General features: G+C 73.0%; 100 protein-coding genes, 1 other RNA gene and 3 pseudogenes (1 of these 104 cut by a window edge). 50 read left to right on the top strand and 54 right to left on the bottom strand.

Features of this window, described 5'->3' with window-relative positions; translation table 11 throughout:
- Positions 1-233: the final stretch of a UDP-N-acetylglucosamine 1-carboxyvinyltransferase gene (murA, locus tag ACGGAQ_RS11495; RefSeq protein WP_308195384.1), read on the top strand. Its footprint begins 1,123 nt before the window's first position; the window shows 233 of its 1,356 coding nt (coding positions 1,124-1,356); the start codon falls outside the window, past its left edge; it ends in the stop codon at positions 231-233.
- Between the two features lie 71 nt (positions 234-304).
- The gene (locus ACGGAQ_RS11490) at positions 305-898 is read left to right on the top strand and encodes a DUF3043 domain-containing protein (RefSeq protein ID WP_393047340.1); all 594 of its coding nucleotides are present in this window, start codon (positions 305-307) and stop codon (positions 896-898) included.
- A gap of 7 nt (positions 899-905) precedes the next feature.
- On the opposite strand, the gene ACGGAQ_RS11485 is transcribed toward ACGGAQ_RS11490, so the two are convergent.
- Entirely contained in the window at positions 906-1,214 is a 309-nt protein-coding gene (locus ACGGAQ_RS11485; protein ID WP_393047337.1) for an AzlD domain-containing protein, read from the bottom strand.
- Positions 1,208-1,951 carry an AzlC family ABC transporter permease gene (locus tag ACGGAQ_RS11480; protein ID WP_393047334.1) on the bottom strand — a complete coding sequence of 248 codons (744 nt, stop codon included), beginning with the start codon at positions 1,949-1,951 and terminating at the stop codon, positions 1,208-1,210. Before ACGGAQ_RS11480 ends, ACGGAQ_RS11485 begins: the two co-directional genes overlap by 7 nt.
- Before the next feature lie 66 nt (positions 1,952-2,017).
- Between ACGGAQ_RS11480 and ACGGAQ_RS11475 the strand changes: the two genes are divergently transcribed.
- The 3 genes from ACGGAQ_RS11475 to ACGGAQ_RS11465 all read left to right on the top strand — a co-directional run bounded on the left by ACGGAQ_RS11475 (position 2,018) and on the right by ACGGAQ_RS11465 (position 8,886).
- The gene (locus ACGGAQ_RS11475; protein WP_393047332.1) at positions 2,018-2,578 is read left to right on the top strand and encodes a helix-turn-helix domain-containing protein; all 561 of its coding nucleotides are present in this window, start codon (positions 2,018-2,020) and stop codon (positions 2,576-2,578) included.
- Positions 2,579-2,952: 374 nt separating this feature from the next.
- Positions 2,953-7,833, top strand: coding sequence for a WG repeat-containing protein (locus ACGGAQ_RS11470; protein WP_393047329.1), 4,881 nt, complete (start codon positions 2,953-2,955; stop codon positions 7,831-7,833).
- Between the two features lie 54 nt (positions 7,834-7,887).
- Positions 7,888-8,886, top strand: a complete 999-nt coding sequence (locus ACGGAQ_RS11465; protein WP_393047327.1) for an aldo/keto reductase family protein — start codon at positions 7,888-7,890, stop codon at positions 8,884-8,886.
- Between the two features lie 53 nt (positions 8,887-8,939).
- On the opposite strand, the gene ACGGAQ_RS11460 is transcribed toward ACGGAQ_RS11465, so the two are convergent.
- Both ACGGAQ_RS11460 and ACGGAQ_RS11455 read right to left on the bottom strand, forming a co-directional pair.
- Positions 8,940-9,737, bottom strand: coding sequence for a site-2 protease family protein (locus ACGGAQ_RS11460; RefSeq protein WP_393047324.1), 798 nt, complete (start codon positions 9,735-9,737; stop codon positions 8,940-8,942).
- Positions 9,737-9,937 carry a hypothetical protein gene (locus ACGGAQ_RS11455; protein ID WP_030337978.1) on the bottom strand — a complete coding sequence of 67 codons (201 nt, stop codon included), beginning with the start codon at positions 9,935-9,937 and terminating at the stop codon, positions 9,737-9,739. Before ACGGAQ_RS11455 ends, ACGGAQ_RS11460 begins: the two co-directional genes overlap by 1 nt.
- A gap of 145 nt (positions 9,938-10,082) precedes the next feature.
- Between ACGGAQ_RS11455 and ACGGAQ_RS11450 the strand changes: the two genes are divergently transcribed.
- The 4 genes from ACGGAQ_RS11450 (at position 10,083) to ACGGAQ_RS11435 (ending at position 16,210) form a co-directional block, all read left to right on the top strand.
- On the top strand, positions 10,083-11,924 hold the full coding sequence (locus tag ACGGAQ_RS11450) for a protein kinase (protein ID WP_393047320.1): 1,842 nt from the start codon (positions 10,083-10,085) through the stop codon (positions 11,922-11,924).
- Between the two features lie 194 nt (positions 11,925-12,118).
- The gene (locus tag ACGGAQ_RS11445) at positions 12,119-14,083 is read left to right on the top strand and encodes a bifunctional adenosylcobinamide kinase/adenosylcobinamide-phosphate guanylyltransferase (protein ID WP_393047317.1); all 1,965 of its coding nucleotides are present in this window, start codon (positions 12,119-12,121) and stop codon (positions 14,081-14,083) included.
- Positions 14,073-14,846 carry an adenosylcobinamide-GDP ribazoletransferase gene (locus ACGGAQ_RS11440; RefSeq protein ID WP_393047314.1) on the top strand — a complete coding sequence of 258 codons (774 nt, stop codon included), beginning with the start codon at positions 14,073-14,075 and terminating at the stop codon, positions 14,844-14,846. The genes ACGGAQ_RS11445 and ACGGAQ_RS11440 overlap by 11 nt, the downstream gene beginning before the upstream one ends.
- Positions 14,847-14,911: 65 nt before the next feature.
- Positions 14,912-16,210: a DUF2314 domain-containing protein gene (locus tag ACGGAQ_RS11435; protein WP_393047311.1), complete on the top strand. Its 1,299-nt coding sequence runs from the start codon at positions 14,912-14,914 to the stop codon at positions 16,208-16,210.
- Between the two features lie 122 nt (positions 16,211-16,332).
- Here ACGGAQ_RS11435 and gcvT read toward each other — a convergent pair whose 3' ends face one another.
- On the bottom strand, positions 16,333-17,475 hold the full coding sequence (gcvT, locus tag ACGGAQ_RS11430; RefSeq protein WP_393047308.1) for a glycine cleavage system aminomethyltransferase GcvT: 1,143 nt from the start codon (positions 17,473-17,475) through the stop codon (positions 16,333-16,335).
- A gap of 161 nt (positions 17,476-17,636) precedes the next feature.
- Here gcvT and ACGGAQ_RS11425 point away from each other — a divergent pair, with 161 nt between their 5' ends.
- Positions 17,637-19,211: a leucyl aminopeptidase gene (locus ACGGAQ_RS11425; protein ID WP_393047305.1), complete on the top strand. Its 1,575-nt coding sequence runs from the start codon at positions 17,637-17,639 to the stop codon at positions 19,209-19,211.
- A 44-nt stretch (positions 19,212-19,255) separates the two neighbouring features.
- Here ACGGAQ_RS11425 and ACGGAQ_RS11420 read toward each other — a convergent pair whose 3' ends face one another.
- Positions 19,256-19,585: a hypothetical protein gene (locus tag ACGGAQ_RS11420; RefSeq protein ID WP_354859740.1), complete on the bottom strand. Its 330-nt coding sequence runs from the start codon at positions 19,583-19,585 to the stop codon at positions 19,256-19,258.
- Between the two features lie 178 nt (positions 19,586-19,763).
- Between ACGGAQ_RS11420 and lpdA the strand changes: the two genes are divergently transcribed.
- Entirely contained in the window at positions 19,764-21,155 is a 1,392-nt protein-coding gene (lpdA, locus tag ACGGAQ_RS11415) for a dihydrolipoyl dehydrogenase (protein ID WP_393047303.1), read from the top strand.
- Positions 21,156-21,221: 66 nt separating this feature from the next.
- Entirely contained in the window at positions 21,222-23,063 is a 1,842-nt protein-coding gene (gene sucB, locus ACGGAQ_RS11410) for a 2-oxoglutarate dehydrogenase, E2 component, dihydrolipoamide succinyltransferase (protein ID WP_393047300.1), read from the top strand.
- 63 nt (positions 23,064-23,126) lie between these two features.
- Here sucB and ACGGAQ_RS11405 read toward each other — a convergent pair whose 3' ends face one another.
- Complete coding sequence (locus tag ACGGAQ_RS11405) at positions 23,127-24,062, bottom strand: SDR family NAD(P)-dependent oxidoreductase (RefSeq protein ID WP_393047297.1); 936 nt, start codon at positions 24,060-24,062, stop codon at positions 23,127-23,129.
- A gap of 288 nt (positions 24,063-24,350) precedes the next feature.
- Between ACGGAQ_RS11405 and ACGGAQ_RS11400 the strand changes: the two genes are divergently transcribed.
- Positions 24,351-25,694, top strand: a complete 1,344-nt coding sequence (locus ACGGAQ_RS11400) for a low temperature requirement protein A (RefSeq protein ID WP_393047294.1) — start codon at positions 24,351-24,353, stop codon at positions 25,692-25,694.
- A gap of 47 nt (positions 25,695-25,741) precedes the next feature.
- Positions 25,742-26,143: pseudogene (locus ACGGAQ_RS11395) on the top strand (hemerythrin domain-containing protein); the annotation flags it as partial.
- A 70-nt stretch (positions 26,144-26,213) separates the two neighbouring features.
- Here the strand turns inward: ACGGAQ_RS11395 and ACGGAQ_RS11390 are convergent.
- Positions 26,214-26,660 carry a MerR family transcriptional regulator gene (locus ACGGAQ_RS11390; RefSeq protein ID WP_393047291.1) on the bottom strand — a complete coding sequence of 149 codons (447 nt, stop codon included), beginning with the start codon at positions 26,658-26,660 and terminating at the stop codon, positions 26,214-26,216.
- Between the two features lie 60 nt (positions 26,661-26,720).
- Here ACGGAQ_RS11390 and ACGGAQ_RS11385 point away from each other — a divergent pair, with 60 nt between their 5' ends.
- Together ACGGAQ_RS11385 and ACGGAQ_RS11380 are read left to right on the top strand one after the other, a co-directional pair.
- Positions 26,721-27,719: an aldo/keto reductase gene (locus tag ACGGAQ_RS11385; RefSeq protein WP_393047288.1), complete on the top strand. Its 999-nt coding sequence runs from the start codon at positions 26,721-26,723 to the stop codon at positions 27,717-27,719.
- Between the two features lie 145 nt (positions 27,720-27,864).
- Positions 27,865-28,764: a TIGR01777 family oxidoreductase gene (locus ACGGAQ_RS11380; protein ID WP_393047285.1), complete on the top strand. Its 900-nt coding sequence runs from the start codon at positions 27,865-27,867 to the stop codon at positions 28,762-28,764.
- Positions 28,765-28,851: 87 nt separating this feature from the next.
- Here the strand turns inward: ACGGAQ_RS11380 and ACGGAQ_RS11375 are convergent, their stop codons facing one another.
- Positions 28,852-30,087: a PHB depolymerase family esterase gene (locus ACGGAQ_RS11375; RefSeq protein ID WP_393047282.1), complete on the bottom strand. Its 1,236-nt coding sequence runs from the start codon at positions 30,085-30,087 to the stop codon at positions 28,852-28,854.
- Between the two features lie 201 nt (positions 30,088-30,288).
- On the opposite strand from ACGGAQ_RS11375, the gene ACGGAQ_RS11370 reads away from it, so the two are divergent.
- From ACGGAQ_RS11370 to ACGGAQ_RS11345, 6 genes are all read left to right on the top strand, one after another.
- On the top strand, positions 30,289-32,115 hold the full coding sequence (locus ACGGAQ_RS11370; RefSeq protein ID WP_393047280.1) for a DUF2079 domain-containing protein: 1,827 nt from the start codon (positions 30,289-30,291) through the stop codon (positions 32,113-32,115).
- A 62-nt stretch (positions 32,116-32,177) separates the two neighbouring features.
- The gene (gene lipB / locus ACGGAQ_RS11365; RefSeq protein ID WP_393047278.1) at positions 32,178-32,819 is read left to right on the top strand and encodes a lipoyl(octanoyl) transferase LipB; all 642 of its coding nucleotides are present in this window, start codon (positions 32,178-32,180) and stop codon (positions 32,817-32,819) included.
- Positions 32,820-32,974: 155 nt separating this feature from the next.
- Entirely contained in the window at positions 32,975-33,319 is a 345-nt protein-coding gene (locus ACGGAQ_RS11360) for a YciI family protein (protein ID WP_393047275.1), read from the top strand.
- Positions 33,320-33,321: 2 nt separating this feature from the next.
- Positions 33,322-34,575 carry an RNA polymerase sigma factor gene (locus tag ACGGAQ_RS11355; protein ID WP_393047868.1) on the top strand — a complete coding sequence of 418 codons (1,254 nt, stop codon included), beginning with the start codon at positions 33,322-33,324 and terminating at the stop codon, positions 34,573-34,575.
- A gap of 125 nt (positions 34,576-34,700) precedes the next feature.
- Positions 34,701-35,696 (top strand): lipoyl synthase, encoded by a 996-nt coding sequence (lipA, locus tag ACGGAQ_RS11350; RefSeq protein ID WP_354861387.1) that lies wholly within the window; start codon positions 34,701-34,703, stop codon positions 35,694-35,696.
- Between the two features lie 53 nt (positions 35,697-35,749).
- Positions 35,750-37,378 (top strand): hypothetical protein, encoded by a 1,629-nt coding sequence (locus ACGGAQ_RS11345; RefSeq protein WP_393047271.1) that lies wholly within the window; start codon positions 35,750-35,752, stop codon positions 37,376-37,378.
- Positions 37,379-37,394: 16 nt separating this feature from the next.
- Here ACGGAQ_RS11345 and ACGGAQ_RS11340 read toward each other — a convergent pair whose 3' ends face one another.
- Positions 37,395-40,286 (bottom strand): ATP-binding protein, encoded by a 2,892-nt coding sequence (locus ACGGAQ_RS11340; protein ID WP_393047268.1) that lies wholly within the window; start codon positions 40,284-40,286, stop codon positions 37,395-37,397.
- Between the two features lie 242 nt (positions 40,287-40,528).
- On the bottom strand, positions 40,529-40,699 hold the full coding sequence (locus ACGGAQ_RS11335; RefSeq protein ID WP_387259524.1) for a hypothetical protein: 171 nt from the start codon (positions 40,697-40,699) through the stop codon (positions 40,529-40,531).
- Positions 40,700-40,905: 206 nt separating this feature from the next.
- On the opposite strand from ACGGAQ_RS11335, the gene ACGGAQ_RS11330 reads away from it, so the two are divergent.
- Positions 40,906-41,589: a DUF4191 domain-containing protein gene (locus tag ACGGAQ_RS11330; protein WP_393047265.1), complete on the top strand. Its 684-nt coding sequence runs from the start codon at positions 40,906-40,908 to the stop codon at positions 41,587-41,589.
- A gap of 357 nt (positions 41,590-41,946) precedes the next feature.
- Here ACGGAQ_RS11330 and ACGGAQ_RS11325 read toward each other — a convergent pair whose 3' ends face one another.
- Positions 41,947-42,345 (bottom strand): RDD family protein, encoded by a 399-nt coding sequence (locus ACGGAQ_RS11325; RefSeq protein WP_393047263.1) that lies wholly within the window; start codon positions 42,343-42,345, stop codon positions 41,947-41,949.
- 261 nt (positions 42,346-42,606) lie between these two features.
- On the opposite strand from ACGGAQ_RS11325, the gene glnA (ACGGAQ_RS11320) reads away from it, so the two are divergent.
- From glnA (ACGGAQ_RS11320) to ACGGAQ_RS11310, 3 genes are all read left to right on the top strand, one after another.
- Positions 42,607-44,031, top strand: coding sequence for a type I glutamate--ammonia ligase (glnA, locus tag ACGGAQ_RS11320; RefSeq protein WP_393047260.1), 1,425 nt, complete (start codon positions 42,607-42,609; stop codon positions 44,029-44,031).
- A gap of 320 nt (positions 44,032-44,351) precedes the next feature.
- Positions 44,352-44,717, top strand: a complete 366-nt coding sequence (locus tag ACGGAQ_RS11315) for a PadR family transcriptional regulator (RefSeq protein ID WP_393047258.1) — start codon at positions 44,352-44,354, stop codon at positions 44,715-44,717.
- The gene (locus ACGGAQ_RS11310) at positions 44,714-45,691 is read left to right on the top strand and encodes a hypothetical protein (protein ID WP_393047256.1); all 978 of its coding nucleotides are present in this window, start codon (positions 44,714-44,716) and stop codon (positions 45,689-45,691) included. Before ACGGAQ_RS11315 ends, ACGGAQ_RS11310 begins: the two co-directional genes overlap by 4 nt.
- A gap of 126 nt (positions 45,692-45,817) precedes the next feature.
- Here ACGGAQ_RS11310 and mptB (ACGGAQ_RS11305) read toward each other — a convergent pair whose 3' ends face one another.
- Both mptB (ACGGAQ_RS11305) and mptB (ACGGAQ_RS11300) read right to left on the bottom strand, forming a co-directional pair.
- The gene (gene mptB, locus ACGGAQ_RS11305; protein ID WP_393047253.1) at positions 45,818-47,323 is read right to left on the bottom strand and encodes a polyprenol phosphomannose-dependent alpha 1,6 mannosyltransferase MptB; all 1,506 of its coding nucleotides are present in this window, start codon (positions 47,321-47,323) and stop codon (positions 45,818-45,820) included.
- A 14-nt stretch (positions 47,324-47,337) separates the two neighbouring features.
- On the bottom strand, positions 47,338-48,738 hold the full coding sequence (gene mptB / locus ACGGAQ_RS11300) for a polyprenol phosphomannose-dependent alpha 1,6 mannosyltransferase MptB (RefSeq protein WP_393047250.1): 1,401 nt from the start codon (positions 48,736-48,738) through the stop codon (positions 47,338-47,340).
- Positions 48,739-48,782: 44 nt separating this feature from the next.
- Between mptB (ACGGAQ_RS11300) and ACGGAQ_RS11295 the strand changes: the two genes are divergently transcribed.
- Complete coding sequence (locus ACGGAQ_RS11295; RefSeq protein ID WP_393047247.1) at positions 48,783-50,417, top strand: hypothetical protein; 1,635 nt, start codon at positions 48,783-48,785, stop codon at positions 50,415-50,417.
- Positions 50,418-50,423: 6 nt separating this feature from the next.
- On the opposite strand, the gene ACGGAQ_RS11290 is transcribed toward ACGGAQ_RS11295, so the two are convergent.
- On the bottom strand, positions 50,424-53,462 hold the full coding sequence (locus ACGGAQ_RS11290; RefSeq protein ID WP_393047245.1) for a bifunctional [glutamine synthetase] adenylyltransferase/[glutamine synthetase]-adenylyl-L-tyrosine phosphorylase: 3,039 nt from the start codon (positions 53,460-53,462) through the stop codon (positions 50,424-50,426).
- Positions 53,462-54,229 (bottom strand): type 1 glutamine amidotransferase, encoded by a 768-nt coding sequence (locus tag ACGGAQ_RS11285; RefSeq protein WP_354862345.1) that lies wholly within the window; start codon positions 54,227-54,229, stop codon positions 53,462-53,464. Before ACGGAQ_RS11285 ends, ACGGAQ_RS11290 begins: the two co-directional genes overlap by 1 nt.
- A 152-nt stretch (positions 54,230-54,381) precedes the next feature.
- Here ACGGAQ_RS11285 and ACGGAQ_RS11280 point away from each other — a divergent pair, with 152 nt between their 5' ends.
- The gene (locus ACGGAQ_RS11280) at positions 54,382-55,317 is read left to right on the top strand and encodes an LD-carboxypeptidase (protein WP_393047242.1); all 936 of its coding nucleotides are present in this window, start codon (positions 54,382-54,384) and stop codon (positions 55,315-55,317) included.
- Positions 55,318-55,411: 94 nt separating this feature from the next.
- Here the strand turns inward: ACGGAQ_RS11280 and ACGGAQ_RS11275 are convergent, their stop codons facing one another.
- Entirely contained in the window at positions 55,412-56,308 is an 897-nt protein-coding gene (locus ACGGAQ_RS11275) for a virginiamycin B lyase (RefSeq protein ID WP_393047239.1), read from the bottom strand.
- A gap of 203 nt (positions 56,309-56,511) precedes the next feature.
- Between ACGGAQ_RS11275 and ACGGAQ_RS11270 the strand changes: the two genes are divergently transcribed.
- Positions 56,512-56,994: a hypothetical protein gene (locus tag ACGGAQ_RS11270; RefSeq protein WP_393047236.1), complete on the top strand. Its 483-nt coding sequence runs from the start codon at positions 56,512-56,514 to the stop codon at positions 56,992-56,994.
- Between the two features lie 148 nt (positions 56,995-57,142).
- On the opposite strand, the gene ACGGAQ_RS11265 is transcribed toward ACGGAQ_RS11270, so the two are convergent.
- The 4 genes from ACGGAQ_RS11265 to glnA (ACGGAQ_RS11250) all read right to left on the bottom strand — a co-directional run bounded on the left by ACGGAQ_RS11265 (position 57,143) and on the right by glnA (ACGGAQ_RS11250) (position 60,314).
- Positions 57,143-57,520, bottom strand: a complete 378-nt coding sequence (locus ACGGAQ_RS11265) for a VOC family protein (protein WP_393047233.1) — start codon at positions 57,518-57,520, stop codon at positions 57,143-57,145.
- Between the two features lie 127 nt (positions 57,521-57,647).
- Positions 57,648-58,340: a helix-turn-helix transcriptional regulator gene (locus tag ACGGAQ_RS11260; RefSeq protein ID WP_393047230.1), complete on the bottom strand. Its 693-nt coding sequence runs from the start codon at positions 58,338-58,340 to the stop codon at positions 57,648-57,650.
- Between the two features lie 111 nt (positions 58,341-58,451).
- Entirely contained in the window at positions 58,452-58,877 is a 426-nt protein-coding gene (locus tag ACGGAQ_RS11255; RefSeq protein WP_393047227.1) for a DUF350 domain-containing protein, read from the bottom strand.
- 87 nt (positions 58,878-58,964) lie between these two features.
- Entirely contained in the window at positions 58,965-60,314 is a 1,350-nt protein-coding gene (gene glnA / locus ACGGAQ_RS11250; protein WP_393047224.1) for a type I glutamate--ammonia ligase, read from the bottom strand.
- A gap of 228 nt (positions 60,315-60,542) precedes the next feature.
- Between glnA (ACGGAQ_RS11250) and ACGGAQ_RS11245 the strand changes: the two genes are divergently transcribed.
- The 3 genes from ACGGAQ_RS11245 to ACGGAQ_RS11235 all read left to right on the top strand — a co-directional run bounded on the left by ACGGAQ_RS11245 (position 60,543) and on the right by ACGGAQ_RS11235 (position 64,887).
- Positions 60,543-62,300 carry an NAD+ synthase gene (locus ACGGAQ_RS11245; protein ID WP_393047222.1) on the top strand — a complete coding sequence of 586 codons (1,758 nt, stop codon included), beginning with the start codon at positions 60,543-60,545 and terminating at the stop codon, positions 62,298-62,300.
- Positions 62,301-62,452: 152 nt separating this feature from the next.
- Positions 62,453-63,298: a 3-methyl-2-oxobutanoate hydroxymethyltransferase gene (gene panB / locus ACGGAQ_RS11240; RefSeq protein ID WP_354856665.1), complete on the top strand. Its 846-nt coding sequence runs from the start codon at positions 62,453-62,455 to the stop codon at positions 63,296-63,298.
- 338 nt (positions 63,299-63,636) lie between these two features.
- Positions 63,637-64,887, top strand: a complete 1,251-nt coding sequence (locus tag ACGGAQ_RS11235) for a DUF222 domain-containing protein (RefSeq protein WP_393047219.1) — start codon at positions 63,637-63,639, stop codon at positions 64,885-64,887.
- Between the two features lie 180 nt (positions 64,888-65,067).
- On the opposite strand, the gene ACGGAQ_RS11230 is transcribed toward ACGGAQ_RS11235, so the two are convergent.
- The 5 genes from ACGGAQ_RS11230 to ACGGAQ_RS11210 all read right to left on the bottom strand — a co-directional run bounded on the left by ACGGAQ_RS11230 (position 65,068) and on the right by ACGGAQ_RS11210 (position 69,066).
- Positions 65,068-65,418 carry a hypothetical protein gene (locus ACGGAQ_RS11230; protein WP_393047217.1) on the bottom strand — a complete coding sequence of 117 codons (351 nt, stop codon included), beginning with the start codon at positions 65,416-65,418 and terminating at the stop codon, positions 65,068-65,070.
- 121 nt (positions 65,419-65,539) lie between these two features.
- Complete coding sequence (gene npdG / locus ACGGAQ_RS11225; RefSeq protein WP_393047214.1) at positions 65,540-66,238, bottom strand: NADPH-dependent F420 reductase; 699 nt, start codon at positions 66,236-66,238, stop codon at positions 65,540-65,542.
- Positions 66,239-66,363: 125 nt separating this feature from the next.
- A complete protein-coding gene (locus tag ACGGAQ_RS11220) occupies positions 66,364-67,794 on the bottom strand; it encodes an RNB domain-containing ribonuclease (protein WP_355064318.1) in 1,431 nt (476 codons plus the stop codon).
- A gap of 86 nt (positions 67,795-67,880) precedes the next feature.
- Complete coding sequence (locus tag ACGGAQ_RS11215; protein ID WP_393047212.1) at positions 67,881-68,780, bottom strand: histone; 900 nt, start codon at positions 68,778-68,780, stop codon at positions 67,881-67,883.
- Positions 68,781-68,862: 82 nt separating this feature from the next.
- A complete protein-coding gene (locus tag ACGGAQ_RS11210) occupies positions 68,863-69,066 on the bottom strand; it encodes a hypothetical protein (RefSeq protein ID WP_393047209.1) in 204 nt (67 codons plus the stop codon).
- A 208-nt stretch (positions 69,067-69,274) separates the two neighbouring features.
- On the opposite strand from ACGGAQ_RS11210, the gene ACGGAQ_RS11205 reads away from it, so the two are divergent.
- Entirely contained in the window at positions 69,275-70,540 is a 1,266-nt protein-coding gene (locus ACGGAQ_RS11205) for a M48 family metallopeptidase (RefSeq protein ID WP_393047865.1), read from the top strand.
- A 59-nt stretch (positions 70,541-70,599) separates the two neighbouring features.
- Positions 70,600-71,097 (top strand): NUDIX domain-containing protein, encoded by a 498-nt coding sequence (locus ACGGAQ_RS11200; RefSeq protein ID WP_393047207.1) that lies wholly within the window; start codon positions 70,600-70,602, stop codon positions 71,095-71,097.
- Between the two features lie 10 nt (positions 71,098-71,107).
- Here the strand turns inward: ACGGAQ_RS11200 and ACGGAQ_RS11195 are convergent, their stop codons facing one another.
- On the bottom strand, positions 71,108-71,974 hold the full coding sequence (locus tag ACGGAQ_RS11195) for a helix-turn-helix domain-containing protein (protein WP_393047203.1): 867 nt from the start codon (positions 71,972-71,974) through the stop codon (positions 71,108-71,110).
- 144 nt (positions 71,975-72,118) lie between these two features.
- Here ACGGAQ_RS11195 and ACGGAQ_RS11190 point away from each other — a divergent pair, with 144 nt between their 5' ends.
- Positions 72,119-72,709: a GrpB family protein gene (locus ACGGAQ_RS11190; protein WP_393047200.1), complete on the top strand. Its 591-nt coding sequence runs from the start codon at positions 72,119-72,121 to the stop codon at positions 72,707-72,709.
- 146 nt (positions 72,710-72,855) lie between these two features.
- Here ACGGAQ_RS11190 and ACGGAQ_RS11185 read toward each other — a convergent pair whose 3' ends face one another.
- On the bottom strand, positions 72,856-73,443 hold the full coding sequence (locus ACGGAQ_RS11185; protein WP_393047197.1) for a GNAT family N-acetyltransferase: 588 nt from the start codon (positions 73,441-73,443) through the stop codon (positions 72,856-72,858).
- Between the two features lie 54 nt (positions 73,444-73,497).
- Here ACGGAQ_RS11185 and ACGGAQ_RS11180 point away from each other — a divergent pair, with 54 nt between their 5' ends.
- A complete protein-coding gene (locus ACGGAQ_RS11180; protein ID WP_393047194.1) occupies positions 73,498-74,382 on the top strand; it encodes a transglutaminase domain-containing protein in 885 nt (294 codons plus the stop codon).
- Here ACGGAQ_RS11180 and ACGGAQ_RS11175 read toward each other — a convergent pair.
- Together ACGGAQ_RS11175 and ACGGAQ_RS11170 are read right to left on the bottom strand one after the other, a co-directional pair.
- Positions 74,369-75,322 (bottom strand): redoxin family protein, encoded by a 954-nt coding sequence (locus tag ACGGAQ_RS11175; protein WP_393047191.1) that lies wholly within the window; start codon positions 75,320-75,322, stop codon positions 74,369-74,371. The genes ACGGAQ_RS11180 and ACGGAQ_RS11175 overlap by 14 nt on opposite strands.
- Positions 75,323-76,549 carry an epoxide hydrolase family protein gene (locus ACGGAQ_RS11170; protein ID WP_393047188.1) on the bottom strand — a complete coding sequence of 409 codons (1,227 nt, stop codon included), beginning with the start codon at positions 76,547-76,549 and terminating at the stop codon, positions 75,323-75,325.
- Between the two features lie 255 nt (positions 76,550-76,804).
- On the opposite strand from ACGGAQ_RS11170, the gene ACGGAQ_RS11165 reads away from it, so the two are divergent.
- The 3 genes from ACGGAQ_RS11165 (at position 76,805) to ACGGAQ_RS11155 (ending at position 81,600) form a co-directional block, all read left to right on the top strand.
- Complete coding sequence (locus tag ACGGAQ_RS11165) at positions 76,805-77,725, top strand: expansin EXLX1 family cellulose-binding protein (RefSeq protein WP_393047185.1); 921 nt, start codon at positions 76,805-76,807, stop codon at positions 77,723-77,725.
- A 440-nt stretch (positions 77,726-78,165) separates the two neighbouring features.
- Positions 78,166-78,636, top strand: coding sequence for a hypothetical protein (locus ACGGAQ_RS11160; protein WP_393047182.1), 471 nt, complete (start codon positions 78,166-78,168; stop codon positions 78,634-78,636).
- 222 nt (positions 78,637-78,858) lie between these two features.
- A complete protein-coding gene (locus tag ACGGAQ_RS11155) occupies positions 78,859-81,600 on the top strand; it encodes a TIM-barrel domain-containing protein (protein ID WP_393047179.1) in 2,742 nt (913 codons plus the stop codon).
- Between the two features lie 122 nt (positions 81,601-81,722).
- Here the strand turns inward: ACGGAQ_RS11155 and ACGGAQ_RS11150 are convergent, their stop codons facing one another.
- Both ACGGAQ_RS11150 and ACGGAQ_RS11145 read right to left on the bottom strand, forming a co-directional pair.
- The gene (locus ACGGAQ_RS11150) at positions 81,723-81,899 is read right to left on the bottom strand and encodes a hypothetical protein (RefSeq protein WP_393047176.1); all 177 of its coding nucleotides are present in this window, start codon (positions 81,897-81,899) and stop codon (positions 81,723-81,725) included.
- Positions 81,900-81,994: 95 nt separating this feature from the next.
- Positions 81,995-82,258 carry a hypothetical protein gene (locus ACGGAQ_RS11145; protein ID WP_393047174.1) on the bottom strand — a complete coding sequence of 88 codons (264 nt, stop codon included), beginning with the start codon at positions 82,256-82,258 and terminating at the stop codon, positions 81,995-81,997.
- Between ACGGAQ_RS11145 and ACGGAQ_RS11140 the strand changes: the two are divergent.
- The 3 genes and pseudogenes from ACGGAQ_RS11140 to ACGGAQ_RS11130 form a co-directional block, all read left to right on the top strand.
- Positions 82,246-82,822 (top strand): annotated as a pseudogene (locus ACGGAQ_RS11140) (DUF5753 domain-containing protein); the annotation flags it as partial. The gene ACGGAQ_RS11145 and the pseudogene ACGGAQ_RS11140 overlap by 13 nt on opposite strands.
- Positions 82,809-83,000: a DUF397 domain-containing protein gene (locus ACGGAQ_RS11135; protein ID WP_393047172.1), complete on the top strand. Its 192-nt coding sequence runs from the start codon at positions 82,809-82,811 to the stop codon at positions 82,998-83,000. The pseudogene ACGGAQ_RS11140 and the gene ACGGAQ_RS11135, both read left to right, overlap by 14 nt.
- Before the next feature lie 121 nt (positions 83,001-83,121).
- Positions 83,122-83,307 (top strand): annotated as a pseudogene (locus ACGGAQ_RS11130) (DUF397 domain-containing protein); the annotation flags it as partial.
- Between the two features lie 57 nt (positions 83,308-83,364).
- Here ACGGAQ_RS11130 and ACGGAQ_RS11125 read toward each other — a convergent pair.
- Together ACGGAQ_RS11125 and rnpB are read right to left on the bottom strand one after the other, a co-directional pair.
- A complete protein-coding gene (locus tag ACGGAQ_RS11125; RefSeq protein WP_393047909.1) occupies positions 83,365-83,979 on the bottom strand; it encodes a hypothetical protein in 615 nt (204 codons plus the stop codon).
- Between the two features lie 101 nt (positions 83,980-84,080).
- Positions 84,081-84,496, bottom strand: an RNA gene (gene rnpB, locus ACGGAQ_RS11120) — RNase P RNA component class A.
- 130 nt (positions 84,497-84,626) lie between these two features.
- Here rnpB and ACGGAQ_RS11115 point away from each other — a divergent pair.
- Positions 84,627-85,388: a sulfite exporter TauE/SafE family protein gene (locus ACGGAQ_RS11115; RefSeq protein ID WP_393047169.1), complete on the top strand. Its 762-nt coding sequence runs from the start codon at positions 84,627-84,629 to the stop codon at positions 85,386-85,388.
- Between the two features lie 107 nt (positions 85,389-85,495).
- Here ACGGAQ_RS11115 and ACGGAQ_RS11110 read toward each other — a convergent pair whose 3' ends face one another.
- Complete coding sequence (locus tag ACGGAQ_RS11110) at positions 85,496-86,728, bottom strand: MFS transporter (RefSeq protein ID WP_393047166.1); 1,233 nt, start codon at positions 86,726-86,728, stop codon at positions 85,496-85,498.
- Between the two features lie 54 nt (positions 86,729-86,782).
- Here ACGGAQ_RS11110 and ACGGAQ_RS11105 point away from each other — a divergent pair, with 54 nt between their 5' ends.
- Positions 86,783-87,247, top strand: coding sequence for a MarR family winged helix-turn-helix transcriptional regulator (locus tag ACGGAQ_RS11105; RefSeq protein WP_393047163.1), 465 nt, complete (start codon positions 86,783-86,785; stop codon positions 87,245-87,247).
- Between the two features lie 65 nt (positions 87,248-87,312).
- Here ACGGAQ_RS11105 and ACGGAQ_RS11100 read toward each other — a convergent pair whose 3' ends face one another.
- Complete coding sequence (locus ACGGAQ_RS11100) at positions 87,313-88,203, bottom strand: NmrA/HSCARG family protein (protein ID WP_393047161.1); 891 nt, start codon at positions 88,201-88,203, stop codon at positions 87,313-87,315.
- Between the two features lie 86 nt (positions 88,204-88,289).
- Between ACGGAQ_RS11100 and ACGGAQ_RS11095 the strand changes: the two genes are divergently transcribed.
- Positions 88,290-88,865 (top strand): TetR/AcrR family transcriptional regulator, encoded by a 576-nt coding sequence (locus tag ACGGAQ_RS11095; RefSeq protein ID WP_393047158.1) that lies wholly within the window; start codon positions 88,290-88,292, stop codon positions 88,863-88,865.
- Between the two features lie 68 nt (positions 88,866-88,933).
- Here ACGGAQ_RS11095 and mctP read toward each other — a convergent pair whose 3' ends face one another.
- The 7 genes from mctP to ACGGAQ_RS11060 form a co-directional block, all read right to left on the bottom strand.
- Entirely contained in the window at positions 88,934-90,583 is a 1,650-nt protein-coding gene (gene mctP, locus ACGGAQ_RS11090) for a monocarboxylate uptake permease MctP (RefSeq protein WP_393047154.1), read from the bottom strand.
- Positions 90,583-90,825 carry a DUF3311 domain-containing protein gene (locus ACGGAQ_RS11085; RefSeq protein WP_393047151.1) on the bottom strand — a complete coding sequence of 81 codons (243 nt, stop codon included), beginning with the start codon at positions 90,823-90,825 and terminating at the stop codon, positions 90,583-90,585. Before ACGGAQ_RS11085 ends, mctP begins: the two co-directional genes overlap by 1 nt.
- 176 nt (positions 90,826-91,001) lie before the next feature.
- A complete protein-coding gene (locus ACGGAQ_RS11080; RefSeq protein ID WP_393047148.1) occupies positions 91,002-92,162 on the bottom strand; it encodes a bifunctional RNase H/acid phosphatase in 1,161 nt (386 codons plus the stop codon).
- 3 nt (positions 92,163-92,165) lie between these two features.
- Positions 92,166-92,903, bottom strand: a complete 738-nt coding sequence (locus tag ACGGAQ_RS11075; protein WP_393047146.1) for a zinc ribbon domain-containing protein — start codon at positions 92,901-92,903, stop codon at positions 92,166-92,168.
- Positions 92,893-93,765, bottom strand: a complete 873-nt coding sequence (locus ACGGAQ_RS11070; RefSeq protein WP_393047143.1) for a Nif3-like dinuclear metal center hexameric protein — start codon at positions 93,763-93,765, stop codon at positions 92,893-92,895. Before ACGGAQ_RS11070 ends, ACGGAQ_RS11075 begins: the two co-directional genes overlap by 11 nt.
- Before the next feature lie 94 nt (positions 93,766-93,859).
- Positions 93,860-94,432, bottom strand: coding sequence for a flavoprotein (locus tag ACGGAQ_RS11065; protein WP_393047141.1), 573 nt, complete (start codon positions 94,430-94,432; stop codon positions 93,860-93,862).
- A gap of 16 nt (positions 94,433-94,448) precedes the next feature.
- A complete protein-coding gene (locus ACGGAQ_RS11060) occupies positions 94,449-95,678 on the bottom strand; it encodes a helix-turn-helix domain-containing protein (RefSeq protein WP_355064271.1) in 1,230 nt (409 codons plus the stop codon).
- 249 nt (positions 95,679-95,927) lie between these two features.
- Between ACGGAQ_RS11060 and ACGGAQ_RS11055 the strand changes: the two genes are divergently transcribed.
- Positions 95,928-96,599, top strand: coding sequence for a bifunctional DNA primase/polymerase (locus tag ACGGAQ_RS11055; protein WP_393047862.1), 672 nt, complete (start codon positions 95,928-95,930; stop codon positions 96,597-96,599).
- A gap of 319 nt (positions 96,600-96,918) precedes the next feature.
- On the opposite strand, the gene ACGGAQ_RS11050 is transcribed toward ACGGAQ_RS11055, so the two are convergent.
- Genes ACGGAQ_RS11050 through ACGGAQ_RS11030 form a run of 5 tightly spaced genes read right to left on the bottom strand, consistent with a single transcriptional unit; the run spans position 96,919 to position 103,246 of the window.
- Entirely contained in the window at positions 96,919-97,641 is a 723-nt protein-coding gene (locus ACGGAQ_RS11050; RefSeq protein WP_393047859.1) for an FAD:protein FMN transferase, read from the bottom strand.
- Positions 97,642-97,690: 49 nt separating this feature from the next.
- Positions 97,691-98,287 carry an FMN-binding protein gene (locus ACGGAQ_RS11045; protein WP_393047138.1) on the bottom strand — a complete coding sequence of 199 codons (597 nt, stop codon included), beginning with the start codon at positions 98,285-98,287 and terminating at the stop codon, positions 97,691-97,693.
- A gap of 11 nt (positions 98,288-98,298) precedes the next feature.
- Positions 98,299-99,720, bottom strand: a complete 1,422-nt coding sequence (locus ACGGAQ_RS11040; protein WP_393047135.1) for a ferric reductase-like transmembrane domain-containing protein — start codon at positions 99,718-99,720, stop codon at positions 98,299-98,301.
- Complete coding sequence (locus ACGGAQ_RS11035) at positions 99,717-101,108, bottom strand: DUF1501 domain-containing protein (RefSeq protein WP_393047132.1); 1,392 nt, start codon at positions 101,106-101,108, stop codon at positions 99,717-99,719. The genes ACGGAQ_RS11040 and ACGGAQ_RS11035 overlap by 4 nt, the downstream gene beginning before the upstream one ends.
- Positions 101,109-101,116: 8 nt before the next feature.
- Positions 101,117-103,246 (bottom strand): DUF1800 family protein, encoded by a 2,130-nt coding sequence (locus tag ACGGAQ_RS11030; protein ID WP_393047129.1) that lies wholly within the window; start codon positions 103,244-103,246, stop codon positions 101,117-101,119.
- 427 nt (positions 103,247-103,673) lie between these two features.
- On the opposite strand from ACGGAQ_RS11030, the gene ACGGAQ_RS11025 reads away from it, so the two are divergent.
- Positions 103,674-103,931 carry a DUF3040 domain-containing protein gene (locus ACGGAQ_RS11025; protein WP_234586377.1) on the top strand — a complete coding sequence of 86 codons (258 nt, stop codon included), beginning with the start codon at positions 103,674-103,676 and terminating at the stop codon, positions 103,929-103,931.
- 4 nt (positions 103,932-103,935) lie between these two features.
- On the opposite strand, the gene ACGGAQ_RS11020 is transcribed toward ACGGAQ_RS11025, so the two are convergent.
- Together ACGGAQ_RS11020 and ACGGAQ_RS11015 are read right to left on the bottom strand one after the other, a co-directional pair.
- Positions 103,936-104,844, bottom strand: coding sequence for an SWIM zinc finger family protein (locus ACGGAQ_RS11020; RefSeq protein WP_393047125.1), 909 nt, complete (start codon positions 104,842-104,844; stop codon positions 103,936-103,938).
- 76 nt (positions 104,845-104,920) lie between these two features.
- On the bottom strand, positions 104,921-108,094 hold the full coding sequence (locus ACGGAQ_RS11015; protein ID WP_393047123.1) for an SNF2-related protein: 3,174 nt from the start codon (positions 108,092-108,094) through the stop codon (positions 104,921-104,923).
- A 149-nt stretch (positions 108,095-108,243) separates the two neighbouring features.
- Here ACGGAQ_RS11015 and ACGGAQ_RS11010 point away from each other — a divergent pair, with 149 nt between their 5' ends.
- Positions 108,244-109,116 carry a carbohydrate kinase family protein gene (locus ACGGAQ_RS11010; RefSeq protein WP_393047120.1) on the top strand — a complete coding sequence of 291 codons (873 nt, stop codon included), beginning with the start codon at positions 108,244-108,246 and terminating at the stop codon, positions 109,114-109,116.
- 16 nt (positions 109,117-109,132) lie between these two features.
- Here the strand turns inward: ACGGAQ_RS11010 and ACGGAQ_RS11005 are convergent, their stop codons facing one another.
- On the bottom strand, positions 109,133-109,654 hold the full coding sequence (locus tag ACGGAQ_RS11005) for a DinB family protein (RefSeq protein WP_393047117.1): 522 nt from the start codon (positions 109,652-109,654) through the stop codon (positions 109,133-109,135).
- An 82-nt stretch (positions 109,655-109,736) separates the two neighbouring features.
- Here ACGGAQ_RS11005 and ACGGAQ_RS11000 point away from each other — a divergent pair, with 82 nt between their 5' ends.
- Entirely contained in the window at positions 109,737-109,943 is a 207-nt protein-coding gene (locus tag ACGGAQ_RS11000) for a hypothetical protein (RefSeq protein WP_393047115.1), read from the top strand.
- A gap of 6 nt (positions 109,944-109,949) precedes the next feature.
- Here the strand turns inward: ACGGAQ_RS11000 and ACGGAQ_RS10995 are convergent, their stop codons facing one another.
- Positions 109,950-111,092: a polysaccharide pyruvyl transferase family protein gene (locus tag ACGGAQ_RS10995; RefSeq protein ID WP_393047112.1), complete on the bottom strand. Its 1,143-nt coding sequence runs from the start codon at positions 111,090-111,092 to the stop codon at positions 109,950-109,952.
- A 79-nt stretch (positions 111,093-111,171) separates the two neighbouring features.
- Positions 111,172-111,660 carry a GNAT family N-acetyltransferase gene (locus tag ACGGAQ_RS10990; protein ID WP_393047109.1) on the bottom strand — a complete coding sequence of 163 codons (489 nt, stop codon included), beginning with the start codon at positions 111,658-111,660 and terminating at the stop codon, positions 111,172-111,174.
- A gap of 156 nt (positions 111,661-111,816) precedes the next feature.
- Here ACGGAQ_RS10990 and ACGGAQ_RS10985 point away from each other — a divergent pair, with 156 nt between their 5' ends.
- A complete protein-coding gene (locus ACGGAQ_RS10985; protein WP_393047106.1) occupies positions 111,817-112,749 on the top strand; it encodes a phosphotransferase in 933 nt (310 codons plus the stop codon).
- A 53-nt stretch (positions 112,750-112,802) separates the two neighbouring features.
- Here ACGGAQ_RS10985 and ACGGAQ_RS10980 read toward each other — a convergent pair whose 3' ends face one another.
- A complete protein-coding gene (locus tag ACGGAQ_RS10980; RefSeq protein ID WP_393047103.1) occupies positions 112,803-113,432 on the bottom strand; it encodes an HAD-IA family hydrolase in 630 nt (209 codons plus the stop codon).
- Between the last annotated feature and the right edge of the window lie 53 nt (positions 113,433-113,485).

The raw sequence follows: 113,485 nt of genomic DNA, 5'->3' as shown, positions 1-113,485 counted from the left end.
CGTGCCGCTTCGGCCGGCGCAACTTCAAGCACTCGGCGGTGATCGCCGGGCCGAGCAAGCTGCACGCCGCCGACCTGGTCATCCCCGACCTGCGGGCCGGTTTCAGCCACCTGATCGCGGCGCTCGCGGCCGAGGGCACCTCCCGGGTGTACGGCGTCGACCTGATCAACCGGGGCTACGAGGACTTCGAGGCGAAGCTCGCCGACCTCGGCGCGCACGCCGAGCGCCCGTAACCTCGTCACACCTTCCGCGCCCGGTGCACCGCGATGTGCACCGGGCGCGAACCGTTGGCTACCCTTGCCGCGTGCCGTCGCTCTTTCGCCGCAAGTCCACCGACCTCGTCGACGAGGCCGTCTCCTCGGTGACCCCCGAGGAGACCGCCGACCGTCCCCGGGGTTACACCCCGGCCAAGGGTCGCCAGACGCCGAAGCGGCCGACCGTCGGCCGTCGCCCGGCCGGCCCCACGCGCCCCCTCACCAAGGAGGAGGAGCGGGAGCGGCGCCGCCAGCTGCGTACCGAGGCCGCGGCCGAGTTCCGCCGCGAGGGTGGCCCCCGCGACCGGGGCCCGGAGCGGCTGCTGGCCCGCAACGTGGTCGACTCCCGGCGCACCGTCGGCACCTGGTTCTTCGGCGGCGCGTTGATCGTGCTGATCGGCTCGAACGCGGCGATGCCGGCGCCGGTGCGGCTGATCTCCAACGTGCTCTGGGGCGCACTGGCCCTGGGTGTGGTCGTCGACTCGCTGCTGATCTGCCGCAAGATCGGCAAGCTGGTCCGGGAGCGCTTCCCGAAGACCGACCAGCGGATGGGCTCGCTCTACCTCTACGCCGTGATGCGGTCGATCACCTTCCGGCGGATGCGCGCTCCGGCCCCCCAGGTCAAGCTCGGCGACAAGGTCTGATCCCCCCTCACGGCAGGCCGAGCAGGCGCAGCGCCGCCGTGGTGCCGGCCGCACCGACCACCACCAGCACGAACGGCACCCGCCGCCAGGCGAGCAGCACGCCGACCAGCACCCCGGCCGGACGGGCCCAGCCGGCGAACCGGCCCGCCTCGGTCAGCGCCGCGGTGGCGGCGAGGGCGGCGAGCAGCGCGGCGGCGCACACCGGCAACAGCCGCTGGGACCACTCGGGCAGGTCCAGCCGGTCCCGCAGCAGCACACCGGCCAGCCGGAAGCCGTAGGTTCCAGCGGCCAGCGCCAGGATCACCGCGATCAGCACGTCCGCTCCCCCGCGCGCTCGGCGCCGACCGGGGTGGGCGGGGCGGGGCGGGCGCCGTCTCCCGGATTCGACCGGCGGTGCAGGGCGATGACGACCGGGCCGGCGAGTGCGAGCAGCACCGGCAGCCCGGCCGGCAGCACCGGGGTGGCGACGACCGCCAGCGCGGCCCCGGACAGCGCCGCGTGGCGGGTGTCCCGGTCCCGCAGGGACGGCAGCAGCAACGCGATCAACCCGGCCGGGAAGGCGGCGTCCAGGCCCAGCGCGGCCGGGTCGCCGACCGTGCCACCGGCGAGTACGCCGAGCAGGGTGCCCGCGTTCCAGGCCAGAAAGAGCAGCGTGCCGGCCAGCCAGAACGCCCGGCGTCGAGCGTCGCCGGCCGGTCGGGACAGGGTGAACGCGGTCGTCTCGTCGGTCATGAGGTGACTGCCGAGCAGGCGGTGCCGCAGTCGGGGTCCGAGGCTGTCGCCGAGGGCTAGGCCGAACGGCAGGTGCCGGGCGTTGAGCAGCAGCCCGGCCAGCACGGCGGCCAGCGGGCTGCCGGCGGCCACCAGGCCGACCGCCATGAACTGCGCGCCGCCGGCGTAGAGGACCGCGGACATCGTCAGGGTGGCCCAGACCGGCAGCCCCGCGGCGATCGCCACCGCTCCGAACGACGCACCCACCGCGATCATCGCCGCACCGAGGGCGAGCACGTCGCGAAACATCCGCGTGTCCGATGTTCGTTGTACCGTACGCATGGTTCACCATGGTGAACACGTCTGTGGTGTTCGTCAAACCGAACGTTGATCCAATGGAGCGAACGCATGCCTCCCGAACCGGCCGCCCCGCTCGCCACCATCGCCGCCGCCCTGCGCCGGGAACGGGAACGGGTGGGCATCTCGCTGACCGAACTCGCCCGCCGGGCCGGCATCGCCAAGTCCACCCTCTCCCAGCTGGAATCGGGGACCGGCAACCCGAGCGTGGAGACGCTGTGGGCCCTCGGCGTGGCGCTCGGCGTGCCGTTCAGCCGCCTGGTCGAGCCCGCCGACGACGGCGTACGGGTGATCCGCGCCGGGGAGGGGCCCCGGGTCCGTTCCGAACAGGCCGACTTCGCCGGGACGCTGCTCAGCGCCGGCACGGCGCACCTGCGCCGGGACGTCTACCTGATCGAGTTGGAGCCGGGCGCGGTCCGGGAGGCGGACGGGCACACGCCCCGCAGCATCGAGCACGTGGTGGTGGCCGCCGGACGGCTGCGCGTCGGCCCCGAGGCGGGCACCGTGGACCTCGGTCCGGGTGACTACGCGACGTTCCCCGGCGACACACCGCACCGGTACGAGGCGCTGGTCCCCGGCACCTTCGCCGTCCTCGTCATGGAGCATCCCTGACCCGATGCTCCGGTCCACCCAGCCGGCGGGTGGGGTATCGTCAAAGGTCAGATTGGGTTATTGACCTAAATGTCCGGAACCATCGGATAACGTTTGCGCTCGTGGGCGGTGCCACAGTGGCGGTGAGCGAGCCCACGCCGTTACCCTCCATCCGCAGCCACGCCCTGCCGAAATGGGCGACCCAACCGGCACGCGAGGCCCCAGCGCGACAATGTGCAACGAGGTGACAACGCCGTGAGCGAGCGGACGCGAGCCGGCCACCGGGGCGTGGCAGGCGGCGACCGGACGCCCATGGGCCAGCGGGGCACTACCGCGGCCACCGCACCGTCGACGGGGAGCGGCCACGCGGCCGGGTGTGGCGACGGGCTCGACGGATGAACGGCCGCTACACCGACCGGTGGCGGGACCCGAACGAACCGTCCTGGGTGGTCGAGCCGACCACCGAGTGGCACCCCCAGTTCCCCGGCCAGCGCTACCCCGGCGACATCGGCGCCACCCACCAGCCGGCCCCGCCGCGCGGACGGGCGACAGTGGTCGGTCGTACCGAGGTGCCGCCGCTCGCGCCCACCCGACCGGACGGCACCTACCTCGGCCGCTCCTGGGCCGACGAGCCTCCGGGCGAGCCGGCCCCCAACGGCCGGTGGGGGGCGGACGACGAGCCGGGCGAGACACCCTCCTACGGCTGGTCACGCAGCGACGAGCGCCCCGCCGACACGACGCACCACCCACGGCCCGAGACCCCGCAGTACGACCATGAGCCGTACCGCCGGCCGCTGCCCGAGCCGCCCCGACGGGAGGAGCGCCGCTCCCCCGAGTCGGACCGGCGGACCGCCTGGTCCGACCGGCGTCCCGGCGACGACCGGGGACCGGCTCGGGAGGCCGCCTGGCACCGCGAGCAGCCCACTTCCGAGCGGTACGACGGCCGCCCGCCCCGACACGAGCCGGCCGACCGGGACCGGGCATACCCGACCGCGCCACCCGTCTCCCCCGGGCCCTACTCCCCCGCACCGCGCAGTGACTCCGGCTGGGTGCCCGAGCCGGACGAGGCGCCGCGCCGGCGCGGCACGTCGGAGCGGCCGGCCGCGAGTCACGACCGGCACCCCGGCGACGGGTACGGCACTCGACCGGCCAGGGGCCACGACGGCCGCCCGACCGACGGCTGGGCCGCCGAGGGGGCCGGCCAGTGGGCACCCGTCGACAGCCGCTCCCGCTACCGCGCCGACGGCCACCCCGACCGCCTGCCCGACGACGCCCGCCGCCCGGAACGCCTGCCCGACGACGCCCGCCGCCCAGAACGCCTGCCCGACGACGCCCGCCGCTCGGAGCGGGGCGTTGCCGACGGCCGGTCCCGCGTGGACGCCGGCCCCGGTGCGCCCACCGATCGGCAGCGCCGGCCGGACGAGGCATTCGGCCCGCCACAGACGTCCGAGGGCGGACGGCGGCGCCGCCCCGAACCGGAGGCACCGGAACAGCCCCGCCGCGACGACGAGCGCCGCCGTCCCGATGTCGAGCCGCAGCGGCAGCAACCCCGCGAGGCGGCAGCCCGCACCGAGGCGTACCCGGACCGTCGCGCGCGCGAGAACGCCCGGCCGGAGCGGTACGGCGAGGAGCCGTACCGCGAGGAGATTTACCGCGAGGAGGCGTACCGCGAGCCCCGGTCGCAGCCCGGCCCCCGGTCGGGTAGCGGCCTGCCCTGGCCGCCGCCCGGTCCGGTGCACCCGGACCGCACACGGGAGCCGGGCTACCGGCCCGAGCCGCACCGCGGCGCTGAGCCGGAGGTTCCGCCGCGGCCGGCGACGCGACCCGCACGGCCACCGGTGGAGCCGCCCCGGTACGACGAACGGCCCGCGCGTCCCGCCGCGACGGTGCCGCCCACCTCCGGCCGGGCCACGCCGTTCCCGCCCACACCCGTCTCCCCCGCCGCGCCAGGCACCGGCCGGGCGACTCCGGTTCGTCCGGTGTCGCCGGAACGACCGGTGTCGCCGGCACCCGTGTCGCCCGCCGCGCCCGGCCCGGACCGGCCGGTGTCCGCGGCACCCGTCTCCCCCGCCGCGGCGGATTACGGGCGGCAACCGTCCACGTCGTCCGGTCGTCCGGAGCGCGACCGGCCGGTGTCGGCCGCACCGGTCTCCCCGGCGGACGTCCCCGTCTCCGGTCCACCGGCCGCCCGGCTGCGGCTGGAGTTCCTGCCCGCCCCGGTGGATCCTCCGTCCCCGGACGAGCGGCCGGAGTCGCCGCAGCGGCCCGAGCACCGCACACCCGCCGAACCGGCTCCGACTGCCGACTCTCGCGCCACCGCGCCACCGCGCTATCCCGGCCCGGACAACAGCTCGCACCCGACACCACCGGTCCGTCCTGCCCCGCAGGACCAGCCCTCGCACGCGACACCCGGGCAGCGGCCATCGCCGCCTGCCGATGACCGCCCGCCGGTCACGCCCCCACCGGCCTGGCAGCGGCCGGAGCAGCCCGTCACCCCCGTGACGCCGACGTCCTCGGCGCCCGCGCCGGACGCCGAGCCGGCGCTTCCGATCGCCCCGGGCGTACCGCGTCGCTACGTGCCCCCGGTGCCCTCGGAAGTGCCCGCGCCGACCGCTGCGGAGCCAGCGGAGGCGTCGGTCCGGGGGCCGGAAGCCTGGTTCAGCCCCGGCGCCCAGCCGGTCCTGTCCGACGAGGACGAGAACCCGGCGGACCAGCGGCCGACCGAGGAAACCGAGACCACCACCGTCGCCGAGACGACCGAGGACTGGAGGCCCGGCGGCGGGTCGGCCGGCTCGCCACACGCCGAGGACGCGCACGCCCGGTCGGCGGCGTCCGCCCAACCGCTAGTCGGTGACCCCGCAGCCGACCGGCGGCCGGACCCGGCCGTCGAGACCGCTGCGACACCGATCTCCGGACCGCTCGCCGACCCGGTGTCCGCACCATCAGCCGATCCGACCGCCGCCCGCCCGGCCCCACCCGACTCGGCCGAGCCCGTCTCGGCCCCGTCTGTCTCCACGCCGCCGGACTCGGCCTGGCCCATCTCGGCACCGCCGGCCCCCGCGCCGCCGGACACGACACGGCCCGTCTCGGCACCGCCGGCCTCCACACCACCCGACTCGGCCTGGCCCATTTCGGCACCGCCGGCCTCGGCCACCCCGATGGAGGTGGCCGACGGTGAGCGTCGCCCCCGGGTCGACGACCTCGCCACCCACGTGGAGCCTTCCACCGAGCCGACCTCGAACGACGCACGGGAGCCGGTCTCCGGACCGCCGGCACACCCGGTCTCCGGTGCTCCACGCGCCTGGTCGGACGACCTGGTCGACGATGCGGACAACGCAGCAGCGACCGTCGAGCCGGAATCGGGCGAAATCCACCGTCCGCACAGCGGCGAGCCGTACGACGAGGCGCCGGAGCACCACAGCGAACTCGCCCCCGACGACATCCACCAGGTCACTGGTCCGACGAGCGCGCCGACCGCCGACGCATCCACCGACGCGTCGCGGGACCGCCTCGCCGACGCCGAACCGTGGGACCGGCCGGCATCGGCGCCGCCCGCGTCGAGCAACGCGTACACATCGACCGCCAGCCCGGACCCGAATGCCGACCCGGCCGGGCCCGGTCCGGCGACCGAGGCGACGCGCACCCCGCCGCCCGAGCCGTCGGCGGAACGGCCCACCGCGGCAGCGCCCGTGTCCGCACCGCCCGCACCGGAGCCCGTACCCCCGGCGGCACTCGCACCGCCCGTCTCCGCACCGCCGGTCTCCGCACCGCCGGCCGCGCAAGCACCCGTCTCCGCACCGCCCGTCTCCGCGCCACCCGCCGGGCAAGCGCCCGTCTCCGCGCCACCCGCCGCGCCCGTGTCTCCCGTCTCCGCCGTACCGCTCGCTGGCATTCCCGGGCCGCGCAGCGGGTCGTCCGACCAGGACGCGCCGGTGTCGGCGCCGCCCGCCACGGCACCGGAGCCGCCCCGTCGTTCGCTGGCCGATCAGGGCGACCCGGAGCAGGTCCTGGCCGCGTACCGCTGGCGGCTGGACCCGGTGACCCTGCGCGAGGAGCTGACGGAGCCGGACGCCATGCGGGCCATCCGGCGGCGGTTGACCGAGAAGCTGGGCTCGGCTGTCGACAACAAGGCGCGGGCGCGGCTGCTCAGCCTGCGCGCGGTCGCCTCGCGGATCCTCGGCGACCTCGACGACGCGTTGGCCGACGGCCGGCTCGCCCTCACCTACGCCGAAGCCACCGGCGAGCTGCGCCGGACCGCGCTGGCCCAGGCCCGGCTGGCCCACGTCCTGCGCTGGCGGGGCGACTACGCCGAGGCCGACCAGCTCTTCGCCGAGGCCAACTCGATCGAACTGCCCGACCGGCTGCGCGCCGCCCTGCACGAGCACGCCGGGCGGTGCTGCTATGACCAGGGCCGGCTGATGGAGGCCTGCCACCACTTCGAGCGGGCGCTCGACCTGCGCGGGGCCGGCGACGCCGAGCTGCTGGACCGGATCCGGGTGGCCCTCGACGCGGTCACCGCGCGCGCTTCGGCCGACGGCTTCGGGCCGTACCCCCGGAGTCGGGAAGAGGTGCTCGACCGTGACCGGCCCCCGCAGCCGGACCGGGACGGACCGCTGTGGGGTTACACCGACCACGCTGGCGACGTTGTCATTCCCGCCCGGTACGCCGAGGCGCAGCCCTTCCACGACGGGCTGGCCTGGGTCCGGCGGCCGGACACCGACCGGTGGTCCCTGATCAACCTGCTGGGTACGACGGTGATCCCGCCCTCGTTCCGGGCGGTGCGCCCGTTCAGCGACGGCCTGGCCTGGGTGGTCACCGACGGCGGGTGGACGGCGATCGACCCGACCGGCGCGGTGCAGGTTCCGCCCAACTTCGCCGACGTACGGCCCTTCCGTCGAGGGCTGGCCGCGGTGAAGCGCGAGGGGTGGGGTGCGGTCGACCGGACCGGACGGATCGTGGTGCCGACCCGATACCACGGCTTCGTCACCGAGCTGACCGACGCGGGTCCGGTGGACGGCTTCACCGACGAGGGTCTCGTGGTCGTCGACGTGGCCGGCCGGCGCGGTGTGGTGGACCGGACCGGCGCGGTGCTGGTCCAGCCGTCGTACCCGATGGTGGTCATCCACCCGGTGGCGTTCCTGGTGGTCAGCGGTAACGGTCGGTGGGGCGCGCTGGACCGGCGCGGTGGGCCGCTGATCGACCTGGTGCACCCCGATCGCGCGGCGGTGCTGGAGGAGATCGACCGGCTGTTGACCGACGCCAACCCGGTGCTCTGAGTCGTCGCGAGTCGTCGCTCGGCGATCGTGATCCGCCGGAGTTAGGGTCGGGGCATGGAATTCCGACACCTGGGCCGTTCCGGCCTGATGGTCAGCGAGATCTCGTACGGCAACTGGATCACCCACGGTTCACAGGTCGAGGAGGACGCGGCGAACGCCTGCGTCCGGGCCGCCCTCGACGCGGGGATCACCACCTTCGACACCGCCGACGTGTACGCCGGCACCCGGGCCGAGGACGTGCTCGGCCGGGCGCTGCAGAACGAGCGTCGCGAGGGCTTGGAGATCTTCACCAAGGTCTACTGGCCCACCGGGCCGGGTCGCAACGACCGCGGCCTGTCCCGCAAGCACATCATGGAGTCGATCAACGGCTCCCTGCGCCGGCTGCGCACCGACTACGTGGACCTCTACCAGGCCCACCGGTACGACTACAGCACGCCGCTGGAGGAGACGATGGAGGCGTTCGCCGACGTCGTGCACTCCGGCAAGGCGCACTACATCGGCGTCTCCGAGTGGACCGCCGAGCAGCTGCGGGCCGCCCACCCGCTCGCCCGGGAGCTGCACGTCCCGCTGGTCTCCAACCAACCCCAGTACTCGATGCTGTGGCGGGTCATCGAGACCGAGGTCGTGCCGGCCAGCGAGGAGCTGGGCATCGGCCAGATCGTCTGGTCGCCGATGGCCCAGGGCGTGCTCTCCGGCAAGTACCTGCCGGGGCAGCCGCCGCCGGCCGGCTCCCGTGCCACCGACGAGAAGTCGGGCGCGAACTTCATCTCCCGGTTCATGAACGACGACGTCCTGACCCGGGTGCAGCAGCTCAAGCCGCTCGCCGAGCAGGCCGGGCTGAGCATGGCCCAGCTGGCCGTGGCGTGGGTCCTGCAGAACCCGAACGTCTCGTCGGCGATCATCGGCGCGTCCCGCCCCGAGCAGGTGCATGACAACGTCAAGGCGGCCGGGGTGAAGCTCGACGCCGAGCTGCTCAAGGCCATCGACGAGATCGTCGAGCCGGTCACCGAGCGGGACCCGTCCAAGACCGAGTCTCCCGCCGAGCGGCCCTGACGCGGTTCCGGTCCGGTCGGCGCACCCGCGCCGGCCGGACCGGACAGCTCAACTCAGCTCTGCCAGAACCGGATCAGGTCCAGGCCGGCGGCGTACAGCCACGACGGCAGGCCGAGCAGGTCACCCACGGCGAAGACCGCGTCGAAGAACCAGCCGCCGATGCGCGGGTTCCACAGCAGCGCGAAGAGCAGAAGGAAGCCGTACGGGGCAAACAGGTCGTACATCCGGCGCCACTGCGGATTGAGCCACGGCTGGATCATGTTGCCGCCGTCCAGGCCGGGCACCGGCAGCAGGTTGAGCACGCTCGCGGTGAGCTGAAGGAACGCCAGCAGCGCCACCCCGGCCCAGAACTCCACCGGGCCACCCGAGGACGTGCCGAGTCGCACCGCCAGCACGAGCAGCAACGTGAACAGCACGTTGGTCGCCGGGCCGGCGAGGCTGACCAGGGTGTGGCGCAGCCGACCCGGGATGGCGTGCCGGTCGACCCACACCGCGCCGCCGGGCAGACCGATGCCGCCGAGCAGCACCACCACCACTGGCAGCACGATCGACAACAGGGGGTGGGTGTACTTGAACGGGTTGAGCGTCAGGTAACCGCGGTGGGCGATGTCCCGGTCGCCGGCGCGGTAGGCCACCACGGCGTGGGCATACTCGTGCAGGCAGAGCGACACCAGCCAGCCGGACACCACGAACAGGAACACGTCGAAGCGGACGCTGCCGTAGCTGTTCCAGGCCAGCACCCCGCTGACCGCGAAGAGCGCGACCAGGCCGAGGAAGACCGGGCTGGGCCGGAACGCCGCCTTGGGCACGCCGAGCACCAGCCCGTCGGCGCCCGGCCGGTCGTAGGCCATCACTCGGCCGTGGGCAGCAGGCTCATCCGGTACTCCACCCGGTCGTCCTCGACGAGCGCGACCGAGGTGACGCCGGACGCCGCGAGCTCACGCCAGGTCTGACCGATCCAGGATTCGGCGTCGGCCTGGCTGCCGAACGACTCCGCCGGGCCCTCCACCGTCTGACCGTCAGTGCCCTCGTACCGCCAGCTCCACGCCATGCCGCGTCTCCCCTCGCCGCTGAAGTCCCCGTGGGACGAACCCCCGCCAGCGTAGTCGGCCCGGCGCGCAACGGCCGCTCGCTCGCCCCCGCAGCAACCCACGGGTTGATCAACCCACGTCGGTGCGGGCCGGTACGGTGGCTCGGTGCTGACACGGGGAGTGCTGCTCGGCGACCGGTACCGGCTGGGCGAGCGGGTGGCGACGGGCGGGATGGGCGCGGTCTGGCGCGGCACCGACGTGCTGTTGGAGCGCGAGGTGGCGGTCAAGGTGCTGCTGCCGTCGCTGGTCGCCGATCCCGAGTTCACCGCCCGCTTCCGCGCCGAGGCGCGGATGCTCGCGGCGTTGCGGCACCCCGGCGTGGTCGCGGTGCACGACGTCGGGCAGGCGGCGCTCGCCGACGGCGGCCGGGTCGACTACCTGGTGATGGAGTACGTCGAGGGCGAGCCGTTGTCGGCCCGGGTACGCGCGGCGGGTCGACTGGACGCGGCCACCACCATGTCGGTGCTGGCGCAGGCCGCCGACGCCCTGCACACCGCCCACCTCGCCGGCATCGTGCACCGGGACGTGAAGCCCGGCAACCTGCTGGTCAAGGCGGACGGTCGGGTGGTGCTCGTCGACTTCGGCATCGCCCGGTCCCGCAGCATGGCCGGGCTGACCGCCGCGAACATGGTGCTCGGCACCGCCGCGTACATGTCTCCCGAGCAGGCCACCGGTCAGCCGGTCGCCGCCGCCACGGACCTCTACGCCCTCGGGGCGGTGGCGTACTTCTGCCTGGCCGGGCAGCCACCGTTCGACGGCGACAACCCGCTCGCGGTGGCGTTGCGGCACGCCCAGGACGAGCCAGCCCCGCTGCCGCCGAACACGCCGCCCGCGGTGGTGGCGGTGGTCGCGCGGGCGATGGCCAAGCGGCCCGCGGACCGGTACGCCAGCGCCGCTGAGCTGGCCGCTGCCGCCGCCGATGCCCGCGACGCGACCCTGGCCAGCATCCCGCCCTCCGCCCGCCCTCCGTGGGCGGTGGCCGCACCCGCCCCGCCCGTGGTGGGCGCCACCACCCCGCCGGCCGTCGCGCCGCCGGTTCCGGGCGCCATCCCGGCCGTCACGCCGCCGGCCCCGCCCGTTTCGAGTCCCACGCCGCCGCCCGTGCCGACCCGCGCGCCGACGCCGCCGCCGGTCCCGCCCACGGACCCGGGCCTGCCACCGGCCTTCCGGGCCGGGATGGTCCAGATCCGGCCAACCGAGACCGGGCCGACCCGCGAGGATCCGCTGCCGACGTCATCAAGCCGGCGACGTGGGCCGCTGCTGGTCGGGGTGGGCGCGATCGTTCTGATCGCGCTCGTCGGCGGGGCGGTGGCGGCGCTGCGACCGGACGCCGGGCCGGACCGGACGACCGGTCCGGCGGCGCTGACCGGTGAGTCGACGTCGGGCACCGGCGTCGACCTGCCGACCGCGGACACCACCACCCCGGCACCGCGGGCCAGTGGCACGCCGAGCGCCGACCGGACCGCGACCGCCACACCGACCGGCGGCGACCGATCGGGTACGCCCGCCAGCGGCAGCCCGGTCACCCGCAGCGCGGCGCCGGGGACCACGCCGACCGGGGCGGCCAGCGGCAGACCGACGTCCAGTGGCAGCCCGGCGGGCCGGCCCAACCCGTACACGGCGGCGCAGACGTGCGGCAGCGGCTATCAGGTGATCGACTCGGCGACGCTGACCGACGGTGGCGGCCGCCGTCAGGGTCGCGTCTACCTGCTCTACCACTCGGGCAACGGCAACAACTGCGTGGTCACCCTCAAGGACACCGCGGTCGGGGCCAGGACGGCGGCCTCGGCGTACCTGGAGGTGCAGGGACGGGCCCGCAGCACCGACAGCGGCTCGTTCGACTACTACGCGGGCCCGGTGCGGGCCTCCGCCGCCGGCGCGTGCGTGAAGTGGGGCGGCGCCACCGGCGGGGTCAGCTACGGCAGCGGGTTCGAACACTGCGGCTGACCACCCACGACCCTGGCAGCACCTCCCTCTCGCGCCCAGGACGGCCGGGCGCGAGAGGGAGCCGGCAGGCAAGATCGCCGGCTCTCACGGGGGAAGCGGACGCTTGCCTGCAATGGACGCGGAACGGACTTTCGATCGTCGGCAGGGCTGGGGCGACGTGCCCAGACCCGGGGCATGAGAACTAAGGTACGGACATGTCCGTTGACGGGTGGAACACGGTCCTGGTGCTCGGCGGTATCCGGTCCGGCAAGTCCGAGTTCGCCGAGTCCCTGGTCGCCGACGCGCCGGTGGTTCGCTACATCGCCACCGCCCCGGAGGGCGACCCGGAGGACACCGAGTGGGCGACCCGGCTGGCGACGCACCGCGCCCGGCGACCGGGCAGCTGGACCACCGAGGAGACCGCCGCAGAGCCGCGTCGGCTGGCGGACGTGCTCGAATCCGCCGAGCCCAACGAGACGCTTCTCGTGGACGACCTGGGCGGCTGGGTGACCGTGCTGCTCGACCCGGAGTACCAGCCCGCCGACGACGTGGCGACGATCGCCGAGCTGGCCGAGGCGATCCGCACCTGCGCGGCGCGGGTGGTGCTGGTGAGCCCCGAGGTCGGGCTGTCGCTGGTGCCGACCACCCCGCTGGGCCGCGCGTTCACCGACGCGCTCGGCGCGGCCAACCGCGCGGTCGCCGACGCCTGCGACGCCGTGGTGCTGGTGGTCGCGGGCCAACCGGCCTGGCTGAAGCCGGCACCCTCCACCGCCGCCGCTGCCGCCCCGACCGTGAGCGCGTCGGCGAGCCCCGTGTCGCCGGCCGCGAGCCAGACCGGCACGAGCCAGACCGGCGCATTCCAGGCCGGCACGAGCCTGCTCGACGCCGAGCCCACCCCCGAGGTTCAGCTGCCGGACGTACTGACCCACACCCCGCCGGTCGCCCCGAACCAGGAGCCCGGCAACCCCTGGGCCGCGCCGACCATGGCGCTGCCGATGGTGGCCACCGGGCTGGTCATCCAGCCGGGCATGGAGCTGCCGATGCCCGACGACTACGCCGGTCCGCAGGCGGTGGACCGGCTGGCCACGTTGGACGTACCCGGTGCCGGGCTGGGTGTCCTGGACCGGGTGGTTGGCTTCGCCGCCGCCACCCAGGGCACGTCGACGCCGGCCGCCTGGGGTTCGGTGCGGGTGCTGCTGCTCAACGGCGACCACGCCGGTGGTGCGTCGGCCGGCACCGTCGCGGGCGAGTCGGCGCGTCGGGCCGCACAGGCCCGCGCCGGGCGGGGCGCGCTGGCCCGGCTGGCCGCCGAGAGTGGCGCGAGCCTGCAGGTGGTGGACACCCCCGCCGCCGCGCCGATGGAGACCCAGCCGGCCCTGAGCGGCGAGCAGGTCGAGTCGGCGCTGCGCTACGGCTGGCGGCTGGCCGAGCAGGCCGCCGACGCGGGCGTACAACTGCTGGTCCTGGGGGCGTGCGGCGCCGGCACCGAGGCGGCCGCGGCGGCGGTGCTGGCGGCCACGGCCGGCGCGGAACCACCGGCCGTGCTGGGCCGGGTGATCACCGACTCCGGTGAGATCGACGACGCGGCCTGGATGGTCCGCTGCGCGGCGGTGCGCGACGCGCTGCACCGCACCCGACGCTCGCCGCGCGGCGCGAAGGACGTGCTGTCCGAGCTGGGCGGCGGCGATGTGGCAGTGGCCACCGGCGTGCTGCTGGGCGCCACCGCCCGCCGGGTGCCGGTGCTGCTGGACGGGCCGGTCGGGCTGGCCGCCGGGATGGTCAGCCGTGACCTGGCCGGGCAGGCGCGGCACTGGTGCCTGCTGGCCGACCACGGCCAGCACCCCGCGGTGCGGCTGGCCGCCGACGTGCTCGGCCTCACACCCCTGCTCGACCTGCGGCTGGACCTCGGCGAGGGCGCCAACGCCCTGGTCGCGCTGCCGCTGCTGCGCTCGGTGCTGGCACTGGCCGCCGCGCTGCCGGTGCACCCGTCGCTGACCGGCGACACCGACGCGGACCGGGCCGACGAGCCGCAGACCGACCCGGAGCCCGACGACGCCGAGCCCGACTACGCCGAGCCCGACTACACCGACCCGGAGTTCGTCGAGCCGGAGCCGGCCGGGCCGGGCCCCACCCGCACGGGGGCGGACGAGCAGCCGGCGTCGGGCTGGCGTGCCGGCTGAGTCGCGGCTCGTCGCGGGCGCCCGGCTGGCGGTCACCACCTTCAGCACGTTGCCGGTACGCGCCGGCCGGATCGACCGCCCGGTGGCGGGTACCGCGATGGCGCTCGCCCCGGCCGTCGGCGCGCTGCTCGGCGTGCTGCTGGGCGGCGTCCTGCTGCTGACCGGCACCCTCGCTCCCCCGCTGGTGGCCGCCGGCGTGACGGTGGGCGCCGCCGCCCTGCTGACCCGAGGGCTGCACCTGGACGGGCTGGCCGACACCGTGGACGCGCTCGGGTCGTACCGGCGAGGGCCTGCCGCCCTGGAGATCATGAAGAAGCCGGACGTCGGGCCGTTCGGCGTGGTCGCCCTGGTGGTCGTACTCCTGGTGCAGGCCGCGGCGCTCGCCGACCTGGCCGGCCGGTCCTGGCCGGCGTGTCTCGCGGCGGTGGTGGCGGCCACCGCGGCCGGGCGGCTGGGTGTGACTGTGGCGTGCCGGCGGGGCGTGCCCGCGGCCCGGCCGGACGGGCTGGGGGCCCTGGTGGCGGGAACGGTCGGCCCGGTGGCGGTGAGCGTCGGCGCGGTCGCCGTCGTGCTGCTGGCGGTGCCCGCGGTGCCGGGCCGTCCGTGGCAGGGGCCGCTCGCCGTCGTCGCCGCGCTCGCCGTCGCGGTGCCGCTGCTGGCCCACGTGGTACGCCGGCTCGGCGGGATCACCGGCGACGTGCTCGGCGCGACCGTCGAGGTGGTCACCACGCTGGTCTACCTCGGTGTGGTGCTGTCCGCCTGAAGCCGGCGCGGCCGGCCGGGTAGCGTTCGGCTCGACAGCACCGGCACGGCCACCGGGGGAACCCAATGCTCATCACGGACGACTTCCTGCCCGTACCGGTGCCGGAGTCGCTCAGCGCGACCTACCTGGTGCCGATGGCGGGGCTGCCGAAGGTCAGCGCGAAGACGGCGGTGGCGGCGCTGACCGGCCGACTGGCCGAGCCGGTGCACGGGCTCGCCCGGCAGATGCTGGAGAGCCCGCTGATGAGCGTGGACACGCGGCCGATCGCCGAGTTCCCCGCGCTCCCGCCGGATCTGCTCACCGCGTTCGGCGCCACCGAGGCGCAGTTGGCCCGGCTGGCCGCGGCGACACACCTGGTCGTGGTCCAGGCGGAGTACCGGCCGGGCTGGCCGCCCGCGCACGAGTGGGCGGCCCGGGCGGTCGCGGCGGCGGTGGCGGAGTCCGTCGACGGCGACGTGGTGGACGTCTTCGGCCTCCAGTTCCTCGACCCGGCGACCGCCCTGCGCTCGCTCCCCGACGAGCAGGGCCGGATCCGGCTGGTCGACTGGGTGCTGGTGCCGTACTCCTCGGACACCGAAGGGCTGTGGTTCACCACGAAAGGGCTGCGGCGCTTCGGTCTGTTGGAGTTGCAGACCCAGGGGGTGCCCGACCATCTGACCCGCGCCTGGGGTGCGGTGATGACCGGGGCGGCCCGACGGCTGCTGCGAGACTGGACCGACGGACTCACCGGCGAGGAGGTGCCGGCGTTCGTGCAGCTGCCGGTGCTGGCCACGGTGACCGGGCACGACATCGCGGTGGCGTACGGCAACCCGGAGCAGCATGGCGCGACGGCCCCGGTGCTGCTGCGCCTGGAGCTGGACCCGGCGACCGACCCGGAGGCCGACTCGTTCCTGAGCCTCCGTCCGCCGGCCGGGCATCCCGGGCCGGACGGGCGCTACTACGCCGCCGCCTGCGCGACGTTGTTCTCCGGCATCCAGCCGGACGTGCGCTACGCGCGTTCCGGTGACGCGATGAGCCGCGCGGTCGCCACCGCCCGGGCCGCCCTGGGCGACGCCCGGGCCCGCTTCGTCGCCGGCCAGCTACCGGCCGAGTCGCAGCTGGTCGTCAAGTACGGCCTGCCGGGCGACGACGGCCCCGAGTACGTCTGGGCGGGCGTCACCTCGTGGGAGACCCCGGAGCGGATCGTCGGCGTCAGCGCCAGCGACGCCAACACCGACGAGAGCGTGCGCATCGGCGCCCCCGTGGTGGTGGAGGCGACAGACGTCGTCGACTGGGCCGTCCTGAACGCGACCGGAGTCATCGAGGGCGGCTGGACCCAGGCAGTCCTGGACTCCGGCGAACCCCCCACCACCCCAACCCCCTAACCCCGCTCCCCCACCCCAACCCCCCACCCCCTCCGCGTTGATCATGAAGTTATTGCCACCGCCATCGGCGTGTCGTGGCAATAACTTCATGATCAACCGAGTTGGCCCGTGCCGGGTTGGGGTTAGTGGGTTGAGGGGGTTACGAAGGGGGGTTTTTGGAGGCGCAGGGGGGCTTGGCGGCCTCGGATGTCGACCTGCACCTCGTCGCCGTCGGCCAGGTTGGCGTCCGTGTCGATCAGGGCCAGGGCGATGCCCTGCTTGCGGGTCGGGCTGAAGGTGCCGCTGGTCACCGTGCCGACCTGCTTGTCGCCCACGTGCAGGGTCATGCCGGGGCGCGGGATGGCGCGGTCGACGGCCACCAGGCCGCGCAGCGTACGTCGGGGGCCGGCGGCCTTCTCGGCGAGCAGCGCGTCGCGGCCCCAGAAGGCCGGCTTGTCCCACCCGACCGCCCAGCCCGAGCGGGCCTGCACCGGGGTGATGTCCAGCGAGAGGTCCTGCCCGTGCAGCGGGTAGCCCATCTCGGTGCGCAGCGTGTCCCGGGCGGCCAGCCCGCAGGCACGCAGCTCGAACGCCTTGCCGGCGGCGAACAGCGCGTCCCACACGGTCACCGCGTACTCCGCCGGCACGACCAGCTCGTAGCCCAGCTCGCCGGTGTAGCCGGTACGGCAGACGGTCAGTTCCACCTCGGCGAGGCTGTCGGTGAGGCCGGCGGCGTCGAAGCTCATGTAGCCGTGCTCGGTGGGCAGGTCGAGGGCGGCGAGCAGTTCGCCCGAGCGGGGGCCCTGCACGGCCAGCACCGCGTACGCCTCGTGCTCGTCGGTGATGGTGATCCGCTCCGGGGCGGCGGCGCGCAGCCGGCGCACCACCTCGGCGGTGTTCGCGGCGTTCGGGATGAGGAAGACGTGGTCCTCGGCGTACAGGTAGGCGATGATGTCGTCCACCACGCCGCCGGTGGCGTCGTCGCAGCACAGCGTGTACTGCGCTCGGCCGGGCCCGATGCGGCGCAGGTCGTTGCTGAGGCAGGAGTTGACGAAGTCGGCCGCGCCGGGGCCGGTCACCCGGACCTTGCCCAGGTGCGACACGTCGAAGACCCCCACCGCCGTACGCACCGCGGCGTGCTCCTTGAGCACCCCGCCGCCGGCGTACTCCAGCGGCATCTCCCAGCCCCCGAAGGGGGCGAACTTGGCACCGGCGGCGGTGTGCCGCTCGTGCAGCGGGGAACGACGCAGCCGGGTCGCGGCGGCGTCGGAGGTCACGTCGGTCATGGGTGGCAACTTACCGGGGGCAACGCCGCTGGTTAGCATCGGCGGGACCCCGTTGCGTGATCGACGGGACAGCCCTGACGTCCGGCGGGTAGGTTCCGCCGGAGACCTTCACCGCTGGTACGCGACGCCGCGACCGGCCCGGCCCGCCCGGAGTAGCTTCAGTGACATCACCCCGCACCACCAACCTGAGCCTGGTCGACACCGACCCGGCCGAGCTCGCCGTCGACGCGATCGTGATCGGCGTGCACAGCCAGACCGGAGAGCAGGGCGCCACCAGCGGCCTCGCCGGCAACCTGCTGCTCGCCAGCGGCGCGGAGAGCATCGCCGTCGCCTTCGACGGCAAGCTGACCGAGACTCTCGCGCTGCTCGGCGCGACCGGTGGGGCGGGTGAGGTCGTCAAGCTGGCCACGCTGGGCACCGTCACCGCCCCGCTGGTCGTCGCGGTCGGGCTCGGCCCGGAGCCGACGGGCGCCGCCCCGGCGCCGGAGACGCTGCGCCGCGCCGCCGGCGCGGCGGTCCGGGCCCTGGCGGGTGCGCCGAAGGTGGCGCTGAGCATGCCGCTGCCCGACGACGCGGACGCGCCGGCCGCGCTGCGCGCGGTCGCCGAGGGCGCGCTTCTCGGCGGGTACCGGTTCGCCGGCTACAAGACCCGTCCGCAGCCGACCCGGCGGGAGCCGGTGGCCGAGGTGCTGATCGCCGTTCCGGACGCCGCTGAGCCGGCCGCCCAGGCGGAGATCACCCGGGCGCAGGCAGTCGCCGGCGCGGTCCGGCTCAGCCGGGACTGGGTGAACACCGCCCCGAACGAGCTGCGGCCCCCGTCGTTCGCCGACGCCGTGGCCGCTGCCGCCCGCGACGCGGGCCTCGACGTCGAGGTGCTGGACGAGGCGGCGCTGGCTGCGGGCGGGTACGGCGGCATCATCGCGGTCGGGCAGGGCTCGGAGGCCCCGCCGCGACTGGTGAAGCTCACCTACACCCCGCAGGACGGCGGCAACGGCAAGCGGGTCGCGCTGGTCGGCAAGGGCATCACCTTCGACACCGGTGGCATCTCGATCAAGCCGGCGCAGGGCATGTGGGAGATGAAGTCCGACATGGCGGGCGCCGCCGCGGTGGGCGCGGCCATGCTGGCGATCGCGGCGCTGAAGCCGGCGGTCGCGGTCAGCGCGTACCTGCCGATGGCCGAGAACATGCCGTCGGGCACCAGCTACCGGCCGGGCGACGTGATCAGCATGTTCAGCGGCAAGAAGGTGGAGGTGCTCAACACCGACGCCGAGGGCCGCATGGTCCTGGCCGACGCCATCGCCCGCGCGTGCGCCGACGGCACCGACTACCTGTTCGAGACCTCCACCCTGACCGGCGGTCAGGTGATCGCGCTGGGCAAGCGGGTGGCCGGCGTGATGGGCACCCCCGAGCTGTGCGAGCGGGTCCGGACGGTCGGCGACGCCGTCGGCGAGCCGGCCTGGCCGATGCCGCTGCCGGACGACGTGCGCAAGGGCATGGACTCCGACGTGGCGGACATCTCGCAGGTCAACGCCGGGATGGACCGGGCCGGGCACATGCTGCAGGGCGGCGTGTTCCTGCGCGAGTTCGTGGCCGACGACGTGGCGTGGGCGCACATCGACATCGCGGGGCCGGGCTACCACTCGGGCGAGCCGACCGGCTACTGGACCAAGGGCGGCACCGGCGTGCCGGTCCGCACGCTGGTGCAGCTGGTCGAGGACGTCGCCGCCAACGGCTGACGGACGTGAAGCCGAGGGGCCCCTTGCGGGGCCCCTCGGCATTGTCAGTACTGGTCGGGTCGGCGCTTGCGGCGCTCGTTGAAGTCGCGCATCCGCTGCGGGTAGCCCATCAGCCGGACGTCGTACACCGGGATGCCCATCCGGTACGCGAAGCGCCGCGCGCCGTCCGGACCGTCGATGCGGCGGCGCGTCCACTCCCCGTCGTCGGCGATCAGGATGACAGTGGTCTGGGTGACCGTCGTCCGCGGCTCGATGAACGCCTCGACGCCGCGCCGGCTGCGGATGAAGTTCGCGAGATGGTCCAGATCGCCGGGATCGGCCGCCCGGTCGTGGCTCAGCACACGCGCCTGCTTCCGGCGCCGGAACAACCCCACCGAACCGCTCCCCCACGTCACGTCATCGACAACGGTGCCAAGGGTACGTGTCGATGACGTGTCGTTGGGCACCTCACTACGCACCCTGTGCCCAGTGGTGACAAGATGACCGAGGTGGGGTGTGTCCGTGTTACCCCTCCGTGACCCCCGATGCAGTGACGCGACCTGGGAGTTGGACGTGAGCGAGCCGAACGAAGCGACCTTCGACATCGTCATCCTCGGAGGTGGCAGCGGCGGCTACGCGGCGGCGCTGCGCGCCGCCCAGCTGGACCTGTCCGTCGCGCTGATCGAAAAGGGCAAGCTCGGCGGGACCTGCCTGCACAACGGCTGCATCCCGACCAAGGCGCTGCTGCACGCGGCGGAGATCGCCGACCAGACCCGCGAGTCGGAGCAGTTCGGTGTGAAGGCCGAGCTGGTCGGCGTCGACATGGCCGGCGTCAACTCGTACAAGGACGGCGTGATCTCCCGGCTCTACAAGGGTCTGCAGGGCCTGGTGGGCGGCTCGAAGAACATCACCTTCGTGGCCGGCGCCGGCAAGCTGGTCGGCAAGAACGTGGTCGAGGTGGACGGCAAGCGCTACACCGGCCGCAACATCGTCCTGGCCTCCGGCTCGTACGCCAAGAGCCTGCCCGGCCTCGAGGTCGACGGCGAGCGGATCATCACGAGCGACCACGCGCTGACCCTGGACCGGATCCCCTCGTCGGTGATCGTCCTCGGCGGCGGTGTGATCGGCGTCGAGTTCGCCAGTGTGTGGAAGTCCTTCGGCGCGGACGTGACGATCGTCGAGGCGCTGCCCCGACTGGTCGCCGCCGAGGACGAGGAGTCGTCCAAGGCGCTGGAGCGGGCGTTCCGCAAGCGGAAGATCAACTTCAAGGTCGGCAAACCGTTCGAGAAGGTCGAGAAGACCGAGAACGGCGTCAAGCTGACCATCTCCGGCGGCGAGACCGTCGAGGCGGAGCTGCTGCTGGTCGCCGTCGGTCGCGGCCCGAACACCGCCAACCTCGGGTACGAGGAGCAGGGCGTCACGATGGACCGCGGCTACGTGCTGACCGACGAGCGGCTGCGCACCAGCGTGCCGAACGTCTACGCCGTCGGCGACATCGTGCCGGGCCTCCAGCTCGCGCACCGGGGCTTCCAGCAGGGCATCTTCGTCGCCGAGGAGATCGCCGGGCAGACCCCGGCCGTCATCGACGAGGTCGGCATCCCGCGGGTCACCTACTGCGACCCGGAGCTGGCGTCGGTGGGTCTGACCGAGGCGAAGGCCAAGGAGCAGTACGGGGCCGACAAGGTCAAGACCTTCAACTTCAACCTGGGTGGCAACGGCAAGAGCCAGATCCTCAAGACCACCGGCTTCGTGAAGCTGGTCCGGGTCGAGGACGGCCCCGTCGTCGGCGTCCACATGGTCGGCGCCCGGGTGGGTGAGCTGATCGGTGAGGCGCAGCTCATCTACAACTGGGAGGCGTACCCGGCCGAGGTCGCCCAGCTCGTGCACGCCCACCCGACCCAGAACGAGGCATTGGGCGAGGCGCACCTGGCTCTCGCCGGCAAGCCGCTGCACGTACACGCCTGATCACCCACATCGCGGCGTCCGGCGACGGGCGAAGATCCCCCAGGGGAATGAAGGAGTCTGGAGAACATGCCGGTATCGGTCACCATGCCCCGGCTCGGCGAGAGCGTCACCGAGGGCACCGTCACGCGCTGGCTCAAGCAGGAGGGCGACACGGTCGAGGTCGACGAGCCCCTGCTCGAGGTCTCGACCGACAAGGTCGACACCGAGATCCCGTCGCCCGCGGCGGGCGTGCTGAGCCGGATCGTGGTCGGCGAGGACGAGACCGCCGAGGTCGGTAGCGAGCTGGCCGTCATCGCCGGTGAGGGCGAGTCGACCGGTGGCGGCGAGGCCGCCGGTCAGGAGCAGGCCCCGGCCGAGTCGGCGGAGCCGGCCGCCGAGCCGGCCGCCGCCGAGGGCACCGCAGACGAGGTGACGCAGGACGAGACCCCGGCCGAGACGCCGGCTCCGGCCGCCGCGTCGTCGGGCGAGGGCACCGCGGTGAAGATGCCCGCCCTGGGTGAGAGCGTCACCGAGGGTACCGTCACCCGCTGGCTCAAGCAGGTCGGCGACACCATCGAGGTGGACGAGCCACTGCTGGAGGTCTCCACCGACAAGGTGGACACGGAGATCCCGTCGCCGGTCGCCGGCACGGTGCTGGAGATCAAGGTCGCCGAGGACGAGACCGCCGACGTCGGCGCCGACCTGGCGATCATCGGCGTCGCCGGTGGGGCCCCCGCTCAGGCCAAGCCCGAGCCGAAGCCCGAGCCGAAGGCGGAGGCCGCGCCGGCGCCGAAGGCCGAGCCGAAGCCGGAGCCGAAGGTCGAGGAGCCCACCCCGGGCATGTCGTACAACGAGCCGGCCGCCGAGGCGGAGACCTCGGCGCAGCCGGCGCAGGCCGAGCGGGCCGCTCAGCCGTCCGGGCCGACCGCCGCGCCGCAGCGCCCGTCCGCCCCGGCGCCGGGTGGCGGCGAGGAGGCCGCCGGGTACGTCACCCCGCTGGTGCGCAAGCTGGCCAGCGAGCACGGCGTCGACCTGGGCTCGCTCAACGGCACCGGCGTGGGTGGCCGGATCCGCAAGCAGGACGTCCTCGACGCGGCCGAGAAGGCGAAGGCCGCCAAGGCCGCGCCGGCTCCGGCGGCACAGCCGGCCGCCACCGCGCCGGCCGCTGCGGCCAAGCCGGCCGCGAAGCCGCAGCCGAGCGGCAAGCGGGGCACCACGGAGAAGCTCCCCCGGATCCGCAAGGCCATCGCCAAGCGGTTGCACGAGTCGCTGCACGAGATGGCGCAGCTCACCACGGTGGTCGAGGTGGACGTCACCCGGGTCGCCAAGCTGCGGGCACAGGCCAAGGACTCCTTCGTGCAGCGGCACGGCGTGAAGCTGTCCTTCCTGCCGTTCTTCGCCCTCGCCGCCGTCGAGGCGCTCCAGACGTACCCGATCGTCAACGCCCGGATGGACCTTGAAGGTGGCACGATCACCTACCCGGAGGCGGAGCACCTCGGCATCGCGGTGGACACCGAGCGGGGCCTGCTGACGCCGGTCATCCACAACGCCGGCGACCTCAACCTGGGCGGCATCGCCAAGCGGGTCGCGGACCTGGCCGAGCGGACCCGGACCAACAAGGTCAGCCCGGACGAGCTGGCCGGGGCAACCTTCACGCTGACCAACACGGGCAGCCGGGGCGCGCTCTTCGACACCCCGATCGTGCCGTCGCCGCAGTCGGCGATGCTCGGCACGGGTGCCGTGGTGAAGCGGCCGGTCGTGGTCAACGACCCGGAGCTGGGCGAGGTCGTCGCGGTCCGGTCGATGGTCTACCTGGCCATGTCCTACGACCACCGGCTGATCGACGGCGCCGACGCGGCGCGCTTCCTGACCGCGGTCAAGGAGCGGCTGGAGGCCGGCAACTTCGAGTCGGAGCTGGGCCTGGCCTGATCCGCCGCAACGCCGTAAGGGGCGCCCCGGTCATCGACCGGGGCGCCCCTTCGTCTCCGCCGCTCAGCCCTTGAGCAGCGCGGTCGAGACCTCCCAGAGCCGCTCGGCGGCCTCCGGGTCCAACGCGTAGTCGGCGACGCCCGTGCGCCCGCCCGGCCGGGCGGGGGCGGCCTGCTGGGAGTCCTCGAAGTAGCGCCCACCCACGCCGTCGAGCAGCGGCGACGCGGCCACCAGCACCGACGTCGCGGCACCCTGTTCGACTGTCTTCCACGCCGCCGCGTTGCCCGCGCGCAACCGGTTCAGCTCCTCCTCGCTGACGTAGCGCTGGAGGTTGGTGCGGATCGCGCCGGGCATCAGCGAGTTGGTGAAGATGCCGTCGTCGGCCCAGCGGCGGGTCGCCTCCACGGCGAAGAGCACGTTGGCCGTCTTCGACTGCCCGTACGCCTGCCACGGCTCGTACTCGCGGCGGTCGTACTGGATGTCGTCGAAGACCACCGGCGAGCGCAGGTGGGCGGCGGAGCTGACCGAGACGATCCGGGCCCCGTCGGCGGCGGCGAGCGCCGGGCGCAGCCCGGTGGCGAGCGCGAAGTGCCCGAGGTGGTTGGTGGCGAACTGCATCTCCCAGCCCTGCGGGGTGCGGCTCAGGGGCGCGGCCATGATGCCGGCGTTGTTGACCAGGATGTGCAGCGGGCCGTCCCAGTTGGCCACGAAGTCGGCGATCGAACCCTGGTCGGCGAGGTCGAGCGGGGCGATCAGGACGTGGTCGTTGCCGGTGGTGCCGGTGATGTCGTTGGCGGCCTTCTGGCCGGCGTCGGGGTTGCGGACGGCCAGGGTGACCTCCGCACCGGCGCTGGCCAGGGCACGGGCGGTCTCCACGCCGATGCCGGACGATCCGCCGGTGACGACCGCCCGCCGGCCGACGAGGTCCACGCCCCGGATCACGTCCATGGCCGTGGAGTCATGGGCGAACGACGTGGTGATCGGGTTGCTCGTCGTCATGATCCATCCTTGTCCAGGGTGGGGCGGGCCGGTCGGCCCGCCGGTTCGATGGAAGCGGAGGCCGCGGTCCAGGCGTCTTCCCGTCCCGGACCGGAGGTAACGCTCGACCATCGTCCGCGACGCCGGTTGCCACCCGCGGAGGCGCTACGGGACTTGATGTCCCGGTTCGTCGACTACTTCGCCACGAGTCGGGGCATGGCCGACACGCCGGTGGACGGTCCGCGGTCCCGCGACGCGGGCTGACCCGTTCCGTCCTCCGAGCAGGCCGGACGCTGCCAGAGTGGGTCTGTGGGCGGCTACCGGCGGGGCGGAAAACTGGGACCGGCCGTCTCGATCGCCCCCGGCGCCCGGGTGGACAAGTTCGAGGTCTTCTTCGACCTGGTCTTCGTCTTCTCGTTCTTCATCATCACGCGGGCGACGGCCGCGAACATCTCCGGTCGACAGCTGCTGCACGCTTCCCTGGTGCTCGCCGTGCTCTGGTGGATCTGGGTGGTGCACAGCCTGGTCGCCACCCGGGTACGGCTGGGCGAGGGCTATGTCCCGGTGCTCATGGTGATCGCGATGGTCGCGCTGTTCGCGTTCGCGCTGGCGCTCCCGCAGGCGTTCAGCGATCCGAAGGGCAGCGCCGCCGGCCCGATGCTGGTCGCCATCAGCTACGTGGTGGTCCGTGGCATCCACTGGGTCCTCTACCAGCATGTCGTGCGGGACAGCCCGCAGGAGCGCCGGCAACTGCGCCGGTTCGCCCCGGAGCTGGCGGCCAGCATTGTCCTGCTGCTGGCCGCCGCGCTGATCCCGCCGCAGATCGCCGACCCAAACCAGGCCGCCATGGTCCGCGACGGGCTGTGGATCGCCGTGGTGGTGGTGCAGTACGCCACCGGTTTCCTCGTCGGCACCTGGGGCTGGGGGGTGACCAGTGCGGAGCACTGGACCGAGCGCTACGACCTCATCCTGATCATCGCGCTGGGCGAGTCGGTGATCTCCACGGGAGTGGGCGGCAACCTGCTCGGCAAGGCGGTCACCTGGCCGGCGGTGGCCGCCGCCGCACTCGGCATCGTGATCACCGCCGCCCTCTGGTGGGCGCACTTCGACTTCGTCGGGCCCGCTGCCCGGATCGCCCTGCACGCCGCGGAGGGCGGCCCCCGGGTGGCGATGGCCCGCGACGCGTACGCGTACCTCTACCTGCCGATGATCGCCGGGGTGATCCTCTTCTCCATCGGCAACGAGGAGATCCTGCACAAGACCACCGATCCGGCCGGCGGTATCGCGGAGAAGATCGAAGGGCCGGCGGTGCCGATGCTCTTCGGCGGGTTGATCACCTACTTCGCCGTCAACATGCTGTTCCAGCTGCGGACCCTACACACCGTCACCTGGACCCGCGTGGGTGTCATCGTGGCTCTCACGGCGGCCCTGCCGATCGGCCTGCACCTGCCGGCGCTGGGCTCGCTCACCCTCGCGACAGTGATCTGCGTCGGTCTGGTGGCCGTCGAGGTGCTGGTGATGTCGGGCTCCCGGCACGCGCTGCGGGCGGCCGTGTTCGAGGAACGGACGACGCACGAGGCCAACGAGGCCGCCTGGCGGGCCCGCTGGCACGACCCCCCGGAGCCCGACGAGCCGGGCACACCGGAACGCTAGACTTCGCCCAGCGTCGCGGTGCACCCGGCACGAAGGCCGCCGTGGGCATGGAGGCGCGGGGACAGCATGGGACGAACGTGCACCCGAAGAGTTCACCCGCCGACCGGCTCGCCGCCCTCGGCAATCAGATGATCGAGATCCACCTCTGGCTCGGCGCGGAGCTGGCCCGCCTGCGAGCCGACCTCGGCGGCTCCCCCACCGGCGACGCCCGCCCGTCGCGGGACCTGCGGGCCCACTGTCTGAGCTTCTGCGCCGCGCTCGGCCGCCACCACACGGGTGAGGACGCCGGGGCGTTCCGGGTCCTGGCCGACGAGGTTCCCGAGCTGCGCCCGGTCCTGGCCAACCTGATCGTCGACCACGAAGTGGTGGCGGGGATCCTCGGGCGGATCGAGGAGGTGCTGGGCGACGACCGGCCGCTGCCGACCGCTCAGGTACGCGCCGAGCTGGACGGGCTGGCCGCGCTGCTGGAGTCGCACTTCCGGTACGAGGAGAAACGGCTCGTCACCGCGCTCAACGCGCTCACCGGCCGGCCCGGGACGACCGAGGACCTCCTCGGCCTGACCCCGCCGGCCGCGCGACGGCCCGGTCCTCGCCGGATGCGCCCGGGCCGGGCAGGCGCTCGTAGAAGCGGATCTTCTCCCGGAGGTGGTCGTACTGGCGCTGGAGCAGGCGCATCTGCTCCTCGACCTGCGCCGCGTGTCGTTGCAGCAACTCGCGCCGCTCGTCGACGGTGTGCTCACCCTCGCGAGCCAGGGCCGCGTACCGGCACATCTGGGCGATCGGCATCCCGGTGTCGCGCAGGCAGCGGAACAGCACCAGCCAGCTCAGGTCGTCGTCGGTGAAGACGCGCTGGCCGCCCGCCGTGCGACCCACGTCGGCCAGCAGGCCGATCTTCTCGTAGTACCGCAGCGTGTCCAGACTGAAGCCGCTGCGCCGGGCGGCCTCCGCGGGGGCGTAACCGGTCATGTCTCGGCATGGTAGCCACCCCTTGACCTGGAGCGCACTCCAGGTTGGAGGCTGGTCCGCATGACGACGACACGAACGTTGGGACGCAGCGGCATCGAGGTGAGCGCGATCGGGATGGGGTGCTGGGCGATCGGCGGCCCGCTCTGGGGTGACGACGGCCAGCCGTTCGGTTGGGGAGAGGTGGACGACGACGAGTCGATCCGTACGATCCACCGGGCTCTCGATCTCGGGGTGACCCTGTTCGACACCGCCAGCAACTACGGCGCCGGGCACAGCGAGCGCGTCCTCGGTCGGGCCCTGGCGGGTCGCCGGTCCGAGGCGGTGATCGCCACCAAGTTCGGCAACGTCAGCGACGAGGCCACCCGGCGGGCGCTCGGCACCGACGCCAGCCCGGCGTTCGCCGTGCGCAGCCTGGAGGACTCGCTGCGGCGGCTCGGCACCGACCACGTGGACCTCTACCAACTGCACATCAACGAACTGCCGGTGCCCGCCGCGCTCGACCTGGTCGGCACCCTCGAGGACCTGGTCGACCAGGGCAAGATCCGGGCGTACGGCTGGAGCACCGACAACCCGGCCTCGGCGGAGGCGTTCGCGGCGGCCGGGGCGCGCTGCGTCGCCATCCAGCACGACGAGTCGGTGCTGAGCGACAACGCGGCGGTCCTCGCCGTCTGTGACCGCCATGACCTGGCCAGCCTCAACCGGGGGCCGCTGGCGATGGGCCTGCTCACCGGGTCGACCCGCGCGCTCGGCGCCGACGACGTGCGCGGTCGCGCGCCCGAGTGGTTGCAGTGGTTCACCGACGGCCGGCCCACGCCACGGTGGGCGGCACGGGTCGAGCAGGTCCGCGCGGCGCTCACCGCGGACGGGCGGACCCTCGCGCAGGGCGCGCTCGGCTGGCTGCTGGCCCGCAGCCCGCGCACGGTGCCGATTCCCGGCCTCCGCACGGTGGCCCAGGCCGACGAAAACCTGGCAACCCTGACCCTGGGCCCGCTCCCCCAGGAGGCGTATGCCGAGGTGGAGCGCCTCCTCACCGACCTCCGCCCCGCCGCGAGGGTCTGACCCTCCACCCGGCCCTCGCCGATCGTGCACGTGTTGTCCGGGCAGGACGACCTAGCTGGGCTGAACGACGAGACAAAGTGCAAGATCGGCGAGGAGTGGGGCCCGGGCCGCATCCGGGGGTGACGTTTTCGACGAAGATAAGGGCATGCGGATCCTTCTGGCCGGCGCGTCCGGCTTTCTCGGCACCCGGCTGGGCGACCGGCTCGCCGCCGACGGGCACGAGGTCACCCGGCTGGTGCGCCGACCGGCGCGCGACCCGCGGGAGCGGCAGTGGGACCCGGCGGCCGGCCATCTCGACCCGGCGGCGGTCGCCGGGGCCGACGCCGTCATCAACCTGGCCGGCGCGGGCGTCGGCGACAAGCGCTGGAACGACGACTACCGGCGGCTCATCCGGACCAGCCGGGTGGACAGCAGCAGCACGCTCGCGACGACGATCGCCGGGCTGCCGGCGGCCGACCGTCCCCGAGCTCTGCTCAACTCGTCGGCCGTCGGCTGGTACGGCAACACGGGCGACCGGGTCGTCGAGGAGGACGCGCCCGCCGGCGAGGGTTTCCTGGCCGACGTCTGCCGGGTGTGGGAGGCCGCGACCCGTCCGGCCGAGGACGCCGGCGTACGCGTGGTGCGACTGCGCACCGGCCTGCCCCTGCACCGCGACGGCGGGCTGCTCAAGCCGCAGTTGCTGCCGTTCAAACTGGGCATCGCCGGGCGACTGGGCAGTGGCCGGCAGTGGCTGCCGTGGATCTCGATGGCCGACTGGCTGGACGCGACCCTCTTCCTGCTGGCCCACGACGAGATCGCCGGCCCGGTCAACGTGGTGGGGCCGCACCCGGTGACCAACGCCGAGTTCACCCGGGAGTTGGCCCGCCAGCTGCACCGGCCGGCGATCATCCCGATCCCCGCCCTGGCCCTGAAGGTGGCGCTCGGCGGCTTCGCCCACGAGGCCCTGACCAGCACGAGAGTCCACCCCACCGTCCTGACAAAGGCCGCCTACCCCTACCACCACCCCACCCTCCCGCAAGCCCTTCAGGCGGCCCTCACCGCCTGAAGGGCGCGTTGATCATGAAGTTATTGCCCGCCGTCTCGGCGTGTCATGGCAATAACTTCATGATCAACGCAGGGCCCCGGGGGTGAGTTAGCAGCCGATCACCCAGTAGTTGGGGGCGGTCTGCTTGAGGGTGCTGGTGTAGAAGGTGTTGTAGAGGCCCATGCGCTGGTTGGAGCCGTTGGCGTAGGCGTAGCCGCCGGACTGGTACGCCCGGCCGGCCGTGACGTGCGCGTAGTTGGTCGCGGTTACGCAGGTCGCCGGCGTGGTCGGGGTCGGGGTCGGCGTCGGGCTGGCCGTGGGGGTCGGCGTGGGGGTGGCCGTGGGGGTCGGGGTGGGGGTGCTGCCGCCGCCGTTCAGGCCGAAGAAGAGCGCGTCGCGGTACGTCGAGCAGATGGTGTCCAGGAAGTACGCGCCAGCGGTGCCGCACTGGTCCGCGGCGGAGCCCGGGTCGACCGGGGTGCCGTGGCCCATGCCGGAGACCCGGTAGAGGCGTACCTCGTCGTTGCCGTACACCTCCAGGCTGGTGTTGCCGGGCAGCGATGACGTGCTGGTCGGCGTCTGCGAGATCCCTCGCACGTTGGTCCACTGGTCGCGGGACTCGGTGCCGTTGAGCGGGGTGACAGTGGTGTCCGACGTGCCGTGCCAGATGGCCACCCGGGGGCGCGGGCCGGTGTAGCCGGAGTAGGCGCCACGGACCAGGTCGCCCCAGGCGGCCGGGGTCTTGTCCGTGCCCGGGTTCATGCAGCTGAACGCGTTGACCATGCTCGTGGCGCAGCGGTACGGGATGCCGGCGATGATCGATCCGGCGGCGAACACGTCCGGGTAGGTCGCCAGCATGACGGCGCTCATCGCCCCGCCCGCCGAGAGACCGCTGACGAAGACCCGCGAGCCGTCGACCGCGAAGTTCGCCTTGGCGTGGTCGACCATCTGCTTGATCGACAGCGCCTCGCCCTGACCCCGGGTCGTGTCGCCGCTCTCGAAGAAGTTGAAGCAGGAGTTGGCGTTGTTGCCGGACGGCTGCTGGGCGACGATCAGCGTGAACTTCCACTGGTCGGCGTACTTCTGCCAGCCGGAGCCGGCGAAGTAGCCGGAGGCGTTCTGGGTGCACCCGTGCAGCAGCACCACTGCCGGGGAGTTGGCCGGCAGGTTGTCCGGCCGGTAGGCGTACATGGCGAGGTTGCCCGGGTTGGACCCGAAACCGGTGACCTGGGTGAGGGCGGCGGCCTGGGCGGGCGTGGCGAGGGTGATCGCGCCCGCCGCGGCGAGGACGAGCCCGGCGACCGCACCGAGCAGCCGGTTGAGGGTGGACGAGGAGCGGCGCACGGCAGCCTCCTGAGAGGGGCAGACTGTGAACTGAGTCACTGTCGAGTTGCCGAGACGTTACGACGATGTGTCGGCGCTATGACATGGGGCACACTCACACATTCACGGCAGCCGTTGTGTACGACGAAGCACGGGCAGCGGAGCCGACAACAACCGCCGGTCTGACCGGCTCGTCCAGGTCCGGTTGGTAACGTCCGCTGCGTGCCGTCCTCCCCGTCGCTGGCCACCGGGCCCGCACCCGCGTCGCCGCCGCGCGCCCTCCGGGACCGCCGGGCCGACCTGATCGTCGTGCTGGTGGCGCTCGCGCTCGCCGTCTGGGTGACCAGCGGCCTGTGGCGGGACCCGAACGTCCGCGCGATCACCGTCAACTCCAGCGACCAGGCGCTCTTCGAGTGGCTGCTGGCCTTCGGCGGGCACGCGGTCACCCACGGGGAGAACCCCTTCTTCACCTACCTGATCAACGTCCCGGACGGCGTGAACCTCGCGGTCAACACCTCGATCACGGTGTACGCGGTGGTCTTCGCCCCGCTCACGTACCTCATCGGGCCGCCGGCGACGTTCCTGGTGATCCTCACGCTGAACCTGCTCGCCACCGCGCTGGCCTGGTACTGGCTGCTGTCGCGGCACGTGGTGCGCAGCCGCCTCGCCGCCGGGGTCGGCGGCCTGTTCATCGCCTACTCACCCGGCATGGTCTCGCACGCCAACGCGCACCTGAACTGGACCGCTGGCTGGCTCGTGCCGCTGCTGATCTGGCGACTGTTCGCGCTGCGCCGTCCCGGGCACTGGCTGCGCGACGGGGTGATCCTCGGCGTCGTGGTCGCGGTGGCGTTCTCGATCGCCGCCGAAGGGCTGTTCTTCGCCGCCCTCGCGCTCGGCGTGTTCGTCGCCGTCTGGGCGCTGCACCCGGCCCACCGCGCCGAGGCCCGAGCCGCCCTGCCCACCTTCCTGCGTGGGCTCGGCGTGACCGCGGTGGTCGCCGGGGTGCTGCTGTCGTACCCGTTGTGGCTGCACTTCGCCGGGCCGCAGCGGTTCCACGGCACCGGCTTCGACCCGGTGATCCACTCCGAGGACATCGCCGCCTTCGCCGCCTTCCCCCGCCGCTCCCTGGCCGGCGAGGTCGGGCTGGGCACCTCGCTCGCGCCGAACCCCACCGAGGAGAACTCGTTCTTCGGGATTCCGCTGCTCGTGCTCACCGTGGTCTGTTTCGTCGCGCTCTGGCGACGCGCCGACCCAGGCCGCCGGGCCGTCCTCTGGGCGCTGGGCGTCGTCGCGGTGATCTTCACGGTGCTGTCCTTCGGGCCGGTGGCGAAGATCGACGGACGCCGTACCGACCTGCCGATGCCGTTCGACGTGCTCGGGCAGCTGCCGGTGGTGAACGCCGCGCTGCCCGCCCGGCTGGCCCTGGTGGTGGCACCGGTGATCGGGGTTCTGCTGGCGTACACCATCGATCAACTGCGGGCCGCGCCGCCCCGGCACCGTTCGACGGAGCTGGCCTGGGCGCTGGGGTTCGCGGTGGCCCTGCTGCCGCTGCTGCCCACCCCGCTGTTGACCCGGGAGCGGGAGCCCATCCCGCACTTCATCACGTCCGGCGCGTGGCGGCAGTACGTCTCCGACGGCAACACGTTGACTCCGGTGCCGCTGGCCGTCGACATCTACCCGGACGGGCAGCGCTGGCAGGCGTACGCCCTGTCGCACCGGCAGGGCGAGTTCGCGATCCCCGGCGGCTTCTTCCTCGGCCCCGGCGGCCCGGACGGGCGGGGCCGGATCGGGCCGGTGCCGCGCACCCTGAGCGCGCTCATGGACGAGGCCGGCCGCACCGGGCTGATGCCGATCATCACCGACGGCACGAAACGGGAGGTCAGCTCGGACCTGCGGCACTGGCGGATCGAGACGGTGGTCCTCGCCGACGAGGTGCACGGCGCGAAGTTCGACGTCGACGAGGCGGCCGTCCGGCGTACCGCCACGGCCCTGTTTGGCGAGCCGCAGCGGATCGACGACGTCTGGCTCTGGCGCATCCCACCGGCTTGACCGACCCTTGGTGAGACGTCTCACCAGGGATCGCAGCCGAGTGCGGGACTAGGCTGGATGCCGTGACGACGACGACCTCCGGCCTGACGGCCGTCCGCGCCGGCCTGCTCGACTACCAGGCCGCCTGGGACGAGCAGCGGCGCCTGCACGAGTCGGTGGTGGCGGGCGAGCGCGGCGACACCGTGCTGCTGCTGGAGCACCCGAGCGTCTACACCGCGGGCAAGCGCACCGAGCCCTGGGATCGGCCCATGGACGGCACCCCGGTCGTCGACGTGGACCGGGGCGGCAAGATCACCTGGCACGGCCCGGGGCAGCTCGTCGGCTACCCGATCCTGCGGCTGCCCGACCCGGTGGACGTGGTCGCCTACGTCCGCCGCACCGAGGAGCTGCTCATCGACGTGTGCGCCGAGTTCGGCCTGGCCGCCGGCCGGGTCGAGGGGCGCAGCGGAGTCTGGGTGCCCGAGGACGACCGAGGGCCGGCCCGCAAGGTGGCCGCCATCGGCATCCGGGTGGCCCGGGGCGTCACCCTGCACGGCTTCTCGATCAACTGCGACTGCGACCTGACGTACTTCGACCGGATCGTCCCGTGCGGCATCCGCGACGCCGGCGTCACCTCGCTCACCGCCGAACTGGGCCGCCCGATCAGCGTCGCCGACGTGCTCCCGGTGGTCGAGCGCCGGCTGTCCACCCTCGTCGAGGTCTGAACTTCCGGCCGGCGGGCCGACCGTCGACCAGAAAATCCGCACCGGGTGTCCCGTGGAGGGCCCGACCGATCGTCCCTATGGTGGAGTCGGCGACCAGCGCCGACTCGACACCTGAGGCCGGCGTCCACCGCCCGGCCCGGACGCGAGGAGCGGACATGCCCACCTACATCGCGCTGACCTACACCGCGGACGTCGACTGGAGCAGCCCCGAGCAGGCCGCCGAGATGGCCGAGTACCGAGAGTTCGGCGCGGCCGCCCGCGCGGTGATCCGCGGCGGCAGCGCGCTCTACCCGACGGCCACCGCGACCACCGTACGGGTCTCCGGCGGCAAGGGCGGCGACGTGCTCACCACCGATGGCCCGTACGCCGAGACCAAGGAAGCCCTGACCGGCTTCTACCTGCTCGAATGCGCGGACCTGGACGAGGCCGTGGCGACGGTCGCAAAGATGCCCGCGGCCTGGAACGGCGCGGTCGAGGTACGCCCCGTCATCCCGCTGTGACCCTGACCGGCGACGCGACAGCCGGCGACGCGACGACAGCCGGCGACGCGGCCGCGCGAGTGATCCGGGCCGAGCGTTCCCGGATCCTCGCCACGCTGATCCGCGTCACCGGCAGCGTCGACCTCGCCGAGGACGCCACGCAGGACGCGATCGTCCGCGCTCTGCGGACCTGGCCGCGCGAGGGTGTGCCGGCCAACCCACGAGCGTGGCTGCTGGTGGTGGCGCGGCGGTGCGCGATCGACCTGATCCGCCGGGAGGCCCGCCGCGCCGGGAAGGAGGCCGAGGCCCTGTCGCTGCTCGATTCCGCACCGGACTCGCCCGAGGCCGTCCGGGACGACCTGCTCCGGCTGATCTTCACCTGCTGCCATCCGGCGCTGTCCCTGGACGCGCAGGTGGCCCTGGCGCTGCGCACCCTCGGCGGGCTGGCCACCGCCGAGGTGGCCCGCGCCCTGGTGGTGCCCGAGGCAACCATGGCCAAGCGGCTCACCCGGGCAAAACAGAAGATCACCCGGGCGGGCATCCCCTACCGCGTCCCGGCGGCCGAGGAACTGCCGGACCGGCTTGCCGGCGTCGCCACCACCGTCTACCTGATCTTCAACGAGGGTTACACGGCCGGTGCCGGCGACGACCTGATCCGGGTCGGGCTGGCGGACGAGGGTCTCCGGTTGGCGCGGCTGCTGGTCGAGCTGATGCCGGACGAGCCGACCGTGCTCGGCCTGCTGGCCCTGCTCCTGTTGCAGGACTCCCGGCGGCTGGCCCGGGTCGACGACGGCGGCCGGCCGCTGCTGCTGGCCGAGCAGGACCGCTCGCACTGGGACCGGGCGGCGATCACCACCGGCGTCGCGCTGGTCGGTCAGGCGCTGCGCCGCACCCCGGACAATCCCGACCGGTACGTCGTCCAGGCCGCCATCGCCGCTTGCCACGCCCTCGCCCCGTCCTACGACCAGACGCCCTGGGAGGCGGTGATCTCCTGGTACGACGTGCTGCTCACGGTGCACGACACACCGGTGGTACGGCTGAACCGGGCGGCCGCCGTCGGCGAGCGGGACGGCCCCGCCGCCGGGCTGGCTCTGGTGGAAGCGATCGTCGGGCTGGACGGCTACCCGTGGTTCCACGCCACCCGCGGCGAGTTGCTGCACCGCCTCGGCCGGGCCGACGAGGCCGCCACGGCGTACCGGGCGGCGCTCGCACTGGACCTCAACGGCCCGCAGTCGGCCCGGCTACGCGACCGGCTCGCCGAGTGTGGGCGACGCTAACACCCCGGCCCCGCGCGTGTGACGCCAATTTTCGCCTCGCCGGTGTCAGGCGTCACAACGTTCCGGGCGTGACGCCGGTCGCCTGACGCACATAGACGCCCGCCATCCGGCGTAGGCTCGTTTTCGTGACGATCGAGCACTCCGCGCCGACGACCGGCCAGGCAGCGCGTACCGCAACGGCCGCCCCCGAGGGGCGTCGCCTGCTGCGGATCGAGGCGCGCAACGCCGAGACGCCGATCGAGCGCAAACCGCCATGGATCAAGGTCAAGGCCAAGATGGGCCCGGAGTACACCCAGCTGCGCGGGCTCGTCTCGCGCGAAGGGCTGCACACCGTCTGCCAGGAGGCCGGCTGCCCCAACATCTACGAGTGTTGGGAAGACCGGGAGGCCACCTTCCTCATCGGCGGCGACCAGTGCACCCGGCGCTGCGACTTCTGCCAGATCGACACCGGCAAGCCGGCCGAGTTCGACGCCGACGAGCCGCGCCGCGTGGCCGAGTCGGTGGTCTCGATGGGCCTGCGGTACGCCACCATCACCGGTGTCGCCCGCGACGACCTGCCCGACGGCGGGGCCTGGCTGTACGCCGAGACCGTCCGGCAGATCCACGCCCTGCAGCCCGGCTGCGGCGTCGAGCTGCTCATCCCCGACTTCAACGCCGTGCCCGAGCAGCTGGCCGAGGTCTTCGGCTCCCGGCCCGAGGTGCTGGCCCACAACGTGGAGACCGTGCCGCGCATCTTCAAGCGCATCCGGCCGGCGTTCCGCTACGACCGCTCGCTGGACGTGATCCGGCAGGCCCGCGCCGACGGCCTGGTCACCAAGAGCAACCTCATCCTGGGCATGGGCGAGGAGCGGGCCGAGATCTCCCAGGCGCTGCGCGACCTGCACGAGGCGGGCTGCGAGCTGATCACCATCACGCAGTACCTGCGCCCCTCCCCCCGCCACCACCCGGTGACGCGCTGGGTCAAGCCGGAGGAGTTCGTGGAGCTGCGCGAGGAGGCCGAGGAGATCGGCTTCGCCGGGGTGATGAGCGGGCCGCTGGTGCGCTCGTCGTACCGGGCCGGCCGGCTCTACAAGCAGGCGCTCGACGCTCGCGCCGCCACCCCGGTCGCCACCGCCGGCTGACCCGCCGACAGCGCCGCACGGGCCGTGCGGCGTCCGGGTGTCATGATCGTGCGATGACCGCCGGCGTACGCGAACAGCCGCGCGGCGCGGGACGACCGCGTGCGCGGCCCGGTTCGCGCCTCGGCCTGGTCGGCTGGCTCACCGCCCTGACCGTGCTCGCCGGGGTCGGCTACCGGCTCTGGCTGCTGGGCCACGCCACTCCCCCGACGAACAGCGACGAGGCCACCATGGGGCTGGCCGCGCTGCACATCGCCCGGGGCGAGGGTTTCCCGGTCTGGTTCTACGGCCAGCAGTACATGGGCACGCTGGAGGCGTACCTGGCCGCGCCGGTGTTCGCCCTGGCCGGCCCGTCCCTGTTCGATCTGCGGCTCCCCACGCTGGCGCTGTACGCGCTGTTCCTGCTGCTGACCTGGCGGCTGACGCTGCGGCTGACCGGGGACCGCTGGTTCGCCCTGTTGGCGGTGGCGCTGCTGGCGCTCGGCGCCGACCGGGTGGTCAAGAACCAGTTGATCGCCGGCGGCGGCTACCCGGAGATGAACGCGGCCGGGGTGGCGCTCGCCCTGCTCGCCGTCGACCTGGCCGCCGACCGGCCGGGGTGGCGACTCGTCCGCTGGGCGGTCTGGGGGTTCCTGGCCGGGCTGCTGCTCTGGGTCGACCCGCTGGTGCTGCCGTACGTCGTGGCGACCGGGGCGGTGCTTGTCGGGTTCCGCCACCGGGAGCTGCGCGGGCGGGCCGGAGCGCTGCTCGGGGCGGCGGCCGTGCTGGGGGCTGCCCCGCTGCTGGGGCACAGCCTGCTGACCGGCCGCAACCCGCTGCACGCGGTGCTCGCCGCCGGCGGGGCGGACGCCAGCGCGAGCTGGGCGGACCGGCTGCACGGCGGGCTGCTGCTCGGGCCGCCGCTCGGCATGGGGTTCTGCGGCCCCGGGTCCTGCGCCACCTGGCAACTGTGGTGGGCGTACGCGCTGCCGGTGCTGCTGGTCGTCGCCGCCGGCACGGCCTGGCGAACGCTGCGCCGCCCACCCGGCTCACCCGGCACGGACGGCTCACCCGGTGCGGAGGGCTCGGCGCCCCGGGTCGCGGCGGCCATGCGGCTGGCTCTCGTGCTGGCCGCGGTGGCCACCCTCGGCGCGTACACCCTGAGTAGTTCCTCCGGCCTCACCCCGGCGGAGAGTGCGCGCTACCTGTCCACCCTGCTCATCTCCGTGCCGGCGCTGCTCTGGCCGGTCTGGACGCTGGCCCGGCCCGGCCCCGGGTGGATGGCGGCCCGGCCGGCGGCGCTTGTCATCCTCGCCGCCACGCTGCTCACCGCCGCCTACGCCACCGGGCAGGCGGCGCGGACGGCCCCGGCGACCCGGGCCGCCGAGGCCCGGCACGCCGAGCTGGTGGCCACGCTGCGCCACCTTGGCGTACGACACGTCCGCGCCGGCTACTGGACCTGCAACCGCCTCACCTTCGCCAGCGCCGAGAAGGTGGTCTGCGCGGTCGTCGACGACAGTCTGCGCCCCGGCTTCGACCGCTACCCCGCGTACCGCCGCGAGGTGGAGCGTGCGGCGGCGCCGGCCTGGGTCGCGCCGATCGGCTCGCCGCTGGCGGCCCGGCTCGACGAGCGGCTCGGCACCGGCCCGGCCGACCTCGACCTGGTCACCCTCGACGGCTGGCGGATCTACCTGCCGCGCGGCTGAGGAGACCGGGCCGCCCTCAGCGGGGCACGGCGGGCTCGGCGAGCAGGCCGAGACGGCGGGCCAACGCGGCGGCCTCCCCGCGGTTGGTCACGTCCAGCTTGGCGATGATCCGGGAGACGTGCACGCTTGCCGTCTTCGGGGAGATGAACAGCCGCTCGGCGATCCGGCTGTTGCTGTGCCCCTCGGCGACCAGCCGCAGCACCTCCCGCTCCCGGGACGTCAGCAGATCGGCCCCGGCCCCGCCGTTGCCGGTCCCCCGCAGGCCGACCCGCCGTGCCAGGGTGGCGGCCGTCTCGGCCAGCGGCGTCGCGCCCAGCCGCCGGGCGATCTGGGCCGCCTCGGTGACCGCGGCCGACACCTCGTCGCGCTCGCCCGCGGCGGCGGCAGCCTCGGCCAGCCCCAGCAACGCCCGGCCGAGCGGGTACGGCTGCCCGTCGACGCGCCACGCCTGCACCGCCGCCCGCCACGCCGGCAACGCCTCGTCGTCGGCCGCCAGCAGGGCGCTGACCTGGGCGGCGTGCGCCCGCGCGGCCGGGTGTCGCGCCGGCAGGTCGGCCGCGAGCACGCCGACGGCGGCGGCCAGCTCCACGTCACCCACCCGGGCGGCGGTACGCGCGGCGGCGCTCAGCACCGGCCAACCCTCGCGGGGCAACTGCGGCAGGCTGTCGTCGGCCACCGCGACGCGAGCCGCGCGGACCGCCTCGACCTTGTCGTCGGCGGCCAGCGCCGCCTCGATGCCCAGCTCGTGCAGGGGCAGTCGATGGTTCGGCCACAGGTAGGGGCGGCCGAGGAAGGCCAACGCCCGATCGACCATCTCGTCGGCGCCCGGGTGTGCCCGCGCCAGCCGCAGACCGGCGCCCAACTGCAGCCAGTGCAGCCCGGTGACGCCGGACAGGTCGATCCGGGCGGCCTCCGCGCAGACCGTCTCGGCCTCGTCCCACCGACCCAGCGCGATCAGCGCCTCGGCCCGGTTGGACAGCAGGTACGCCCCGGTCGAGCGGCTGATTCCCACCCGCCGCGCCTCGGCCAGGCCGGCCTCGGCCGCCTGCGCGGACTCGGCGTAGTGGCCCAGCTCGCAGAGCACGTCCGACTGGAACACCTTGACCACCACGAGAGCCGCCGTGTCCCCGGCCGCCTGGGCCACGGCCTCGGCGTTGCCCAGCTCGGCCAACCGGTCGTCCAGCTTCTGGTGGCAGAGCAGGGCGATCCGGGTCGGCAGCAGGGCCAGCTCCTCGCCGAGCGCCTCGGCGTCCGTGCTCGCCTCGGCGGCGACCAGGGCCGCCTGCTCAGGATCGATCTTGACCAGGTGGGCGGCGACGTCGGCGAGCAGCCGGACGCGCTCCACCCCGAAGGGCCCGCCGGCCGCCAGGCGGTACGCCTCATCCAGCTCCCGCCGGCCGTCGCTCTTGCCGAGCAGGGCCATCAGCCGGCCCCGCTGGTCGAGCAGGCGGGCGGCGCGCAGCGGCGCGGCGTCGGCGTCCACCTCGGCCAGGCCGGCGCGGGTCAACGTGATGGCCCGACTGAAGTCGCCAGCCGTCACCGCCGCGTCCAGGGTCTGCTCCAGCAACGCCAGGTGGTCCATGCCGAGCAGGTCGGCCGCGTCGGGCACCAGCTCCCACAGCTCCAACGCCCGCTCCAGCAGTCGACGCTGCTCGGCGTAGGCGTACCGGTCGGCGGCGGCGCAGGCCGCGACCCGCGCGGCGACCAGGGCACGGGGGTGGTCGTGCGCCGCGTACCAGTGGTGGGCGATCTCGGCCGGAGCGCGGCCGGCGACGACCAGGTGCGGCTGGGCCTCGATCGCGGCGGCGAACCGCGCGTGCAGCCGGGCGTGCTCACCGGGCAGCAACTCGTCGTGCACGGCCTCGCGCACCAGAGCGTGCCGGAACTCGTAGTCGCCGTCCGGGTCGGCGACCACCAGTTGGGCCGCGACGGCGGCGCGCAACGCGTCCTCCAGCTCGGCCTCGGGCAGGCCGGCGACCTCGGCGAGCAGACCGTGGGCGAAGCGGGTGCCGCCGGCCGCGGCGATCCGCAGCACCCGCTGAGCCGGCTCGGGCAACCGGTCCACCCGGGCCAGCAGCAGGTCGCGCAGCGTCTCGGGCAGCGCCGCGCAGCCGAGCGGGGAACCGGCGACGGCCAGCTCCTCGATGAAGAAGGGGTTGCCCTGCGTACGGTCGTGGATGTCGTCGACGGCACGGGGCGCCGGCTCGCCGCCGAGCAGGTCGGCGAGGATCGCGCCGGTGCCGTCGCGGTCCAGCCGGCCCAGCTCGACCCGCTCGACACCGCGTGCCCGGTCCAGCTCGGCGAGGAACGGGCGCAGCGGGTGGCCACGCTGCAACTCGTCGGTGCGGTAGGTGCAGACCAGCAGCAGCCGGCCTGGCCGTGCGGCCCGGACCAGGAAACCGATCAGGTCCCGGGTGGAACGGTCCGCCCAGTGCAGGTCCTCGATGATCAGCAGCAGTGGCCGGGCGTCGGCGAGCCGCTGGAACAGTTCGGCGACCAGGTCGAACAGGTATCCACGTGGGGCGTCGGTCAGTGGTCGCGCGCTCGGCGCGGTCAACCCCGCCGGCACCCGGCCCAGCTCCGGCAGCAGGCGGGCGAACTCCGCCTCGTAGCCGGCGAAGACCTCCGCGCCGTCGGCGCGCAACACCGCGCGCAGAGCCGCGGCGAACGGGGCGAACGGCAGGCCGGCCTCACCCAGCTCCAGGCACTGGCCGACCAGCACCCGGGTGCCCGCGGCGGTGGCTCCGGCTGCGAACTCCTCGAGCAGCCGGGTCTTGCCCACGCCCGCCTCGCCACCGACCAGCACGGTGGCCGGCTCGCCCTTCCCGGCGCGGCCCAGCGCGTCCCGCAGCGTCGCGATCTCACGCTGGCGGCCGACGAGGACGGAACTGGCGGCACGTACGGTCACGGGACCGAGCATGCCATGACCGGACGAAACACCGGCCCCGCCGATCGGCCGGCGCCGCGGCGACAGGGCACCCGCCCCGGACCCGGGCTCGCCGCCCGGCGGCGCGGAGCCAGGCCGGTCCGCTGACGGCCCGGACCCGGACCCGCCGGCTGACGGCCCGGACCCGGGCGCCGGTCCGTCATGCCGGGCGGCCGGTGGGACGGGCCCGGGCCCGCTGGGCGCGGTGGGTACGGCGGTCGTGGTCACCGGCGGTCGTCACCCGTGCGGCGGGCCGGCTGGCGGCGGCCCAGCCAGGTACGACCCGAGCGGCGCGGCACCGACCGCGCCAGTCGCTCCGCCGCAGCCTCGGCCCGCAGCTCAGCGGCGTGGGTACGGTGCATGGAGAGCAGGAAATCTACGTCGTTGCCGAACATGTCGGGCTCCTTCGTCGCGTCGTCGTCTTCTGCTGACGACTCTTCGCGCGAAGGCCCCGGCCCGGCATGGGCACACCGCCTCATCTTGCCCGGCCGCACCCTCCTTACCCGCCAGGTCGGGGCGCCTCAGGCGACGTAAGGTACTCAGCCGGCCGGCACCCGGACGCGGATCAACGCGGCGGGCGGGGACCACTAGACTCTGCGGCATGGCAAAGCCCCAGGAGAAGGTCTCGTTCGGCCAGCGGCTGAAGCAGATCGGGATGGTGTTCCAGTTCACCGCCAAGCAGGACCGGTGGTTCGCGCCGCTGGTCGCCGCAGCGGTGCTCATCCCGCTCGCGCTCACCGTGGTCGCGGTGATCCTCTGGAGCTGGATCTGGCTGCCGCTGGGCATCCTGTTCGCCCTGCTCGCGGTGCTGATCGTGCTGAACCTGCGGTCCAACAAGGCGATGATGAACGCCGCCGAGGGCCAGCCCGGCGCGGCGGCGCAGATCATGGACAACATACGCGGCGACTGGCGGGTCACCCCTGCCGTCAGCTCGACCACCCAGATGGACATGGTCCACCTGGTCATCGGCCGGCCGGGCGTGATCCTGCTGGCCGAGGGCAACCCACAACGGGTACGCGGCCTGCTCGGGCAAGAGAAGCGACGGCTCGCCAAGGTCATCGGCTCCGCCCCGCTACACGACTACGTGATCGGTCAGCAGGAGGGCGAGCTGCCGATCCGCAAGCTGCGCACGACGCTGCTGCGGCTGCCCCGCGCGCTCAGCGGCAAGGACGTCAACGCGCTGGACAAGCGACTCAAGGCGCTCACCGCCCGTCCGCAGATGCCCAAGGGCGCGATCCCGAAGAACATGCGGCCGCCCGGCGGCGCCCGCCAGCCGCGACGCTGACCCGTACACCACAGAAAGAGCCGGGCCCGGACGGGTCCGGCTCTTTCCGCACCTAGCGCCCCGCGCCCCGCGCCCCGCGCCCCGCGCCCCGCGCCCAAGATCCGCGCAACATCCCCGATGTTGCTGCCTCCGACGCGCGGGAGGCAGCAACATCGGGGATGTCGTGTGGATCTTGCCGGGCCGGCCTGCGGGAAGCGGCCCATCGACGGGCACGCCGCGGATCTTGCCGGGGCCGGCCTGCGGGAAGCGGGCCTCGACAGGCGCGCCGCAAAGGTGACCGCCGAGCCGGCCAGCGAGGGCCCCACCGATGCGGGGCGGTGCGGGGTGGGGGCGCGGAAGTCCGGGTGTCGGGGCGCGTCAGACGCGCGGGGCGTCGACGATGACCGAGTCGACGAGGCGGTCGTGCACGCCCCGACGGTGCTCGTCCATGATCAGCGCGGGGACGACGAGCGCCAGCAGCACGCCCCGGGCCAGCGCGCGGAGCACGCCGATCCGACCCCCGTCGTGCCAGTTCACGCAGCGGACCTTGGTGATGTACATGCCCGGCGTCTGGGCGAAGAGGCCGAGGAAGATGCCGTACTCCAGGATCAGCACCAGCACCGGAGCCCAGCCGTCGCGTACCGGATCGGCGAAGATGTTGGCCACCAGCAGGCAGAGCACCCAGTCGATGATCAACGCTCCGAAGCGTCGACCCAGGCTCGGCGGGGTGAAGGTGGGATCGGTGGCCGGCGCTGCCGGGACGTGCGGATTGGTCACAGCGATCAAGGGTATCCGCGTCCGGATCCGGGCCTCGGAGCGCCGTCACCACTGCGTGCCGATTCGGGCCAATGGCATCAAGTGTCATTACACTGGCACAGCCGGTACGGCGTTCGCGCAGGCTGAGTGCGTGGACAGGAGCGTCGCTGACGCTCCGCGAGGGACGTAACACGGCAGAAACACTCAAGACATGGCCGGGCAACCCCCCGGTCTTAGCGTCGCCAGGAGCCTAGCCACCCCGTGGACGTGCCAGGAGGATGTGTGTTCGCCAATCCCGAGGAACTGCTGCGATACCTCAAGAACGAGGACGTGAAGTTCGTCGACGTTCGATTCTGTGACCTGCCCGGCGTGATGCAGCACTTCAACCTGCCGGTCGAGTCCGTCAACGACGACCTCTTCACCGACGGCCTCGCGTTCGACGGTTCGTCGATCCGCGGTTTCCAGGCGATCCACGAGTCGGACATGCTCCTGCTCCCGGACGTCGCCACCGCGTTCATCGACCCGTTCCGGGCGCAGAAGACCCTCGCGCTCAACTTCTTCATCCACGACCCGTTCACCCGCGAGGCCTACACCCGCGACCCGCGCAACGTCGCGAAGAAGGCCGAGGCGTACCTCGCCGCGAGCGGCATCGCCGACACCGCCTACTTCGGCGCCGAGGCGGAGTTCTACATCTTCGACTCGATCCGCCACGAGACCTCGGCGCACCAGTCGTTCTACTACATCGACTCGGTCGAGGGCGCGTGGAACACCGGCCGCGAGGAGCCGGGCGGCAACCGCGGTTACAAGACCGCGTACAAGGGCGGCTACTTCCCGGTGCCCCCGGTCGACCACTACGCCGACCTGCGCGACTCGATCGTGCGCCGGCTCGTCGACACCGGCTTCACCGTGGAGCGCTCGCACCACGAGGTGGGCACCGCCGGTCAGTCCGAGATCAACTACCGGTTCTCCACCCTGCTGCACGCCGCCGACCAGCTTCAGCTCTTCAAGTACATCGTGAAGAACGAGGCCTGGGCCAACGGCAAGACCGCGACCTTCATGCCCAAGCCGCTGTTCGGCGACAACGGCTCCGGCATGCACACCCACCAGAGCCTCTGGCTCAACGGTGAGCCGCTGTTCTACGACGAGACCGGCTACGCCGGCCTGTCCGACACCGCCCGCTGGTACATCGGCGGTCTGCTGCACCACGCGCCGTCGCTGCTGGCGTTCACCAACCCGACGGTCAACTCGTACCGCCGCCTGGTGCCCGGCTACGAGGCGCCGGTCAACCTGGTCTACTCGCAGCGCAACCGCTCCGCCTGCACCCGCATCCCGGTGACCGGCAGCAACGCGAAGGCCAAGCGCGTCGAGTTCCGCGTTCCGGACCCGTCGGCCAACGTCTACCTGGCCTTCTCGGCCATGATGATGGCCGGCCTGGACGGCATCAAGAGCAAGATCGAGCCGCCGACGCCGATCGACAAGGACCTCTACGACCTCCCGCCGGAGGAGTGGGGCGACGTCAAGCAGGTCCCGGGCTCGCTGCCGGCCGTGCTCGACTCGCTCGAGGCCGACCACGACTACCTGCTCGACGGCGGCGTCTTCACGCCCGACCTGATCTCCACCTGGGTCGACTGGAAGCGCGCCAACGAGGTCGACCCGGTTCGTCTGCGCCCGACCCCGCACGAATTCGCCATGTACTACGACTGCTGAACTGCCTACGACTGCTGAGCAGTCCCCGCACCACCGGCCGGGGGGGGGGGGGGGGGGGGGGGGGGGGGCCCGCGCGGGGGGGGGGGGGGGGGGGGCGGGGGGGGGGGGCGCGGGGGGCGGGGGGGGGCCCCCGGGGGGGCGCGCCCCCCCCCCCCCCGGCCCGGCCGCCCCCCCCCCCCCCGCCACCCCCCCCCCCCCCCCCCCCCCCCCCCCCCCCCCCCCCCCCCCCCCCCCCCCCCCCCCCCCCCCCCCCCCCCCCCCCCCCCCCGGCCCGTTTCGTGATGCCCCCGGGATACCTTCGCATCCGATATATTACGGCGATGGATATACCCCTGCGCGAACCCACATTCCTGATCCTCACCGCGCTCGCCACCGAGCCGATGCACGGCTACGGGTTGATCCGCGAGGTCGCCGCCCTCTCCGACAACCGCGTGTCGCTGCGCCCCGGGACGCTCTACGGCGCACTCGACCGGCTGGTCGACGCCGGTCTCGTCGAGGTCGACCGGGAGGAGGTGGTGGACAGCCGCCTGCGCCGCTACTACCGGCTCTCCCCCACCGGGGACGCCACCCTGAGCGCCGAGACCGAGCGGCTCCGGCGCAACGTCGAGGCCGCCACCAAGCGGCTGGCCGAGCGGGCCCGCACCGCCCGGCCCGCCACCCCGCGAATCGCCGGAGGGTTGGCATGACCGATCTTGAGCGCCGTTACCTGTGGCTGCTGCTCGCCTACCCCGCCGAGTACCGGCGCTCCCGTGGCGCCGAGATCGTCGGCACGTACCTGGACCTGGCCGCGCCGGGCCGCCGCTGGCCGGCGCCCGCGGACGCCGCGGACCTCCTGCGCGGCGGGCTTCGCCAGCGGGTACGCGCCGCCGGCGTGATTCACCTGGTCCCGGGCGTACGCCTCGCGGCCGCCGTGGCCCTGTTCACCGCCGCCATGCTCGCCGGCATGTGGACGGTGCTCGAACTGCGCCCCGCACCGCCGGGCTCCGGTGAGCCGTCGGTCGGGTCGTTCGTCTCGCTCGGCATCGTGGCGTGGGTCGGCTGGCTGCTCGCCGCGATGGCGCAGGCGCTGACACCGGGCCAGTGGCACCGACGCGCGGTCGCGCTCGCGGTGCTCCTCACGGTCGCGCTCATTCCCGCCGCCGCGCTCACCGACCTGCCCCGCCCGCCGCTGTTCGTGCTGCTCCCCCAGGTCGGGCTGGGGCTGGTGGCGCTCGGCGCGTCCCGCGAGTGGCCGGTGTCGCTGCGGGTGACGCCGCTGGTCGCCGCCGTCACCGGTCTGGCGGTGGCGGCGAGATGGACGCCTGCCAGTTTCGCCTGGACCTACCGCGCGGTGACGGCGGATCAGGCCCTGCCCAGCGCCGCCGTGGCGGTGCTCGCGATGGCCGTGCTGCTCGCCGCGGGACTGGCGCTGCGCGGCGACCACCGAGGCGGCTGGGCCCTGTTGATCCTGCTCACCCCGGTGGGCCTGCTGGCCCTGCAACCGCTGGCCGGGGCCGCGGACGGCATGCCGGCCGCGTTCCCCCCGAACTGGACGACGCTCGCCGCGACGGCTGTCCTGGTCGCACTGGTCGGCCCCGCCCTGCTGCCGGTGGCACTCGCCGTACGCACCCGGCTGGCCCGGCCCTCCATCCCCGGCCCGACCGGGAACACGCACCGCTGACCGTCCCCTGCTCCTGCTGCTGCTGCTGCTGCTGCTGCTGCTGCTGCTGCTGCTGCTGCTGCTGCTGCTGCTCTCAAGATCGTGCTCGATCCAGGTTGTCGTGGCACCGGCGGTTCGGCGATGCCACTACCACCATGTTCGAGCGCGATCTTGAGCAGCGGACCATCGACGTGGCGGGCGCTTCAGCCCGTTCTGCCGGATCCGAAGGAGCAGGAACAGGAGCAGGGCGGTCATCGCCACCGCGCCGGGGGCCTTCGTGAAGCGGGCCAGGTTGGTGCCGTCGGGCAGGGCCAGGAAGGTCGCCGCCCCGGCCGGCAGCACGAACCCGGTGGTCCGGGTGGCGGTGAGCGCGAGCAGCGCCAGCGGCCAGGTCGCGTACCAGGGGTGGAAGACCGGGGACAGGACCACCGTGGCGACCAGGGCCAGCGCCGCACCGCGCAGCGCCACCCGGGGACCGGTCAGGGCCGGATCACCCGAGGCCCGCACGGCCCGCCAGGCCCTTAGCCACAGGACCACCAGCACGATCGCGAGCAGCAGCAGCGCGATCCCCCGGACCACCGGCACCGCCCGCGGGTCCCGCCCGGCCAGCGCGCCGGCGTAGTCCACCACCAGGCCGACGGCGGTGGGCGGTGACGTCCACTGTTCGGAGTCTCCGCTGCGGGTCAACCCGCCCACCCAGCCGAAGCCGAGGCCGGACAGCGCCGAGGTGACCAGCAGCGCGGCCAGCAGGCCGCCGGCCAGAGCGCCGCCGTCGCGCAGCAGCGCCCGTACGGTGTGCCGGCCGTGCACCGCGGCCAGCGCGGCGAACGGGGCGACCACCACGGCGGTGGCCTTCACCGTGACCGCCAGGCCGAGCAGCAGGCCGGCGAGCAGCAGCGCGGCGGGCCGGCCCGGCCGGCGGATCACCACCAGCAGCCCGCACAGCAGCAGCCCGAGCATCGCGGCGTCGTTGTGCGCCCCGGCCACCAGGTGCACGCCGACCACCGGCGCGGCCAGCGCCAACCAGGCCGCCCGCCGGGTCGGCACACCGGCCGCCCGCGCCAGGCCGGGCAGGCAGTATGCCGCGAGGAGCAGGCCCGCCACGGCGATGACCCGCAGCGCCACGACCGTGCCGGTGAGGCCACCACCGACGCCCACCGCGAGCGCCGCGAGCAGCACGAAGACCGGCCCGTACGGGGCAGGCGTGTTCCGCCAGATCGGCGCCACCGTCTCCAGCCACGGGCAGCCGGCCGCCGCCACCGGAACCGCGTACGGGTCGACGCCGTGCGCGTACGTCCAGCCCTGGCAGGCGTACGAGTAGACGTCCCGGCTGCCCAGCGGCGGCGCGACCAGCAGCGGTAGGGCCCACAGCCCGGCGGTGACGTACGCCCACCGGCCCGACGGCGCTCCGGCGCGCAGTGACCACCAGGCGCCGACCAGCAGCGCCGTGCCGATGAGCCAGCAGGTCAGCGTCGCCGGGCCGTGCGGGGCTCGCCAGATCGACGCCGGTGTCGCGCCCAGCGGGGCGTCGGGCAGCGCCCCACCGAGATACCCGGCAACGGTGAGCAAGATCGCGCCGACCAGGCCGGCATACCGGGCAAAACGGGTCACCGAGGGACCGGAAAGCGGCGGCGGCGCGCCGGGAGTGGTCACCGGCGCACCGTCCCTCAGTCGGCGGCGACCGGCTGACGGGCCGCCCGAGCCGACCGTACCAACCGGATGACCAGCACGATCACCAACAGCGTCATCAGCGGCGCCCCGACCGACTTGGTGAACCGGGGCAGCCCGGTGCCGTCGGGCAGCACCAGGAACGACGCCACCAGCGCGACCACCGTGAACCATCCGGTACGCCGGGCGGTGGCCGCGAGCACGGCCAGCGGCCAGATCCAGTACCAGGGGTGGAACAGTGGCGCGAGGGCGACCGTGGCGGCCAGCGCCAGGGCGGCGTGCCACAGCGGCTCTCGGGTGCGGGCCCGCCACCACAGCCACACCAGCAGCAGCGCCAGCACGGCCATGCCGATCCCCCGGGTGACCGGCAGGGCGTCGAGGTGCCCGCCGAAGGGCACCGCCAGGTAGCCGACGGTCTGGCCGACCGCCGTGGACGGCGACGTCCAGGCGATCACGTCGCCGCCTCGGGCCAGGCCGCCGACCCAGCCGAAGTCCAGTCCGGCGGCGAAGGTCACCCCGACCACGACGGCGACCGCGCCGCCGACGACCCAGCCGCCGTGGCGGATCAGCGCGCGGATCGAGTACCCGCCGACGATCGCGGCCAGCGCGGCGAACGGCACCACGACCAGCGCCGTCACCTTGATCGCGGCGGCCAGTCCGAGCAGCGCGCCACCGGCGAGCAGCGGACCGGGGCGGCCGGGCCGCGAGGCGATCACCGCCAGCCCGGCGACCAGCAGGCCGACCATCAGGGCGTCGTTGTGCGCGCCGGAGACCAGGTGCACGGCGACCAGCGGGCAGGCGAGCGTCAACCAGACCGCCCGAGGAGCCGGTACGCCGGCTCGCCGGGCCAGCACCGGCAGGCTGACCGCGATCAGCGCCACCCCCGCCACGGCGATCAGCCGGAACACCACGATCGCGGCGGTCAGCGAGCCGGTGGCCTTGACCACCGCGCCGGCGAGCACCACGAACAGCGGCCCGTACGGTGCCGGCGTGTCCCGCCAGATGTAGGAGATGGTGTCCAGCCAGGGGCAGGGCAGCGCGGACACGCCCTGCTCGTAGGGGTTGATCCCGGCGGCGTAGCTGGCGCCCTGACAGGCGTACGCGTAGACGTCGCGGCTGGCCAGCGGCGGCGCGATCAGCACCGGCAGCAGCCAGAGCCCGACGGTGACCAGCGCCCAGCGGGTCGACGGCACGCGCTCGCGCAGCGACCACCAGGCGTACGCCAGCAGCGCGGTGCCGACCAGCCAGGCGGCGAGGACGAGCGGCCCGTTCGGGCCCTGCCAGATGCTGACCGGGGTGGGGCGCAGGGGTGACCCGGGCAGGGCGCCGCCGAGGAACGCGGCGACGGCGAGCAACGCCGATCCGACCAGTCCGGTCCAGCGCGCGAGGTGGTGAGGCACGCCGGACATGCTGCCAGTACGGTTGTCGCGGTACGGAGGTGGGCATGCGGCGCAGTCGGGTGGTGGCGGTGGCCACCGGTTCCGCAGTCGTGCTCGGCGCGCTCTGGCTGGCCCTGCCGCTGATGGGCTCGGACCTCGCCGCACAGGTCGCCCGGGCGGACTTCTTCGCCGCCCACGGCCTGACACCTATCGATCTGCGCTGGTACGGCGGGGTGCAGCAGTTCGGCTACAGCCTCGTGTCCCAGCCGGTGATGGCCCTGCTCGGCGTGCGGGTGACCGGTGCGCTGGCCCTGGTGGCGTCGGCCGCCGCGCTGGCCGCGTTGCTGACCCGCAGCCCGGTGCCCCGACCGCTGCTGGGCAGCCTGGTCGGCGTGGTCACGCTGACCGGCAACCTGGTCTCCGGCCGGGTGACGTACGCCATGGGTGTCGCGTTCGGGCTCGCCGCGCTGCTCGCGCTGACTCGGGGCGTACCCCCGCGTCGGCGGCTCGCGCTCGCCGCGCTCGGCGCGCTGCTGGCGTCGGCGACGAGCCCGGTGGCGGGCCTGTTCGTGGGCCTGGCGGGCGTGGCGCTGCTGCTCACCCGCCGCTACGCCGACGGTCTGACGCTCGCTGTCGCGGCGGCCGTGCCGCTGGCCGCGACCGCGCTGCTCTTCGGCGACGGCGGCTGGATGAACATCAGCCACACCGACACGCTGCGCGCGGTGGTGACCAGCCTGGTGGTGGCGGCGCTGGTGGCGTACCGGCCGGTGCGGTTCGGCGCGCTCCTGGCCGCCGCCGGGGTGCTCGCCGCCGCGCTGGTCCACACCCCGGTGGGGTTGAACGCGACCCGGCTGGCGACGATGTTCGCGCTGCCGGTGCTGGCCGCCGCCGCCCGGCCGCCGGCCTGGCTCACCGCCCGCCTCGCCCGCCGGCACGCCGACCGCGCCGCGACGCCCAGCACCGCCCCGCCCAACACCGCGACGTTGGGGCGGTCGCGGCGTGCCCGCCTGCTGGGCGCGGTGGGCCTGACCGCGCTGCTGGTGGCCGTCTGCGGGTGGCAGCCGCCGGTGGTCCCCGCCGACCTGCGCGGCATCGGCGACCCGACCAGCGCGCCCGGCTACCACGCGCCGCTGCGCGCGTTCCTGGCCGGGCAGCGGCTCACCGGCCGGGTCGAGGTGCCGCCGACGCGCAACTACTGGGAGGCGGCCCGCCTCGGCGAGGTGCCACTGGCCCGGGGCTGGCTGCGGCAGGCCGACATCGACCGCAACCCGCTGTTCTTCACCACCGTGCCCGGCGCGACCGGCACCGGCGTGCCGCTGACCCGGGAGAGCTACCGGGCCTGGCTGGCGGAGAACGCGGTGCAGTACGTGGCGGTGCCGGACGCCCCGCTGTCCTGGGTGGGACGGGCCGAGGCGGAACTGGTCGAGGGCGGCCTGCCGTACCTGACGCCGGTCTGGTCCGGCGCGCACTGGCGGGTCTGGGCGGTGGCCGACCCGACGCCGCTGGTCGCCGCGCCCGCCGAGCTGGTCCGCGCCGACGGCGCGGCGCTGACCTTCCGGGCCCCTACCGCCGGCCCGGTCGCGGTCCGCGTCCGCCACAGCCGCTGGCTGGCAGCGTCCGGTGGCGCCACCGTCTCCGCCGACGGGGACTGGAGCATCGTCACCGTTCCCCACGCCGGCGAGTACACCGTCGGCAGTTGACCGGCGCTACGCCTCCAGCACCCGCTGCGCGGCGGCGCGGGAGCGCCGGCCGGTGCGCAGGTACTCGTCGAGGAACTCCCCCGGGTCGTCGCGGCCGAGCAGCCGGACCACCCCGGCCAACTCCACCCCGTGCCGGGGCAGTTGGTCACCGGCGCGGCCCCGGACCAGCATCAACGCGTTGCGGACCTGCGCGGCCAGGGACCAGCCGGCGGCCATCTCGGCGGCGTCCGCCGGGTCGATCAGGCCGGCCCGCTCGGCCGCCGCGAGGGCATCGAGGGTACGCGTGCCGCGCAGCTCCGGGATCCTGCCTGCGTGCCGGAGCTGGACGAGCTGGACTGCCCACTCCACGTCGGCCAGCCCGCCCCGGCCCAGCTTGGTGTGGGTGGCCGGGTCGGCGCCGCGCGGCAGCCGCTCGGTCTCCACCCGGGCCTTGATCCGGCGGATCTCGACGACCTGCTCGCGGGTCAGCCCCTCGGCCGGATAGCGCACCGGCTCGATCATCGCCTCGAACTCGGCGCCCAGGTCGGCGTCGCCGCAGACGAACCGGGCACGCAGCAGCGCCTGTGCCTCCCACACCCGCGACCAGCGGGCGTAGTACTGCGCGTACGCGGCGAGGCTGCGCACCAGCGGACCCTGCCGGCCCTCCGGACGCAGGTCGGCGTCGACACCGAGCGGCGGGTCGGGGGCGGGCACCCCGAGCAGTCGCCGAAGCTCCTCGGCGATCGCGTGCGCGGCGGCGCTGGCCGCGCTCTCGCCGCTGTCGGCGGGCGGGTCGTAGACGAAGAGCACGTCGGCGTCGGAGAGGTAGTTCGACTCGTACCCGCCGAGCCGGCCCATCCCGATCACCGCGAACCGCAGCCCGGCCGGCGCCGGTTGGCTGGCCCGGGCGGCGCGCAGCGCGGCGGCGAGAGTGGCGTCGGTGACGTCGGAGAGCGCCGTGCCGACCTCTGTGATGTCGGCCAGGCCGACGGCGGGCCGCGTCGTGCCGTCCGGACGGGTCGGGCTCGGGGCGAGCGCGCCGGCGCGGCAGAGCACGTCGGCGCACGCCACGCGGACCAGTTCCCGGCGGCGCAGCGCCCGCACCGCGCGGGTCGCCTCCACCGGGTCGGTGTGGCGGGCCGCCGCCGCCAGGAAGCCCTCCCGCAGCACCGCCCGTGGGCGCGGCGCCAGCTCGTTCTCCTCGGCCAGCAGCCGCAGCGCCTCCGGATCGCGGGCGAGCAGGTCGGCGACGTACCGGGAGAGGGCCAGGACCCGGGCCAGCCGCCGGGCGACGGGACCGCCGTCGCGCAGCAGCCGCAGGTACCAGGGGGTGCTGCCCAGCTTGTCGGAGACCTTGCGGTAGTTGAGCAGCCCCCGGTCCGGCTCCGGCGCGTCGGCGAACTCGCTCAGCAGCACCGGCAGCAGGGTCCGCTGGATGGCCGCGGTACGGCTCACCCCGCCGGTGAGCGCCTGGAGGTGACGCAGCGCCCCGGCCGGGTCGGCGAAGCCGAGGATCTCCAACCGGTGCCGGGCCGCCTCCGGGGTGAGCCGCAGCCCATCGGCGGGCACCCGGGCCACCGACTCCAGCAGCGGCCGGTAGAGCAGCTTGGCGTGCAGCCGGCGTACCTCGGTGGCGTGGGTGACCCACTCGGCCCGGAAGCTCTCCACGGCGTTGCGTCCCGGCGTGGCCGTGAAACCCAGCGCGGCGGCCAGCCAGCGCAACGCGGACGGCTCGGTGGGCACGGTGTGCGTACGGCGCAGGGCCTGCAACTGGAGCCGGTGCTCGACGCTGCGCAGGAAGCGGTAGCCGCGCAGCAGCGACTCGCCGTCGGCGCGGCCGACGTAGCCGCCGGCGACCAGCGCGCGCAGCGCCGGGATGGTGCCCGGCGCCCGCAGCGTCTCGTCGCCGCGGCCGTGCACGAGTTGCAGGAGCTGGACGGCGAACTCGATGTCGCGCAGCCCGCCGGGACCGCGCTTGATCTCGCGTTCCAGCTCTTTCGGCGGGATGTTGTCGATGATCCGGCGGCGCATCGCGCGGACGTCCTCGACCGCCTCGGGTCGTTCGGCGGCCCGCCACACCAGCGGGGCCAGTTCGTCGATCCACTCCTGGGCCAGCGGCAGGTCCCCGGCGGCCGGACGGGCCTTGAGCAGCGCCTGGAACTCCCAGGTGCGCGCCCACCGCCGGTAGTAGGCCAGGTGGCTGGCGAGGGTGCGCACCAGCGGGCCCCGGTTGCCCTCGGGCCGCAGCGCGGCGTCCACCGGCCAGGCGACCAGCCCGCAGATGTGGATCAGCCGGGTCGCCACCAGGGTCGCGGCGGGCAGGTCGCCGTCCTCGGCCGCCACGAAGATCACGTCCACGTCGGAGACGTAGTTGAGTTCGCCGCCGCCGCACTTGCCCATCGCCACCACGGCCAGTCGGGGCCGCTCGGTGCCCTCCGCCAGCTCGTCGACGGCGATCTCGTACGCCGCGGCCAGCGTCGCGTCGGCCAGCGCGGACAGCGCCGCCATGGTCTGCTCCAGGGCCCGGCCGCCGGTGAGGTCGGCCGCCGCGATCCGCAGCAACGCCAGCCGGTACGCGGTCCGCAGCACCGCCACGGGGTTGCCGTCGCCGGCCGGTTCCAGTCGACCCTCGGCGATCGGCGCGAGCCCGTCCGGGGCGGTGCGCAGCGCCAGACAGTGCTCCGGGTTGGCCACCAGATGATCACCGAGCGCCGACGACGCGCCCAGGACGGCGATCAGTCGACGCCGCAGCCCGGGGTCGGCGAGCAGCTCCGCGATCAGCGGCGAGCTCGCGCCGCTGCCGCCAGGCGCGCCGTCGCCGCTGATGCGCCGTTCGGCCTCGACGATGCGGTGCAGTTGGCGTAGCGCCAGATCCGGGTCGGCGGCGCGGGACAGCGCGGCGAGCAGCTCCCTTGCCGGCTCGTCGACCGGCTCCTGCTCGACCGGCTGCCAGAGGCCCAACCCGTCCGGGCCGAGCAGGTCGGCGGCGCGGGCGCCGCCGTCGCCCTCGGCGACGCCGAAGCCGTAGCGGGCGAGCCGGCCCGGCGCCCTCGTCGGCCGGCTCATCAGTGCCCGAGCAGCGGCAGTCCCCGCCGCGTCGTGCTGTCGTCCAGCTCGCCGAGGGCCAGCGCCGCGAACCGGGCGGCGAACGGCTGCCAGACCTCCTCGACGTCGACCATCACCGAGTCGCAGGCCGCCACGACCAACTCCGGGTCGTAGCCCAGCTCGGCGAGCTGGGCCGAGTCGGTGGCCCAGTCGGCGATCATCGCCGTGTCACACTCGATGTGGAACTGCAGCCCCCAGGCCCGGTCGCCGAGCCGGAACGCCTGGTGCGGGTACCGGGTGGAGGCCGCCAGCAGGGTGGCGCCCCGGGGCAGCTCGGTGATCTCGTCGGAGTGCCACTGGAGCACGTCCGGGATCAGCGGCACGTACCGGAACAGCGGGTCGCCCTCCGCGGCGTCACGCCGACCGACCACGCCGGGGCCGATCTCCGGCCCGGACGGGCTCCGCTCGACCAGCCCGGCGTGCGCGGTGGCGAGCAGCTGCGCGCCCAGGCAGACGGCCAGGGTGGGCACCCGGTACCGGACCGCCTTGCGCAGCAGCCCCTCCACCGCCGGAAACCAGGGTGCGCCGGGCGAGCCGTCCGGCAGCGGGTACGCCTGCTGGTCGCCGCCGAGCACCACCAGCGCCGCGTACCCCTCCAGGTCGGCGGGCAGCTCGTCGCCGGCGTGCGGGCGGACCACCCACAGCTCCAGCCCAGCCTCGGTCAGCCACTCACCCAACCGGCGTGCGTCGTCCGTCGGGTCGTTCTCGATCACCAGCGCGGTTGCCACGCGTCGAGGCTAGCCGGTACGTCCCGCAGCGCCACGCCCCGCCACCCGGGTTCCCCGCCGCGCGCCGGGGTCGCTGGCCGGCGCGTGCACCGGCGTCGACGGCCGGCGTTCGCTGCTCGTCAGGCTCCGCGGTGTCGTTAGGCTCTGCGGTTGTGATCAACGAGGATTCGGCAGTCGTCCGCCCGCCCGTCCTGCGCCCCGGGGACACGGTGCTGCTGGTGTCACCGTCCGGGCCGACCTCGCCTGAGCGGGTCGCCCGGGGGATGGAGTTGCTCACCGGGTGGGGCCTGCGGCCGGTGCCGGCGCCGAACGCGTACGCCCGCCACGGCTACCTCGCCGGCACCGACGAGCTGCGGGCCGCCGACCTGAACGCGGCGTTCGCCGACCCGCAGGTGCGCGGCGTGATCTGCACCCGGGGCGGGTACGGCGCCCAGCGGATCGTGGACGCCATCGACATGGCCGCCGTCCGCCGCGACCCGAAGGTGGTGGCCGGCTTCTCGGACATCACCGCGTTGCAGCTCGCCCTGTGGCGGGGCGCCCGGCTGGCCGGGGTGCACGGCCCGGGGGCCGCCTGGCGGGACGAGCGGACGTCGCTGCGCTCCGCCGAGTCCCTGCACGCGGCGCTGATGACCACCGAGCCGGTGACCGTCGAGGCGGTGCCCACCGAGGAGACCTTCGGCGTACGGGTGCCGGGTCGCGCCACCGGCACCCTGCTGGGCGGCAACCTGTGCCTGATCGCCGCGTCGATCGGCACTCCGGACCTGCCCGATCTGACCGGTGCCGTGCTGTTGATCGAGGACGTGCAGGAGCCCCCGTACAAGGTCGACCGGATGCTCACCCACCTGCGCCGCGCCGGAGCGCTGGACGGGCTGGCCGGTGTGGCGGTCGGGCAGTTCACCGACTGCGGCGACGGCTGGGACACCACGATCGTCGACGTCCTCACCGAACGCCTCGGCGACCTGGGCGTACCGATCCTCGGCGGCCTCCCCATCGGCCACGGCCCCGACCAGCTGACCGTCCCGGTAGGCACCACCGCAACCCTGGACACCGACACCGGAACCCTGACGGTCTCCCCCGCCGTCCACTAGTCCCCGGCTCTCCCGCCCGCCTCCCACCGCGGTGATCAAGAGGTTTGCGTCATTTCCGGGCCGGATCGTGACGCAAAGCTCTTGATCACCGGGGTCAGGGGGTTGGGGTGGGGGTGGGGGTCAGGTGGGCTACCGCGCCGATCTCCAGGGCTGCCCAGACTCCGTCGGGGGTGTGGGTGATGCCGTGGGGTTCCGACTCGGGGGTGGGCAGGTCGTAGCTCTCGATCCGGCCGGTGGGATCGATGTGGCCGATCCGGTTGGCGCCCCACTCGGTGAACCACGCGCCGCCCGCCGGGTCGGCCACGATCGCGTGCGGACGAGCCGCCCGGTCCGGCAGCGGCATCTCGACGAGCACGCCGTCCGGATCGATCCGGCCGAGCTGACCGGCTGCGATCTCCACGAACCAGATGGCCCCGTCCGCGCCGAGCGCGAGGCCGACCGGCCCGGCGTCCGCGGTGGGCAACGGGTGCAGCGTCACCCGGCCGTCGAGGTCGATCCGGCCGATCGCGTTCGCCCGGTTGAGGGTGAACCAGAGCGCGTCGTCCGCGCCAGCGGTGATCATCGAGGCGAACCCGCCGGTCACCGGCAGCGGAAACGCGGTGACCGTACCGTCGGTGTCCACCCGGCCGATCGTGTCCGAGGTCATCCCGGCGTACCAGAGCGCGCCGTCGGGCCCGGCCGCGATGCCGCCCGGCCCGGTGCCGGCCGGCAGGGCGATCGTGCGCTGCTCGCCGTCGACGGTGAGCCGACCGATCCGGTCGTCACCGGAGCGGGTGAACCAGAGCGCGCCGTCCGGCCCCGTCGCGATGATCAACGGGCGGCCGCCGGCCGGCTCCAGCTGGTAGGTCCGGACCTCGCCGTCGGGCCCCAGGCGGGCGATTCCGCCGGCCTGGACCAGCGTCAGCCACAACGCACCGTCGGGTCCGACCGTGATGCCGTACGGGCCGGAGTCCGGCCCGGTGAGCGGAATCTCCCGAATCTCGACGGTCATCTCGAGGTGTCCCTCCGTTGGCGGCCACCAACCCTGACCGCCTGACCAACGACGACACAACCGATTTCCCCGCGCACCAGCCTCGACGGGCAGCCCGCTGCTCGATTTTCAGCTCGCTGACAGGGTCGCCACGGGTCGTGCCCAGAATCGCCGGTCACTGTCGGTGACGACATTGCCGCATCACCGAGATTCTGGAGGACTGCATGTCCCGCACCATCCGTAGGAAGCACCTGCTGGCCGGCCTGGCCACCGCGGGCGTCCTCGGCGTGGGGATCGCCGCCCCAACGATCGCGTTCGCCGCGGACACCCCGACGCCGACCCCGAGCGCCAACGCCGCCCCCGCTCCCGGAGCGAAGGCCGACCGGCAGGGTGAGTTCGCCGAGGCGCTCGCCAAGGAGCTGGGTGTCCCCACCGACAAGGTGACCGCCGCGCTGGAGAAGGTCCGCGAGCAGCACCGGCCCGCCGATCGTCCGGCGCGCCCGTCCGCCGAGGACCGGCAGGCCGCGCTCAAGGAACGGCTGGACCAGGCGGTCAAGGACGGCAAGCTCACCCAGGAGCAGGCCGACGCCATCACCAAGGCCGTCGAGGCCGGCGTCTTCCCCGGCCCCGGCGGCGGCCACCGTGGGCCGGGCGGCGACCGCGGGCCGGACGGCCACGGCGCTCCCGCGGGTACGCCGGGCAAGTAGCCCGACCGGTCGGCCTCCGACCACCCCGGGCAGGCGCGCCCCCTGGGGTCCCGCGTGATCCACTCCGTTTCGCCGATGTGGCGGTGTCCATCGCACTCGGACACCGCCACATCGGCGACCTGGGGGTCGATCACGCGGGCCGCGCGCGTCAGCCCTGGGTGGGCGGGGGTGCGAACACGCCGATGCGATTTCCCGTCGGGTCGAGCAGGTGGGCGAGCGTGAGTCCGCTGGGTGCGGTCCGCGCGGGCACCAGCACCTTCGCGCCGGCGGCCTCGGCCCGCCGGCAGGTCTCCGCCACGTCGTCGACCTGGGCGTAGAACACCGCGTAGTTCGGGGACGTCCCGTCGGTCGCCCGGATCGCCCCGCCGATCCCGGTGTCGCCGCCGGCACCCGTCACCCGATAGGACCCGCCGCTACCTGCGCCCTGCTCCTCGAAGGTCCAGCCGAACAGTTCGCCGTAGAAGCGTTCCGCCTCCTCCGGCCGGTCGGTGCCGATCTCGAACCAGGTGATGGGCGTCGTGGACACGTGCTGCCTCCAGAGTTGCCGGGACGGCGGTTCGCCGTCGTCCAGAGCAGTTTCGGGGCCGTCCGCGACACCGTCCTGTCGGTGTTTCCGGATCACCCGACGGAGATCGGTGCGTGACCGACCCGACTCAGACCAGGCTCAGTGGGCGGACCCGTTCGCGGGGGATGTCGAGATCCGTCAGGCGGAGCTCCCGGACCACCACCTCGGGCAGCGTCCGGACGTCCCCGATCCGGTCGGTACGGAAGCAGCGCAGTTCGTCGCGCAGCCGGCACCAGGCGAGCAGATACCAGTGTCGGGAGTTGCCGAGGTAGCCCAGCGGCTCGACGTCGCGCACCGAGTCGGTGCCGGCGCGGTCGGCGTACCGGATGCGCAGCACCCGCCGCGCGGTGACCGCGTCGGCGACGGTGGCCGGGACGGGCGTGGCCGGCCCGTCGCCGATCAGGTGCACCCGGCCGGCGAGGCGGTGCGCCTCGGCGGCGTCGGCGGCCGGCAGCACCGCCACCAGCTTGCGCAGCGCGGTGGCGCCCGGCCCGGCGAACGGGGTGCCGGCGAGCCGGTGCAGCGCGACGGCCATCGCCACCGCCTCGGCCGGGGTCAGGTTGACCGGCGGCAGGGTGCGGGCGCGGTCCAGGACGTAGCCGCCGGTGCGCCCGGGCTCGGCCCAGATCGGCACCCCGGCCTCCTGGAGCGCGCCGATGTCCCGCTCGATGGTCCGGCTGCTCACCTCGAAGTGGGCGGCCAGCCAGCGGGCGCTGCGGGGCCGGGGCGACACCGCCCGCAACTCCTCGACCAGGGCGTAGAGCCGGTCCGTGCGGTTCATGCCCGGCACGCTACGGCCGGGGTACGACGACGGCCCGGGGTCGACGAGCGGGCCCTGGACGCGGCGCGCTCAGGCGACCACGCTCAGGCAACCCCGCTCAGGCGACCGGCCTCAGGCGATGCAGGCGCAGACGATCAGAGCCGCGCCGAAGTGCGTGGCGGCGCTGACCCGGGCCGCCGGGTGCGGCTCGGACGAGCAGATGACCTCACCGAGCTTGCCGGGGGTGAGCAGGTCGAGCACGAAGAAGGCGAGCGCCATGATGGCCAGCCCGACGAGCCCGAAGAGCACTGTGGAGGCCAGCCCTCGACCAAAGTCGCTGTAGCTGGTCAGGATCGCCGTGAAGACGATGCCGGCGATGCCGAGCTGGTTGGCGGCGAGCAGCAACCCCGCGTTGGCGTTGCGCTCGACCCAGATCAGCTCCCGCAACCGCCCTGGGGTCAGCAGGTCGACGAGCCCGAACCCGGCAGCCATGAGCCCGACGCCCACGACACCGAACACGACGCTCTGCCAGGCACCGCTGAGCAGATCCTCCAGCACCGACTGCCTCCCGGCTCTCCGCCCGGAGGGGTACCGGCGCGGTGATCGAGACGATAGCGGCAGCGCGCCACCGCGTCAGCCCCGCGACTACAGCGCCAGGTAACGCTGCCGCTCGTACGGGGTGACCTCGCGGCGGTACTGCTCCCACTCGGCCCGCTTGTTCCGCAGGAAGAAGTCGAAGACGTGCTCGCCGAGCACCTCGGCGACCAGTTCGGATCCGGCCATCACGTCGATCGCCTCGGCCAGGTTCTCCGGCAGCGCCTCGTACCCCATGGCGCGGCGCTCGGCGCTGCTCAGCGACCAGACGTCGTCCTCGGCGCCCGGCGGCAGCTCGTAGCCCTCCTCGATGCCCTTCAGGCCGGCGCCGAGCAGCACCGCGAAGGCGAGGTACGGGTTGGTCGCCGAGTCCAGCGACCGGACCTCGACCCGGGCGGAGTTCGGCTTGCCGTACGCCGGGACCCGGACCAGCGCGGACCGGTTCAGGTGACCCCAGCAGACGTACGCCGGGCTCTCGGTGATCCGGTCCGGCAGGTGCTGCGGGAAGAGCCGCTTGTACGAGTTGACCCACTGGTTGGTGACGGCGGTGTATTCCCGGGCGTGCACCAGCAGGCCGGCGATGAACGACTTCGCCACCTTGGAGAGCTTCATCGGGTCGCCGCTGTCGTGGAACGCGTTGCGCTCGCCCTCGAACAGCGACAGGTGGGTGTGCATGCCGCTGCCCGGCTGGTCGGTGAACGGCTTCGGCATGAAGCTGGCCTGCACACCGGTGGAGAGCGCAACCTCCTTCACCACGTGCCGGAAGGTCATGATGTTGTCGGCGGTGGTCAGCGCGTCGGCGTAGCGCAGGTCGATCTCCTGCTGGCCGGGGGCGACCTCGTGGTGGCTGAACTCCACCGAGATGCCGATCCGCTCCAGCGCCAGCACGCCCTGGCGGCGGAAGTCGCGGGCCACCGCGTGGGTGGTGTGCTCGAAGTAGCCGCCGGTGTCCACCGGGGTGGGCACCGAGCCGTCCTGCGGGCCGTTCTCCAGCAGGAAGAACTCGATCTCGGGGTGGGTGTAGAAGGTGAAGCCCTTCTCGGCCGCCTTGGACAGCGCGCGGCGCAGCACGTGCCGCGGGTCGGCCCAGGAGGGACCGCCGTCGGGCAGCAGGATGTCGCAGAACATCCGGGCGCTCTCGCCGCTGACCCCGCCCTCGAACGGGAAGACCTGGAAGGTGGTCGGGTCGGGCATGGCCACCATGTCCGATTCGAAGACCCGGGCGAAGCCTTCGATGGCCGAGCCGTCGAAGCCGATGCCCTCCTCGAAGGCCGCTTCCAGCTCGGCGGGCGCCACCGAGACGCTCTTGAGCGTGCCCAGCACGTCCGTGAACCACAGCCGGACGAACCGGATGTCCCGCTCTTCCAGCGTACGGAGGACGAACTCCTGCTGACGGTCCACTTCCCCAACCCCTCGCGACAACTCTTTTGTCCGCCTTGGTCGGGCTGTACCCGACCTGACCGCCCAGTGTTCCCGGGCCTGGTTACGCAGACGTTACGCGAACCGCCGCCGTCCGTCCCCTCGCGTCCCGCCACCGATCCGGCGTGACCGTCGCGCGGCGCCCGCGCGTGGCCGCCGTCTCGTCCGACGGTACGGATTCCTCCGGCGATGCTGGGGCAAGATGAGGACATGCCCACCCTGCGTCTCGCACTGTCCCAGGTCAACCCGAGCGTCGGCGACCTCGCCGGCAACGCCGACCTGGTCCGCAGCTGGACCCGCCAGGCCGCCGACGCCGGCGCCCAGCTCGTGCTCTTTCCGGAGATGATGCTGACCGGCTACCCGGTCGAGGATCTGGTCTTCCGGCGTTCCTTCGTCGCCGCGTCCCAGGCCGCCGTCCAGCGGCTCGCCGCCGACCTCGCCGAGGACGGTCTCGGTGACCTGCCGGTCGTCGTCGGCTACCTGGACGCCGACGGGCCGCCGCAGATCAGCGGGGACGCCGAGCCGGGCCGGGGTGCCCGCAACGCCGCCGCGCTGCTGCACCGGGGCACGGTGGTCGCCCGCTACTTCAAGCACCACCTGCCCAACTACGGCGTCTTCGACGAGGACCGCTACTTCGTCTCCGGCGACCAGCTGACCGTGGTGCGGATCGGCGGGGTGGACGTCGCGCTGACCATCTGCGAGGACCTGTGGCAGGCCGGCGGCCCGTTCGCCGCCGCCCGGGAGGCCGGCGTCGGCCTGGTGGTCAACATCAACGGTTCGCCGTACGAGCTGAACAAGGACGACATCCGGCTGCCGTTGGTTCGCCGCCGGGCCGCCGAGGCGAACGCCGTCATCGCGTACGTCAACATGATCGGCGGCCAGGACGAGCTGGTCTTCGAGGGCGACTCGATGATCGTCACCGCCGACGGCGAACTGCTCACCCGCGCCCCGCAGTTCGTCGAGCACCTGCTCGTGCACGACGTCGAGTTGCCGGCCGCGACCACGGCCCCGGGCAGCCGGAACGTCGCGGACGGCATGCGGGTGGCGCACCACACGGTGGACGTGATCCCGCCCGCGCCGTCCGGCCCGGCCGCCGCCGGCGGTCTGATCGAGCCGGTGGCCGACGAGGCCGAGGTGTGGCACGCGCTGGTGCTCGGCCTGCGCGACTACGTCAACAAGAACAGGTTCGGGTCGGTGGTGCTCGGCCTCTCCGGCGGCATCGACTCGGCGGTGGTGGCCGCCCTCGCCGTCGACGCGCTCGGCCCGGACCGGGTGGTCGGGGTGTCGCTGCCCAGCCAGCACTCCTCCGAGCACTCCCGTGAGGACGCCGCCGACCTGGCCAAGCGCACCGGGCTGGACTACCGCGTCGAGCCGATCCAGCCGATGGTGGACGCCTTCCTCGCCAACCTGTCGCTGTCCGGGATCGCCGTGGAGAACCTCCAGGCCCGGGTCCGCGGTGTCATCCTGATGGCGCTGTCGAACCAGGAGGGCCACCTGGTGCTCACCACCGGCAACAAGAGCGAGCTGGCGGTCGGCTACTCCACCCTGTACGGCGACTCGGTGGGCGGCTTCAACCCGATCAAGGACGTCTGGAAGACGCTGGTCTGGCGGCTGGCGAAGTGGCGCAACGCGGACGCGGCCCGCCGCGGCGAGACCGCCCCGATCCCGGAGAACTCGATCGGCAAGCCGCCGAGCGCCGAGCTGAGCCCCGGCCAGCTCGACAGCGATTCCCTGCCCGACTACGACGTACTCGACCCGATCCTGATCGGCTACGTCGACGGCGACCTGGGCCGCGACGGGCTGGTCGAGTCGGGCCACGACCCGGCCGTCGTCGACAAGGTGCTGCGGCTGGTGGATACCGCCGAGTACAAGCGACGCCAGTCGGCGCCCGGCACGAAGATCTCCATGAAGGCGTTCGGCCGCGACCGTCGTCTGCCGATCACCAACCGGTGGCGCGAGCACGGCTGAGCCCGTCCTCCCGGGCCGGGTGACTGACCCGGCCCGGCGCGGCGGTCGTGAGTGACATCTTCCACTGCGCTCTGCCGTCACCGGGCCTGGCGGTGCGACGATCGCGACGGAACCCGGGGACCGCGCAGGCGGCCTCGAGGAAGGAGACAGTCATGACCGAGTCCACTCCCAACGAGGTGACCGCGCTGTACGGCGGACCGGCCACCCGTCGGGTCCGCACCCGCGACCTGATCGCCGCCAAGGAGCGTGGCGAGCGGTGGCCGATGCTCACCTCGTACGACCAGTACACGGCGGGGATCTTCGACCGGGCCGGCGTACCGGTGCTGCTGGTCGGCGACTCGGCCGCGAACAACGTGTTCGGCTACGAGACCACCCTGCCGGTGACCGCCGACGACCTGCTTCCGCTGGTACGGGCCGTGGTGCGCTCGACCCAGCAGGCCCTCGTCGTCGGTGACCTTCCCTTCGGCTCGTACGAGGAGGGCCCGACCCAGGCGCTGCGCACCGCCGTCCGGTTCATGAAGGAGGGTGGCTGCCACGCGGTGAAGCTGGAGGGCGGCCGACGCTGCGCCGCGCAGATCGCCGCGATCGTCGGGGCCGGCATCCCGGTGATGGCGCACATCGGCTTCACCCCGCAGAGCGAGCACACCCTGGGCGGCTACCGCGTGCAGGGCCGGGGCGACACGGCCGACGAGGTGCTGGCCGACGCGCGGGCGGTGGCCGAGGCCGGCGCGTTCGCGGTGGTGCTGGAGATGGTGCCGGGCGAGGTGGCCAAGCAGATCACCCACGAACTGGCGATCCCCACGGTCGGCATCGGCGCCGGTCCGGACACCGACGCCCAGGTGCTGGTCTGGCAGGACATGGCCGGCCTGCGCACCGGCAAGGCGCCGCGCTTCGTGAAGCGCTACGCCGACCTGGCCGACGTCCTCACCGACGCCACCCGCCGCTTCGCCGACGAGGTCCGCGGCGGCGAGTTCCCGGCCGCCGAACACACCTTCTAGAGCGCTGCACGGGCCACGGGCTGCGGGCTGCGGACCGCAGGCCGAGTCCACGGCACACGGACCGTAGGCCGAGTCCGCAGGTCGAGTCCACGGGCTGCAGTCCGCGGCCGTCACAACCGGCGATCTGCGTGGCGGTGTGCCCGTGTTGCCTGATGCCCGATCCTCGCCGGCCCCACCTCGTTTGGGCGCGACGAGGGGCGGCACGACCTGGAGGCGGCGGGGCCGGCGGCACGGTGTTCCCGTTCACCGGCTGGTCCCTCCGCTTCCAGTCTGAAGCGCTGACGGAGCAATCGATCTTGGTCGCTGAAAGTGTCGTACAGGTGTTCTAGTCTCAGGTCATGATGGAGGGGTTGGCGCAGGCAGAGGCCGCGGTCACGGCCTGCGCCAACCCGGCGGTCTGGGCCCTTTGCGCAGACGACCTCATCGCCGCGCTCGATGCCGCGCACCGCATCGAGCAGCGCCTCGCCGCCGTCAAGCTGGCCCTGATCAGAGAGTTCGACGGCCGGGGCGTGGCGACCGCGCAGGGCGCATCCTCCACGGCGCTGTGGCTACGCGAGCGCCTGCACCTCACCGTCCCCGCCGCCCGCCGCCTCGTCGACCTCGCCACCGCCCTCGACACCGGCAACCCCGGCATACGACAGGCACTGGCCGACGCCGACATCACGCTCGACCAGGCCCGGGTCATCGCCGACACCGTCACCACCGTCGAGGCCGCAGTCGGCAGCGCGGCCGCCGACAAGGCCGTCGGCTTGCTGGTCGAGTGGGCCGGGCAGTTCGACCCCACCCTGCTGCGCAAACTCGGCACCCGCATCCTCGACCACGTCGCCCCCGCCATCGCCGACGCCGCCGCCCAGGCCGCTCTCGACGCCGAAGCCCGACGAGCCGCCCGCGACCGCCACGTCACCCTCTCCACCCTCACCGACGGCCGCCTGCGCCTCACCGGCACCCTCGACACCGAAACCGCCGGCCTGCTCCGCGCCGCCATCGACCCACTGACCGCGCCCACCGGCCCCGACGACCAACGCTCCCCCGGCCAACGCCGCCACGACGCCCTCGCCGACCTGTGCCGCCTCAGCCTGCGTACCGGCGAGCTACCCGAGCACGGCGGCGAGCCCGCGCAGATCGTCGTCACCACCAGCTACGACGACCTCGGCCGGCAGCTCGGCGCAGGCACGTTGGACACCGGTCTCGAGCTCACCTCGGACACCGTGCGACGCCTCGCCTGCGACGCCGCCATCCTGCCCGCCGTCCTCGGCAGCACCGGCCAGACCCTCGACGTCGGCCGACAACGCCGCCTCATCACCGGCCCACTCCGACGCGCCCTCGTCCTGCGCGACCGCGGCTGCACCTTCCCCGGCTGCGACCGCCCACCCCGCTGGTGCGACGCCCACCACATCCACCACTGGGCCGACGGCGGCGACACCAGCCTGCCCAACGCGGTACTCCTCTGCGCCCACCACCACCGACACATCCACCACGGCGACTGGGCCGTCCGGTTGGGCGGCGACGGCCACCCCGAATTCATCCCACCGGCCTGGCTCGACCCCGAACAGGTCCCCCGCCGAAACCACTACCACCGACGGACGTGACCACACCGAGACAGCCAATCACCCCAGTCAGGCCGCCGTTTCAGCCTCGTTAGCTCGTGGCCAGATGCTGCGCGTGCGTGAGCCGACAAGGGGTGCCGTGGGGTGCAGCCTGGTGGCGCATGGGCCGAGCCGCCCGGCCTCGGCGCGACCGAGCATGGGCGGCTCGATCGGTAGCGACACCTAGTTTTCGCGCACCTGGCGAGTGTCGGCCAGGTCGAGGTACGCCAGCAGCCGCAAGAGCCCGCTCACATGCGAAAGGTCGTGCCACAGCGACACGACGCCCTCCGGATCATCCCGCTGTAGGAGGCTCGTCAGCCCTGCGAGGTCGTCGCTACTCTGCCCGCAGTCGATCTCCAACTCGGGCCGCTGAACCGTGCCAAATGCCGCGCTCAGGGCCACGTTCCAGTAGTAGTCAACGTCGAGCTGCGACAGCTGGATCTGCGGACCGAATCGGCTCTCCGCCGCGTCGAGGAGCAACGAGCACGCTCGGCGCAGATCCGCGATCCTCAGCACCCCATCAGCATCGGTCACGCCGCATGGTCCCTCAGGGCGCTGTCATCTGACCAGCCGATTCAGAGTGACCGGGCAGACCCTGGCCGTCCGGCCAAGAGCCGTGCGCCCGACCGTCCCTACCCGGAGCGGACGTGCGCTCTCAGAGGTCGGTGACGCGGATGCCGGCGTGCGCCTTGTAGCGCTTGTTGATGGCGATCAGATTCGCGGTGAACGCCTCGATCTGGTGGGCGTTGCGCAGCCGGCCGGCGTAGATGCCGCGCATTCCGGGGATCCGGGCGGCGAGCGCTCCGACGATGTCGACGAGCTCCCGGTCTTCGGTGCAGATCAGCACGTCGAGGTCGATCCGGTCGACCTCGGGGTCGGCCAGCAGCGGGGCGCTGACATGGTTGAACGCGGCGCAGACGCGGGAGTCGGGCAGCAGCGCGGCGGCCTGCTGGACGGCGCTGCCCTCGGCGACGGTGAGGGCGTGCGGGCCCTGCTTGTCAAAGCCCAGCGGGTTGACGCAGTCGACGACGATCGTTCCGGCGAGCGGCTCGGCGAGGGCGGCGACGGTGGCGGCGTGCCCGTCCCACGGGACCGCGATGATCACAACGTCGCTGCGGCGAGCCACCTCGTCGTTGGCCGCGCCGGTGATGCGGACGTCGGCCGGCATCCGGGGCAGAGCCGCGATCTCGGCGGCGGACTCGGCGGCCCGCTCCGCCGATCGGGAGCCGATCAGCACCGTCTGCCCGGCCCGGGCGAGCCGGTAGGCCAGGCCACGGCCCTGGTCGCCGGTGCCGCCGATGATGCCGACCGTCAGCCCGGACACGTCGGGCAGCGTGCTCGCGTCGTATGCCATGGGCTCATCCTCGCAAACCGCCCGGTCCGTCAGCAGCGCCAACCGCTGTGACAATCCCCGCTACCCGAACGAACCGCTCCCGAACGACACCGCTCCCGAACGACGCCGCTTCCGAACGACACCGCTCAGGCCAGCTCGAACAGCACCGTGCGGGCCGCCGGGTCGGCGGTGACCAGGCGGACCCGGACCCGTTCGCCGAGCGGCAGCGCGCCGAGGCAGCGGCCGCGTACCGGTGGGGCGTCCAGGGCCACCGTTCCGCCCGGCGGGCGGGGCCGGGACTTGCCGTTGGGCGGGGCGTCGACGTCGAGCACCGCCGCGTCGAAGGTTTCCCCCACCCGGTGCTCCAACAGCACCGCCTCGGTGAGCTCGACGGCGCCGCGGCTGGCCGCCGAGGCGGTCCGGTCGGTGCTGGCCATCACCTCGGGCAGCCGGGGCAGCGCCGCGCGGGCCCAGTCGGGCACCTCGCGGCCCGCGTGCAGGGCCAGGCAGACCTCGGTGGCGTACCGGTCGGCGAGGCGCCGCAACGGCGCCGTGACATGGGCGTACGCGGCGGCCACCCCGCCGTGCTCCGGCTGCTCGGGCCGAGTGCCGTCGAAGGCGGTGTACGCGGCGCCGCGCATCAGCTCGGCCGCCTGGTCGATGAACGCGGCGGAACGCGGCTGCGCGGCGTCCAGGCCGGCAATCACCTCACCGGGGCCCGCGCCGTCCGGCCAGTGCACGCCCAGCGGAGCGGCGGCCGCCCGCAGGCGTTGCACCGCCTCCGGCTTCGGTGCCGGCATCGTCCGCAGCAGGCCCACCCCGCCGGCGAGCATGATGTCGGCGGCGGCCATGCCGGTCAGCAACGAGATCTGCGCGTTGTGCTCCTCCATCGGCACCGGCCCGCGCAGCACCAGCCGCCAGCCGTCGCCGTCGGGCTCCACGTCCTGCTCGGGTAGCGGCAGGTTGATGGCGCCACGGCGCAGCCCCCGGGCGGTCAGCCGGTCGCCGATCTCGGGCAGCAGCGCGATCGGCTCGGGCAGCCGGCCTGCCTCGGCCGCCGCCTGCACCCCGGTGTAGTCGAGTTTCGCCCGGCTGCGCACCAGGGCGCGCTCCAGCTCGACGGCCACGGTGCCGCCGTCGGCGTCCAGGTCGATGGTCCACACCACGGCGGCCCGGTCGTCGTCGGGCAGCAGACTGGCCGCGCCCTCGCTGAGCGTCAGCGGATGCAGCGGCACGTTGCCGTCGGGCAGGTAGACCGTCTGCCCGCGCCGCCAGGTCTCCTCCTCGAGCGCGCCGCCCGGCTCGACATGCGCGGCGACGTCCGCGATCGCGTACCGCACCCGGTAGCCGCCGCCCGGCCGGCGGGCGAGGTGCATCGCCTGGTCCAGGTCGCGTGAGGTGGCCGGGTCGACCGTCACGAACGGTATGTCGGTGCGGTCGACGGACGGCCGGGGCGGCGCGGCAGCCGCCGCGTCGGCCTCCCGTTGGGCGGCGGCCGGGAAACCCTCGGGCAGGCCGAGTTCGCGGCGCAGCGCGCCGAAGTCGATGCGGGGCGCGAGTACGCGTCGGATGACCACGGGGTCAATCCTGACAGCGCCGCCGGTGATCCGCTTCCGGTGACCGGCCGAGATCTCCGTGGGTGTCGAGCCGAGGCTGCCTGCGCTCAGCCGGTCGCCTTGCGGGCGGTGCTGCGCGTACCCCGGGGGGTGGTGGCTCGTGCGGCGACCGGGCGGGCGGGTGACTTGCGGGCGGTCACCTTGCGGGCCGGCGCCTTGGCCGCGGTGGTCTTCTTCGCCGGGGCCTTCTTCGCCGCCGCCGTGCGGGCGGTGATCGACGAGGTGCCGGTCGCCTTCGCGGCCGGCGCCTTCTTCGCCGGGGCGTTGCGGGCGCCGCCGCTCGGGCGGGTGGAGGCGGTCTTCTTCGCCGCCGTCTTCTTGGCGGGGGCCTTCTTCGCCGCGGTCTTCTTCGCCGGGGCCTTCTTGGCGGCCGTCTTCTTCGCCGTGGACGCCTTGGTCGCGACCTTGCGCGCGGGCGCCTTCGCGGCGGCGGTGGTCCTCTTCGCCGCCGACGTCGTGGTCTTCTTCGCGGCGCTTGTCGTCTTCTTCGCCGTACCCGTCGTCCTGCTCGCGGCGGTGGTGCTCTTGCGCGCCGGGGACGTCGTGGTGCGCTTCGCGGCGGTGGTCGTCTTGCGGGTGGCGGGCGAGGTACGGGCCGGGGCCTTCTTGGCCGGAGCCTTCTTCGCCGCCGCGCTGGTCCTGGTCGCGGTCTTCTTCGCCGCAGCTGTCTTCTTCGCCGCCGCGGTCTTGGCGGCGGTCGTGGTGGCGGTGGTCTTGGTCGCGGCCTTCTTCGCCGGGGCCTTCTTCGCCGCCGTGGTGGTCTTCTTGGCCGGGGCACGCCCCGCGGCGCCGGCCGCCTTGCGGGCCGGCGCCTTCGCGGCGCCCGTGGTGGACTTGCGCACGGGGGTGGTGCGGCTCGCCGCCGTGTTGCGCTCCGCCGCGGCGGTCTTCTTCGCGGTGGTGCGTCGGGCGGCCGGACGGGTGGTGGCCTGCTGTGCTTCGGCCATCGTGGTTCCCTCCTCGGGGACGTGCTCTCGCGTGCGTCCTCGCGGAGCACGAACTACCGCGACGCGGGCCGTCCCGCGCCGTCTACCTGTCCTCCCCGGCCCAACGGGCGTCCTCGGCCTCCCACGCCTCGTTCCGCTCCTGCACTCGCTGCAGGGCGTTCTCCGCGTCGGCCGCCGAGTTGTACGGGCCGAGGACGTGCTTCGCCGGACACACGTCGGCGTCCGTCTCGACCCGGTGGTGCCGGGTGCACCAGTAGAACTGCCCATTACGTCCGCTGTCGCTCATGGGAATCACTGTGCACCGCGAACCGGCTGGCCGCCACCGGATCACACAAGTCGCCGGACCCTCTCCACAGTAGAGACGCTTACCGCGCTCCGGGCGAAAACACCGAAAGAAGTGCAGGTGGGGGCACTGGACGCGCGAGAACGCCGGTGACCGAACGGTCGATTCCCGAGTGCGGCGGTCCGGGGCAGGATTCGTGGCCGTGATCAACATGGCGACCGGCGCGGGGGCGTGCCCGGGATGCGGAACCACCACCACATCGCTTCGGGAGGCGGTGCCGTGGTGCCCCGGCTGCGAGTGGAACCTGGACGCCTACGACCCCGGGCGGCGCGAGCGCGAGTTCGGCTGGACCTGGGTCGACAGGTGGACCCACCGGTTGGCGTTCCAGGCGACCGGGCGGCAGTTCCGGCAGTTGGTCGGCCGTCCGCTCGGCGACGGCGGGTCGAATGCGGCACGGGCGCTGACCGCTGTGGTGTCCCTGCTGCTGGTTGCCGCCGTGCTCGCTCTCGCGGTCGTCGGCGGGTGGCTGATCGTGGCGTTTCCCTTTCCCAACCTGGCGATCGTGCTGGGTGTGGCGATGGTCGGCCTGGCGGTCGCCCTCCGGCCGCGCTTCGGCCGGGTGGACCCGGATCTGGAGGTGCTGTCCCGCGACCGGGCGCCGGAGCTGTTCGGGCTGATCGACGAGGTGGCCGCGGCGATCGGCGCCCCGACGCCGGACGTGGTCGGGGTCGACGGCGACATCAACGCGTACGCGAACGCGGTCGGGGTGCGACGCCGCCGGGTGCTGGGGCTCGGGCTGCCGCTGTGGGGCTCGCTTCCGGCCGGCGAACGGGTGGCGTTGCTCGGGCACGAACTCGGCCACTTCGTCAACGGCGACCCGCGTCGGGGTCTGCTCACCCAACCCGCGTTCACCATGCTCGCGTCCGCCGCCGACCTGTTCCGGCCGGTACGGAACACCGTCGGTGCCGGCCTGATCGAGATGGTGGGTGACGCGCTGGGCCGCGCGTTCCAGTGGGTGGTGTCCCGGGTGCTGTTCGGCGCGCACCTGGTGCTGGTGAGCGTGGCGCTGCGGGACAGCCAGCGCGCCGAGTACCTCGCCGACGACCTGGCCGCCCGGGTCGCCGGCACGACTGCCGCCACCGACCTGCTCGACGCCCTGCTGGCCGGCGAGTCGATGGCGCTGGCGGTACGCGTCCACTCGCGGGCGGGGCACGGCCCGGACCGCTGGCGATCGGCCTTCGCCGAGGCCCGGGCGGCGAGCAGCGACCGGCTGCCACTGCTGCGCCAACTGTCGGTCCGCGACGAGGCCTCGCTCTTCGCCTCCCACCCGCCGATCGGGCTCCGCCGCCGGATGCTCGCCGGACGCCCGTGGCAGGACCCGGCGGTGGTGCTCACCCCAGCCCGGATGGAGCGGATCGACGCCGAGCTCGCCGGGGAGTACGCGCGCTTTCGTCGTACCGTCGCCTGGTCGGGCTGAGCGCGGCGCGGCGCTGCCGGGACGGCGGCGGCCGCCCACGCGCGGCCTATGATCGCCCGATGGCGGTACCGGACTACATCGTGGGGATGCGCAAACACGTCGGCCACGACCTGCTGTGGCTGCCCAGCGTCAGCGCGGTGATCCGCAACGACGCCGGCGAGCTGCTGCTCGGCCAGCGCTCCGACGACGGACGGTGGTCGGTGATCAGCGGCTTCGTCGAGCCGGGCGAGCAGCCGGCCACCGCGCTCGTCCGAGAGGTACGGGAGGAGACGGGCCTGGACGTGACGCCGGTACGGCTGTCCAGTGCCGTCTCGCACCCGCACACCTACCCCAACGGGGACCACTGCGAATACCTGAACCTGGGCTTCGTCTGCCAGGTCGTGGCCGGCACCGCCCGGGTCAACGACGACGAGTCGCTGGCCGTGCGGTGGTTCCCACTGGACCGGCTGCCCGAGTTGGACAAGCACGCGCTGCTGGTCCTCGCCTACGCGCTGCGCGAGAACCCGTCAGCCGGCTACCTCCCGCCCGGCACGACCTGGGACGACGTCCCCGCCTGAGCCGCGTCCGTCAGGCCGCGACGCGCTCGACGGGGATCCACAGTTCGGCGTCCGCCGTGGTCCCGTCCGTGGACACCCGAACCCGGGAGATCTCCGGTCCCGGTCGGCTGCGGTACGGGTTGGACGGGAACCACTGGGTGAAGACGTCCCGCCACAGGTACTGCACGGCCTGCGGGAACGCGCCGGAGGTGGTGAACACCGCCCACGTTCCGGCCGCCACCGGCAACGCGTCCAGGTCCTCCGGTGGCGGGGCGCCGGTGACCGCCCCGTGCCAGTAGTCCAGCTCGCTGCCCTCGGCCCGACCGTCGGCGAGGTTGTCGCTGACGTTGACGATCCCGGCCGGCTCCTGATCGGAGAGCGCCTCGATCCGGGCGGTCGTTCCCGCGTCGATGCTGCGGATGAACGCGACGATCGCCGGGTTCATCCCCTCGTGCACCAGCGGGACCCGGGCCTTGCGCCCCACCAGCACGAACGCGTCCTTGGTGACGATGCGGTACTCCATGCTGCCACTCCCTTCCACGGTGAGTCGGAAGGACATCCGGGGCTGGGCGCGCAGCGCTGCCCCCGTACGCCGAGCTTCTCCCGGCCCCACGCCGTGCACGGCGTGGAACGCCCGGGCGAACGCCTCGGCCGATCCGTAGCCGTAGCGCACGGCGACGTCGAGCAACGTCCGCTCCCCCGCCAGCACGTCCGCGCCGGCGACGGTGAGCCGGCGCCGACGGATGTACTCCGACAGCGGCATGCCGGCCAGCGCGGAGAACAGCCGCCGAAAGTGGTACTCCGACGTCAGCGCGATCCGCGCCAGGTCGGCCACCTCGATCTGCTGGTCGAGGTGCCGCTCGATGTGCGCCATGGCCTCGTTGAGCCGCTCCAGCACCCGGGCCTCCTTCCCCTTACGAGCAGCAACGCTAGGCGGCAGGGCAGGTGGCAGACCCGACATCCGGTGCCCGCAACGGTCGGGTGGGCGGCGCACCGATCGCCCGTCGTATCCTGGCGGACTTTGCTTCTACCGGAGGTTGACGTGGCCGAGTATCCGCAGGACGTCGTGCAGCGCTTCCATGGCACCCCCGAGCAGGTCGACGCCGGCCTGGTGGGCGACCCGCCACGGACGTGGGAGTCCGTCGTCATCGAGGAGTACGACCCGGCCTGGGCGCAGCAGTTCACCGCCGTCCGGTCGTCGCTCATCGAGGCGCTGGGCGCTCTGATCATCGGGGTGGAACACGTCGGGTCCACGGCGGTGCCGGGCCTCGCGGCCAAGCCCGTCATCGACATCGACCTCGTCATCGAGGACACCGCCGAGGAGTTCGGCTATCTCCCCGCCCTGGAACGGCTCGGGTACCGACTCGTCCTGCGGGAGCCCTGGTGGCACGGGCACCGGATGCTTCTCAGCCCTGCCGAGGACGTCAACCTGCACGTCTGGCCGCAGGGTGCGCCGGAACCCGTCCGACACCGGCTCTTCCGCGACTGGCTGCGCTCGCATCCAGACGACCGGGAGTTCTACGCCGCGACCAAGCGCCGCCTCGCGCAGGAGACCGCGCACCGACCCCGTGGCTACAGCCTGGCGAAGAACGACGTCATCGACGAGATCTACGCACGCATCTTCGCCGCCTGATGACTCCATGTCGCCGGCGGATGCACGTCCCCCAGTCAGCGGTCACGCGTAGATCTTGGACAGTTTCCGTTAGCGGTTAACGGAAACTGTCCAAGATCTGGTGGTGGGCCGGGAAGGCAGGGCTGGCGGCCGGCGGCGTTCACGCCTCAGCGGGGTGACTGTTGCATGATCCAGGTGGGCACGGGCTCCGACAGTGAACCCAACGCCTCCCAGCCGGCGCGGCGGTACAGCTCGATGTTGGCGGGGTTGCTGGTCTCCAGGATCGCCGGCAGGCCGTCCGCGGCGGCGCGGGCCAGCCCGGCCCGCATCACCGCGCGGCCCCAGCCACGCCCGGCGCTGTCCGGGTGGGTGCCGAGGACACCGAGATACCAGAATGGGTACGTCGGCAGGGCCGCGTGCACGGCCTCGTCGTAGCCCTGGACGCGGGCCCGCACGTCAGCGGGGTATCGAGCCTCCGCCGGCGATGCGTGCCCGGCCGCCGGGGATTCAGCCGGGGGCTCCCAGATGGCGACGGACGCACCCCCGCCGATCGTCCAGATCGACGACCGGTGCACCCGCCTGTCGAAGAGGTTCCCGAAGAAGGTGGCGGCGTAGCGCGGATAGGTCGCCTCGTCGGGGAACAGGTGCCGCAGGACGGGATCCTTGACGAACGCGGCGACCAGCGAGTCGACCACCGCGGAACGGTCTGCTGGCGTGGCGATGGAGATCACGGGCGCTGTCACAGCAACCGACATTATCGCGTGCGGACGCCTTGACCCTGACACGGTGGCAGGACGAAGACTTGCCCCATGGACATCGACAGCTACCGACAGCACTCCCCGTACAGCGACCCCGGCCGGCATGGCGCACTGCTCGATGCCGTGCCCGCCGACATCGCCACCGTGGCGGCGACCGCCCGCAACGTGATCGTCCACTACCGCGCGGGCGGCGTCGAACTGCCCATCGACCGGCTCGACGAGGTGAACAGCCGCTGGGTGGACCGCATCCTCGACACCGACCAGTCCCGCTTTGCCCTGCCCCTGCGCACCGAGCGCCCGGCCGTCGACCGGGTGGCCGGCTGCTGCCGGGACCACACGCTGCTCTCGGTCGCGCTGCTGCGTCAGCACGGCATCCCGAGCCGCAGCCGGGTCGGCTTCGCCTCCTATTTCACGCCCGGCTGGCACCACGATCACGTGCTGGTGGAGTACTGGAACGGCGACCGCTGGGTCTGGGCCGACCCGGAGGTCGACCCGGCCGGCGACTGGCCGTTCGACGGCTACGACATCGACCCGACGGCAGGGCTCTTCGACTCGGCGGCGCGGGTCTGGTCGGCGTACCGGGCCGGGGCGATCGATCCCGACTCCTACGGCGTGAGCCCGGAACTACCGATCCGCGGCCCGTGGTTCATCCATGACTACGTCCTGCACGAGCTGGCCCATCGGCAAAAGGACGAGTTGCTGCTCTGGGACGGCTTCGGCGCGATGACCGACGACCTCGCCGACGCCGACCTCACCCTCGTGGACGAGATCGCCGCGTTACTGCTCGCCGCCGACGACGGCGACGAGGCCGCGGAGAAGGCACTCGCCGACCGGTACGCGACGGACGCCCGCCTACGCCCCGGCCCCCAGGTACGCAGCTTCTCACCGGTCGCCGGCACGGTGAGCACTGTCGATCTGCGCCTCAGCCAAAGGTGAAGGCGTACGCCTCGGCGCCGGGTTCGTCGAACGTGACCTCCAGGGTCCGCTCCCGGACCGCGCCGTCCTGGCGGACGAGCTGGTGGAGACGGCCGTCCTCCAGGACGCCGTTGCCGGCCTCGTCGACGTCGACGCCGTGGGACGGGCCGGGAGCCTCGCCGTCGAGGAGCACCCGGAACGGGATCGACCGTCCCGTCCCGGGGGCCAGCACGAGATGCGCGTCGCGGGCGTGGAACCGGAAGGCGATGCTGCCGCCGGCCCGGTCGACCACGACGTTCTCCGACCCGATCGTCCACTCCCCCGCGAGGGCCCACTGGTTGAGGGCCAGGGCATCGGGGAGGTCGTAGGCGCGGCGTTCGTCGAGCGCGGGGCCGTTGGGCGACGCGAAGTGTTCGCCGCGACTGAACCCGAGGTACGTCTCGGGCGTCCGCAGGTTGCCCCAGTCGGCCTCCGCCTCCGGACCGAGCCCTCGCACGGGTACGGGGTCGCGCTCGACGCCGAGCAGTTGCTGAAGCCTCCGCTCGGACTGCTCGTAGCGCCCCTCACCGAAGTGCTCGTCGCGGATGACCCCGTCGGTGTCGACGAAGTAGAGCGCTGGCCAGTACTGGTTGTCGAAGGCACGCCAGATCGCGTAGTCGTTGTCGACCGCGACCGGGTAGTCGATCGAGCGCGCCGCGACCGCCCGGCGCACCCAGTCGACCTGGTGCTCGAAGGTGAACTCCGGCGTGTGCACCCCGACGACGACGAGGCCGTCGTCGCGGTAGGCCTGCGACCAGGCCCGGACGTACGGTTCCTGGCGCAGCCAGTTGATGCAGGTCAGCGTCCAGAAGTTCACCAGGACGACGCGACCCCGCAGCTCGGCGGGGCCGAGCGGCTCGGAGTTGAGCCACTCGACCGCCCCGCCGAGCGGCGGCAGGTGCGCACGACCCAACTCGGCCATCTAGCGAAGCGACCGGAAGGCGGTGCGAACCTCTTCGGAGAAGATCTTCGGCTGCTCCCAGGCCGCGAAGTGCCCGCCCACGTCGAGCTTGTTGAAGTAGATGAGGTTCGGATACGCCTGCTCCGCCCAACTCTGCGGGGCCTCGTACAGCTCGTCGGGAAAGACGCTCACAGCCACCGGGACGTTGACGCCCTTGGCGGCGAAGAACGAGAGCTTGTTCTCCGCGTACAGGCGGGCCGCCGAGATCGCGGTGTTCGTCAACCAGTAGAGCGAGATGTTGTCCAGGATGTCGTCACGGGTCAGGCCCGCCTGGGCGCCGTCGAAGACCTGCGCGATGAGGGCCAGACTCTTCGCGTCGTGGTCGAGCAGGAAGGCCGCCAGGCCGACCGGCGAATCCGCCAGGCCGGTCAGCGTCTGCGGACGCGTCGCCATCATCAGGGCGTACGCGACGTGTTTCCAGACGTAGTTGGCTTCCTCGGCGGCCCGCATCTCGTCGGCGGACAGACCGGAGGGCAGCGAGCCCATGGCGTTGTTCGCGCCGGTGGTGTCGCCTTGGAACAGCAGGTCGATCTCGGGTGGGATCGCGCCGGGCATGTTGGTGTGGATACCGAGCAGTTCCGGAGGCGCCTGCACGCCCATCTGGTCCACGATTACCGCGCCCCAGTCGCCGCCCTGGGCGACGAACCGCGTGTAGCCGAGGCGCTGCATCAGCTCGGTCCAGGCGGTCGCGATCTTCTGCGGGTTCCAGCCCAACGCCGTCGGCTTGCCCGAGAAGCCGTGACCGGGTAGCGACGGGATCACCAGGTGGAAGGCGTCCGACGCGCTGCCGCCGTGTGCGGTGGGGTCGGTGAGCGGCTCGATGATCTTCAACTGCTCGATCACCGATCCGGGCCACCCGTGCGTGACGATGAGCGGAAGCGCGTCCTCGTGCTTCGAGCGCACGTGGATGAAGTGGATGTCCACCCCGTCGATGGCGGTCATGAACTGCGGTAGGGCGTTCAGCCGTGATTCGACCTTGCGCCAGTCGTACTCATTTTCCCAGTAACGCGCTAGGGCCTGGATCGTCGCGAGTGGCACGCCCTGCGACTGGTCGTCGACGATTTCCTTTTCCGGCCAACGCGTGGCCGCGATCCGCCGTTTCATGTCGTCCAGGTCCGCTTGCGGGATTTCCACCTGGATGGGGCGAATCTCCGTGGTGCCGGGACGGGTCTTCGTCTTGACCGCCATGCGTGCTTCCTCCCTGTCTGAGTTCGCGCCTCGCGAGGGGAATCATCGGGTGCGGGCATTGCCCGGACTTCTGCGCCAATTCCGAGAAGGGCACGCCACCGCCATATCTCGGAGCCTAGAACGCCGCACGTGGGCGCCGTGGCCATACGAGAAGTCACGGCGGTCGCAACGGACTGCGCACCCGCCGATCCGGGGCGTGACGGTTCGCTCGACGGCTTTGCGCTGCCGTGGCACGGTGCGGCAACATCAGCCGCCGTGACGGCACCAGGCACGGATCCGGAGAACGCCACCCCGGCCGGCGACAACGGCACGCCCCGGTTGAATCGGCGGGTCAGGCACTGGTTGGCCGGCACCGGGATCGCCGCCCTGGCCGCCGTACTCGGCGTCACCCTCGCCGTACGCGGCGGCGCCGCCCCGGCCTGCGCCGCGCCTCCCGCGGGCAACACCGTCCACAAGGGAACGGCGAGCTTCTACGACGCGGGCCGCTCGGGCGGCACCTGCTCCTTCCCGGGCCCTCCCGCGGACCGGCTCTACGTGGCCCTCGGCGCCTCGCAGTACGCCGGGGCGGCGGCCTGCGGCAGTTACCTGGACGTCAGCGGCCCGAAGGGCACGGTCCGGGTGATGGTCATGGACCAGTGCGGCGGGTGCGGACCCAGCAAGATCGACCTCTCCGACGAGGCGTTCGCGCGGATCGCCGACCGGTCGCAGGGCATCGCGCAGGTGACGTACCGGGCGGTGGTGGACCCACCGCTCGACGGCGGCCTCACCTTCCGGATGAAGGGCGGCGCGTCGCAGTGGTGGTTCGCCGTGCAGGTCGGCAACCACGGCAACCCGCTGCGCTCGGTCGAGGCGCAGGGGTCGAGCGGCGGCTTCCGCAAGGCGGCCCGCCAGGTCGACAACTACTGGACCATCGAGGACGGGATCGGTCCCGGTCCGTACACGATCAGGGTCACCGACGTGTACGGCCACCAGACGACCGCCACCGCCATCAAGATGGTCACGAAGCAGGTCCAGCGCAGCACGGCCTCCCTCGTCACTTCGACGCCGAGCAGTTCACCGTCGGCCTCGCCGAGCCCCACCATCGCGCCCTCGCCGACGCCGGCGGAGCCGACCGCACCAATAGCGACAGTCGAAGCCCTCGCCGGCGCAGCCCCACTCGACCGCCCCCGCTGCTGACCAGGCGAACGAGAAGGGCGACGCCGGCCCGCAGAGAGGGATACGTGTTCCGGGCAGCGTGAAATTGCTGCACTGCCTTGGCCTGCGCTGGAAAACCTCCGAACGTCCGGACCGCTAGGGCATTCCCGCGTAGCGGAGCGGCAACGGAGGTCGCGGCCGGCGCCAGACGACGTAGGCCATGATGACGGCGACGGTCAGAATCACCCGTCCAGCACCTCGGCCGATGTCTCCGATCCCCGCTGCTCGCCTGCGAGCGACCAGGCGACAAGCGCCACGCCCGTCATCGCGAAGGCGAGATAGAACGCCGAGAACACTCGTAGAAAGGTTCGGCTCGGCCGTCGACGGGGCATGGTCGGCACTTTAGAAGGGCCCAGCAACGCAGCCGGACGCGGCGGGATTCTGAGTTGCGTCGGGGCAGGTAGGGGGCTGAGTATCCGCGTGTGGATGCCGTGGTGCAGTGGGTTCGGACGTCGTGGACGAAGCGTTCGCGCGGCGGCATCGAGGCAACTCGGCGTAACGCGGCACCGGTTGCGTTCGCCCTGCCGGCACAGGCGATGCCGCTCACCCATGAGGTCAACCTGGCGGAGGCCGATGGGTTCGAGCCTCGCGCGGCCCTGGTAAGCGCGCCGTACCGGAGCGAGGTGCGTCTCCGGCTGGCGGACGGTCAACTCCGGGTTGAACTGCTGGCGTCGGCCTGGGGCATGCCGCGCCGTCACCGCCGGCCGCCCGCAGTGCGGCTCGCACACGGCCAATGGCTGCGCTGGCAGATCAACTACCGTTTCACCGGGATGAATGGTGGCGCGTGGCTGTACCGGCTGGACACCCTCAACCTGGCGCACGGTGTGGTTCCGGTCGACACCTTCCTCGGCGATCCGCCTCGATTCATCGACGAACGCGCACACATCTGGTAGCTACCCACGTGGGCGCGGTGCTGCGTGAACTCACCGAGCTGCTTTGGGGCGCGCCGAAGGCCCACGAAAGAGAGAAGAGACACTCTCTGACGCCCGTTGACAGGTGTTTCAGGCGAGTGACAGCGTTGTCAACGACTCATTTCCTCCATATGAGACGAGGAGCGCATCTTGCTCTATCGGAACTCACCGCGCCGCCGTGCGACAGCAGCCGCCACAGCCGGCATGCTCATCACAGGGCTGGCGCTCGCTCCGTCCGGGCCGGCGCAGGCCAGCCACCACCAGGCGCAGGACGCAGCCGTACGGTCGGGCAACGCACGTTTCGAGGTGCTGTCCCCGACCCTGATCCGCACCGAGTACCAGAAGGACGGCAGGTTCACCGACGCCGCCACGTTCAACGCCATCGGGCGCGACGACTTCCCCCGTACGCGTTTCACGAAGCACGTCGAGCACGGCTGGCTCACCATCGACACCGGCGCGATGACATTGCGGTACCAGGTCGGCTCGGGCGCGTTCACCGCCGACAACCTGACGGTGCGGCTCAAGACCGGCAAGCAGGTCGTGCAGGGCCAGCCCTGGGCCGACCACACCGCTCCGGCGTGCGCGTTCGGCGCGCTCTGCGAGGCCGAATCACTACAGCTGAACGGCCCCGGCGTGGCCACCGACCACAGGGGATACACCGGGCGCGGCTTCGCGGCCGGTTTCGCCTCGTCCGGCGACTCGGTCACGTTCGCGCTCGACGCGCCGGCTGGCGGCACCAAGCAGCTCTCCGTCCGTTATGCCAACAGCACCGGCGGCGACGGCCAGAACGTGGCCCGCACCCTGACGGTTCTCATCGACGGCGACGCCGGCCGTACGCTGGCGCTGCCGCCCACCGCGAACTGGGACACCTGGGGCCTGGCCAACGTGCCGGTCGACCTCACCGCGGGTCGGCACGAGATCAGCGTCGTGCGGGGCCCCAACGACTCCGGCAATGTGAACATCGACAGCCTCGCGGTGGTCAACCCGGGTGATCCGTTCCCGGCGCCGGCCGCGCCCGAGCCGCAGTCCCTGCGATTCGGCACGCTGGGAGAGGCCGAGACCGGCGCGCTGACCGGCGGCGCGAGGCCCGCGAACGACCACAACGGCGCTTCCGGTACGGGGTTCCTGGCCGGTCTGGAAAGCACCACCGCCGCCGTGGCGCTCACCGTGACGGATGTACCCGCCGCGGGTGACTACCAGGTGCAGATCCGCTACGCCAACGGCCAAGCCGGGGCGCAGCCGACCCAGACGCGCACCATGTCGGTGACGGCAGGCACGGCGGCGCCGGTCACGGCGACCCTTGCGCCGACCAGCGGGTGGGACTACTGGAACACCGTCTCCGTCCCGGTCCACCTCGACCGTGGCACCAACACGGTGACGTTGGGCTGCCCCACGGACACCAGTTGCAACGTCAACGTCGACACGGTCGCCGTCACGAGCAAGGACTCCCCGCTGCTCGCCCCGCACGCGCCGCTCGGCGGCTACCGCCGGGGCCTGGACGGCGTGACCGGTGCCGCGCTCACCGCGCCGGGTCTGCTCTATCAGGACGGCTGGTACCTGCTCGACGACTCGGCCTCGGCCCTGCGCACCACCAAGCCCCGGCCCGCCGCCGAGCAGGACGGCTACGTCTTCGCATACGGGCAGGACTTCACCCGTGGCCTCAAGGACCTGGCGACCCTGACTGGGCCCACGAAGCTGCTGCCCAAGTGGGCCTACGGGGTGTGGTACTCCGAGTACTACGACCGCACCGCCACCGAATTCCAGGACCTGGTGACCCGGGCCAGGGCTGAGGGCGTACCCATGGATGTTCTTGTCCTTGACACCGACATCAAGGCGCCGGACAAGTGGAACGGCTGGAGCATCGACCCCACTCGGATCCCCGACCCGAAGGCGTTCTTCGACTGGGCCAGGAAGCAGGGCCTGCACACCGGCATCAACATCCACCCCAGCATCCTCGGCTCGGACCCGAAGTTCGCGCAGGCGCAGGCCACCGCGAAGGGCAAGCTCCAGCGCGTCGGCTGCAACGGCGGGCCCGACTGCTACGCGTTCGACTTCGGCGACCCGGACCAGCTCACGGCGTACCTGCAGCTCCACGACGAGATGCTGCCCAAGGGCAGCAAGGGCCCGGACCTCTGGTGGCTGGACTGGTGCTGCGACAACACGAAGTCCTCCCTCGCCGGGGTGACCGCGGACGCGTGGATCAACCAGCAGTACGCCGACAAGACGGGCTTCGCGTTCTCCCGCGCGTACGGCTCGTTGCAGGCCGGCGGCTACGGCAGCCCGACCCCGGTGGCGACCGGCCCGTGGGCCGACAAGCGCACCACGCTGCACTTCACCGGCGACACCACCTCCGACTGGTCGACCCTGCAGATGGAGGTCGGCTACACGCCGGGTGAGTCGGCCGCGACCGGGCTGGCCGCGGTCAGCCACGACATCGGTGGGCACACCGGTGGCCTGAAGGAGCCGGGCAGCGAGCCGGGCAGCACCAAGCTGCCCGACGACCTGTACGCCCGGTGGGTCCAGTTCGGTACGTTCCAGCCGATCGACCGGCTGCACTCCAACCACAGCGACCGGCTGCCCTGGCAGTACGGCCCGGCGGCGAACGCGTCGGCCAAGAAGTTCCTCAACCTGCGCAAGGAACTGCAGCCGTACACCTACGCCGCCGCCAAGGAGGCCACCCGCACGGGTACGCCCATCGTCCGCTCGATGTACCTGGCGTACCCGAATGAGCAGGCCGCCTACGCCACCGCCGGCTCGGAGTACCTCTACGGGCCGGACTACCTGGTGGCACCGGTGACGACGCCGGGCACCACCGCCACGACGTCGGTGTGGTTCCCGCCGGGCAACAGCTGGACCGACATCTTCACCGGCAAGACGTACCGGGGCGGTACCACGCAGAACATCACCACCACGCTGGACACCATGCCGGTGTTCAAGAAGCACTAGACGCCTCACCAGGCTCGGGCTGTGGGCGCAGCCGGCGGTGACCGTCGGTAGCCTCCGTCGGGGCGGATGCGACATTGAGCGGTATACCTCAGAGGTATGAATATGACTCTGAGGTATACCGCTCAGAGCCGATGTGACCGGCGACGCCGACGCGCGAGGAACATCCAGCCGAGGAACCGGGCGTGGAGCGCGGGTAGATCAGGGCGCAACCCCAGGTCGTACGCGTCGTCGATCGCGTCGTGCATGCACGCGGCCAGGTAGAACGCCAGGGCGATGGAATGACCGTAGAACTCGGCCACGAGGGCAAGCCGAGCCGGCCCGCACGGCCAGGGCGCGGCGCAGTTGCGACACCGCCACGCCGGGCGCATCGGCAGGTGCGGGCGAGGGCGCGCGATCATCCGACCCGCACCGGGTCTCGCCGGCGTTTGGCTGGCCTGATCGGTGCGACGGGCAGGGCCTGCCACCGCACGCCGGCTCGCCTCACGTACAGCTCGCGCCGCGCCACCGCGTCGGCCGCCGCGTTCAGCTGGTAACCCTCGATCCAGACCCACCCGTCGTACGTGTGCCGCTCGGGCAGCTCGCGGATGACGCGTACGAGGATCGGGCGCAGAAACTGCACGCTCGCCGCAGTGGTCAAGTGGACGAGGTCGCCCGTCATGGTTTCTGCCGTGGCTGGACGCCGAGCGTGGCGCGCGACAGCTTCGTCTCTTCGAGCCACTACTGATCCCGGGCCTACTCCAGACCGAGAACTACGCCCGCGTCGTGATGCGCCTGAACGACCTCATGTCCGCCACAGAGGTCGACCAACAGGTGAGCGCTCGGATGAGCCGACACAAGATCCTCACCGGTGACAGCCCGCGCAGGTGGTGGCCGTGCTAGACGAGTCCACGCTTCACCGCGCCGGCGACGAGCACGCCGGCATCATGGCCGAGCAGGTCGCTCACCTCATCACCGTCGCCGAGTTGCCGCACGTTCACATCCACGTGATCCCGGCGGGCGCTGGCCTCCATATCGGGCTGTCCGGACCGTTCGCGCTGGCGCGAGCCGGCGACGGGGCCTGGGTGGGCACCTCGAAAATCAGCTCGGCGGGATCGCGTTCGACAACGAAGATGGGTTACATACTCTCCAGACGAGGTGGGAGAACGTGAGGAACGAAGCACTCCCGCGCCGACAGTCCAACGAGCTGATGAAGGAAGTGCACAGCCATCATGGACCTCACTAACGCAATCTGGCGCAAGTCCCGGCGCAGCGGTTCGTCTGGGGGCAACTGCGTCGAGGTCGCCGACAACCTGCCCGGTGTAGTCGGTGTGCGGGACAGCAAGGACCCTGCCGGTCCGGCCCTAACCTTCGGCCCGGCGGCCTGGCGGGCGTTCGTCACCCAGGTCGTCACACGGCCGTAAGCAGGGCCAGGCTCGCGAGCGGCGTCCCGCCGGACCACAGCGCAGCAATCGAACACGTCCCAAATCACCGCACTACCGCGCCGGCAGTCCATCGATCTGTTAGAGGAAGTTGAGAGCCATCATGGACCTCAGTAACGCCCGGTGGCGCAAGTCCACCCGCAGCGGCGCTAGCGGCGGCAACTGCGTCGAAGTGGCAAGCAACTTGCCTGGCGTCGTCGGCGTACGGGACAGCAAGGATCCTGCCGGCCCGGCCCTCGCGTTCGGCCCCTCGGCCTGGTGTGCGTTCGTCACCCAGGTCTCCAAACGGCCGCAACCGATGCGAGTCAATGAGAACGCCCGTGGCCGCCGGCCCGAGCGCGACGGTCTACACCGCGTCGGCTGCCGTTTCGAGGTGCCGCGCAACACTCATCAGGTTGAACGCGTGGTAGTAGGCCCGCGAGTCATCGCGCCACATCTCCGGCCGCATCCGCTGCCGGAGCGCCTCGACGGTCGTACTCAACATCTGCCGTTCGGCGGGAAGCAGTGACCCGCCTGCTGCCAGGGATGCAGTGACGCAGGCATCCAAAATGATCGCATCCGGGTCTGTCAGCAGCGCAGACGCCGTACGGCGACGCCAGTACCGCACGGCGTGCAGGGCAGCCTGTCCGGGGGCGCCGTACCAGCAGCGGGGGAATCCGTTCGGATTCGGATCGCTCGGGCGCGGGCTTCGCTGGCCACGGCGCTTGGCGAGCTTCCGCTCGGCGGCGTAGTCGCGGAGATCGGCATGCCAACCTGCACGACTCGCCACAAGAGCATCCAACGCGCGTAGCAACGCCGCCTCGTCGCGTTGAAACGGCCCAGCGATCTCCTCGAGAAAACTCAGCGTGGCGTGGAAGCCGATCGGCCGGTACAGCTGCACGCAAGACCTCAGCGCCGACACCCGGCGCCGGTAGGGCAGCTCGGCGTTGCGCACGTGGCGGGCGTAGGTGCCGAAACTCACCCAACGCACGCTAGACCGGCCGGTCCAGCCTGCCCACCCGACAACCCAGGCGAGAAGGACCGAGGGCTGAGACGTGATCGCGGCTCTGAGCTGGTGGGCGACGGACGAGTCGACCTGTACGCCGGATTCTGTGCGCGGCGCGTACCCCAAAGGGGTTTGCGCCGGCGGCGGCCATCCATCTCGGCCTGCCGTTGCCGGCAGGCTCTAGCGGCCTACCCGCAGACATCGGGCGGGCAGCCCTCAAGCGTCTGCGCCGGGTCGTCATCTTGCGGTGACGCCCTTGCTTGGCCTTGCTCCGGGTGGGGTTTACCGAGCCACCCCGGTCACCCGGGGTGCTGGTGGGCTCTTACCCCACCGTTTCACCCTTACCGTCCCCGTTGGGGTCGGCGGTCTGTTTTCTGTGGCACTGTCCCGCGGGTCGCCCCGGGTTGCCGTTAACAACCACCCTGCCCTGTGGAGTCCGGACGTTCCTCGGCGGCGGGCCGGAGCCCGCCGACGCGACCGCCCGGTCGACTCGTCCGTCGCGCTCTCATCCTAACGACGAGCGTGCCGCCGGTATTGCCACCCCGCCCGAGCAAGATCGCGCAGCTCAAGGGCGGCGGTCCGGCGAATACGCTTCGCGTGGCGGGCGCTAGCCTCGTGGGTCTATGGATCTCTCCCACGCCGCGCTGCTGCTCGCCGCCGGTGTCGCCGCTGGCACGGTCAACGCGGTGGCCGGTGGCGGTTCGCTGATCACCTTCCCGGCGATGATCGCGGTCGGGTTGCCGCCGGTGCCGGCGAACGTAAGCAACTCCGTCGCCGTGTTTCCCGGGTACGTGGCCAGCGTGGCGGGCAGCCGGCAGGACCTGCCGCGGCCTCGGGCGCTGGCCACGCTGGTGCCGACCACCATCGTGGGGACGATCGTCGGGGCGCTGCTGTTGCTGGCCACCCCGGCCCGCGCGTTCGAGCTCGTCGTACCGTTTCTGGTGCTCGGCGCGACCGCGGTCCTGGCCTTCCAGGACCCGCTGCGCCGGTTGGTCGGTCACCCCCGCGACCTGTCGCCACGGCGGCGAACGGTCGCGGTGCAGACGATGGTCGCGCTCGGCGCGGTGTACGGCGGGTACTTCGGCGCGGCGCTCGGGGTGATGCTGGTCGCCGGCCTGGCCCTGGTGCTGGACGCGACGCTGGCGCGGGTGAGCGCCATCAAGAATCTGCTCTCCGCGGTGGTGGGGTGCACGACGCTCGTGGTGTTCGCCCTGTTCGGCCCGGTGAACTGGGCGGCGGTCGCGGTGGTCGCGCCGGTCACGCTGATCGGGGGGTACGCGGGCGCCCGGCTGGTCCGTCGGCTGCCGCCGGTGCTGCTCAAGACGCTGATCGTGGTGTTCGGTACGACGATCGGCCTCTACCTGCTCTGGCGTGCCTTGCACTGAGCGGCGGCAACGCCAAGATCCGCGCAACTTCCGGGATGTTGCTGCCTCAGCGAGCCCGGAGGCAGCAGTTTCCCCGAAAGTGCGCGGATCTTGAAGCGAGCCCAGGGTCAGTACGCCTCGCCGACCGGCTCCTCCGCGGTGTTCTCGGCACTCGCGGCGCTGCGGTTCCAGCGGGACCACAGCACCCGCTCGCCGTAGCCGGCGGCCATCACGTGCGCGAAGGCCAGGTAGACCAGCACACCGACGGCGAGCACCCCGAAGCCGACCCAGAACGGCAGCGACAGCGAGCGCTCGGCGAGCTTGCCGGAGATGATCGGCGCGGGCGCGGCGGCGCCCCAGCGGACCAGGTTGAACGCGCCGGTGGCGAGCCTGCGGTCGCTGGAGCCGAGGCCGAGCGCCAGGTCGGTGAGGTTGGCGTTGGCCAGGCCCATGCAGAGGCCGGCGAGCACGAGCACCACGAGCGCCTCGGCGGTGCTGGTGGAGGTGGCGAAGAGGACCATGCAGACCAGCAGGCCGGCGATGGCCACGCCGACGGTCTGCACCGCGCCGATCCGATGGGCCAGCCGGTGGCCGATCAGCAGGATGCCGGTGGCCAGGCCGAGCCCCCAGCCGGTGAACGCGAGCCCCAGCGGGACGACGTCCAGGCCGAGGAAGAGCGGCGTGTAGCCGAGCACGACGAAGAACACGAAGTTGTACGCGGCGGTCACCACGCAGAGGGCGATGAACGCCGGCCGGCGGTAGGTGGCGAAGATCTGGCCGACGCGTACCGGGGCCTGCCGGTTGGTGGGCTCGCGGAGCTTGCCGGCGGCCACGCCGAGGGCGAGGACCATGAACACGCCGCAGACGAAGAACGGCAGCCGCCAGGAAACCTGGCCGAGCAGGCCGCCGATCAGCGGGCCGACGGCGAAGCCGAGGCCGAGGGCGGTCTCGAACAGACCGACCACCCATTCCCGGTCGACGGCCAGGTTGACCAGGACCACCATGGCGGTGGCGAAGAACATCGCGTTGCCCAGCCCCCAGACGCCGCGTAGCACGGACAGCTGGACGATGTTGTCGCTGAACGAGGCGAGGATGGCGGCCAGCCCGACCACCGAGACGCCGGTGATCAGCACCGGCTTGAAGCCGAACCGGCCGCTGGCGAGCGTCGCCGGGATCATGCCGAGGGCCATGACCGCGATGTACGCGGTGAACAGCAACTCGACCTGCCAGGCGGTGACCCCGATCGCCTCGCCGATGGCCGGCAGGATCGGGTCGACCACGGCGATGCCGGCGATCGCGAGAAAGGCCACCAGTGTGGTGGCGTAGATGGCACTGCGGTTCGGTTCGGAACGCCGATCCACTCCGACTCCTCAATTAGCTGTATCGTACAGGTACTTACGCTGTATCATACAGCTATGAACGACGACCAAGACGCGAGCACCCTCGGCCGGATCGAGACCGAGGTGGCCCTGTTGATGCGCTTCGGCGAGGCCACCCGGCGGGCCACCGGCACCGCCGAGCACCGGGTGCTGGACCGCGCGGCGTACGTCATCCTGCGCCACCTGGCCGACGCCGGGCCGCAGAACGTCTCGGCGCTCGCCGCCCGACTCAACCTGGACGGCTCGACCGTCACCCGTCAGGTGTCCGCGCTCCAACGGGACGGCCTGATCACCCGTACCCCGGACCCGTCCGACGGGCGCGGCACGGTCATCTCCCCCACCCCGGCCGGGCTACAGCGGATGGCCGCCGTGCAGGCCGCCCGCACCCGGCTCTACGGCGACATGCTGGCCGACTGGAGCGCCGAGGACCGGGCCGCCCTGGCGACCCTGCTGGGCCGCCTCAACCAGGCCCTGGTGAACCGCAACCGCCGCCGCCCCTGACCTCCACTCCCGCCCGCCCTACCAGCGCCCACACCCCGCCCGGCGACCCTCTCCGACCGACTGGCTCAGGAGAACGTCCGCCGCGCCCACGTGCGGAAGTCCGTGGTGGGCAGGCTGAGTGCCCGGGTCATCTCCGGACGAGCGGGGCTTCCGTTCTCGTTGATCTGCTCGACCGCGTTGACCATGGCGGGCAGCAGGCCGCGCTCGACGGCCTGCTGCGGGGTGAGCACGGGCGCGGTGATCGTGTGGCCGGTGACCTCAGTGAGGATGGCCGCGACCTCGGTCATGGTGAGCAGGTCGCCGGCGAGTTCGACGTCCAGGCCGTCGAGCTTCCCCGGCTTGGTGAACGCGATGGCCGCGGCTTCGCCGATGTCGTCGACGGCGATCCACGGAATCCGGGTGTTCGCGGCGAAGCCGGTGATGATCGTGCCGCTGGACCAGTCGCCGAAGAGGTAGGACCAGCCGACGAGGTTCTCCATGAAGGTCGAGGGCTTGAGGATGGTCCAGTGCGCGAAGCCACCAGAGCGCACCATCTCGTCGATGGCCTCCTTGCTCTCCCAGTAGTTTCTGTCCCACCGGCCCTCGGCCCAGCCGGGCTGGTTGCGGTGGAAGTCGCCGGCACCCGAGACGCTGCTGTGCACGACGTGCGACACGCCGGCGCGGCGCGCTGCCTCGACGACGTTGCGGCCGCGGCTCACCTCGGCATTGCCCTGCAGGTCCGTCACGTCGGGATACGGGATGGAGAAGAGACCGTCCATCCCGTCCGCCGCGGCGAGCAGCGACTCCACGTCGTCCAGGTCGCCCTTGACCAGTTCGGCGCCCCGATCCCGCAGCGCCTGGGCGCTGTCGGTGCCCAGATCACGGACCAGGGCACGAACCGGAACGCCCCGGTCGAGCAGCGCTCGGGCCGTGGCCCCGCCCTGCTTGCCCGTCGCGCCGATGACGAGAACAGCCATGATGCCTCCCGAGAAACAAGCGGGGTGGTCCCCCACTTCTCGTCGGCTACGATATGGGGGATCACCCCACTTCTGCAAGGCGGACCATGAGAGCGGACGCGCAGCGCAACTACGACCTCATCGTCACGGCGGCCGCCGAGGCGATCGCCCGCGACGGCGCTTACGCCTCGCTGGAGGAGATCGCCCGATCCGCCGGGGTGGGATCGGCGACCCTGCACCGGCACTTCCCCACCCGGTGGTCGCTGCTGCAGGCGGTCTTTCGCGGCTGTGTCCACAACCTGGCAACGCGTGCCGGAGACCTGCTCGCCGCCCCCGACGCCCTCGACGCGCTGACGACCTGGTTGCACGAGGTCACCGCGTACGCCACGACAACCCGCGGCCTCGCGGATTCGCTCCTGAACGAGCCCACCGACGAGACCGATGCCTGCGGCGCGACGCTCGTCGCCGCCGGTGAACCACTGCTCCGCCGAGCCACCGACGAGGGTTCGGTACGGCCCGACGTCACCATGGCCGACCTGATGATCCTCGCCAACGGCATCTCGCTGGCGGCGCAACCAATGGGCGCGGCCAAGGCGGAACACCTGCTGACCCTTGCCCTACGCGGGATCGGCTCAGCGAGCCAACCGCAGCCATGCGCCGCAGAAGCACCGCCACCCCGGTAGACCGACGCGAATCGGTCCGCCGGGGCGGCGGCGCTCGCCCGGGGGCGGACGCGTACGGGTTGTGGGGGTCAGGCGACCGGCTCGCGGGCCGAGTCGGCGTCGCGGTCGACGCCGGGGGTGACGCGGGGGTCGCCCTCGTCGGCGAAGTAGTCGTCCGGCGTGGTGCCGTCGACTCCCTCGGGCGCCTTGGTGGCCCGCAGGATCAGCGTCAACAGGGCGGCGACCGCCAGGTTGACCAGAACGGCCACGATGCCCACGTAGATCGTCTTGGGCGTGTCGAAGCCGAACTTCTCCAGCGGGAACGCCGACCCGCCGAAGTGCTTCCGGGTGGGGCTGGCCACCTGGTACAGCATCCACATGCCGAGCCCCATGCCGGCGACCCAGCCGGCGATCAGGGCGGTCCGGTGGAACCAGCGGCTGTAGAGGCCCAGCGCCACGGCCGGCAGCGTCTGCAGGATGATCACGCCGCCGATGAGCTGGAGGTCGATCGAGAACTGCGGGTCGAGGAACACGATGCAGGCCACGGCCCCGACCTTGACCACCAGCGAGGTGATCTTCGAGACGTTCGCCTCCTGCGCGGCGGTGGCGTCCCGCTTCAGGTACTCCTTGTAGATGTTGCGGGTGAACAGGTTCGCCGCCGCGATCGACATGATCGCCGCTGGCACCAGCGCGCCGATGCCGATGGCGGCGTACGCGACTCCGGCGAACCAGTCCGGGAACTGCTGATCGAACAGCAGCGGCACGATCGTGTTGTTGTCGACGCTGCCCTCCTTCGCTCCCGCCAGCGGCTTCACCCCGGCCGCGATGGCCATGTAGCCGAGCAACGCGATCAGACCGAGCAGCAGGCTGTACGCCGGCAGCGCCGACATGTTGCGCTTGATCACGTCGCGGTTCCGGCTGGCCAGCACGCCGGTGATGCTGTGCGGGTAGAGGAACAGCGCCAGCGCCGAGCCGAACGCCAACGTCACGTACTGCAGCTGGTTGTTGCCGTTGAGCAGGATGCCGTCGTTCGGGTTCGGTGACGCCTGGAACTTCGCGTCCGCCGCGTCGAAGATGTCGCCCCAGCCACCGAGCTTGTACGGCAGGTAGATGACCGCCACCAGGATGACGATGTAGATCAGGCTGTCCTTGACGAACGCGATCAGCGCCGGTGCGCGCAGCCCCGACTGGTAGGTGTACGCCGCCAGGATGGCGAACGCGATGATGATCGGCAGGTGCCGGGCCAGGGTGCTCTCACCCGTGACGCCCATCGTCTTGAGGACCGCCTCGATGCCCACCAGTTGCAGCGCGATGTAGGGCATCGTGGCCACGATGCCGGTGATCGCGATCAGCAGCGCCAGCACCGGCGAGTCGAACCGCGTACGGACGAAGTCGGCAGGGGTGACGAAGCCGTGCCGGTGCGAGACCGACCAGAGCCGGATCAGCACCAGGAAGACCAGCGGGTAGACGACGATCGTGTACGGCACCGCGAAGAACCCGGCCGCCCCGGCTCCGAACATCAGCGCCGGCACCGCCACGAAGGTGTACGCGGTGTAGAGGTCACCGCCGACCAGGAACCAGGTGATCCAGCCGCCGAAGCTGCGCCCGCCCAGGCCCCACTCGTCAAGGTGCGCCATGTCCGTCGGCCGCCGCCACCGCGCGGCCACGAAGCCCATCGCGCTGACCAGCAGGAACAGCAGGGAGAAGACGATGATCTCGGTGAGATGGTCGCGCCACATCAGTGCCCACCCCGCTTCTTGGTCATCTGGTAGACGAACGTCGTCGTGGAGACGCCGAGCAGGATCCAGGCCAGTTGCAGCCAGTAGTAGCGCGGGAACCCGAAGATCCGGGGCGCGTCGCCGTTGAAGAACGCCGGGATCAGCGGCACCACGATGGGGAGAAAGAGCAACCAGTTCCAGGGACTGTGGTCCTTCGCCCGGGTTGGCGCCGTGGTGGGCGCCTCCGGTTCCGGTGCAGGCATCTGACACACCTCCGGGGAGTCGAGGCACTCGATGTAACGGCCGGAGGCTACGACTCTGTGACCGCCGTCACGATCAGCGCGCGGACGGCTCTGCGCCGAACGGCGCACCGGCTGCGCCGAACGGCGCGACAGTTCCGCCGGCGGGCGAGGTGCGACGGGTGCCGGAGGGGCGCGGCTCAGGCGGCGGGCAGGTGCGCGGTGTCGTTGACCGTGCGGACCGCGATGCCGCCGTCGGGCCACAGGTCGAGCACCGAGATGCCGGCCGCGTCCAGGAAGAGCCGGTGCAGGAAGGCGTCGCTGGCGGCGAGGGCGTCGCGCAGCGCCAGCTTGATCGGCGAGACGTGCGAGACGACCACCACGGTCTCCCCGGGGTACGCCGCCGGCAGCGCGTTGACGACCCGGTGGACGCGTTCGGCCACCTGCGTGAACGACTCGCCGCCCGGCGGTGCGATCCGCGGCGAGGCGAGCCAGGCGTCCATCTCCCCCGGCCACTCCTGGCGTACCTCGGCGAAGGTGCGCCCCTCCCACTGCCCGAAGTCGCACTCGATCAGGTCGGTCTCGGTGCGGACCGGCACGTCACCGAGCGCCTTGGCGATCGCCGCGGCGGTGGCCGTACACCGGGACAGGGGTGAGCTGAGCACGGCCGCGACGGACGGGGCCAGCGCGGCCACCCGGGCGCCGGTGGCGCGGGCCTGGGCCCGGCCGCGCTCGGAGAGCGGCACGTCGCCGCGGCCGGAGTAGCGACCCTGCTCGGTGTACGCGGTCTCGCCGTGCCGCACGAGGATCAGGCGGGTGGCCGTGAAGCTCGGGCGGGGCTCCCAGGAGGCCGGCGCGGTGGCCGGGTCGCTGCCCGTCGCGGCGCCCCCGGCCGGGGCGCTGGCCGAGGCCGGTGCGCCGAGGGAGGCCGGCGGCGGGGTGGGTCGGCCGGCGGCGGCGTCCATGGCGGCGTTGGCCAGCGCGTCGGCGTGCCGGTTCTGCTCGCGGGGGATCCAGGTGAAGCGGACCGCGCCGAAGCGACCCACCAGCGTGGCCGCCTGGGCGGCGAGCGGCCGCAGGCCCGGGTGCTTGATCTGCCAGCGGCCGCACATCTGCTCGACCACCAGCTTGGAGTCCATCCGGACGTCCACCTCGGTGGCATCCAGCTCGGCGGCGGCCCGCAGACCGGCGATCAGGCCCTGGTACTCGGCGACGTTGTTGGTCGCCGTACCCAGCGACTCGGAGCGCTCGGCGAGCACCTCGCCGGTCTCCGGGTCGCGCACCACCGCGCCGTAGCCGGCCGGCCCCGGGTTGCCCCGGGACCCGCCGTCGGCCTCGACGACGACCACGCGCGGCGCCACGACCTACAGGCCCGACTCGTTGGTACGGACCATGATCCGGCGGCAGTCCTCGCAGCGGACCACGTCGTCCGGGGCCGCCTTGCGGATGCGGGCCAGGTCGGCGCCGGAGAGGTCCAGCCGGCAGCCGCCGCAGCGGCCGGCGGTGAGCAGCGCCGCGCCCAACCCGGTGTCCTCGCGGATCTTGTCGTAGAGGGTGACCAGCTCGGCCGGGAGGTCGGCCGCGAGCGGCTGCCGGGCCCCCCGCTTGAACTCCTCCTCCTTGGCGATCTCGGCCAGCGCGTCGTCGCGGCGCTGCTCGGTGGCGGCCCGCTTCTCCCGGGTGTCGGCCAGCCGCTGCTCCACGCCGTCCAGCACGCCCTGCGCGGCCTCCCGCTGCTCCATCAGCTCCAGCTCGGCGTCCTCCAGGTCGCCCTGGCGCCGGTTGAGTGAGGCCAGCTCGTGCTGGAGCGCCTCCAGCTCCCGGGCCGGGCCGGTGCCGGCGGCGAGTCGGTTCTGGTCCTTCTCCTTGCGGGCCCGCACCTGCTCGACGTCCTTCTCCAGGCGGGCGATGTCCCGGTCCAGGTCGTCGACCGCGACCTGGGCGCGAACCCGCTCGTCCTCCAGCGACGACAGCTCCCGGGCCAGCGCCTCCAGTTCGGCCCGCTCCGGCAGCGAGCGGCGGCGGTGCGCGAGCTGGGCGAGGTTGGTGTCGATCGCCTGAAGGTCGAGCAGGCGGCGCTGGACCTGGGGGTCAGCCTTCACGGTCGGGCTCCTTGTCGTCCACAACGGGTGCGGCGGCGTGCATGGTCCACGGGTCGGTGTCCAGGTCGGACACCAGCGTCTCGACGCCCGGCGCCTCTCGCAGGAGGGCGGCCAGGTCGTCCAGCCACGGTCGTTCGGTCGCCCAGTGGGCGGCGTCGATCAGGGCGGGACCATCGGCGGCGAGGTGCTCGCTGGCCGGGTGGTGCCGCAGGTCGGAGGTGAGAAACGCGTCCACCCCGGCGGCGGTCGCGGCGCCGAGGAAGCTGTCCCCCGACCCACCGCTGACGGCGAGGGTACGAACCATACGCCCGGGATGCCCCGCGGCGCGAACTCCCCAGGACGTGACGGGAAGCACGGCGGCGGCGTGCCGGGTCAGCTCGGCGAGGGTCATCGGACGGGGCAACTCCCCGATCCGGCCGATGCCCCGGTCGTCGCCGTGGGCGGGAGAGCCGGTCGCCGGCCGCTGCAACGGGCGCAGCCCGGTCAGGCCGAACCGGGCGGCGAGGGCGTCGGAGACGCCGGGGGACGCGACGTCGGCGTTGGTGTGCGCCACGTACAGCGCCACGCCGGCCCGGATCAGCTGGTGGACGATCCGCCCCTTGACGGTCGTCGCGGCGACCGAGGAGACCCCCCGCAGCAGCAGCGGGTGATGCGCGACGATCATGTCCGCGCCGACGGTCAGCGCCTCGGCGACTGTCTCGGGCACCACGTCGACCACGCAGAGCACCCGGCGGATCGGGGCGGTCGGCTCGCCGAGCACCAGGCCGACGCGGTCCCACTCCTCGGCCCAGCTCGGCGGATAGCGCCGTTCCAACTCGGCGACGACGTCTGTCACCGTGGGAGTGGATGCGCTGATGCTCACGGCGGGCCAGCTTACCGGCGCGGGGACCTTCGGGCGGCGACGCCCGGCCCGGCCGCGCCGGTCTGTCGACAGGTGGGAGGCGACCGGCGGGCGCTCAGGCGGCTCGGTACGCGACGGTCCGCAGCGCGGCCAGCGGCATGTGCCAGGGGAACGCGTGCAGATGCTGCTCACCCGTCCCGGGCGGGTGCAGGGCGACCACATGATCACCGAAGAGCACCGTGACGCCCCAGTCGGCGAGCCGGGCAACGCCGGCCCGGAACGCCGGGTGGGCGGCCATCGCGACATTGGTGTACGGCACCGCGACGATCGGAAGGCCCTTGCCCTGCGCCTCGACGAGCAGCCCGAGAGCGAGGGTGTCGGCGATGCCGGCCGCCCACTTGTTGACCGTGTTCACGGTCGCCGGGCAGACGATCATGGCGTCGGCCGGCGGCAGCACGTCCGGGTCACCGGGATTCTTGTAGTGCGTCCGCACCGGGTGGCCGGTCTGTCGGACCAGGGCCGGGCGGTCGACGAACTTGGCGCCGTCCGGCGTGGTGACCACGCAGACGTCCCAGTCATCCGACTGGGCCAGCTCGACCAGACGGCCGACGTGGCGGGCCAGCGGCGAACCGCAGGCGATGACGTAGAGCACCGCACGGTGCTCGCTGGTGTGTGGTGCGCCGGTCATCAAGCCGGCTCCGCGCTCATACCCCTACTCCCATGTGCTCAGCCAACTCCGCTACCGGAGAAGGCGGCGCACCACGTGTGCGACGAAGGACGTCCGACATCACCTCGTGGGCGATCGGCCGGCAGCGGATCTCCGACGGCGCGAGCCGATCGCCGAGCAGCAGCATCTCGCCGGCGTTCGCCACGTCGCCGATCTGGGCGTACCCCCGGGCGATGTCGAGCAGGTGGTGGGCGCGCCGCTCGGGCAGCAACGCGTTGAACGCGGGCTCCACGATGCGCACCTGGTGCACCTCCACCGCGCGGCCCCCGTCACCCAACTCGACGGCTGCGGCGGCCCGGTGCAACTCGACGTTCGTGGGGCCGAACGAGGTCCAGTAGTGGTTGTGGTCGCCGCCGAGCAGGGTGGCGGCCTCCTGCGCGCAGTTGATCAGATCGTCGACGCTTGCCGAGTCGCCGATCCGGGACGCGGCCATGGCTCCCTGCAACAGCAGCATCCCGTAGACCGACAGCCGGGCCGGGGAGACCTCGTTGCTGCCGCCGGGAGCCAGCCGGTTGGCGATCTGGACGTTCAGCTCCAGCGCCGGCCGGGCCCGACCCATGGCGACCAGGGCGTTGCAGACCCGGGTGGTGGCGATGCCGGCCAGCAGCGGGTCGTCGGCCCGCTGGGCCACCGCCATCGACCGGTCGGCGGCCAGCCAGGCCAGCTCGCACTCGCCGAGCTTGCGCAGCACCGACGAGGCGATCTGGTAGACCTGCCCGAGCAGGTGGGCCGCCTCCGGCGCCTGTGCCCCCCCGTAGGCGGCGTCGGCCGCCTGAGCGTCGCGCAGCAGCTTGGGCAGCGCCCGGGTGAGCATCCCGTAGCGGCCGTACTGGTAGGTGAGCCAGGCGTGGTTGACGGCCTTGCGCATGTCGTCCAGCGGAGGCGGGTACGGCACGGCGTCGAAGTAGGCGCTCATCGAGTCGTACCGCTCCAGAGCCGCCCGGATCTCCTGCACCTCGACCTGGTCGATGCAGTTCAGCGCGTCGGTACGCCGCTCCGGGTCACGGCCCAGCAGCAGTTGCACGTCCATCTGCAGGATGTCGGCGATCTCGTAGAGGACGGAGAACTTGTCCAGCCGACGGACGCCCCGCTCGACCTTGTCCACCCAGCTCTTCGACTTGCCCAGACGGTCGGCGAAGACCTGCTGCGACATCTTGCGGCGCCCCCGCCAGTAGGCCACTCGCCGTCCAATGGGTAGCTCGTCCATCTCCCCATCCCTCCCCTGCCGCCGCCACCCATCGGGTGCCGGCGATGTCCGCGGGTGCGGCGATCCATCGTTCGTCTTGCAGTTTTCGCTGGTCGCACAGTCTGTACGTCAGCCGGACAGCCAGTCCTCGTAGTTTTCGTGCAAGTTGCACGAGCCGTTCGTCAACCTCAACGATCGTGGGTTACGGCAGTGACGGCGCTCGACATGCGACCTGGCGTTCGCCGGGCCCGACGAGGGGAGATGGCACACATGTGGGGGAACGTCGTACCGCGCGTCGCCGAACTGTCGCCGCTGGAACGCGTCCGGCTGCGCCGGGTCGCCATCCGGTACGCCGTACACGGCTGGGAGGTGACCCCCGGCGCCTGCCTCGCCCGCAGCCGGTTCGTGTGCGGTCGGGCCGGCTGCCCCACGGTGGGCTGCCACCCCGCCCTGGAGAACTGGGAACTGGCCGCCACCACCGACCCGGCCCGGGTGGCCACCTGGTGGCGCACCCGCCCGCACGGTGTGCTGCTGCCCACCGGCCGGACCTTCGACGTGCTGGAGGTGCCGGCCCACCTCGGCCGGCACGTGCTCGACGCCGTGCAGGTCCATCCGGCCGGCACCGGCGTACGCGGGCCCGTGCTGGTCACCCCCACCGGCCGGTGGATGTTCCTGGTCCGCCCCGGCGACCCGCTGCGACCGGAGTTGGAGCACTGCTTCCACGTCGTCCGGCACGGGCCGGGCTCGTGGATCCCGGCGCCGCCCACCCGGCTGCCCGAGGGGACCGTCCGCTGGGCGGTCGCCCCGGAGCAGGCCCGCTGGCAGCTTCCGGACTCCTACCTGGTGCAGAACACCCTGATCGAGGCGCTGCGGGCCAGCGGGGTGAAGCTGGCCCCCGACCTGCTCCCGGGTCACCTGCCCCTGCCCCGCCGGGGCAGGTGACCCGGCCCCGGCCGACGATTCGATCCGGTGACCGACAGCGTCGCCGGACGGCCGGTGCTCGTTGAGCAGGTGACAGCGCGAACGCGCGCCACGAACGGGGGAACGATGTCCACGGACGACAGGTCGCCGTATCCCGGCGGCACCGAACCGCCCCGTCGCAGCCATCCGCGGCACCGCTGGGCGGGCACCCGCCCGGCCGGCTCGCGCCCCGGGCGGCCCCGCCCCACCGGCACCCGCCCCGCCGGCACCCATCGCCCGCTGCGCTAGACCGTCTCTCCGGATCATCGCCGGCTCGCGCCCGGATCCAGAAGACACGCGTCTAGACCGTCAGCGGAAGCGCGGTGGAGTGGAACTGACGGGCGTCGTCGGTGACGACCGCGTGCGTGTGGTCGCCCAGACGGTCCAGCCAGCCGATCCCCGCCGCTCCCATTGCCAGGGCGGCGGTGGCGTAGGCGTCGGCGACGCCGAGGTCGCTGCCGACCACGGTCACCGAGCGCAGCCCGCTGGCCGGCGCGCCCCGCCGGGGGTCCAACACGTGCCGACCCCGCTCGTAGACCCCCGAGGTGGCCACGGCCAGGTCGGTGCCGGCGAGCACCAGACACGTCGCCATCGCGTCCCAGGGGTGCCGGATGCCGATCCGCCACGGCTCCCCCGACGGCGAGAAGCCGCGGACGCGCACGTCGCCGCCGGCGTTGACGCAATGGTTCGCCGCGCCGGCGGCGAGCAGCCGATCGGAGGCGACCTGCGCAGCCCAGCCCTTCACGAACCCGGACGGATCGAGCCGCCCGGTGGCGTACGCGTCGAAGAACCCGTCGGTGGCGCCCCACAGGTCGGCGCACGCCTCCAGGACGAAGCGCAGGTCCGCCGACGCCTCGGAGAGCAGCACCTCACCCCGGTCGAAGCGGCACACCTCGCTGTCCGTCCGGTACGTGCTGAACCGGCCGTCCACCTCGCGCATCCACGCGAAGACCTCGTCGGCCAGTTCGCGCAGCCGCGCGGGGGGCAGGTCGTCGGCGAGGTCCAGGGTGATCGCCGTACCCATGATCTGTTCGACCCGGCACAGCCCGGGTCGGGTCATCGCCGCCGGCACGTCAGAACGCCTGCTCGATCGCGGCCCGCAGCGACTGCTTGTACGAGTTGCTGGTCTCGGTGGCGCCGGAGACGGTGTTCAGGTTGGCGCTCTGCTTCTGCACCACCTCACCGCCAGAGCCGTTGTACATGCTCCGGACGTCGCCGCTGTGGATGTCGGACTCTCCACCGCTGGGCAGCTGCAACGTCACCGCGTCGACGATCTTGTTGCCGGAGACCACGATCTGCACCTGCACGTACCCGTACTCGTTCTTTACTTCCGATCCGGTCACCCGGCGGGTTGTCGGCTGAGGCGCCTTGGTGGTGGTGCGCGGCGCGGTCGGGGCCTTCGCGGTGGTCCTGGTGCCCGACGGGCGGGCGGTGCTCTTGGTGGGCTTGGGCGACGTGGGCGCGTCGGCCGTTCCCGACGGCTTCGGCGCTGCGCCGGTCGGTTCGGCGGCCGGGTCGGCGCTCGGGTCGACGCCCGGTCCGCTGGGGTTGACCGGCTGCGCTGTCGGCAGGTTCTGGGCGACCTGGGTGGCGCCCGGCGAGCCCTTGAGCACCACCAGGGCGGTGGTGCTGGCGGCCAGACCGGTGATCGCGAACAACGCGCGACGCATGCGATGCCTTCCTACAGCTCGAAGGTGGCCAGGTGGATCTGCCGGCGGGGCACGCCGGCACGGCGCAGCGCGCGCACCGACTGCTCGACCAGCCCGGGGGGCCCGCAGAGGTAGACGTCGCGCCGGGCCACGTCGGGCACCAGTTGGCGCAGCCCGTCCGGGCTCATGAGCTGGCGGGGGCCGGGGTCGTCGCGGGAGCCGATGACGTACCAGATCGACGTGTCGCGTTCCTGCGCCAGCCAGTCCAGTTCCCGGCTGAGCAGCACGTCGGCAGGCGTACGGGCCCGGTAGATCAGGGCGGCGCCGGGCGGCAGCTCCTCCAGCATGGCCCGGATGGGCGTGATGCCGCTGCCACCGGCGATCAGCAGCGCCCGCTCGCGCACCCGGTGCGCGGCGGTGAAGGTGCCCGACGGGCCGTGGGCCCAGACCCGGGTCCCCGGGTCCAGGTCGCGCAGGTCGGCGGTGTGCCGGCCGACGACCTTGACGGTGAGTCGCAGCCAGCGGCCGTTGGCGGCGGCCGAGACCGAGAACGGGTGCGACTGCCACCAGCTGCCGGGGGTGAGGAAGCGCCAGCGGAAGTACTGCCCGCCGAGCATCTCCAGGCGGCCCAGCCGCTCCCCGGTGAGGTAGATGGAGATGGTGTCCGGGCTCTCCGCGACGACGTCGGCGACCCGCAGCCGGTAGCGCAGGTTGAACACCAGTGGCGCGATCACCCGGCCCCAGAGCAGGGCGGCGACCACCAGCAGGTACAGGGCGATCCAGCCGGTCCGCACCGGGCCCGGCTTGTAGAGCTGCGCGCCGTGGGTGAACTGGTGCCCGTAACCGAGCAGCAGCACCAGATAGCTCGACCGGTGCAGCAGGTGCCATGCCTCGTAGGGCAGCGCCCGGCGGATCGCCCGGACGCTGCTGAAGCCGACCACCAGCATGATGCCGGTGGCGACGAAGGCCGAGAGCATGTCCTCGTAGCCGCCGAGCAGCGTGCCCACCTCGGCGAGGACCGACTGGTTTCGCAGGTCGGCGTACCCGACGAGGATCAGCGACAGGTGCGACAGCACGGCGACCAGCAGCGTCGCGCCGATGTCGCGGTGCCAGCGGCCGAGCTGCTCGCCGCCGATCCACCGCTCCAACACCGGCAGCCGGCTCATCATGAGCACCTGCACGAGGAGCAGGTAGCCGGCGATCAGGCCGGTGATCCGGCCGGCCGCGGTGACGGTGGCCGCGGTGGTCCGCAGCGAGCCGGCGGGGGTGCCCAGCCACCAGGGCAGCACGCTGGCGAGCAGCCCGACCAGGAGCAGCGCGGCCAGCAGCCGCCGGCCGCCGGGTCCGCGCCGGGCCGGGATCTGCGGGGGTACGGGTTCCGCCGACCGGCCGCCGTGCCAGGACGAGGTCGTCCCGGTGCGGCGGCCGGCGGCGTGGGTGTGCGAATGCGTCACGCGTACAGCTTCATCGGCTTGTAGGCCCGGTCGCTACCGGGGAACAGCATCTTCTCCACCTGCGCGTTGGTCAGGCCGAACCGGCCTTGCGCCACCGAGCCGTACACGTTGAACATGTTGTTGTACTCCGGCACGTCACCGGAGTCCAACGTGTCCAGGCCGTTCCAGGTGCCCAGCAGAGAGCTGGCCAGCTTCTTGCCGGAGAGCACGGTGACCACGCCGCCGTGCCCGTGGTCGGTGCCGCCCTTGTTGGAACTGACCCGCCGGCCGAACTCGCTGGACACCATGATCGTCACGTCGGCGGCCTGCGGACCGAGGTCGGTGAAGAAGGCGGCCATCGCGCTGGCCAGCTCGCCCAGTCGGCGGTGCAGCTGACCGCCCTCCTGGGTTCCCTGGTTCTCGTGCGTGTCGTAGCCGCCCATGCCGACGGTGGCGACCCGAACGTTGGCACCGCCCTTGATGAGCTGGGCGAGCTGCTGGAAAGCGTTGCCGATGCCCTCGTACTTGACACCCGCGGCGGGCTGGTACGGCTTGGCGGCGAGCTTCTGCGCGGTGGCCAGCGCACCCATGCCGTCCTGCACGGCCTCCTCGACCGGGTGGTTGATCCCGGTGAAGAGTCCCTTGATCGCCTTCTCGGTGGCGGCCCGGAACTTGTCGTCACCGTTGAGCCGCAGCGAGCCGACGCTGTTCAGCGACAGGGCGCCGTTGTTGCCGACCAGCGAGCGCGGCAGGGTGCTGCCGATCCCGACGCCACGGAATGCGGTGCCCGTGCCGAGGTTGTCGACCAGGTTGTCCAGCCAGCCCCGGCCGCCGGTCTCGTGCGGCAGCCCACCCAGGTTGCAGGCGTCCGCGGCCTGGAAGTGGCTGCGGGACAGCCGCTCGTCGGAGACGGCCGGGATGAAGCCCAGCTGACCGGCCTTGAGGTAACTCTCCAGCGGCTTGAACGCGCTGGTCAGCTTGAAACCGCGGGCCAGGGCCAGCGAGTCGTTGCCGAGCAGCAGCTCGGGCCGGCCCTTGGTGAGTGCCGGGTCGCTGTCCGGTGCGACCAGGCTCAGCCCGTCCAGCCCGCCATAGAGGAAGACGTGGATCAGCGTGCCGGTCTTGGTCGCCGCGAACGACGCCGAGGTGGTGACGAACTGGGCGGTGGCCAGCGCGGTGGCGGTGGCCGCGGCACCGGCGACGAAGGTCCGCCGGGTCACGCCGCGACCGTCCTGCTGGGCCTCCTCCAGATCCTCCAGGGACCGGTAGCGGTCGGCTTCGGCGGCCTTCTCGGCGGCGACGATGTCGGCCTCCGCGCGCAGCAGGGCCTCGGTCGGGTTGTCGGCCAGCCGCCCCAGGTCGGGGCATTCGGGGTGCAGGGGGAAAGAGTTGTACACAGTCTTCTCCATCGGGTGCCTCACCGGAGGTGGTGCTGGGGGGACGCGAGGATCGCCCGCGCGACGGCGGTGATGGCCCCGTTGAACGTGGCATCGACCTTGGTGGTCGCCGAGACGCCGGCGACGCCGAGGATCAGGTTCTTCTCCCGGGCGGTGAGCTTCTGGTGGATCAGCCGCTGGGCGAGCGCGTCCACGTACGCCCCGGCAGTGGCCGGCGGCTTGGCGACCAGCTTCTCCGGTGCCGTGTACGTGAAGGAGGTGCGGTAGCCCGCGATGATCTCGCCGGCCTCGTTCCAGCCGTTGACCATCGTGCCGGCCGAGGTCCACGCGATGTAGACGTCGGGGTAGCCGTCCGGGGTGGGCTGACCCATCGGGTACTGGCCCAGCTCGCGCAGCTTGTCGTGGATCTGCCGCAGGCCCCGGGCGAACGGGGTGCGCTTGTTGTCGCCGTTGTCGTTCTTCGCCGACGCCTCCGGCGAGACGCCCAGGGTGCGGTACGTGGCGACCAGGTACTCCATCGGCCGGCGCACCTTCTGGCCCACCGCCGCCCAGAACTCCGACGAGCTGAACAGCGTCATCAGCACCGGCTTGATCATGCCGTTGTTGCTGGTGTACGACTTGGCCAGCCGGTCCACGAGGGACTTCGGCGGGGTGTCCGAGACGAACCGGGTCGCGAGGCTCTGCGCCACGTACTTCGCGGTCGAGGGGTGCAGCGCGATGTAGGTGATGTACTTGTCGATCGCCGCGTCCACGGCGGCGATCTCCTTGGTCGTCGGGTTGTTGACGTCCTTGATGCTGAACGTGTTGGCGTGGGTGAAGCCGAGGATCTTCACCTTGCCCATGTAGTGCTGGTTGACGCGCAGGACGTACTGGCCCTTGTCGTCGACGCCACGGCCGGTCTGCAGCATGGCGGCCTGCCGGACGTCGCCCTCCTTGTAGCCGCCGTCGACGCCGACCGAGTACAGCTCCAGGTTCTCCCGGGCGAGGTTCTCGTTGATGGCGTCCTTGCGGGAGTCCTTCTGGTTCAGGTAAATCAGCAGCGCGGGGTGCTTGTTCGCCGCGACCAGCATCTCGGGGTAGCTGCCCAGCGCGTGCTTGCGCACCACGTCCTTGTCGAACGACGTGCGGTACACCTCGCCGCCGTCGAAGTCGGCGGCGACGTGCAGGAAGTCGTTCCAGAAGTCGACCATCACCTCGAACAGCTGGCGCTTCGACCAGATCTGGCGGGCCAGGGTGGCGTCGACCACCTCACGCTCCGGCTGGGCGCCCTGCTCGTTGAGCTTGTCGCGCTGGTCGCGCAACTGCTGCACCGAGAGCGCCTGGGTGGGCAGCTCGGCGAGCTTCAGCTCGGCCTTGCTCGGCTCGATCTTGTCCGGGTCGAGCTGCGCCCGGATCCAGCCGTCGATGCCCTGCTTCTTGATGTCGGCGACCACGGCGGGCGTCGCGCCGAAGGTGGCCCGCCGGGCCAGGTGCAGGATCGGGTCCTTGGCGAGCACTGTCTTGACGGTCACCGTGGTCTCCGCGGCGGCCGCCGCCGGGCCGGAGAAGGTCCGGCCACCGGTCGGCGCGTTCTTCTTCAGCGCCTCGCCGGCCCGGGAGCCCATGTAGCTCTCGTTCTGCTCGGTGTAGGTACGCACCGTGCTGGGCTGCTGGCCGCTGGGACGCGCCAGGGTGCCGTCGGTGACGGCGCTCCCGGTCGCGTCGCCCGCGGCCGCCTCGTCACCGAAGAGGCTGCGGAACTGCGGCGTCATGGCGAGCGCCGCGCCACCGGCCACGACGGCGGCGGTGCCACCGAGCGCGACCATGGCCTTGCGCCGGCCCACCTTGCGGCCCGGCTCGTCGTCATCGTCCAGGGTGGGCAGTCCAGCACCGGCCGGACGCGCCGGGGCCGGACGACCCAGACCCTCCGGGCCGACCCACTGCGGCCCACGCGGGGCGGGGGCGGGTTGTCCGGCGTGCGCGTACCCGTCGCCGTACTGCTCGCGCGGGTCGCCCTGCGCCGGGTAGCCACCCTGGTAGGGGTGGGGGGAGTCGTATCCGTACGACGCGGACGCGGTGGGGTCGCCGTAACTGTCCGCGCTGTGGTGCTGGCGTCCGTCCCAGCCGCGGTCGTCCCGCGGTCGACGTGGTGGCACATTCTGGTCGGCCATGTACCAATCCCGATTTCTGATGAGCGCCGGAAGCTGCGACCGAGCGGGTGCGGCAGGTGCGGCGACTGTTGCCTGAGGGGGTTGCTACGGCAAGGTAACCAAGCGCTCAGGTGCCTTCAAGGTGAGCCGAACAGGCCGGTGAGGGCACTTAAGACAGCCCTCACCACCGCGTTCGTGGCAGGCCGGGGACAGGGGCCGGGCTCCGACCTTCCCAGCAGGGCGGACGTACGGCAGCCGGGTACGGATCGGACCAGACCGCCGTACGCGGCACGTTCTGCGTCGTTCACCACCACAGGCAAACTTAAGGTTGGGCTAAGCCGGACGTGAAGTGTCCTCACGCTGGGAAAAGGAGGAGCGGGCGAGCGTGAGCCGCTGCCGCAGCGGGTATGCCGCCGAACCGCTGAACGCGTGAGGGGAAGGCAGCGCCATGCTCAGCAAAGAGGATCAGCGCAGGTTCGACCAGATCACCCGTCAGCTCCGGGAGAGTGACCCGGCCTTCTTCGCCCGGCTGGACCACCGGGTCCGAGCCCGCAGGGGCCGCTACCTGATGTTGTTGACCATCGTGCTGTGGGCGTCGCTCCCGGCGATGGCCGTGTTCGCCGGTCGGCTGGCCGGCGCGATCTGCGCGGTGGTGCTGGTGGCCAACGCGGCGATCATGTGGCGGTTCCGCCGCCGCTGGACGTGAGGGCTCACCCCGGGCCGAACGCCCGGTACGCGCGACGCAGCCGCTCCAGCAGGCCCGGCCCTCCGATGGCCGGCGCCGGCGGGCCGAGCTGGCGCAGCAGGAGATCCGGCCCGGTCGCCAGCCGGGGTGGCCGGTCGGGCAGCGGCACCGGCGGCGCCCAGAAGCGGTCCACCGCCTCCGCGAGGGGGGTGGTCGCCAGCCCGGCGAGCGCCCGGGCCGCACCGACCGGCGGCAGCGTGTCCACTGCGGACGACCCGTCGTCCGAAGTGGACGCGACGTCGCCGGGGGCGGCAGCCGGCGCGGGCGACACAACCGTGCCGGTGGCCTCGGCCCGGCGGGCGCGCAGCCGGTCGAGCAGGTCCGCGCGCGAGCGGCCACGCCAGTGCAGCAGCTCGAACGGGTCCGCGTCGAACGCCTCGGCGAGCAGGTAGAACGTGGCCGCGAGGTGCTTGCACGGCACCGCGAAGTCGGGGCAGTTGCAGCGTTGGATCAGCTCGTCCACGGCGGCCGGGAACAGCGGGGCGCCCGCCGCCACGAACAGCTCCTCCAACTCGTCGGGCAGGTCCCCGGCGAGCAGGCGGGCGCTGAAGAACGCCTGCCCGGCCAGCTCGTCCTCGATCCGGGTCCAGAGCGCGGCCGGGAACGTCGCCAACGCGATGGAGACCTCGTACGGCCGGGGCCGGGAACCCTGCACCTGGGCGGTGACCCGGCCCGGTGCGATGTCGAGCCGGAGCACCTGACCCGCCCGCGCGTACGACCGGCCACGGGTCAGCCGGGTGCCGAGCGCGAACGACTCCAGCACCTCCAGGAAGCGCCGGGACCACCAGGACCGCCCGATCGCGCCCCGGGCGCTGCGCGCCCGCAGCCCACCGTCGACCCGCCGCGGACGGCCGTAATCGGCGAAGTCGCTCACGTCGCCACTCCGCTGCGCTCCGTGCCGACGCGAGGCACCGAGCTGCTGTGCCTGATGGTTCGCTCGCTCCGCTCGCTCACTCCACCACCGCCCCGGCCTCCAGGGCGAACAGCTCCCGCAGCTGACCCGTGGACAGCTCGGTGATCCACTGCTCGCCGGTGCCCACCACCCGCTCGGCGAGGGCGCGCTTGTCGGCGATCATCGCGGCGACCTTCTCCTCCACGGTGCCGGCGCAGACGAACTTGCGGACCTGCACCCGCCGGCGCTGCCCGATCCGGAACGCCCGGTCGGTGGCCTGGTCCTCGACCGCCGGGTTCCACCACCGGTCCACGTGCACCACATGGTTGGCGGCGGTCAGGGTGAGCCCGGTGCCACCGGCCTTGAGGGACAGGACGAACAGCGGCGGGCCGTCGGCCGACTGGAAGCGCTGCACCAGGGCGTCCCGCTCGGCCTTGCCGAGCCCACCGTGCAGGAACAGCACCTCCCGGCCGAACCGCGCCGACAGGTGACCGCGCAACATCGCGCCGAACTCCGCGTACTGGGTGAACAGCAGCGCCCGCTCCCCCGCCGCCAGCACCTCCTCCAGGATTTCGGTCAACCGGGCCAGCTTTCCGGAGCGGCCCTCCAGCGCCGAGCCGTCGCGCAGCAGCTGGGCGGGGTGGTTGCAGACCTGCTTGAGCCGCGTCATGGTAGCCAGCACCAGCCCGCGTCGCTCGATGCCGTCGCTGGTCTCGATCCGGGCCAGCATGTCGTCGACCACCACTCGGTACAGGGCTGCCTGCTCGGCCGTGAGGTTGCAGAGCACCTCCATCTCCAGCTTCTCCGGCAGGTCGGAGATGATCGACGAGTCGGTCTTGAGCCGGCGCAGCACGAACGGGCCGGTGATCCGGCGTAGCCGCTCGGCGGCCTCGACGTCGCCGTGGCGCTCGATCGGCTCGGCGAACCGCTTGCGGAACGTGGCGGCCGGGCCGAGCAGCCCCGGATTGGCGAACTGCATGATCGACCAGAGATCGGCGAGCCGGTTCTCCACAGGCGTACCGGTCACCGCCACCCGCTGCCGGGCCGGCAGCGCGCGGACCGCCTCGGCCTGCCGGGTCGACGCGTTCTTGATCGCCTGCGCCTCGTCCACCACCACCCGGTGCCAGTCGATGCCGGCCAGGTCGACGGCGTCGCGCGCGGCCACCGAGTAGGTGGTCAGGACCAGGTCCGCGCCGTGCGCTGCCGCCGTGAACTCCGCCCCCCGCGCCCGCTCCGCCCCATGGTGTACGTGCACCCGCAGTGTCGGCGTGAACTTCGCCGCCTCCCGCTGCCAGTTGCCGACCAGCGACATCGGACAGACCAGCAGGGTCGGTCCGGCCTCCGGCGGGTCCCCGGCGAGCAGCGCCAGCAACTGCACGGTCTTGCCCAGCCCCATGTCGTCGGCGAGCACCCCGCCCAGGCCGAGCGACCGCAGGAACGCCAGCCAGGCCAGTCCGCGCCGCTGGTACGGCCGCAGCGTCCCCTGGAAACCCGGCGGCGGGTCGAGCGGGGTGAGCCGGCGCTCGACCGCACCGGCGAGCAGGTCGCCCAGCGCCCCGTCGGCGGTCACCTCCAGCACCGGCAGCGCCTCGGTGTCGTCGCCGTCGGCGAGCCCGAGGCGCAACAGGTCGGCGACGGTCAGCTCGCCGGCCGAGCGCAGCAGACGCAGACCGGCCGCGAGCCGACCCGGGTCCAGCTCCACCCATCGGCCGCGCAGCCGGACCAGCGGGGTCTTCAGCTCGGCCAGCGCGGCCAGCTCGTCGGCGGACAGCGGCTGGTCGCCGAGCGCGACCTCCCAGCGATAGTCGACGAGCGCGTCCAACCCGACGCCGGCCTCGGTGCTGGCCACCGTGCCGGGCGCGGTCCGGCTGCGGGCGCGCAACCGAGCGCCGAGCCGCGCCGACGGACGCCGCCACCACGACGGCAGCAGCACCCCGAAGCCGGCGGCGTGCAGCACCGGAGCGCCCTCGCTGAGGAACCGGTGCGCGCCCTCGACGTCCAACTCCATCGCCTCGGGCGCGGCGGTGCGCAGCGCGGCGTCCAGGTCGGGCCAGAGCCGGCTGGCCCGGCCCAGCTCCGCGAGCAGGGTCTCCTGCGGGCTGGCCGTACGGTCGGCGAGACCGTCGAGCGTGTGCGCCCGCCAGACCTCCCCGGCGTCGATGTGCAGACCCGGCTCATCGGCCGCCTGCAACCCGAACTCCAGCCGCCACCGCGCGGCCGGGGAGTCCTCGTCGCCTGTCGGGCCACCCTCGGCCAGCTCACCGCCGCCCGCGCGAACAGCCGCGGGCGGCACGTCGCCCGGCACCGGGCGGGTGGCCAGGATCGGCTCGGTGACCTCGTCCGGGGCCGGCTCCACCAGGCGGAAGCTCGCCCGGACGGCACCGCCGGCCGCGTCGCGCTGCCAGTTGTCGAGTTCGGCGCGCAGGATGTCCAGTGCGGCCCGGTCGACGGTGAAGTCGCGGCGAGGGCCGGCGAGCGCGGCCAACCAAGCCGGCGCGGGCCCGCCGGGGCGCACCGCTCGGGCCAGCGTCGTGGTCGCGAGGGCCGCTCGGGCGGCGGCGTCGGTGAGCGCGTCGAGCGCGTCCGCCACCAGCGCCGCACCCGTCACCTCGGTGGCGCTGGACGTCGCCGCCGCGCGGGCGGCGGGCGGTAGGGCCAGCGCCAGCGACCGCGCCCAGCCCGCGTCGGTGCCGGTCAACAGCGGACGCCAGACCGCCCGCGCGACCACCTCGGCCGCCCGGTCGGTCGGGTCGGTCGGCGCGTGGACGCCGGGCAGGACGCGGCCTCGGGCCACCAGGTCGGCGGCGAAGTCGGCCAGCTCGGCGAGGTGACGCAGGGTCGCCCCGGGCACCGCCGGAAGGTCGTCCAGGGCGCGCAGCAGTGCGAGGGCGTCGTCTGGGGCGTACACCAGGGTGGGCACCCGCCACGCGGCGAGGGTGAGCTGGCCGCGGGCCGGGGGTGCGACGGTGGTCCGGATCAGCTCGGGTGAGTCGGTCGGCGCGCCCGCCCGGGTAGGCAGGGTGAGCAGCGCGGTGGCCGGGCGGGCCGGCTCGGCGGCGTCGGCGAGGGCCGCGACCAGGTCCGCGTGTCCAGCGGCGAAGGGATGCGGGCGCTCCCGGGGCGGCCTGCCGGGGCGGGCCGGAGCCGGTGGCGCGGCGCTGTCCTCGGCCCAGACCGCGAGGCCGGCGGTCGAGGCGTCGCAGGGCTTCCACAGCCCATGGATGACCAGCACCTACTCCCCCTCCGCCGCCCGCGCCCAGGATAGGCGGCCCGGGGCGACGAGCGTCAGCGCCCACCGCACGACACCCGCCGCCGACGGGGTGATCGACTCCAGGTCGGCGGTGTGGGGGTGTCCACGCCGGGCTGGGCTAGCGTCGGCCCATGGTCGATCTCTTGGTTGTCGGCGGGCTCGGGGTGGATGTGCGGGTTCGGGTGCCCGCGCTGCCGCTGCCGGCCGCCGACTCGCACACCGTCGAACCGATCGAGCTCCGGATCGGCAACACCGGCGCCGGGGTGGCGCTGGCCGGCCGGGCGCTCGGGCTGCGGGTACGGGTGGTCGACACCCTCGGCGCGGACCCGGCCGGCGATCTGGTCCGTGCCGCGCTGACCCGGGCCGGGGTGCCGGCGGTGCTGGCGCAGGACCGCGGCGGTACCCGGCGGTCGGTGAACCTGGTGGACCCGGGCGGCCGGCGTACCTCGCTGTACGACCCGCGCCCGTGGCGGGGCGACCCGCCGTTCTCGCCCGCGGAGGTGGCCGAGCTTGTCGCGGACGCCCGGCACGTACACCTTTCGATCATGGACTGGGTGGTGCCGTTGCTGCCCGCCGTGCGGGCCGCGCTCCCGGCGGGCGTGTCGCTCTCCACCGACCTGCACGACTGGGACGGCACGAACCCCTACCACCGGCCGTTCGCCGAGGTCGCCGACCTGGTCCTGGTCAGCGGGGTGCGGCTGGGCGATCGGGCCACGGCGCTCGCCGGCACGCTGGCGCCCCGGACCGTGGTGGTGACCCGGGGCGCGGACGGCGCGGAGCTGTACCCGGGCGACGGCACGCGGGTCCCGGTGCCGCCCGCCGCCGCGCCGGGGCCCGTGGTGGACAGCAACGGGGCGGGCGACGCGTTCGCGGCCGGGCTGATCGTCGGGCGGCTGCGGGGCGAGTCCCTGACCGAGGCCGCCCGGTACGCGGCACGGGTCGCGGCGGCGGCCTGCGCCCACGACGGCATGGAGTATCCGCCGGGCCTGTTACCCGCCGGATGACGACGGGCGGCCGGACTCAGAGCGCGCCGGTCGACCCGTCGGTCAGTTCGCGCAGGATGTCGGCGTGGCCGGCGTGCCGGGCGGTCTCCTCGATCAGGTGGACCAGGATCCAGCGCACCGACACCTCGCCGAGCTGCGGGTGCGGCACCACGTGGTCGAGGTCGAAACGCGCGGCGACCGCCCGGGACCGGGCGCAGGCCCGCTCGTACGCCTCGACGAGCCCGGCGACCGTGTCGCGCTCATCGAGGGTGAAGCTCGCGATCGCGTCCTCTTCCGAGGTCAGGTAGACGTCGCCCGGCTCGGGTGCCAGCAGCACCGGAAACCAGTTCCGCTCGACAAGCGTCAGGTGCTTGACCAGCCCGGCGAGCGTGGTCGCGGAGGGCACCAGCCGGCGGGCCGCCTCGGTGTCGGACAGGCCGCGCAGCTTGCGCAGCACCACGCCACGATGGAAGTCGAGGAACGAGTCCAGCACGGCGCGCTCGTCGCCGACGCGGGCGAGCACCGGGCCGAGCGTCGGATCGATGGGCTGCTCCGTCATTCGCCGACCGTAACCACGTCGGGCCCCTCGCGCTGCCCCGCATCCCGCTGCGAGGCGCCCTCGCGACGGGCAGGATGGGCGCATGGCTTCATCCGTGCAGATCCTCCTCGTCGGCGGCGCGGCGGACGGGCAGACCGTGACCGTCGAACTGGACACCAACGGCCGGCCGCCGCTCACCCACCACCACATCGGGTCCGGTGGGCTGGCGGAGGCGCAGATCTACGAGTTGGAGTCCGCCCGCGAGGAAAGCCGCGAGTGGCGCTACCGGTGGACCGGTCCGGCGGTGTGACGCGGGTCAGACTCGGGTGAGGGCCTGAGCGCGCAATCTGTCCAGCACGCCACGGGTGACCTCCGAGGTGCCCCGCGCCTGCTCGCAGACCTCCGCGACCCGACGGGCCGTGGCCTCGGCGCGTTTCTCGCGTTCGTCCCAGAGTCGGTCGACCTCGGCCAGCAGCGGCCCCTCCACCTCCCGCTCTACGCCCCGCAGCGCCGGCACACCGAGCCGCTGGGCCAGGTCGAAGACCTTGCCGGCGTACGGCAGCGGCAGGAACGGCGTGCCCACCATCGCCGCGAAGATCAGGAAGTGCAGACGCATGCCGACGGCCAGGTCGAAGTGGCGCATCAGCCCGAGCACCTGCTCCGGGGAGTAGGTGCCGTGCAGGATCCGCCCCCGCTCGGCGGCGACCATGTGCGACAACACCCCGTGCGAGTGCCGGATGTCGTCGCGCTCCATGGGCACGAACAGCACGTACGCGTCGATGCGGTGCACCAGGAAGTCACCGATCTGGGCCAGCAGCCGGTGGTAGCCGTCGACGTCGAGGCGTTCGGCTGCCCGTCCCGGCTCCCGCACGCTGATCCCGACCAGCCTCTTACCGGCCGGCACCCCCTCCTCGGCCAGCAGGTGGGCCGGGAAGTCGGCCGGCTGCAACAGGAACGCCGGGTCGGCGGTGACCGTGATCGGGTTGAGCAGTCCCGCCTCTTCCAGGACCATCCGGGACTCCTGGTCGCGGACGGTCACCTGGGTCGCGCTGGCGAGCGTCTCCCGGACCATGCCGGTGTCGACCGCGTCGCTGAGCGGCCCGACGCCCACCGCGTACGTGATGAGGGGCAGGCCCCGTTCCTGGGCGACCCGCACGACCCGCAGATAGCGGCGGGCCTCCCGGTCGTAGAGGATCCCGCCGCCACCGAGGATGAGCAGGTCGAGTTGAGCCAGCACCAACGCCGAGTCGGTACGGCTGATGCCTTCCCAGGGCACCGCCTCGACGTCCGGGTGGGCGGCGCGGGTGTGTTCCGGGTTGCGGGAGAAGACGATGATCCGGGCGTTCGGTTCCTGCATGCGTAGATCGGTGAGGAGACCGGTGAGGATCGCCTCATCGCCGAGGTTCCGGCCACCGTACGAGCCGAGCACACCGATGGTCAGTCCGGCGCCATGCGTCATCCGTCGCTCCTCCCCGGGTGCGGTCCGCAGCGGTTTCCCGCTGGTCGGGCGAACAGTCCTGAACCGGGGCCGGGGTGGTTCAGCCCGTCGGGTCGATGCGCTTGGCCATCTGCTGCGCGGTGACCTCGAAGCCCAGGCTCCGATAGAGCCCGATCGCCACGGTGTTCGTTCCGAAGACGTTCAAGCCCAGCTCGGGCACCCCGAGTCCGGCCAGTTCGGCCTCGATGAGCTGGATCATCCGCCGCGCGTGGCCACGCCCCCGGTGCGCCGGATGTACCTCGATGTTCTGAATCCAGGCCCGGGTCGGGCCGGCCGCGTCACTCACCCCGGGCAGGCTCACCCAGATCCACCCGACCTCGGTGTCGTCGACCCGCGCCACCCGCAGCAGAACCCCCTCGGTGGCCGCGCCCGCCGGCAGCCCTTCCCGCAGCTGCTGCGCCGACCGCTCCCGGGCCGCCTCCGGCGTCATGCCCCGGTGCGCGACCAGATCCTCGGCGTATCCCACCTCCAGCGGCTCCCACAGCCGGGCCAGTTCCTGCTCGGTCATCGGCGTCAATGTCAACTCCACCGGGGCCTCCCCTTCGATGTCTGATCCAGCGCGTAGTGCAGCAGAACCACGCAGACGCCGCCACCGTGATACCCGTGACGAGGCTTCCCCGACCCGGCGCCCCTCCGCTGAGGAAATCGGTTGTTCGTCGGGGCGGGGCCGGCGCACCGTGGCGGGATGAAGGGGACAGCGACGCGGATCGGCTGGGGTGATCTGCCGGCGGCGGTCCGATCCGCGGTGGAGGGCATCATCGGTGATCGGGTGGTCGAGGCGGTGTCCCAGTCGGGTGGCTTCTCGCCGGGCACCGCCGACCGGGTCCGCACCGCGACCGGCCGGCGGGCTTTCGTGAAGGCGGTCAGCCCGGCACAGAACCCGGACAGCCCGGTCATGCACCGCGCCGAGGCCCGCACCGCCGGCGCGCTACCGCCGACAGCGCCGACGCCCCGCCTGCTGGGCTGCCACGACGACGGCGAGTGGGTGGCACTGGTCTTCTCCGACGTGGACGGACGGCACCCGACAACCCCGTGGCGGGCGGACGAGCTGACCCGCGTGCTGGGCGCCCTGGAGGCGATGGCTGTCGCGCTCACCCCGAACCCCGTCGCGCACGTGCCGGCCGCCGCCGAGCTGCTGGCCGGGGACTTCGCCGGCTGGCACCGGATCGCCGCCGACCCGCCGCCACGACTCGATCCGTGGGTTCGGGCCCACCTGGATGACCTGCGGCACGCCGCCGACGAGGGCGTCGCCGCGCTGACCGGGGACACGCTCTGCCACCTGGACGTGCGGGCCGACAACCTGCTGCTCGACGCGGCCGGGACGGTGACCGTCGTCGACTGGCCGTGGGCCTGCCGGGGGCCGGCCTGGCTGGACACCGCGTTGCTGCTGCTGAACGTCCGGCTCTACGGCGGGCACGACACCGAGTCGATGCTGCGCCGGCTGCCACTCACCGCCGGTGTCGACCCGGCCGCGCTCACCGGGGTGTACGCCGGACTGGCCGGCTTCTTCGCCGACAGCGCCCGTCGTCCGCCGCCGCCCGGCATCCCCACCGTACGGGCGTTCCAGCAGGCGCAGGCCGACGCCCTGCTCCCCTGGCTGGCCGAGCGGCTCGCCTGACGCAGCCGGTCGGCGCTGTCGCGCTGCCGGTGCCGTTACCGCGGTGCTGCCGGTCAGCGTGCCGTGGGCGCCGAGGTGAACCCGTACGCCAGTTGCGTCAGGTCGACCAGCCGCAGGTCGCCGTCGAGTCCCTTGAGCGCAGCGGTCATCGCGCCGGCCGCGCGCCCGGCCTGCAACCCGACCTCGGCGTCCTCGACGACCAGGCAGCGCGCCGGTGCCACGTCGAGCAGCGCGGCGGCCCGCAGGTAGCCCTCCGGGGCCGGCTTGCCCGCGCGCACGTCCTCGACGGTGACCAGCACGGGCGCGGTGATGCCGGCGGCACCGAGCCGGGCCTCGGCCAGCCGGACGTCGGCGCTGGTCACCACCGCCCAGGGCAACCCCAATCGGGCCAACGTCGACAGCAGCTCGAGGGCGCCCGGGGTGGCGGTCACGTCGGACAGGTCGTCGTACTGCAACGCCAACTGCCGTGCCGCCGCCACGGCGACCGCTGCGTCGTCGAGCGAGGGAAGGAGCCGGCGGATCGTCTGATCGGCGGGTCTGCCGTGCGCGATCGCGAGTGCCGCCGCCGGCTCGACGGCGTACTCGGACGCCCAGCGCTCCCAGGCCCGCTCGACGGCGGCGTCGGAGTCGACCAGGGTGCCGTCCATGTCGAACAGCACCGCGTCGACGTCTGCCAGCTCCACGATCATGCTCCCCCGTACGCTCCGTCCCGAGGATAGGGCGTCCCTGGCCGGCG

This window comes from Micromonospora sp. NPDC047557, from assembly GCF_043205095.1.
In the GTDB taxonomy this organism is placed as follows: Bacteria; Actinomycetota; Actinomycetes; order Mycobacteriales; family Micromonosporaceae; genus Micromonospora.
This window is presented reverse-complemented; position numbering and strand designations above follow the sequence as displayed.

Excerpts from the sequence above, each read along its gene's own strand:
- ACGGAQ_RS11480 (WP_393047334.1), bottom strand. The coding sequence starts at position 1,951 with ATGCGTACGGTACAACGAACATCGGACACGCGGATGTTTCGCGACGTG.
- ACGGAQ_RS11475 (WP_393047332.1), top strand. The coding sequence starts at position 2,018 with ATGCCTCCCGAACCGGCCGCCCCGCTCGCCACCATCGCCGCCGCCCTG.
- ACGGAQ_RS11470 (WP_393047329.1), top strand. The coding sequence starts at position 2,953 with ATGAACGGCCGCTACACCGACCGGTGGCGGGACCCGAACGAACCGTCC.
- ACGGAQ_RS11465 (WP_393047327.1), top strand. The coding sequence starts at position 7,888 with ATGGAATTCCGACACCTGGGCCGTTCCGGCCTGATGGTCAGCGAGATC.
- ACGGAQ_RS11460 (WP_393047324.1), bottom strand. The coding sequence starts at position 9,737 with ATGGCCTACGACCGGCCGGGCGCCGACGGGCTGGTGCTCGGCGTGCCC.
- ACGGAQ_RS11455 (WP_030337978.1), bottom strand. The coding sequence starts at position 9,937 with ATGGCGTGGAGCTGGCGGTACGAGGGCACTGACGGTCAGACGGTGGAG.
- ACGGAQ_RS11445 (WP_393047317.1), top strand. The coding sequence starts at position 12,119 with ATGTCCGTTGACGGGTGGAACACGGTCCTGGTGCTCGGCGGTATCCGG.
- ACGGAQ_RS11435 (WP_393047311.1), top strand. The coding sequence starts at position 14,912 with ATGCTCATCACGGACGACTTCCTGCCCGTACCGGTGCCGGAGTCGCTC.
- gcvT (WP_393047308.1), bottom strand. The coding sequence starts at position 17,475 with ATGACCGACGTGACCTCCGACGCCGCCGCGACCCGGCTGCGTCGTTCC.
- sucB (WP_393047300.1), top strand. The coding sequence starts at position 21,222 with ATGCCGGTATCGGTCACCATGCCCCGGCTCGGCGAGAGCGTCACCGAG.
- ACGGAQ_RS11405 (WP_393047297.1), bottom strand. The coding sequence starts at position 24,062 with ATGACGACGAGCAACCCGATCACCACGTCGTTCGCCCATGACTCCACG.
- ACGGAQ_RS11390 (WP_393047291.1), bottom strand. The coding sequence starts at position 26,660 with ATGACCGGTTACGCCCCCGCGGAGGCCGCCCGGCGCAGCGGCTTCAGT.
- ACGGAQ_RS11385 (WP_393047288.1), top strand. The coding sequence starts at position 26,721 with ATGACGACGACACGAACGTTGGGACGCAGCGGCATCGAGGTGAGCGCG.
- ACGGAQ_RS11380 (WP_393047285.1), top strand. The coding sequence starts at position 27,865 with ATGCGGATCCTTCTGGCCGGCGCGTCCGGCTTTCTCGGCACCCGGCTG.
- ACGGAQ_RS11360 (WP_393047275.1), top strand. The coding sequence starts at position 32,975 with ATGCCCACCTACATCGCGCTGACCTACACCGCGGACGTCGACTGGAGC.
- ACGGAQ_RS11345 (WP_393047271.1), top strand. The coding sequence starts at position 35,750 with ATGACCGCCGGCGTACGCGAACAGCCGCGCGGCGCGGGACGACCGCGT.
- ACGGAQ_RS11335 (WP_387259524.1), bottom strand. The coding sequence starts at position 40,699 with ATGTTCGGCAACGACGTAGATTTCCTGCTCTCCATGCACCGTACCCAC.
- ACGGAQ_RS11330 (WP_393047265.1), top strand. The coding sequence starts at position 40,906 with ATGGCAAAGCCCCAGGAGAAGGTCTCGTTCGGCCAGCGGCTGAAGCAG.
- ACGGAQ_RS11315 (WP_393047258.1), top strand. The coding sequence starts at position 44,352 with ATGGATATACCCCTGCGCGAACCCACATTCCTGATCCTCACCGCGCTC.
- ACGGAQ_RS11310 (WP_393047256.1), top strand. The coding sequence starts at position 44,714 with ATGACCGATCTTGAGCGCCGTTACCTGTGGCTGCTGCTCGCCTACCCC.
- ACGGAQ_RS11295 (WP_393047247.1), top strand. The coding sequence starts at position 48,783 with ATGCGGCGCAGTCGGGTGGTGGCGGTGGCCACCGGTTCCGCAGTCGTG.
- ACGGAQ_RS11290 (WP_393047245.1), bottom strand. The coding sequence starts at position 53,462 with ATGAGCCGGCCGACGAGGGCGCCGGGCCGGCTCGCCCGCTACGGCTTC.
- ACGGAQ_RS11275 (WP_393047239.1), bottom strand. The coding sequence starts at position 56,308 with ATGACCGTCGAGATTCGGGAGATTCCGCTCACCGGGCCGGACTCCGGC.
- ACGGAQ_RS11270 (WP_393047236.1), top strand. The coding sequence starts at position 56,512 with ATGTCCCGCACCATCCGTAGGAAGCACCTGCTGGCCGGCCTGGCCACC.
- ACGGAQ_RS11260 (WP_393047230.1), bottom strand. The coding sequence starts at position 58,340 with ATGAACCGCACGGACCGGCTCTACGCCCTGGTCGAGGAGTTGCGGGCG.
- ACGGAQ_RS11245 (WP_393047222.1), top strand. The coding sequence starts at position 60,543 with ATGCCCACCCTGCGTCTCGCACTGTCCCAGGTCAACCCGAGCGTCGGC.
- panB (WP_354856665.1), top strand. The coding sequence starts at position 62,453 with ATGACCGAGTCCACTCCCAACGAGGTGACCGCGCTGTACGGCGGACCG.
- ACGGAQ_RS11235 (WP_393047219.1), top strand. The coding sequence starts at position 63,637 with ATGATGGAGGGGTTGGCGCAGGCAGAGGCCGCGGTCACGGCCTGCGCC.
- npdG (WP_393047214.1), bottom strand. The coding sequence starts at position 66,238 with ATGGCATACGACGCGAGCACGCTGCCCGACGTGTCCGGGCTGACGGTC.
- ACGGAQ_RS11215 (WP_393047212.1), bottom strand. The coding sequence starts at position 68,780 with ATGGCCGAAGCACAGCAGGCCACCACCCGTCCGGCCGCCCGACGCACC.
- ACGGAQ_RS11210 (WP_393047209.1), bottom strand. The coding sequence starts at position 69,066 with ATGAGCGACAGCGGACGTAATGGGCAGTTCTACTGGTGCACCCGGCAC.
- ACGGAQ_RS11205 (WP_393047865.1), top strand. The coding sequence starts at position 69,275 with ATGGCGACCGGCGCGGGGGCGTGCCCGGGATGCGGAACCACCACCACA.
- ACGGAQ_RS11200 (WP_393047207.1), top strand. The coding sequence starts at position 70,600 with ATGGCGGTACCGGACTACATCGTGGGGATGCGCAAACACGTCGGCCAC.
- ACGGAQ_RS11185 (WP_393047197.1), bottom strand. The coding sequence starts at position 73,443 with ATGTCGGTTGCTGTGACAGCGCCCGTGATCTCCATCGCCACGCCAGCA.
- ACGGAQ_RS11180 (WP_393047194.1), top strand. The coding sequence starts at position 73,498 with ATGGACATCGACAGCTACCGACAGCACTCCCCGTACAGCGACCCCGGC.
- ACGGAQ_RS11175 (WP_393047191.1), bottom strand. The coding sequence starts at position 75,322 with ATGGCCGAGTTGGGTCGTGCGCACCTGCCGCCGCTCGGCGGGGCGGTC.
- ACGGAQ_RS11170 (WP_393047188.1), bottom strand. The coding sequence starts at position 76,549 with ATGGCGGTCAAGACGAAGACCCGTCCCGGCACCACGGAGATTCGCCCC.
- ACGGAQ_RS11155 (WP_393047179.1), top strand. The coding sequence starts at position 78,859 with ATGCTCATCACAGGGCTGGCGCTCGCTCCGTCCGGGCCGGCGCAGGCC.
- ACGGAQ_RS11145 (WP_393047174.1), bottom strand. The coding sequence starts at position 82,258 with ATGACGGGCGACCTCGTCCACTTGACCACTGCGGCGAGCGTGCAGTTT.
- ACGGAQ_RS11135 (WP_393047172.1), top strand. The coding sequence starts at position 82,809 with ATGGACCTCACTAACGCAATCTGGCGCAAGTCCCGGCGCAGCGGTTCG.
- ACGGAQ_RS11115 (WP_393047169.1), top strand. The coding sequence starts at position 84,627 with ATGGATCTCTCCCACGCCGCGCTGCTGCTCGCCGCCGGTGTCGCCGCT.
- ACGGAQ_RS11105 (WP_393047163.1), top strand. The coding sequence starts at position 86,783 with ATGAACGACGACCAAGACGCGAGCACCCTCGGCCGGATCGAGACCGAG.
- ACGGAQ_RS11100 (WP_393047161.1), bottom strand. The coding sequence starts at position 88,203 with ATGGCTGTTCTCGTCATCGGCGCGACGGGCAAGCAGGGCGGGGCCACG.
- ACGGAQ_RS11095 (WP_393047158.1), top strand. The coding sequence starts at position 88,290 with ATGAGAGCGGACGCGCAGCGCAACTACGACCTCATCGTCACGGCGGCC.
- mctP (WP_393047154.1), bottom strand. The coding sequence starts at position 90,583 with ATGTGGCGCGACCATCTCACCGAGATCATCGTCTTCTCCCTGCTGTTC.
- ACGGAQ_RS11085 (WP_393047151.1), bottom strand. The coding sequence starts at position 90,825 with ATGCCTGCACCGGAACCGGAGGCGCCCACCACGGCGCCAACCCGGGCG.
- ACGGAQ_RS11065 (WP_393047141.1), bottom strand. The coding sequence starts at position 94,432 with ATGACCGGCGCACCACACACCAGCGAGCACCGTGCGGTGCTCTACGTC.
- ACGGAQ_RS11060 (WP_355064271.1), bottom strand. The coding sequence starts at position 95,678 with ATGGACGAGCTACCCATTGGACGGCGAGTGGCCTACTGGCGGGGGCGC.
- ACGGAQ_RS11055 (WP_393047862.1), top strand. The coding sequence starts at position 95,928 with ATGTGGGGGAACGTCGTACCGCGCGTCGCCGAACTGTCGCCGCTGGAA.
- ACGGAQ_RS11050 (WP_393047859.1), bottom strand. The coding sequence starts at position 97,641 with ATGGGTACGGCGATCACCCTGGACCTCGCCGACGACCTGCCCCCCGCG.
- ACGGAQ_RS11045 (WP_393047138.1), bottom strand. The coding sequence starts at position 98,287 with ATGCGTCGCGCGTTGTTCGCGATCACCGGTCTGGCCGCCAGCACCACC.
- ACGGAQ_RS11035 (WP_393047132.1), bottom strand. The coding sequence starts at position 101,108 with ATGGAGAAGACTGTGTACAACTCTTTCCCCCTGCACCCCGAATGCCCC.
- ACGGAQ_RS11030 (WP_393047129.1), bottom strand. The coding sequence starts at position 103,246 with ATGGCCGACCAGAATGTGCCACCACGTCGACCGCGGGACGACCGCGGC.
- ACGGAQ_RS11025 (WP_234586377.1), top strand. The coding sequence starts at position 103,674 with ATGCTCAGCAAAGAGGATCAGCGCAGGTTCGACCAGATCACCCGTCAG.
- ACGGAQ_RS11010 (WP_393047120.1), top strand. The coding sequence starts at position 108,244 with ATGGTCGATCTCTTGGTTGTCGGCGGGCTCGGGGTGGATGTGCGGGTT.
- ACGGAQ_RS11005 (WP_393047117.1), bottom strand. The coding sequence starts at position 109,654 with ATGACGGAGCAGCCCATCGATCCGACGCTCGGCCCGGTGCTCGCCCGC.
- ACGGAQ_RS11000 (WP_393047115.1), top strand. The coding sequence starts at position 109,737 with ATGGCTTCATCCGTGCAGATCCTCCTCGTCGGCGGCGCGGCGGACGGG.
- ACGGAQ_RS10995 (WP_393047112.1), bottom strand. The coding sequence starts at position 111,092 with ATGACGCATGGCGCCGGACTGACCATCGGTGTGCTCGGCTCGTACGGT.
- ACGGAQ_RS10985 (WP_393047106.1), top strand. The coding sequence starts at position 111,817 with ATGAAGGGGACAGCGACGCGGATCGGCTGGGGTGATCTGCCGGCGGCG.